Source organism: Oerskovia sp. USHLN155, from assembly GCF_037145535.1.
Classification (GTDB): Bacteria; Actinomycetota; Actinomycetes; order Actinomycetales; family Cellulomonadaceae; genus Oerskovia; species Oerskovia rustica.
Map to the genome: position 1 here is coordinate 285,641 of NZ_JBBCXG010000003.1, position 87,913 is coordinate 373,553.

Here is an 87,913-nt window from a genome sequence, read left to right on the forward strand (position 1 = left end):
GGGTCGGCAAGGCACGCCAGCTCCTGGCGATCAACCTGTACTGACACCCGCGAACCACGCACGACGGCGGCCGGCCACCTCGCACGAGGTGACCGGCCGCCGTCGTCGATGCCGCCGCAGGGCGCTCGGCGTCAGACCGGCTCCAGGTACAGCGCACCGAGCGGCGGGACACGCAGCGACACGGAGTGCGCCCGCCCCTTCCACGGGCGCGACTCGGCGTGGACCTCGCCCAGGTTCCCGACCCCGGAGCCGCCGTAGACCTCGGCGTCGGTGTTGAGGACCTCGCGCCACGCGCCGCCCTGGGGCAGCGCGAGCCGGTAGTCCTCGTGCGGGGTGCCCGCGAAGTTCACGACGACCGCGACCTGGTTCCCTGCGGCGTCGCGCCGTAGGTACGCGACGACGTTGTGGTCCGCGTCCTCGGCGTCGAGCCACTCGAAGCCCGCGGGGTCGTGGTCGAGCGCCCACAGCGCGGGCGTGCGCCGGTAGAGCTCGTTGAGGTCCCGCACCTGGCGCTGCACGCCCGCCCTGCCCGGGTCGCCGAGGCCGGCCCAGTCGAGGCTCGCGGCTTCGTTCCACTCGGTGTGCTGGGCGATCTCGCACCCCATGAACAGCAGCTGCTTGCCGGGGTGCGACCACTGGTAGGCCAGGAAGGACCTGACCCCCGCGCGCTTCTGCCAGTCGTCGCCCGGCATCTTGCCGTACAGGGACCCCTTGCCGTGCACGACCTCGTCGTGGCTGATGGGCAGGACGAACTGCTCGGAGTACGCGTAGACCATCGAGAACGTGATCTCGTGGTGGTGGTAGCGCCGGTTGATGGGCTCCTCGGCGACGTAGCGCAGCGAGTCGTTCATCCAGCCCATGTTCCACTTGAGCCCGAACCCGAGGCCGCCCGCGTCCGTGGGGCGCGTGACGCCGGGCCAGGCCGTGGACTCCTCGGCGATCATCATGACGCCCGGCGTGCGCCGGTAGGCGGTCGCGTTGGTCTCCTGGAGGAAGGCGATGGCCTCGAGGTTCTCGCGCCCGCCGTGGACGTTGGGGTGCCACTGGCCGGGGCCTCGTGAGTAGTCGAGATAGAGCATCGAGGCCACGGCGTCGACGCGCAGGGCGTCGACGTGGAACTCCTCGAACCAGTACGTTGCGTTGGCGACGAGGAAGTTGCGCACCTCGTTGCGGCCGAAGTCGAACACGTAGGTGCCCCAGTCGGGCTGCTCGCCGCGCAGGGGGTCAGGGTGCTCGTAGAGCGGCGTCCCGTCGAAGCGGGCGAGCGCCCACTCGTCCTTGGGGAAGTGGGCCGGTACCCAGTCGAGGATCACGCCGATCCCGGCGCGGTGCAGGGTGTCGACGAGGTACCGGAAGTCGTCGGGGTGCCCGAAGCGCGCGGTGGGGGCGTAGTAGCTCGTGACCTGGTAGCCCCACGAGCCGCCGTAGGGGTGCTCGGCCACGGGCATGAGCTCGACGTGCGTGAAGCCGGTCTCCAGGACGTAGGCCGTGAGCTGGTCGGCGAGCTCGCGGTAGCTCAGGCCCTGCCGCCACGAGCCCAGGTGCACCTCGTAGACGCTCACGGGGCCCGCGTGCGGGTCGCGGGCGGCGCGCTCGGCGAGCCAGGCGTCGTCGGTCCACTCGTGACCGGACGCGACGACGACGCTGGCGTTGGCGGGCGGCACCTGCGTGCCCTTGGCGAGGGGGTCGGCCTTCTGGAGCCAGGCGCCCGCGGCCGTGAGGATCTCGTACTTGTAGAGCGTCCCGGGCCCGATGCCGGGCACGAACAGCTCCCACACCCCCGTGTCGCCGAGCGACCGCATGGCGTGGGTGCTGCCCTGCCAGTGGTTGAAGTCGCCGATGACCCGTACCGCGCGGGCGTTGGGTGCCCAGACCGCGAACGCCGTGCCGCTCGTGGTCCCGGCCGCACCGGGCTCGCCGAGGACGCTCGGGTAGACCTTCGGGTTGGCACCCAGCACGGCCCACAGCTCTTCGTGGCGCCCCTCGCGGATCAGGTGCTGGTCCATCTCCCCGAGGCTCGGCAGGAACCGGTAGGGGTCGTCCTGGAGGGTCGTGGTCTCGCCGTAGCGCGAGCGGACGCGGTAGTCGGGCGCGTGCAGCACGGGTGGGGTCGAGGTGCCGGGCTCGGGCTCGTCGACGGCCGCGGGCACGACCGCGACCCAGATCCCGTCCTGCTCGTGCGTCGCGGCGAACTCGCCGTCGAGGGTCACGATCGCGACCTCGTCCGCGAGAGGACGCAGGACGCGCACCGTGGCGGCGCCCCCGGTCCGGCCGCCGGGCAGGGGCACCGCGGTCAGGTGCGGGCCGAGCACCGCGTGCGGACTGGCGGCCCTGCCCTGGGCGACGGCCGCGAGCCCGACCGGATCGGCCGGCACCACGGGGAGCGGTGGGAGGGAGCTGCTCGGAGTTGTCGATGACCCGGTCATGGCCCAACCTTTCCACGTCGCCGGGGTGCGTGCGTACTCCCCGCGCCGCGCGGGCGTGCGCTCACCCGGCGCTCATCGGCTCACGCCCGGCGTCGACGGTCGCGCGACGAGCTGGTTCGCGGTGCGCAGCACCCGGCGCGCGCCCAGTGCGAGCGGGTCGAGCGGCGCGGGTGAGGTCACGGTGAACGTCGCGGACTCGCCGGGCAGGAGCGTGACGAGCTGGTCGTCGACGGTTGCGTCGGGGTGCACCTTGTCGGCCAGCAGGGCGACGTCGCGCACGAGCGTCCGGGCCGTCACGGCGACCTCGTACCGGCGACCTCCTGCGGGCCCACGGTCCGCGGCGGTCTCGCGGATCGAGCCCGGCACGGGCGACGGTGCCGGGGCGTCCGAGGCGACCTCCCGTACCTCCACGTCCAGCCCGCCCTCGGCCAGCGCGCTGTCGCGCGGCTCCGCGAGGAACCACAGCCCGCGCTCGTCGCCGAGGGTCGCGACGACCACCTCGTCGCGGGCGCTCGCGGCCGTCGCGACGGCGCCCGGCAGCAGGAGCGTGCGCGTCTCGCGCGGCGCCAGCCCGACGGCGGTGCTCGCCTCCGCGAGGACCGTCCCGTCGTAGCGCACGCGCCGCTGGACGAGCGTCCCGCTCCACGGGTCGGGCGAGTCGTTGACGACGACCACCGCGAGCGCCGAGGGGCCGCCGGGGACGGGCGCGCCGCCGTCGGGCCGGCGGGGCTGGACCGTGACCAGGCGGTCGCGGTACGCGTGGGCGAGCGCGAACAGGGTCGGCTTGGCGCGGCCCGCGCCGTCGACCGCGGCCCACGACGTGACGGGCCAGCAGTCGTTGAGCTGCCACACGATCGCGCCCGCGCAGCGCGGGCTCCACGAGCGCATGTGCTCGATCCCGACCGTCATGGCGTTCGCCTGGTTGAGGGACATGGCCCAGTGCCAGTCGTCCATGTCGTCGGGCAGCGGGAAGTGGGGGAGGAGGCCGTCGGTCAGCTTGTCGTTGCCCTGCGCAGCCTTCTGGTGCACGAGCATCCCGGGGGACTCGGGCGTCAGCGGGTCGTCGGACAGGGCGTCGCGCAGGGTCGACCACGTGGGCGGGCCCTGCCAGCCGAACTCGGCGACGAAGCGCGCGACGTGGTCGCGATACACCTCGTAGCCCTTGCGGTTCCAGGCGTCCCAGACGTGCACCGAGCCGTGCGCGTCCAGGTTGGGGTGCAGGTCGACCGTGCCCGACCACGGGCTGCCCGGCGTGTACGGGCGCCCCGGGTCGAGCTCGGCGAGCAGCGCGGGCAGCAGCTCGGTGTAGTAGCCCAGGCCCCAGGTGCGGCCCTGGAGGCGTGGCTGCCAGTCCCAGTCGTGGAAGCCCCACAGGTTCTCGTTGTTGCCGTTCCACAGCACGAGGCTCGGGTGCGGGGACAGGCGCACGACGTTGTCGCGCACCTCGGCCTCGACCTCGCTGCGCAGCGGTTCCTCCTCGGCGTACGTCGAGCACGCGAAGAGGAAGTCCTGCCACGTGAGGATGCCGCGCTCGTCGCACAGGTCGTAGAAGTCGTCGGCCTCGAAGATCCCGCCGCCCCAGACCCGCAGCAGGTTGACGTTCGCCTGCTCGGCCTGGGCGATGCGCGCGGCGTACCGCTCGCGCGTCACGCGGTGGGGGAACGCGTCGTCGGGTATCCAGTTGGCGCCGCGCACGAACACGGGCTGGTCGTTGACGACGATCACGAACGACGTGCCGGGCTCGCCGTCGTGCTCGTCGGGGAGCATGTCGAGGCGCACGGTGCGGAATCCCACGCGCTGGCGCCGTACGTCGAGCGGCCCGACGGCGGCGCGCGCCTGGTGCTTCTCGGTCGCCTCGGCCGACGGCACGGTGGCCCCGGGGTCGGCGAGGAGCTCGACCGCGACCTCGTAGAGCGGCTGCTCGCCGAACCCGCGGGGCCACCACCGCCGTACGGCCGGGAGGTCGACGTCGACGAGCGTGGAGTCCTGCCCGGCCGGGACCCGGGCGGTCGTGACGAGCCCGTCGACGTGGACCGCGACGTCCAGCGGGCCGTCGACGCCGGGGGAGCGCTCGACGTCGACGTGGACCGCGAGGCGGCCGGGGACGGGGGCGTCGGGCGAGGCCGGGGCCCCGGCCGGGTGCGGCGCGTCGGCGGCCGGCCCGGCGACCGACGCCACGGGGCGCACGGCCGCGAGCCTCGCGCCCGACCACGCCTCGAGCGCGAGGGGGCGCCAGATGCCCGACGTCGCGGTCTCCAGGCCCCAGTCCCAGCCGAAGCTGCACGCCATCTTGCGGATCGCGTTGAACGGGTGGGGGTTGGTGTGGGGGCGGTAGCCCATGGCCACGTTCTGGGCGGCGGCGTACGCGAGCGGCGAGGAGAAGCGCACGACGAGCTCGTTGGCGCCGGGGCGCAGGTGCTCGTCGACGGGCAGGCGGTAGGTGCGGTGCTGGTTCGCGGTCTCGGCGAGCAGGTGGCCGTTGAGGGTCACGGCCGCGACGGTGTCGAGGCCGTCGGCGACGAGGTCGTGGCGCTCGTGCCCGTCGGGGGCCCACTCGAACGTGGTGCGGTACTCCCAGTCGCAGCGGCCGATCCACGCGAGGACGTGCTCGTTGTCGTCGAGGTAGGGGTCGGGGACGATCCCGGCCGCGAGGAGGTCGGTGTGGACCGTGCCCGGCACGGTCGCGGGTACGGGCGCGTGCACCTGGTCGGCGAGGTGCGCCGGGACGGGGCCGGCGACGGCGCGCGCGGTCCAGCCCGCGTGCAGCTCGCGGCGGGTCAGGGCCCGCGCGGCGTCGGCGGTGCCCGGGGCCTGGGCGGGCGGGGATGTCAGCGCTGTCATCGTCGAGTGCGCGAGGTCTGCAGAGGCCGGGGCCGAGGTCACGGGGAAGCTCCAGAGAGGTGAGGGGTCGTCGTCGAACCGCGGCACCATCATGCCTGGTGACGGCGGGTTTCCTGCGCAGCCGGCGGCCCGGCACGTCGGGCGACGGCCGGCCGCGCGGCTACCGCCCGCCCAGCAGCCGGTCCACCGCGGTGAGCGGGATCGGCTCCCACGCCGGGCGGTTGCGCGACTCGTACACGACCTCGTACAGCGCCTTGTCCAGGACCAGGGCGCGCAGCAGCGCCTCGGTCGTGGAGACCGAGAGACCCGCGGTCCCGTCGTCCTCGCCGATCTCGCGCCGGTACGCCTCGACGAACGCGGTGCGCGCCGTCGTCGTCCACCGGGGCGAGCGCGCGCCGCCGACGGCCGCCGCGTAGTCGAGCGAGCGCACGATCCCCGCGACGTCGCGCAGCGGCAGGTCCGGGCGGGTGCGCTCGGCCACGGGCCGCAGCGGCTCGCCCTCGAAGTCGAGGATCTTCCAGCCGTCACCGAGCGCGTGCAGGGCCTGCCCCAGGTGCATGTCGCCGTGGATCGCCTGGAGCACGGGAGGCGGTGCCTCCTCGCGGGCGAGGCGCTCGGCCACGCCGTCGAGGAACACCTCGACCTGCGCGGCGCGTCGCCCGAGAGGGGCGGACGAGGCGCAGGCCTCGCGGGCCCGACGGCGCAGGTCGCCCAGCAGCCAGCCCGCCTCGAGCGGTGGACCCGTGGGCAGCGCCTCGCGCAGGGCCCGGTGCATGCTCGCGAGCGTCCGGCCGAGGTCGGCCGCGAGGTCCGCGAACGACGAGTCCTGGGACGCGTAGGCGCACGCGAGCTCGAACCCGTCGCGCGCGTCCGTGACGAGCTCGCTCAGGACCGCGAGGTGCGCGGTCCTCGCCGGCCCCAGGTCAGGGGCTTCCGCCGGCACGTCGAGCGGCTCCCACGTCGCCTCGACCCAGCCGAGCGGGCGAGGCACGCCCGTCCAGCCGACGCGGGCCAACGCGTCGGGGACCACGACGTCCGGGTTCGGGCCGATCGCGATCGTCCGCAGGATCTTGAGGATCGACCCGCCCGCGACCCCGGGGAGGATCACCGAGGAGTTCGACTGCTCGCCGCCGACCATGCGGGCTCCCGTCAGGTCGACCGGTCGGTGCCCGGGGGCGTCGTGCCGGTCGGGGTCGCTCGGGCTTGCGTCGTCCGCCCGCTCGAGCGCGCCCAGGAGGGCCACCCACAGGTCGGGGTGCGTGGCGCCGTCGTGCACCGCGAGCGGGGCTGCGGAACCCTCGGAGCCGCTCGCCCTGCTCGCACCCCGCGGCCCGTCCGGCCGCCGCGCCGGCTCCGGCACGAAGCCGACCAGGCCCGGCAGAGGCGCGCCGGCCGTGCCCGCAGCACCTGACCCGCGGGCGTCGGCAGGCCGCGGGTCCGGGGCGAGCCCGCCCGCGGGCGTTAGGACCAACGGGACCTGGATCACCAGGTCCACCCCGTCGCCCACGATGCGCAGCAGGTGCAGCGTGCAGCGCTCGGTGAGCGCGAAGCTCATCCACGGCACGTGCCGCACCGCGAGGCCCTTGACGGGGTACCAGCGCTGCGCGGGCAGCCACGCGTCGAGGAGCCCGAGCAGCGGGTCGTCGGGGACCGGCACGCGCTGCGCCGACCCGAGCGGTCCGGGGCGCGACACGACGGGAGAGGACGAGACGGTCTTCGGCACCACGTCAGCTCCTTCTGCCGGGCAGGTCAGGGCGTCCTACGACACCGTGAGCCAGTAGAAGTCCCTCGAACCCCATGTCATCACGACGTCGCCGTCCTCGCCCACCGAGGGGAACGCGGCCCCGCCGAACACGTCGGTCAGGGTCGCGCCCGCGTGCTCCGGCAGGTGGATCGTGGCCGTGCGCGCGGTCGCCGAGAGGTTCGCGACGCACAGGATCGTCTCGGCCGCGTTGCGGCGCAGGAATGCGAGGACCGACTCGTTGTCCGTGCTCAGCGTGACCTGCTCGCCGTCGCCGAACGCCGGGTGCAGCCTGCGCACCGCGAGCATGCCGTGGACCCAGTGCAGCAGCGACGTCGGCTGCGCGAGCTGGTTCTCCACGTTGACGTACCCGTAGTTGTGCACGAGCGACTGGATGGGCGGCAGGTACAGCTTGCCCGGGTCCGCGGTCGAGAAGCCCGCGTTGCGGTCCGGGGTCCACTGCATGGGCGTGCGGACCGCGTCCCGGTCCGGCAGCCAGATGTTGTCGCCCATACCGATCTCGTCGCCGTAGTACAGGCACGGGCTGCCCGGCAGCGACAGCAGCAGGGCGTGCGCGAGCTCGACCTCCTTGCGCGAGTTGTCGAGCAGCGGCGCCAGGCGGCGCCTGATCCCGACGTTCGCGCGCATGCGGGGGTCCTGCGCGTACCACCCGTACATCGACGCGCGTTCCTCGGTCGAGACCATCTCGAGCGTCAGCTCGTCGTGGTTGCGCAGGAACGTGCTCCACTGCGCGCCCGCCGGGATGGGCGGGGTGTCGCGCAGGATGTCGACGATCTGGTTGGCCCGCTGGTCGCGGATCGCGTAGAAGATGCGCGGCATGACGGGGAAGTGGAAGCACATGTGGCACTCCGGCTCCTCCTCGGTGCCGAAGTAGTCCACGACCTCCGCGGGCCACTGGTTCGCCTCCGCGAGGATGATGCGTCCCGGGAACTCGGCGTCGACCATCTGGCGCACGCGCCGCAGGAACCGGTGCGTCTGGGGCAGGTTCTCGCAGTTCGTGCCCTCGGCCTCGAACAGGTACGGGACCGCGTCCAGACGGAACCCGTCCACGCCCACCTGGAGCCAGAACCGCGTCACGTCGAGCATCGCGTCCGCGACGCGCGGGTTCTCGAAGTTGAGGTCCGGCTGGTGCGAGAAGAACCGGTGCCAGAAGAACTGGCGCCGGACCGGGTCGAACGTCCAGTTGCTCGTCTCGGTGTCCACGAAGATGATGCGCGCGTCCTCGTACCGGGTGTTGTCGTCGCTCCACACGTAGAAGTCGCCGTACGGCCCCTCAGGGTCGGCGCGCGACGCCTGGAACCACGGGTGCTGGTCGCTCGTGTGGTTCATGACCAGGTCGATCACGATCCGGATGCCGCGCGCGTGCGCCTCGGCGATGAGCTCCGTGAAGTCCGCCATCGAGCCGTACTGGCCCGCGATGGCCGTATAGTCCGCGACGTCGTACCCGCCGTCCCGCAACGGCGACGGGTAGAACGGGGGAAGCCAGAGGGCGTCGATCCCGAGCCACTGGAGGTAGTCCAGGCGCTCGATCAGCCCGCGCAGGTCTCCCGAACCGTCGCCCGAGGAGTCCGAGAACGCGCGGACCAGGACCTCGTAGAACACGGCCGTCTTGTACCAGGCGGGGTCCGCCGAGAGGCCCGAGCGCTGCGCCGAGGGAGCCGCGGGCTGGCGCCGCGGGGGCAGCGCGCCGACGGGCAGGGGCGCGGTCGTCGGCGCGACCGGGGCGGGCCCCGCCGCGGGGCCCGCGACGCGCGCGGCCGGGCCCGCGGCGCGTGCCGAGAACGGCGAGCTGCTCATGGTGTCCTCACGTGGATGACGTGCGCCACCTGCTCCTGCGGGACCAGCCTCACGTAGACGTCCTCGCCCCAGCCGTACGACGCCCCCGACAGCAGGTCGTGCGCGACGAACTGCTGCTCGGGCGCCAGGCCCAGGGCGGCGAGGTCGAGGTGGACCATGGACTCCTGCGTGCCCCACGGGTCGAGGTTCACGACCACGACCACGGTGTCGGCCGGCACGACCGTCCCGTCGGGCGACACCCTCTCGGGCAGGTGCCGCGAGAACGCGAGGACCTGGTCGTTGCTCGTGGGGTGGACCGTGAGGTTGCGCAGCTGGCGCAGCGCCGGGTGCTCGCGTCGCACCTCGTTGAGGCGGGTCAGGAGGGCCGAGATGCCGATCTCCTCGGCGAGCGCCCAGTCGCGCGGCCGGTACTCGTACTTCTCGTTGTCGATCTGCTCCTCGACGCCGGGGCGCGGCACGTTCTCGACGAGCTCGTAGCCCGAGTAGACGCCCCACGTGGGGGAGCCGAGCGCCGCGAGCACCGCGCGCACCGCGAACCCCGCGACGCCGCCGTGCTGCAGGTAGGGCGGCAGGATGTCGTGCGTCGTGGGCCAGAAGCTCGGGCGCATGTAGGACCCCGCAGGCCCCGAGACCTCGGTCAGGTACTCGGCGAGCTCGGTCTTCTCGTTGCGCCACGTGAAGTACGTGTAGGACTGGTGGAACCCGATCCGCGCGAGCGTGTGCATCATCGCGGGCTTGGTGAACGCCTCCGACAGGAAGATCACCTCGGGGTTCGTCGCGCGGACCTCGGCCAGCAGCCACTCCCAGAACGGGAGCGGCTTGGTGTGCGGGTTGTCGACGCGGAACGCCGTGACGCCCCGCGCGATCCACACCCGCACGACGCGCAGCACCTCGGCGTAGATGCCCGCCGGGTCGTTGTCGAAGTTGAGGGGGTAGATGTCCTGGTACTTCTTGGGCGGGTTCTCGGCGTACGCGATCGAGCCGTCGACGCGCGTCGTGAACCACTCGGGGTGCTCGGTGACCCACGGGTGGTCGGGCGAGCACTGGAGCGCGAGGTCGAGCGCGACCTCCATGCCCAGGCGCCGGGCCTCCTTCACGAACGCCTTGAACGTGCGCTCGCTGCCGAGCTCGGGGTGGATCGCGTCGTGCCCGCCGTCCTTCGAGCCGATCGCGTAGGGCGACCCCGGGTCGCCCGGCAGCGCGGTCAGCGAGTTGTTGCGGCCCTTGCGGTGCGTGGTCCCGATGGGGTGCACGGGCGTCAGGTAGACCATGTCGAAGCCCATCGCGGCGATCGCGGGCAGGCGCCTGGCCGCGGTCGTGAACGTCCCGGACCGCCACGTCCCGTCCTTGAGGCGTCGCGCGCCCTCGGAGCGGGGGAACATCTCGTACCAGGCACCGGCGAGCGCGAGCGGCCGGTCCACCCGCAGGGGATACGTGCCCGACGGCGTCACGTGGTCCCGCAGGGGCGTGCGACCCAGGGCGTCGCGCACCTCGGGAGACAGGGCTGCCGCGAGCCGGGCCGGGGAGGGGCGCGACGGGTCCGCGAGGGCCGCGGCGCCGTCGTGCAGGGTCTTCGCGTCCTGCGGGCTCAGGCCCTCCAGGGCCGTGATGCGCTCGAAGAGCGCGACGCCCTCGGCGAGCATGAGCTCGACGTCGATGCCCGCCGCGACCTTGATCGCCGCGTCGTGCGCCCACGTGCCGTACGGGTCGGACCACGCCTCGACGCGGAACGACCACGCGCCCGTGGCGTCGGGCGAGAGCGTCGCGCGGAACCGGTCGAGGCCGGGGGCCACGTCGACCATGCGCGCCCACGAGTGGTCCGAGCCGTCCGGGGCGACGAGCACCGCGGTCGCCGCGACCGCGTCGTGGCCCTCGCGGAAGACCGTGGCCTCGACCGGGACGACCTCACCCACCACGGCCTTCGCGGGCCACCGGCCCCCCTCGACCACGGGGGACATCTCGACGACCGGGATGCGCCCGATCGGGGCCGGCGGGGCGATCGGAGGAGCGAGCGGAGGGACCGTCGCAGCGACGGAGGACACGATCGAGGGAGCGGCCGGCAGGGGCGCCGGCGCCGAGGTCACGGGGGTCGCGGAGTTCTCAGGCACGAGCACAAGGTATCGAGCGCGGGCGAGGTGCGGCACCCGCTGGGCGGGTGTGGCGCGCAACCCGCGCCGCACGCCCGCCCGGCCGACGGGTGAAACGGGCCGACGCCGACGAGAGCACGCGGTAGGCAAAGGGTGTACAGCGGCCCACAGTTGCGTACTGTCGGACCCGTGAGAGCGATCAGACGTTTCACCGTCCGCACCGTCCTGCCCGCCGAGCTGCACGACCTCGACGAGCTGTCCCTCAACCTGCGCTGGTCCTGGCACACGCCCTCGCGTGAGCTCTTCAGCACGATCGACCCGCAGCTCTGGGAGTCCGTGAAGCGCGACCCGGTGGCGCTCCTCGGCGCCCTCGGGCCGGACCGCCTCGCGGCGCTCGCAGCCGACCAGGAGTTCGTCGGCCGCGTCCGCGCGGCGGCAGCGGACCTCCACCGCTACCTCCAGGACCCGATGTGGTACCAGGAGCAGGCCGCGGGCGGCGAGGAGCTCCCGCAGGCGATCGCCTACTTCTCCCCGGAGTACGGCATCACCTCGGTCCTGCCCCAGTACTCGGGGGGCCTCGGCATCCTCGCGGGCGACCACCTCAAGAGCGCCTCCGACCTGGGCGTGCCGATCGTCGGCGTCGGCCTGCTCTACGGCGCCGGCTACTTCCGCCAGTCCCTCACGCGCGACGGCTGGCAGGTCGAGACCTACCCGCTGCTCGACCCCGACGGCCTGCCGCTGACGATCCTGCGCGAGGACGACGGCACGCCCGCGCGCGTCTCGATCGACCTGCCCGGCGGGCGCGTGCTGCACGCGCACGTGTGGGTCGCGGCCGTCGGGCGCGTGCCCCTGCTGCTGCTCGACTCCAACGTCCCGGGCAACGACGAGGCCGCACGCAAGGTCACCGACCGCCTCTACGGCGGCGGCGGCGAGCACCGCCTCCAGCAGGAGCTCCTGCTGGGCGTCGGCGGCGTGCGTGCGCTGCGCCTGTGGTCACGACTGACCGACGCGCCCGAGCCCGAGGTCTACCACACCAACGAGGGCCACGCCGGGTTCCTCGGCGTCGAACGCATCCGCGAGCTCGTGACCGGTGCGGGGCTCACGTTCGACGCGGCGCTCGAGGCCGTGCGGGCCGCGACCGTGTTCACGACGCACACGCCGGTCCCCGCAGGCATCGACCGGTTCGGCCGGGACCTGATCGCGCAGTACTTCGGTGGCGACAACCAGATCCCCGGCATCGAGGTCGACCAGGTGCTCGCGCTCGGCGCCGAGGACTACGAGGGCGGTGACCCCACGGTCTTCAACATGGCCGTCATGGGACTGCGCCTGGGCGGACGCGCCAACGGCGTGTCCCTCCTGCACGGCGAGGTCTCGCGCGGAATGTTCAACGGCCTCTGGCCGGGCTTCGACGCGCGCGAGGTCCCCATCACGTCCGTGACGAACGGCGTCCACACGCCCACCTGGGTCGACCCGCGGCTCGCCGCGCTCGAGGCCGAGCGGCTCGGGCTCGACGAGCTCACGGCCGACACGGCGTCGTCGGGGTGGCTCGACCCCGCCGGGGTGAGCGACGAGGGGCTGTGGGGCATGCGCCGCGAGCTGCGCGGCCAGCTCGTCGACGAGGCCCGCAACCGGCTGCGCCGGTCCTGGCGCGAGCGCGGGGCCAGCCCGGCCGAGCTCGGGTGGGTCGACGAGGCGCTCTCGCCCGACGTCCTGACCATCGGGTTCGCGCGCCGCGTGCCGACGTACAAGCGCCTGACGCTCATGCTGCGCGACCCCGAGCGGCTGCGGTCGCTGCTGCTCGACCCCGAGCGGCCCGTCCAGCTCATCGTCGCCGGCAAGTCCCACCCCGCCGACGACCAGGGCAAGCGGCTCATCCAGCAGCTCGTCCGGTTCACCGACGAGCACGACGTGCGCGGGCGCATCGTGTTCCTGCCGAACTACGACATCGGCATGGCGCAGTCGCTCTACCCGGGCTGCGACGTGTGGCTCAACAACCCGCTGCGCCCGCTCGAGGCCAGCGGCACGTCGGGCATGAAGTCCGCGCTCAACGGCGGCCTCAACCTGTCGATCCTCGACGGGTGGTGGGACGAGTGGTACGACGGCGAGAACGGTTGGGCCATCCCCACGGCCGACGGCGTCGAGGACAACGACCGCCGCGACGACCTCGAGGCCGCCGCGCTGTACGACCTCATCGAGACCCAGGTGGCGGCACGGTTCTACGACCGTGACGAGCGGGGCGTGCCGGTCCGCTGGCTCCAGATGGTGCGGCACACGCTTGCGACCCTCGGCCCCAAGGTCCAGGCCACGCGCATGGTCGCGGACTACGTGCACCGCCTGTACGGGCCTGCTGCCGTCGCAGGGCGCACGCTCAACGGGCCGGGGTTCGAGCCGGCGCGCGAGCTCGCGGCGTGGAAGCAGCACGTGCGCGGCGACTGGTCGCACGTGCGCGTGGACCACGTCGAGTCGAGCGGGATCCGCGAGGTGCCGCAGGTCGGCGACCTGCTGTCCGTCAAGGCCTACGTGTCCCTGGGGGACCTGCAGCCCGGCGACGTCGAGGTGCAGGTCGTCCACGGCCGCGTGACAGAGGCCGACGTCATCGAGTCGTTCACGGCGGAGCCTCTCGAGCTCGCCGACACGTACGAGGCCGGACGGGCGGCGTTCGCCGGTTCCGTGCGTCTCGAGGCGTCGGGGCCGTTCGGGTACACCGTGCGCATCGTGCCCAAGCACGAGGGCCTGGCGAGCGTCGCGGAGCTCGGGCTGGTCGCGAACGCCTGACCCGCTGTGGTGCCGAGGTAGACCCGTGTCCGGGGGGGGGGGCCCCCCCCCCGGTGGCCCCCCCCCCCCCCCACGGGTCTACCTCGTGGCGCACGAGTCTGAGCATTCAGGCCGCATTGGCCGCGCCCACAGGCTGCTCAGCGATCCACAGCCGCCATCGCGGGCCCCTGAAGACCCGCGATGGCGGCCACGATGCGCGGATGAGATCCAGCCCCCCACCGCCCATTCCCGCTCGCCCGTCACAGGGGCCCGCTCCGCTACGACCCGTCGATCTCAGCCAGCTCACTCCTCGTCGACTCCCCGACGCCGAGACGTTCCGGGGCGACGAGCGGACGCGACTGGAGCGGAGGCTGCGATCAGGAGAGGTGCGGCGGGTCCGCCGTGGCGTCTACGTCGCACCCTTGCCGACGGATGCCCCGGCCCTGGCTCGGCAGGCCGAGGTTCTCGCGGAGATGAGAGGTGTCGTGAACCGGCTCACGACTCCGTTCTGGTTCAGCCATGTGAACGCGGCACTGCTGTGGGGGTGCTGGACGTGGCGCCTCGCGGCCGAGGTGCACGTCACGCAGCTCGGACACCCGAAGGTCCGGAGCGGCGACAGGGTCCTTCGGCGGCACTGGACCGACCTGCCGGTCCGTGACAGGTGCGCGCTCGACGGGCTGCCTGTGACGGGACTGGAGCGAACCGTCGTCGACTGCCTCCGGGGGCTGCGCGAACCGCAGGGGATCGTGATCGCCGACTCGGCGCTGCGGATCGGAGCCCGGACCGAGGTCCTGGAGACGGTTCTCGAGGAGTCCGCCGGGAAGAGGGGAGTCGTCCGCGCGCGCCGGGTGCTCGCCGCGGCGGACGTTCGGTCAGAGTCTCCGGGAGAGTCCCTCGTCCGATGGTTCGCGGTCGACGCCGGATTGCCAGCGCTCGACCTGGCGATCCCTGTCGCTACCTGGCTCGGAGCATTCTGGCTCGATCTCGGCTGGCCCGACCTTCGCATCGGGATCGAGTTCGACGGCGCGGTCAAGTACTCCGGCGGGCGCTACGGAGAGCCCGGGGAGCGGTTGCTCGCGGAGAAGCGCAGGCAGGACGCGCTGGTGGAGGCCGGGTGGACGATCATCCGGGTCACCTGGGCAGACCTGTCGGATCCGGAGCGGCTCGTGGCCCGGCTGCGCGCCGCCCGTGAGCGAGCGCGGGCCCGCCACACGCCGAGGTAGACCCGTGTGGGGGAGGGAGGGCGGGCCGGGGGGGGGGCGGGCGGCCCCCCGGGGGGGCCGGGGCGCGGGGGGGGGGGGGGGGCGGGGCGCCCCCCCCCCCCCCCCGGCCCCCCCCCCGGCGCTCAGGCTGCGGTCGAGGCCTCGGCCCCCAGCAGACCCACGTAGCGCACCCTCGTCGCGAGCACCTCCCGCAGCTGCTCCCCGATCCCCTCGACGAACTCCTCGCGGTACACCGCGTCGACCTGGACCGAGATCGCGTAGTACAGGCCGGTGAACGTCGCGATCGCCACCGACACCCGCACGAGCGTCTGCGTGACCACGAGCGTCGTCCCGGACAGGTCGAACGTCAGGAGCACGCGTTGCCCGTCGATGCCCCACAGGTCCATGACCTCGGGCGTCACGGTCAGCGTCCCGAGCGCGACGAAGAAGATCCCCATCCCGGCGCTGACGACGAGCACCTGCAGGAGCTGGGAGACGCCGATCATCGCGGCCACGTTGAACCGTTGGCTGCGGGTCAGGGGCGGCAGGTCCGCGGCCCCCGGCACCCCCTCGGCCGCCGTGCACAGCGCTCCTCGCGCCTCGGTCGGCAGCCGCAGTCCCACGAACAGCACGACGAGCAGCGCGAAGAACGTCCCGAGGATCACGCCCGCGGCCCCGCCGGTCCGGCTGAAGACCTGCCACACCTCGGCGTTGTAGAACAGCACGAGCGAGAAGACCATGAGCAGCGGCAGGAGTCGGACGAGCCGCATCAGGGACGCCCCGAGCTCGTCCGCGATGCGCGCCAGCCCCCACCACAGCGACGAGCCCAGCCCGTACGCGACCACGACCCACACGAGCCCCAGCAGCAGCAGGTTCCCGCCGGCCGTGACGAGCGCGGCCCGCCACTCGCCCCCGAACACCGCGGGCAGGACCGCAGGCACGAGCACGAAGAACGCGAGCTCGGGCCCGCCGACGTCCTGCGGCAGCGTCGACCAGTGCCGTCCGCGCAGCGCGTTGAGCCCCGCGTACGCCGCGGCGAGCAGGACCGCCCCGCCCGCGACCGCGAGCAGGTTGCCCCACCAGGGCCACCCCTCGTTCAGCGCCCCGGTGAGCTCGAGCAGCAGCACGACCACGAGGAACGGCGCCGACCGCCCGAACACGTCTCGCCGCGCCGAGTGGTCCTCGATCAGCAGCGGCAGGCCGTTGCGCCGCAGCACGCGTTCGCACCCGGCGACGTCGAGGTGGGCCACGTCCGGCCCGTGGGCCGCAGGGCCGGGGGGAGCGGCGTCGTCGGGCGGGGTCATGCGGGGAGCGTACCGGCGCGCGCGACCGGTGGCCGGGCGGCCTCGCCACGGCTACGTTCGCCTCATGCCCGACGACGCCACTCACCTCCCCGGCCTTCCCCCGCCCCTCGGCGGGGTCGCGTGGGACGACGACGCGTCGGCCGGTGACTGGATCGGGCCCCGAACGGGTGATCCGGGGACGGTCGGCGGGTGTGTCCCGTCGGGCTTCGCGGCATACGCACGCATCCCGGACGCGCCCGCGTGGTCCGACGAGGACGAGGGCATGGGGTCGCTCTACCTGGGGCACGGCGGCAGGTCCGGCCCCGAGCAGATGGACCTGCTCCTCGAGGCCCTCGCGCCGTTCACGGGCGACCAGGAGTGCCACTTCGCGCTGTGGACCGGGTACGGATGGCTGTACGACCACGGGACGCGGCCCGAGGACTCGACGTCGTTCGCCGCGCTGACGTACGCGATCGACGACGTGGGCGAGGGGGACGCACCCGGGTCGTCGTTCGCGCTCGCCCAGGCGCGGGCGCAGGCCGCGGCGCACGCCTTCCGGGCCGCACGCCAGGTCGAGCGGCCCGCCGCACCGATGCTCGCGCTACCGCACCGCGACTACCACCTGTGGCACGGTCCGCTCGCGCAGGCGGCGGCGTTCGCGTCGCTCGACCAGTCGCCGACGCTGTGGTGGCCGGACGACCGGTCGTGGTTCGTGTGCACCGAGCTCGACACCGTGGCCACCGACCTCGGGGGCAGCGAGGAGCTGGTCGCGGCGCTGCTCGCCGTCCCCGGTCTGCGCGTGTCGCGCGTGAGCCCGGACGACTCCGTGCAGATGCCTGCGGACTGGTGACGGGCCCGGACCCGCAGTCGAGGTAGACCCGTGTGTGCGAGGTAGACCCCCGGGCGGTCTACCTCGCGCACACGGGTCTACCTCGGCAGGCCGCGACCCGCCGTCGCGGCCGTGGCCTCACAGGCTCCGTGCGAGCGCTCGGCCCACGGTCCGCCCCGAGAACAGGCAGCCGCCGAGGAAGGTCCCCTCGAGCGCCCGGTGACCGTGCACGCCCCCTCCTCCGAACCCGGCCGCCTCGCCCGCGGCGTACAGACCCTCGAACACCGAGCCGTCGGGGCGCAGCACGCGACCGTCGGTGTCGGTGTGCAGGCCGCCGAGCGTCTTGCGGGTCAGGACCGAGAGCCGCACCGCGAGCATCGGACCGTCCTTGGGCGTCGTGAGCGGGCGCGGCGGGGACACGCGGATGACCCGGTCCACGAAGAACTTGCGGGCCATGGCCGTCGCGACGACCTGGTGGTCCTTGCCGAGGCCCGAGCGCACCTGGTCGTCGCGCAGCCGCACGAGCCGTTCGAGCTCTTCGGCGTCGATGTGCCCCTGCGACCCGGGGGTCGCGTCGGTCAGGGCGTTCATCCCGGCGGCGAGCTCGGTCGGGTTCGCGCCCCACACGAACTCGGGGGACTCGGCCGCGAACCGCGCCACGGGACCGACGGCCCCGGGCAGGACCCGCTGCGCCAGGAGCCGCACGCTCCGGCCGGTCAGGTCGGGGTTCTGCTCCGAGCCCGACAGCGCGAACTCGCTCTCCATGATGGCCTTGTTGAGCACGAACCAGGAGTGGTCGTCGCCGCGGGCCGTGACGTGCTGGAGCGAGCCCAGGGCGTCGAAGCCGGGGAACAGGGGCGAGGGCAGCCGGTGGCCGTGCGCGTCGACCCACAGCGACGAGGGGCCGGGCAGGATGCGGATGCCGTGGTCGGTCCACACGGGCGAGTGGTTCGCGATGCCCTCGGGGTAGTGCCACATGCGGTCCTCGTGGACCAGGGCCGCACCCGCGTCGCGAGTGATGCCGAGCAGCAGCCCGTCGGTCGAGTCAGGGACGCCCGAGAGCATGCGCGCGGGCAGCACGCCGGCGGACGCAGGCCAGTTCGCGCGGACCAGGTCGTGGTTCGCGCCGATCCCCCCGGAGGAGACGACGACGGCGCTCGCCGACAGCTCGACCTCGCCCACGACGTCGCGCACCGAGGGGGCGCCGCGCTCGGCAGGGTCGTCGGCCAGGATCTCGGCGCGCACGCCGGTCACGGCGCCGTCGGTCACGACGAGCCCGGTGACGCGGTGGCGGAAGCGGATGTCGAGGAGGCCCGCCTCCCGGGCGTCGAGCGCGGCGCGGACGAAGGGTTCGAGGATGCCGGGCCCGGTGCCCCAGGTGACGTGGAAGCGGGGCACGCTGTTGCCGTGGCCGCCTGCGGGGTAGCCGCCGCGCTCTGCCCACTGGACGAGCGGGAACCAGCGCACCCCCTTGGCGTGGAGCCACGAGCGCATGTCGCCCGCGGCGAAGTCGACGAATCCGCGCGCCCAGGCGTAGCCCCAGCGGTCGGGTCCGTCGCCGTCGGCGGCGCCGGGGGCGAAGTTCGCCGACCCGAGCCAGTCGTCGAGCGCGAGCTCGGGGGTGTCCTTGACGCCCATGCGGCGCTGCTCGGGGGAGTCGACGAGGAAGAGGCCGCCGAAGGACCAGAAGGCCTGGCCGCCCAGGCTCGCGGCAGGTTCCTGGTCGAGCAGGATCACGTGGCGCCCCGCAGCCGTGAGCTCGGTGGCCGCGACGAGGCCCGAGAGCCCGGCGCCGACCACGATGACCTCGGCGTGGTCAGGGCCGGACCGGCTGGGAGCGCTCCCGTGGGCGGGTGTGCCCGACGGGACGGCGTTGCTCGCGGAAGGGATGCTGACGTCGTTGTCACTCATGCGCAGAGACTAGACCCCGCGCCCCGCCGCGAGGTAGAGGCCAGCCGTCGAGGGAGAGGTCCCCAGCCCTCTCCCTCGACGAGCCCCCTCTACCTCGGCGAGAGATAGACCTGCAGGCTGAGCGGCTCCAGCAGGGGCCGCGGCCCTCCTGCGGGCTCGTGCGTCTCGGGGCCCACAGGCCTGCCGCCCTCGCCCGGGTGCTCCCAGTCGGAGTCCCACGCGAGCTCCCACGCGGTGCTCCCGGCCCCCTCGGCAGCCCCGGGCGCCGGGCGTCCCGGCACGCCCGCGAGCGTGACCTCGACCGTGTCGAGCGCACCGTTGAGGACCAGGAGCACGTCGCGGTCGCCCGCACGCGGGCCGGTGCGCAGCATCTGCAGCACGCGGAACCCGGGGTCGTGCCAGGCCGCGTGGTCGAGGGGGTGACCTGCGGCGTCGAACCACGCGAGGTCCGGCACCGCGTCCTGCGCCGAGTGCCGGGGGCGGCCGTGGAAGAACGTCTCGCTGCGCAGCGCGGCGTGCTCGCGACGCAGCCCCAGGAGGTGGGTCGTGGTCGCGAGCAGGTCCTTGCGCCAGGGGGACAGGTCCCAGCTCACCCACGACAGCGGCCCGTCCTGGCAGTACGCGTTGTTGTTGCCGCGCTGGGTGCGTCCCATCTCGTCGCCCGCGGTGAGCATCGGGGTCCCGGCCGCCAGGACCTGGGTCGCCATGAGGTTGCGGATCGAGCGGCGGCGAAGAGGCGCGATCTCGACCCCCGGCTCGAAGCCCTCGACCGTCATCTCCTCGTTCTCGAGGCGCCCCTCGAAACCGTGGTTCCAGGACCGGTTGTCGTCGCTGCCGTCACGGTTGCCCTCGCCGTTGGCCTCGTTGTGCTTGTGCTCGTAGGCGACGAGGTCCGCGAGCGTGAACCCGTCGTGGGCGGTGACGAAGTTGACCGACGCGACGGGCCCGCGCATGAGCGGCGGGTCGCTGTGCCCGAAGAGGTCCGCGGACCCGGCCAGGCGGGTCGCGAGCTCGCGCACGCCCTGGCCGGGGCGTCCGTGCGAGGCCTCGCGCGGGTCGGCGAGCCAGAACTGGCGGACGGCTCCCCGGAAGCGGTCGTTCCACTCGGCCAGCGGGGCGGGGAACTGCCCGGTGCGCCACCCGCCGGGGCCGACGTCCCACGGCTCCGCGACGAGCTTGAGGCCGTTCAGCACCGGGTCGGTCTGGAGCGCCACGAGGAACGGGTGGTCGGGGTCGAACCCGGCCGGGCCGCGACCCAGGGTCACGGCGAGGTCGAAGCGGAAGCCGTCGACGCCGATCTCCTGCGCCCAGTAGCGCAGCGAGTCGAGCGTCAGCTGGACCACCCGAGCACGCCGGAAGTCGAGGCTGTTCCCCGTCCCGGTGACGTCCGCGAGCTCGGCCGGGGACGCGCCGTCGTGCAGGTAGTAGACGGGGTTGTCGAGGCCGCGCCACGACAGGTGCGGGCCGTCCGCCCCGCCCTCGCACGTGTGGTTGTGCACGACGTCGAGAAGGACCTCGAGCCCGGCCTCGTGCAGCAGGTGCACCATGCCGCGCACCTCGTCGACGACGGCGCCGGGCCCGGCCTCCTGCGCGTCGCGCGTCGCGTACGGGGCGTGGGGGGCGAAGAAGCCCGCGGTCGAGTAGCCCCAGTAGTTGGTGAGCCCCTCGGCCACGAGGTGCGGCTCGGTCAGGAACGCGTGGATCGGCAGCAGCTCGACCGTCGTGACGCCCAGGGCCTTCAGGTGCGCGATCGTCGCCGGGTGCGCGAGCCCCGCATAGGTGCCCCGCAGGTGCTCGGGCACGGCGTCGAGCTGCATGGTCAGGCCGCGGACGTGGGCCTCGTAGACCACCGTGTCGGCCCACGGCACGTGCGGCCGGCGCACGGGCTCGTGCCCGGTGCGAGGAGCCACGACGACCGAGTGCGGCACGTGCGCCGCCGAGTCGCGCGGGTCGGCCGGACCACGGACGTCGCCCACGAGGGTGCCCGAGGCGTCCCGCTCGGTCACGTGGCCGCGAGTGGACGGGTCGTCGTCGAGCTCGCCCACGATCCCGCGTGCGTACGGGTCGAGCAGGAGCTTCGCGGGGTTGTACCGGAAGCCGGCCGCGGGGTCCCACGGGCCCTCGGCCCGGAAGCCGTAGCACTGTCCCTCACCCACGCCGGGGACGTGCCCGTGCCAGACGCCGTGGGTCGGCCCGTCGAGCGCCACACGCCGTTCGTGGATCTCGCCGTCGGGCGAGACGTCGAGCAGGCACAGGTGGACGGCGCTCGCGTGCGAGGCGAGCACGGCGACGTCGACGCCGTCACCGGCGAGACGGACGCCGAGCCGGGGGACCGGGCCGTGCGAGGGGCGAGGGCGGGGGGAGGGGGCAAGCGCTTGCACCCCTCCATTGTGAGGCCCGCATGTGGACGGCTCGTGCTCACCAGGTGGTCGTGCGCGAGATCTCACCCGGTTCCGCGGCGGTGCCCGGTAGGGTTTCGCCTGTGCCACACCTTCCACGAAGGGCTGTGGCGTGCGGGTACCACCCGGGTCCACCGTCGTCCCAACCACGGAGCACATCACGATGAGGATCGTCGTCGCCGTCAAGTACGTTCCCGATATCCACGCCGACCGGCGGTTCGACGCCGGACGAGTGGTGCGATCGTCCGAGGAGGGGACCCTCAACGAGCTCGACGAGAACGCCATCGAGGCCGCGCTGCGCATCGTCGAGTCGCTGCCGGAGGCCGAGCAGGAGACCTCCGAGGTCGTCGTCCTGACCATGGCAGGCCCCGAGGCCGACACCGCGATCCGCAAGGCCTACCAGATGGGCGTCGGCCGCGGCGTGCGCGTCAGCGACGAGGCGCTCGCGGGCTCCGACTACTTCGGGACCGTCGCCACGCTCGCTGCGGCGATCCGCAAGATCGAGGAGGAGGGGCCGGTCGACCTCGTCCTCACCGGCATGGCGGCTCTCGACGGGCTGGGGTCCGTGGTCCCCGTGCTGCTCGCTGCCGAGCTCGACCTGCCGCAGCTCACGCTCGCGGGCAAGCTCGAGGTGGACGTCCAGGCCCGCACGGCCCAGGTCACGCGCGAGCTCGACGACGCGCTCGAGGTGCTCTCGGCCCCGCTGCCCGCCGTGGTCAGCGTGACCGACCACGCCAACTGGCCGCGCTTCCCCAACTTCAAGCTCATCATGGCCGCGCGGACGCAGCCGATCGAGGTCTGGGACCTCGCGGCGCTGGGGCTCGACCCCGCGACCGTGGGCGACGCCGGAGCCCGCACCCGCGTCCTCGCCGCCACGCCGCGCCCGCCGCGCCCCGAGGTCGAGGTCGTCGTCGACAAGGGCGAGGGTGGCCGCGCGCTGGCCGAGTTCCTCATCCGCAACGACCTGGTCTGAGAGGGAACATCGTGACCACCAACGTCCTCGTCCTGCTCGACTCCCCGGAGACGCAGCTGCGCTCCGCGGCCCTCGAGCTCCTGACCATCGCCCGCAGCCTCGGTCGGCCCAAGGCCGTGACGCTCGGCAGCCCGAGCGTCACGACGCTCGCCCAGCTCGGTGCCTACGGCGTCGACACGGTCCTGCAGGCCGAGCTGCCCACGTCCGTGAGCACGGACGCTGCGCACCTCACGGCGGTCGTCTCGGTGACCCTCGAGACTGCGGTGCGCCGCGCGAACGCGGACATCGTGCTGCTCTCGGCGACCTTCCCCAACAAGGAGGCCGCGGCCCGCCTCGCCTTCGCGCTGGGTGCCGGCCTCGTGATCGACGCGGCCGCGGTCCGTGCCGAGGACGGCAAGGCCGTGGGTTACAAGCGGGTCTTCGCGGGCTCGTGGGACACCTCGTGCGAGGTCGTCACCGAGCAGGCCGTGTTCACGGTCCGCGCCAACTCCGTCGTCCCGGAGCCCGCCGAGTCCTCGGTCCAGACGGAGGTCATCGGGTTCCCCGTCGAGGTCCCCGCGTCGGCGACCACCGTCACCGTCGTGTCCCGTGAGGAGAAGCCGGTCGTCGAGGGTGGGCGTCCTGCGCTCGCCGAGGCCGCGACGGTCGTCGCGGGCGGACGCGGCACCGACGGCGACTTCGGGCCCATCGAGGAGCTGGCGGACGTGCTCGGCGCGGCCGTGGGCGCGACGCGTGACGCGGTCTACGAGGGCTGGTTCGACACCTTCATCGGTCAGACGGGCGTGACGATCGCGCCGCGCCTGTACATCGGCGCGGGGATCTCGGGAGCCCCGCACCACCGCGGTGGCATGCAGGCCTCGCAGGTGATCGTGGCCGTCAACAACGACTCCGACAGCCCGCTGTTCGAGATCGCGGACTTCGCGGTCGTGGGCGACCTCGCCGAGGTCCTGCCGCAGGCCGCGCAGGTCCTGCGGGAGCACAAGGGCTGACGCCTCGAACACCCTCTGACGAACGCCCCGGCGGGCTCGGCCCGCCGGGGCGTTCGCACGCCCGGCGGCTTCCCCACGCCCGGCTTCCGTGCACCCGGCGGCTTCCGTGCGACGGGGCTCCGGCCCGACGGCGGACCAGCAGGTCAGAGGCCCAGGTGCTCGAGCCAGGCGAGGGCCGAGACGGCCTGGCCCAGGGCCACCGTGGGACGGCACGGGTCGGACACCGGGGCAGGCTTGCGCGTGAGGTCCATGCTGAAGCCCGCGAACCCGCCGACGATGGACCGGAGGTCTCCGGGGTGCACCTCGGCACCGAGCGGGTGGTCGTCGAACACGGCCGTGAGCCAGGCTCCCGCCCGCTCGGCGTCGTCCCACGTCACGACGGGCGTGCCGCCGTCGTCCGGCACGGACACCTCCGGCGGGTCGAAGACCCCCTCGACGCCCTGCGCGCCGACCGTGACGAGCAGGTGCGCGAGGTCCAGCCACCCGGCCCCGCGCATCGCGAAGGGCCAGTCGAGGACGTAGACCGCGTCGTCCGTGACCGTGAGGTTCCGGGCGCGCATGTCGCCGTGGACGATCGACTCGCCCTCGCACGCGACGAGGACGCCCAGCTCGAGCTCGGCGAGCGACGAGAGGCGGCGAGCCGCCCACGGTGCGAGAGAGGACAGGTGCTCAGGAGGATCGCGCAGGATGCGGCCCCACCCGATAGAGGCGGACGCGAGCTGGGGCCCGGCGGGCGGCAAGGAGATCTGCCGGGCTCCGGGGATGCGGGCCAGGTCGTCGAGGGTGTCGAGGACCCGTGCGAGCACCGCGGGCTCCCAGGGCTCCCGCGGGGGGTAGCCGTCGATGGCCTCGTAGGCGAGCACGATCCAGTCGCCGTCGCCATGGCCCCACAGGAAGCGTGGGGTCGGGACTGCTGCGGGCAGGCGTGTTGCGATGCGTGCCTCGGTGCGGTGCAGGTCGGCGCACTCCCGGGCGTCTCGCGTGCGGGCCGCCTTGAGGAAGACCTGCTCACCCGTCGACAGGCGCAGCAGCGACCCCATCCCGGGCGTGAAGCCGCTCACGACGCTGATCTCCTCGACGACGTGCGCCTCCATCGTGGCCTCGATCTCGTCGCGGAGCTCGCGAGGGAGCGACGCCCACCGCAGGCGGTCGCTCGCGTGGGCACGCGGGTCCTGCGGTGAGCGGACCACGCAGGTGGTCGCGACGTCGTCGGGCATGGGGCAGAACGCTCGCACGGGGTGAGGAGGGACGGGAGGGAGAACTGTCGGGGTGTCGCCGTTCACGAGCGGACCCCGGCCGCGCGACGCGTCGCGGCGGGCAGGTGAGGGTCCGAGGGGCGAACGAGCATCTGTCAAGATATCGGTTTTTCCTGTGCTGTCCAGCAATGTTCCACAGAACTCACGTCCCTCGTCCGCACCGTGGCGGCGGCGGCCCGCGAATACCTTCGTAGACTGGACGACTGTGATCGCCTCATGACCGCCACGCCCGCCGATCCCTCGCACGGCGCCTACCTCGACCACGCCGCCACGACCCCCATGTCGCCGGCCGCGCTCGAGGCCTTCGTCGCGGAGCTCACCCAGACCGGCAACCCCTCGTCGCTGCACGCGGCGGGCCGGGCTGCGCGCCGCGTCGTCGAGGAGTCGCGCGAGGCCGTCGCGGCGGCGCTCGGCGCGCGCCCGAGCGAGGTGATCTTCACGGCAGGTGGCACCGAGTCGGACAACCTCGCCATCAAGGGGCTGTTCTGGGGGCGTCGCACCACCGAGCCGCACCGCCGACGCATCCTGGTCTCGGCGGTCGAGCACCACGCGGTGCTCGACCCTGCCTTCTGGATGGCCGAGCACACGGGCGCGGAGATCGTCCTGCTGCCCGTCGACGACGCCGGCAGGCTCGACCTCGACGCGCTGCGCGCCGAGCTCGCGGCCAAGGGCGACGAGGTCGCGCTCATCTCGGTCATGTGGGCGAACAACGAGGTCGGGACGATCCAGCCGGTCCAGGAGGTCGTCCAGATCGCGCGACCGTACGGCATCCCCGTGCACTCGGACGCGGTGCAGGCCGTCGGGCAGGTGCCCGTGGACTTCGCCGCGAGCGGCCTCGACGCCCTGACCCTCACGGGCCACAAGCTCGGGGGACCCATGGGCGTCGGCGCCCTGGTCGCGAAGCGCGGCCTGCCCCTGACCCCGGTGCTGCACGGCGGCGGGCAGGAGCGCGGCGTGCGCTCGGGCACCCTCGACACGCCTGCCATCCGGGCGTTCGCGGTCGCCGTGACCGAGGCCGTCGCGGGCCGTGCGGAGCGGGCCGAGCACCTCGCGTCGTTGCGCGACGACCTGGTCCGGGGCGTGCGGGCGGCCGTGCCCGACGCCGTGCTGCGCGGCCCCGACCCGCTGGCGGACCCGTCCCTGCGCCTCCCCGGCAACGCGCACTTCACGTTCCCCGGCTCCGAGGGCGACTCGTTGCTGTACCTGCTCGACTCGGCGGGCGTGCAGACGTCCACGGGTTCCGCGTGCCAGGCCGGGGTGCCGCAGCCCTCGCACGTCCTGCTCGCGATGGGGGTCTCGGAGGAGGACGCGCGCGGTGCGCTGCGGTTCTCGCTCGGTGCGACCTCGACGCCCGACGACGTCGCGCGCCTTCTCGACGCGCTGCCGCAGGTCGTGGCGCGGGCGCAGGCCGCGGGGCTCGCGTCGTCGGCCCGGCCCGGGGCGAGCCCGAGGACGCGACCGACCGCCACGACAGGGAGGCCCGCATGAGAGTCCTGGCAGCGATGTCCGGCGGGGTGGACTCCGCCGTCGCGGCGGCCCTGGCGGTCGAGGCCGGCCACGAGGTGGTCGGCGTGCACATGGCTCTGTCGCGCAACCGCGAGCAGTTCCGCGCGGGCTCGCGCGGGTGCTGCTCGATCGAGGACGCGGGCGACGCGCGCCGCGCGGCCGACGTGCTGGGCATCCCGTACTACGTGTGGGACCTCTCGGAGCGCTTCGAGGACACGGTCGTCGCGGACTTCCTGTCCGAGTACGAGGCCGGGCGCACGCCCAACCCGTGCGTGCGCTGCAACGAGCACATCAAGTTCGAGGCGCTGCTCGACAAGGCCACGGCGCTGGGCTTCGACGCGGTCGCGACGGGCCACTACGCGCAGGTCGTCACGCGCGAGGTCGCCGTCGCCGGGCCGGACGGCGAGGCCGTGACGCGCACGGTCCGCGAGCTGCACCGGTCGCCCAACGACGCCAAGGACCAGTCGTACGTGCTCGCGGTCATGGGCCAGGAGCGGCTGGCCCGGTCGATCTTCCCGCTGGGCGGCTTCGCGTCCAAGGACGAGGTCCGTGCCGAGGCCGAGCGGCGTGGCCTGTCGGTCTCGAACAAGCCCGACTCCTACGACATCTGCTTCGTGTCCGACGGCGACACCCAGGGCTTCCTCAAGGCGCGCCTGGGCGCGCGCACGGGCGAGATCGTCGACACCGAGGGCGAGGTCCTGGGCGAGCACGAGGGCGCGTACGCGTTCACGGTCGGCCAGCGCAAGGGCCTGTCCCTGGGGCGCCCGGCCGCGGACGGCAAGCCGCGCTACGTGCTCGAGGTCGAGCCGGTCTCCAACCGGGTCGTCGTGGGGCCGGCCGAGCTGCTCACGGTCGACCGCATCGAGGGGGACCGCTCGGTGTGGCTCGCGGACGACGTCCTCGCAGCCGCCGGGTGGGAGCCCGCCCAGGCGGGGTCCGTGCCCGACGGCGCGGCGTCCGCCCAGGTGTCCGGCTGGTTCGACGCGTCGGTCCAGGTGCGTGCCCACGGGGCGCCGGTCCCTGCGCGGGTGCGCGCCGTCGTCGGGCAGGCGGACGACGGGGCCGCCGACGGCGCGCGGACGGAGGTCGAGCTCACGGGCGAGACGCTGCGCGGCGTGGCTGCCGGCCAGTCGCTCGTCGTGTACCAGGGCACGCGCGTGATCGGGCAGTCGACCGTGCAGCGCGCCTACCGGGCGCAGCGCGCGGCGAGCGCAGCGCGCTGACCGACCGGCCGTGCGCGCCTCGTCACACCGCGACCGGGACGCTGCCCACCGCGGAGCCGGGCTGAGTCGCGGCGAGCACCGCGCTCGTCGGGACCACGGGGTGCTCGCTGAGCTCCCGCACGAGCCACGCGTCGTCGCGCACCGCCCAGTGCTCGGCCTCGCGCCCGTCCACGAAGCGCAGCATGTGCATCTCGCGGACCGTGAAGTGACGGCCGGTGGGCGCCAGCCCCCGGAAGTAGCCCGTGTGCCGGGCGCTGAACGCCACGTGCAGCGCCACCAGGTCGCCCTCCGCGACCGCGTGCAGCACCTCGACGTGCTGGTCGGAGAATGCGTCCGAGAACCAGTGCATGGTCGCGACCAGCCCCTCGATGCCGCCCGAGCAGCCGGGGGCCGGGTCGTGGTTGTGGAAGTCGGCGGCGACGAGCGCCGCGAGCGCCTCGGCGTGGTTCCCGGGGATGGCCTGGGTGTGCACCGCGATCGCGGCCGCCTTGTTGGTCGCGCCAGCGGTCGTCGTGGCCGCCTCGTGGTGCTGGTCGCCGGGAAGGGTGGTCCCGGTCGCCTCGTGCCTGCTGCTGCTCATGTCCGCCTCGCTCGTCCGGCGGGGTCGGTCCAGCGGCCACCGCGTCGTCACGGTCTGTGGTGCATACTCATCAGCCTTCACTCGGAGAGAGGGACACCGCAAGAGTTCGTGCGGGTGATGCTCGGGTGAGTTCTCCGGGGAGAGTCAGGGGAGTTGGTGGACCGGCCCGGCCGTCGGACCGGTCCTTGAGCACGTCGAACAGCAAGGAGACCTGGACATGACGTCAGTCAGCGGCCACGGGCCGTGGCCCGGCGGCGAGGGCACCGACGTCCTCGAGGCGCAGCAGATGATCTTCGGAGACCTCGCCGAGGTCCCCTCGGGCGTGACGCCCGTCCCGTTCCTCGTGCGCCTGCCCCAACGGGGACCGGGCGCCGACGGCGTGGGCCGCACCGCGACCCTGCTCGCGGACCTGCCCGTCGAGATCGGGCCGCACGGCTGGAAGCTCGCGGACCGGCCCGGCATGGACGAGCGCAGGGCTCGGGCCTTCCTCCGGGACGACCTGGGGGCGCTCGCGATCGCCGGGCACGGGTACGTCGGGCCGCTCGCGGTGTCGGTCGTGGGGCCGTGGACGCTCGCGGCCGAGCTGTACCTCGCGCGCGGCGACCGGGTCCTCGCCGACCAGGGCGCGCGGGCCGACCTGGCCGCGTCGCTCGCCGTCGGGGTGCGGGCGCACCTCGACGAGGTGCGTCGGCAGGTCCCGGGGGCCGAGCTCGTGGTGCAGGTCTCCGAGCCGCTGCTGGGCCAGATCAACGCGGGCGTGCTGCCCACGTTCTCCGGGTACTCGCGGCTTCGACCGGTCGAGGGCCCGGCGATCGTGGAGGGCCTCGAGACGGTCCTGGGGGCGGTGCGGGACGGGGGTGCGCGCAGCGTCGTGCACGTGGGGCCCGCGTGGGTCGGGATCGCCCCCGTCGTCCTCGCTGGTGCCGACGCCGTCGGCCTGGACCTCGCGGCCCGGGCCGACGGCTGGGACGAGAAGGGCTGGGAGCTGGTCGCGCGCGCGGTCGAGCGCGGCGTCGGGGTCTGGGCCGGGCTGCCGCCCGCGAAGGTCTCGCAGTGCTCGGGGCCCAACCTGGGCGAGCTCGCGTCGCTCGTGACCGTCCCGTGGCGCCGGATCGGGCTCCCGTCCTCGGGGCTCGACGACGTCACGCTCCTCGCGGCGCCGCGTGCGGGGGGAGTGGGGCTGGGGTCGGGGCAGCGGCTCGGGAGCATCGACGAGAACCGCGCGATGCTCGGGAACCTGGGGCGGGTCGCGGAGATGCTCGCGGAGCGGGCGCAGGACTGAGCGTCGGGCGCGGGCTAGCGGCCCTGCCCGGCGAGCCCGCTCTCGTAGGCGACGATCACGGCCTGCACTCGGTCGCGGACGCCGAGCTTGGCGAGCATGTTGCCGACGTGCGTCTTGACCGTGGTCGCCGAGAGGACCAGTCGCTCGGCGATCTCGGCGTTGGACAGCCCCTCCGCGACGCACCGCAGGACGTCGAGCTCGCGGGGGGTGAGCGTGCGCAGCGCCGGGTTCAGGTCGTCGGCGGGCGCTGGGGCGGCCTCGCCCGTGGGAAGGTACGGGGCGAAGAGGTCGAGCAGGCGGCGCACGATCCTCGGGGCGACGATCGAGCTGCCCGCCGCCACGGTGCGGATCGCTGCGACGAGCTCCTCGGGCAGGGCGTTCTTGAGCAGGAAGCCGCTCGCCCCCGAGCGCAGCGCCGCGAACGCGTACTCGTCGACGTCGAAAGTGGTCAGGACGAGGACCCGTGTCGCGGGGTGCTCCGAGACGATGCGCCGGGTGGCCTCGATGCCGTCCATGCCCGGCATGCGGATGTCCATGACCACCACGTCGGGGGCCAGGGCCGCGGTCTGGGCGATCGCGACCTGGCCGTCGGAGGCCTCGCCGACGACCTCGAGGTCGGGCTCGGACTCGATCACGAGGCGGAATCCGAGGCGCAGGAGCGCCTGGTCGTCCACGAGCAGCACCGTCGTCATCCCTGTCCTCCGTCCGGTCCTTCGGTCCTGCCGCGCCTCGCGCCCTGGTCCGGTGCTGGGCGTCGGTCGTCGTCGACCGGCAGGACGACGTGCACGCGCCATCCTCCACCAGGTCGAGGGCCGGCCTCGACGCGACCGTCGAGGAGCGCGGCGCGCTCGCGCATGCCGAGGATGCCCCGCCCGGAGCCGCCGCCCGTCCCCGGACGGGTACCGCCGTCGTCGAGCACCTCGACCTCGAGTCCCGACGGGCCGCGTCGCACGGCGACCTCGGCACGTGGCGTGCCCGGAGCATGCCGGAGCACGTTGGTCAGCGCCTCCGTCACGACGCGGGCGACGGCTAGCCGCAGCGCGGTGTCCTGGGGGAGGTCGACGTCGAGGCCCCGCGCACGCACCGGGATGCCGGCGGCCCGGAAGCGTTCGACGATCATCGCGAGGTCGGCTGCGACAGGCTCCGCGGATCCGCCCGTCCCCGCGTCGGTGCCCTCGCCGGGGTCGAGTGCGCCGAGGACGCCCTGCATGTCGGACAGCGCTCCCCGCCCCGTCCGGGAGAGCTCGCGCAGCGCCTCGCGCGAGCGGTCGGGGGCTCGGTCGAGGGCGGCCCCGGCTCCGTCCGACAGGGCGACCATGACCGACACGCTGTGCGCGACCACGTCGTGCATCTCGCGCGCGATCCGCGCCCGCTCGGAGACCCGCGCGAGAGCGGCGCTCTGGTCGCGCTCGCGGGCCATCGCGGCATAGCGCTCCACGAGGTCGTGCGCGTGCTGGCGCCTGGCGCGCGCCACCGCGCCGGTCGCGACGCCCAGCAGCAGGAGCCCGAGGAGGAGGAGTACCGAGAAGGACCGGCGCCCGGCGGAGAACGGGGGCGCGGGGAGCTGTCGGGCGGGTCCGTCGAGCGAGGGCAGACGATCGCTCCACAGGAGGATCTCGGCGAGGCCGACGTCCTGCCAGTGCCAGAGCGCGACCGTGACGACGAGGAAGACTGTCGTGCACGTGATCCAGGTCGTGCGGGGCGTGCGTGTGGCCGCAACGGTGAAGAGCGTGAACGCGAGGCACGCCCCGAGGACGCCCAGCACTCCCGCGGTGGCGAGCGAGCCGAGGGCAAGGACCGTGAGCGCGCCTGTGACGACCAGCGGCGACACTCGCCGTACCGCCAGGAGCACGGCCCCCACGACGGATCCCGCCCACCAGGCGGCCGAGACCAGGCGGGTCGCGCCTGTTCCTGGCAGGAACAGGCCCAGGTCGATCGACCCCTGGACCGTCATCTGGGCCACCTCGGTCGTCACCAGACCGAGCAGCAGCACGCCGAGAGCGAGGGCGAGGTCCGCGATCCACGGTCGGGCCGCGAGGACGCGCCCGACAGGGCCGGCGTGCAGGGCCTGCGTCTCGGTCAGGACGGGCGAGACCGTCGGCGCGGGGGGCTGCGGGGCGGCCGCGCGCGGGGTGGGCATGGTCTCCACTGTCCCATCGATCGCCCGGCCCGAGGGACCAGCCGCTCGGTGCGGGTCAGAGGTCATGGCGGCGCAGACGGTAGACGGCGGCGCCGAGCAGCGCGACGACCCACCCGAGGAGGACCAGGCCCCCGCCCCACGCCCCGAGGTCCGGGCCGAGGCTCGTGGCGTCCAGTGCCGCGACCTGAGTATCGCCCTGGACCAGGCGGGTACCGGCTGCCGGCAGGAGGGCCCGCAGGGTGTCTGTGAACCGGCCCGGGTTGGCGGCGAGGAACTGGTCGAGCACGAGCAGCAGCATGGCCGCCGTGACGAACGCTCCGGTGGCTCGACGCAGCAGCGCGCCGATCGCGAGCCCGAGCAGCGCGACGCCCGTCTGGTGGAGCACGTAGCCCACCAGCAGACGCACCGTCTCGGCATCGGCGGCGTCGACGACGAGCCCGGCACCGGTGCGCTGCCCCGACGTGACGAGGAGCGAGGCGCCGACCGCTGCAGCTGCGGTCGCGGCCCCCCACCCGGCCGTGACCACGGCCTGGCCACCGAGGACCGGCAGGCGTCGTGGGACGGCCGTGAACGTAGCCCGGAAGGTACCGGTCGCGTACTCGCCCGTACCGACCAGCACGCCCAGGGCGAGCGGACCGAGCTGTGCGAGCACGTGGCCCGTGACCGCGAGCGATGCCCCGCTCCCCGCACCCCCCGGTCGGACGAACAGGCCCAGACCGAAGGCGAGGCCAGCCGCCGCGACGACGGTGGCCGCCGCGAGCCAGGCGGTCGAGCGCAGGCCTGTGATCTTGGTCCACTCGGCCGCGAGCGCGCGGGTGACCGTGGCGCCCCGGGTGCTCCTGGGTACGAGGGCCGTGGTGTGGTCGAGAAGGTGGCTCATCAGTCGTCCACCTCAGACCACGTCGCGGCCGCGCAGGCGGGCCGCGGCGACCGCGAGGGGGACCAGGACCCAGCCGGCGAGCACGAGCGCCCCGCCCCAGGAGCCGAGGTCCGGGGCGCCCTCGATGCCGCTGCTTCCCGGTCCCCGCACGAGGAGCTCGGCCGCACCGCTGGGCAGGAACGTCACCACGGTGTTCACGGCGGACTGCTGCGACGACACGGTGCCGCCCGTGGGTGCGGCCATCGGGTCGGTGGCCAGCTCGGAGCCCAGCGAGAGGATGACGGGCAGGACGAGCACCAGGACGACCGTGACCGCGACGGCGGGGACCGGGCTGCGCAGCAGCGCGCCGACCGCTAGGCCGAGCAGCGCCATGGCGACGAGGAAGGTCGCCATGCCGACCAGGACCTGTGGGGTCCCGGCACCGGTCAGGTCCAGCGAGATCCCGCGCGAGGACGCTGCCGGTACCAGGGCCACGACGGCGGCACCCACGGCAGCGGCCGCGACCAGGAGGCCGAACGCTCCTACCACGACCACCTGCGCGGCGAGCACGGGCAGCCGCCGGGGGACGGCCGTGAAGGTCGAGCGGAACGTGCCCGTGGTGAACTCACCCGTCCCGGCGAGTATGCCCAGGACCAGGGGACCGACCTGGGCGAGCAGGAGCCCCGCCGTGAGCGAGTCGAGCGGGACGAACCCCGGGTCGACCGACGAGGCGTTCGCGGCCAGGTACGTCAGTGCCCACGACACCACGACCGTCGCGGCCGCGATCACCGTCGTGGACCGCAGGCTCGTGAGCTTGGTCCACTCCGAGGCGACGACGCGGGGGAAGGTCGGGCCGCGACGGACCGCAGGCCCGCCCGCCCGCGCGCGGGCGCCTCCCGCGGTGGAGGCGGTGAGGGCGCTCATCGGACCGCTCCGGTGGACGTGCCGGTCGTCGTGCCGTCGGCGCTGCCGCCCCGGTACTGGACGGCGTCGGCGGTGAGGTGCAGGTAGGCGTCCTCGAGCGAGCCGCCGTCGGTCGCGAGCTCCAGGACCGTCGCGCCGCAGCGAGCAGCGGCTGCGCCGACCTCGTCGACGGACGCACCCTGGACGTTCAGCACCCCATGCTCGTGCCGCACCACGTCGGCGCCGAGGCCTGCGAGGGCTGTTGTGAGCAGGTCGGGATCGGTCGTGCGGACGCGGACCGTGCTCGCGTGCTCGGAGCGCTGGACGAGCTCGGACACCGAGGCGTCGGCGAGCAGCCGGCCCTTGCCGATGATCACGACCCGGTCGGCGCACAGCGAGAGCTCGTGCATGAGGTGCGACGAGAGGAAGACCGTGCGGCCCTCGGCCGCGAGGCTCCGGACGAGCCCGCGCACCCACAGGACCCCGTCCGGGTCGAGGCCGTTGACCGGTTCGTCGAGGATCAGGGTCTCGGGGTCGCCGAGCAGGGCACCGGCGATCCCGAGGCGCTGCCCCATGCCCAGCGAGTAGGTCCCGGCCCGGCGCCCGGCGACGGACTCGAGCCCGGTCGTCGCGATCACCTCGTCCACGCGTGAACGGGAGATGCCGTGGGTACGGGCCTGCGCGAGGAGGTGGCGGAACGCCGTGCGCCCCGGGTGGACTGAGCGCGCGTCGAGCATGACGCCGACCGCGTGCAGCGGCGCCGGCAGGTCGACGTACCGACGGCCTCCGACCGTCGCGTTGCCCGAGGTGGGGCGTTCGAGCCCGACGATCATCCGCATGGTCGTGGACTTCCCGGCGCCGTTCGGACCGAGAAACCCCGTGACCGTCCCGGGACGAGCCGTGAACGTCAGCCCGTCCACGGCCGTCGTGGGCCCGTAGCGCTTCGTCAGTGCCTCTACCTGGATCATGCGTCTCCTGTCGTCATCGGGCCGCCTGGTCGGCGTGTGCCCCGTCCGTCGTCGACGCTACGGACGCGGCTCAGGGGGCAGCACCTCCCGATGGCCGAGATCTGCGACGGGTGCTCCTCCTCCTGGAGGAGGAGGCAGGTCGTCCCGGGAACGGAGCACCGCTCGGTGCAGAGCGCGGTCACGGTGCGCACGCGCCCGCGCCCCTCCTCGTTTTCGCCGTGACGCCCCCTGGTGCGTAGGCTCGGAGGGAGGTGCCGAACTCGCGGCGCTCCCTCGTCCGTCCACTCTCCCGAAGGAGCGCGATGCCCGCTCTGCACGCCGTCCTCTTCGACCTCGACGGTGTCCTGACACCGACCGCCGAGGTCCACATGCGCGCCTGGGAACGCCTGTTCGCGCCGCTGTGCGCCGAGCGCGGGGTCGCGCCGTACACGTCGGCGGACTACTTCGCGCACATCGACGGCAAGCCCCGCTTCGACGGGGTCGCCACGATGCTCGCCTCGCGCGGGATCGAGCTCCCGTGGGGCACGATCGACGACGCCCCCGGGGAGGGCACGGTCTGCGCGCTGGGCAACGAGAAGAACGAGATCGTCAACGCGATGTTCGTCGAGGAGGGCATCGAGCCCTACCCGGGCTCGATCGCGTTCCTCGACGCCGTGACCGCGGCAGGGGCGCTCGTCGCGGTCGTCTCGTCGTCGCGCAACGCCCCGTCGGTCCTGGCGGCCGCGGGGATCGCGGACCGTTTCGGGGTCGTCGTGGACGGCGCCGTCGCGGCCGCGGAGGGGCTCGACGGCAAGCCCTCGCCCGCCACCTACGAGTACGCGGCCCAGCTCCTGGGCGTCCCGACGACCGCCGCGATCGTGATCGAGGACGCGATCTCGGGTGTCCAGGCGGGAGCGGCCGGCGACTTCGGGCTCGTCGTCGGGGTGGACCGCGGGGTCGGGGCGGACGTCCTGACGGAGCACGGCGCCGACGTGGTCGTGGCCGACCTGGGCGAGCTCGACGCGACGGTCCTGGACCGCCCGGCCCACGAGGAGGCCCGCTGATGGCCGGGTTCGAGCACGGCTTCGACGGGACCGTCGACCGCAGCCGCTTCCCGGCGGACCCGTGGCGGCTCACCGAGAACCGCTACTCCGCGCACGACCTCGGGGTCACCGAGACCCTCTTCTCGGTCGGCAACGGGTATCTCGGCATGCGGGGCAACGTCGAGGAGGGGCGCGAGTCCCACACGCAGGGGACGTTCATCAACGGCTTCCACGAGACGTGGCGCATCCACCACGCCGAGGAGGCGTACGGGTTCGCCGAGGTCGGGCAGACCATCGTCAACGTCCCGGACGTCAAGATCATCCGGCTCTACGTCGACGACGAGCCGCTCCTGCTGCCCGTCGCGGACCTCGTCTCCTACGAGCGGTCGCTCGACATGGCCGACGGCGTGCTGCGGCGCGAGCTGTTGTGGCGCACTCCGTCGGGCAAGCGCGTCCTGGTGAAGTCCGAGCGCATGGTCTCGTTCGTGGAGCGGCACCTGGCCGTCATCACGTTCGAGGTCACGATGCTCGACGACCCGGCCCCCATCGCGATCTCGTCCCAGATCCTCAACCGGCAGGACGGGCAGGACGAGTACCACGTCCCGTCGGCCGCGATGGGGCAGGGCTTCGACCCGCGCAAGGCCAACCAGTTCACTGACCGCGTCCTGCAGCCGCAGGCCCAGTGGGGCGACGACCAGCGCCTCGTGCTGTCCTACCGGTGCACCAACTCGGGCATGACGATCGCGGTCGCCGCGGACGACGAGCTGGTCACGGAGAACACCCACGAGGTGCGCACCCAGGTGGACGAGGACCTGGCCAAGCACGTCTACCGGATCCAGGCCGAGCCGGGCAAGCCGGTCCGGCTCACGAAGACCGTGGCCTACCACACGTCCCGCGGGGTGCCCGCGCGCGAGCTCATCGACCGTTGCCGTCGCACGCTCGACCGCGTGCGGGAGGAGGGCGTCGCGTTCCAGCACGCCGAGCAGCGCGAGTTCCTCGACGACTTCTGGGCGCGCTCCGACGTCGAGATCCCGGGTCAGCCCGAGATCCAGCAGGCCGTGCGGTGGAACATCTACCAGCTCGCGCAGGCCACGGCCCGCGCCGAGGGCAACGGCGTCCCCGCCAAGGGCCTCACGGGCTCGGGCTACGGCGGCCACTACTTCTGGGACACCGAGATCTACGTGCTGCCGTTCCTGACGTACACGAGCCCGCGGTACGCGCGCAACGCGCTGCGCTTCCGCTACCAGATGCTCGACGCCGCCCGCCGCCGCGCCGGGCAGCTCTCGCAGGAGGGCGCGCTGTTCCCGTGGCGCACGATCAACGGCGAGGAGGCCTCGGCGTACTACGCCGCGGGCACCGCGCAGTACCACATCGACGCCGACGTGTCCTATGCCCTCATGCAGTACGTGCGGGCGACGGGGGACCAGGACTTCCTGGAGCGCGAGGGTGTCGACATCCTCGTGGAGACCGCGCGCATGTGGGCCGACCTCGGCTTCTGGCGGGCCAACGGCGACGACCACTTCCACATCCACGGCGTCACAGGGCCCGACGAGTACACGACGGTCGTCAACGACAACCTCTTCACCAACGTCATGGCCCGCTTCAACCTGCGCGTCGCGGCCGAGACGCTCGACGCCATGCGCCTGGACGCGCCGCACGACTACGAGCGGCTCCGGATCCGGCTCGGGGTCTCGGCGGAGGAGACGGCCGAGTGGTCGCGAGCGGCCGAGCGCATGTCGATCCCTTACGCCGAGCACCTGGGTATCCACCCGCAGGACTCGCACTTCCTGGAGCGCGAGATCTGGAACCTCGCGGCGACCCCTGCGAACAAGCGGCCTCTGCTGCTGCACTACCACCCGCTCGTCATCTACCGCTACCAGGTGCTCAAGCAGGCGGACGTCGTCCTCGCGCTGTTCCTCCAGGGGGCCGAGTTCACGCCCGAGGAGAAGCTGGCCGACTTCGAGTACTACGACCCGTTGACCACGGGCGACTCCACGCTCTCGGGCGTGGTCCAGTCGATCATCGCGGCCGAGGTCGGGTACCACGAGCTCGCGCTCGAGTACTTCACGTCGTCGCTGCTGGTCGACCTGGAGAACCGCCACGCCAACGCGTCCGACGGCGTGCACGTCGCCTCGGCCGGCGGGACGTGGTCGGCGCTGGCGTTCGGGTTCGGTGGCATGCGCGACGACTGCGGTCGCATCAGCTTCGACCCGCGCCTGCCGCAGGCGTGGGAGTCCCTGACGTTCCGCGTGTCCCTGCGCGGGGCACGGCTGAAGGTCACGGTGACGGCCGACGCGATCACGTTCGTGTGCGAGACGGGCGAGAGCGCCGAGGTGCTGGTGCGCGGCGAGGCCGTGCGCGTCGCCGCCGGCGAGCCCGTGACGGTGGCCCTCGACGGCCAGGGGCCCGTGCGGGAGGGGACACCGAGCCTGCGTGACCTGACGGGCAACCGTCGCGAGGACGGGACGCTCATCACCGCGACGGTTCCGCACTCGTAGTCCGCCGTTCGTTCGTTCCAGACGCCGAGAGGGCGGGTCCCCCCGGGGAACCCGCCCTCCGTGCGTCCGGGGAGCCCGGCGTCAGCCGAGCTGTTCCCGCAGGAAGCGGTAGTGGATCGCGGCCATGTGCGCGGCCTGGGCGTTGTTCGCGGCGCCGCCGTGCCCGCCCTCGACGTTCTCGTAGTACGTCACGTCCTTGCCGGCCGCGAGCATCTTCGCGGCGAGCTTGCGGGCGTGCCCGGGGTGGACCCGGTCGTCCTTGGTCGACGTCGTGAAGAGCACGGGCGGGTACTCGCGCTCGGCGTCGAACAGGTGGTAGGGCGAGAACGTCCTGATGAACTCCCACTGCTCGGGGTCGTCCGGGTCGCCGTACTCGGCGGCCCACGACGCCCCCGCGAGCAGGTGCGTGTAGCGCAGCATGTCGAGCAGCGGGACGCCCACGATCACGGCGCCGAAGAGCTCGGGGTACTGCGTGAGCATGTTGCCCGCGAGGAGGCCGCCGTTGCTGCGGCCCTCCATGCCGAGGTGCTCGGGAGTCGTGATGCCGCGGGCGACGAGATCGCGCGCGACGGCCGCGAAGTCCTCGTAGGCCTTGTGACGCTTGGCCTTGAGGGCGGCCTGGTGCCAGGACGGGCCGTACTCGCCGCCGCCGCGGATGTTCGCGACGACGTACACGCCGCCGTCGGCGAGCCAGGCTCGTCCGAGCCCGCCCGAGTAGCCCGGGGTCAGCGAGACTTCGAAGCCGCCGTAGCCGTAGAGCAGCGTGGGAGCGGCGCCCACGGGGGCGGCGCCGGAGCCCGCCTCGGCGGCGGCACCGGAGTCCGGGCGGACGAGCTCCTCACGCCCGACGACGAAGTACGGGACGCGCGTGCCGTCGTCGGACACCGCGAAGTGCTGGTCGATGACCAGGCCTGAGGCGTCGAAGAAGGCGGGGCTCGACTTGAGCACCTCGGGCTCGGTGCCCGCGCCCACCGACAGGAGCGAGAGCGTCGAGGGCGTGAGGTAGTCGGTCGTGACGAGCCAGACGTCGTCGCTCTCCTCGGAGTCCACGGCGCCCACGACGACCGTGCCGATGGTCGGCAGGCCGGGCAGCTCGCTGCGGGGCCATCCACGGCCCGGTGCGTCGGCGTCCGCTCCGGTGTCCGAGGAGGGCGGCGTCAGCACGTGGAGGCGGTTCTTGACGTCCTCCAGGACGTTGACCACGAGGTGGTGCGCGGTCCACGTGGCCCCGGCGAGCGACGACGTGGGCGTGGGCTCGAACAGGACGGTGAAGCCGCGCGCCCCGGCGAGGAAGTCCTCGAAGCGGGTCGCGAGCAACGACCCCGCGAGGTAGGTGGTGCCGTCGACGGTCCAGTCGTCGCGCAGCTCGACGAGCATCCACTCGCGCTTGACGCCGACCTCGGCCGAGCGCGGGACGTCGATCTTGACGAGGCGCTGCTCGGGCGTGCCTGCGTCCTGGACGAGGTACGTCTCGCTGTCGTAGAACGCGATCGAGCGGCCGACGAAGTCACGCTCGAAGCCGGGCGAGTGCGTGCGCCAGCCGAAGATGTACATGTCCTCGGGCTCGCCCTCGTACACGACCGAAGCCTCGGTGACCGGGGTGCCGCGGCGCCAGCGCTTGACGATCCGGGGGTATCCCGAGGGGGTCATCGAGCCCGGTCCGAAGTCCGTGAAGACGTACACCGTGTCGGTGTCGATCCACCCGAGCCCACCCTTGGACTCCTCGCGGTAGAACCCGCCGTCCTCGGGAGCGACGAACTGCTTCGTGACGAGGTCGAACTCGCGGGTCACGTCGGCGTCGGACCCGCCGGGGGACAGGTCGACCAGGGCGTGGCGCCACTCGCCGCCCGGGGTGGGGCGCAGGACGCTCGCGCCGTGCCAGACCCAGCTCTGCCCCTCGGCCTCGCCCAGCGCGTCGAGGTCGAGCACGAGCTCCCACTCGGGGTGGTCGGTGCGGTAGGAGTCGAGCGTCGTGCGGCGCCAGACGCCGCGCTCGTGCTGCGCGTCGCGCCAGAAGTTGTAGTAGTGCTCGCCGATCTTCGAGACGTCGGGGATCTTGTCGTCGGAGTCGAGGACCTCACGGACCGCCTGCTCGGTCCGGGCGAACTCGCTCGTGGCCTCGATCGTCGCGGCGGTCTCGGCGTTGCGGCCCTGGACCCAGGTGAGCGCCTCGCGGCCCTCGACCTCTTCGAGCCACAGGTACGGGTCGTGCGGCGTGGTCGGCTGTCCGGTGGGCGCGTCGGTCACGACGTTCTCAGCACTCATGCGAACACACTAGGCGACCGATCCGCGGTACCGGGCATGCATAGATCTTTGGGGGGAGCGGCTCGCGCGAGGTGCGTTCCAGGTCACACACCGACGACACTTGCATCTATCCGTACCTTGTGAAAGTATTCACAAGCAAGGGAAAGACACCACGCAGACCCGGCCGCTCGGGTCACTGGAGGAGCAACGTGAGCAGCACGAGCAAGGCCCCTGTCAAGGCCCCCGCCGGAGTCACCGAGATCGACGCCCTCGTCGACCGTGGCCTCAAGGCGCTCAAGCAGTACGACGCCTTCACCCAGGAGGACATCGACCGCATCGTGAAGAAGGCGTCCGTCGCGGCGCTCCACGAGCACGGCCGCCTCGCGCAGCTCGCGGTCGAGGAGACCGGGCGCGGCGTCTTCGAGGACAAGGCCACCAAGAACATCTTCGCGTGCGAGCACGTGCCCAACTCGATGGCCAACCTCAAGACGGTCGGCGTCATCGGGCGCGACGAGCTCACGGGCATCGTCGAGATCGCCGAGCCGGTCGGCGTGGTCGCGGGCATCACCCCGGTCACCAACCCGACCTCGACCGCGATCTTCAAGTCGCTCATCGCGCTCAAGACGCGCAACCCCATCATCTTCGCGTTCCACCCCAGCGCCCAGAAGTGCTCGGTCGCCGCAGCCCGCATCGTGCGTGACGCCGCCGTGGCGGAGGGCGCCCCCGAGGACTGCATCCAGTGGGTCGAGCAGCCCTCGCTCGAGGCCACGTCGGCGCTCATGAACAACGACGGCGTCTCGCTGATCCTCGCCACGGGCGGCAACGCCATGGTCCGCGCCGCCTACTCGGCCGGCAAGCCCGCCCTCGGCGTCGGTGCGGGCAACGTCCCCGCCTACATCGAGAAGACCGCCAAGCTCGGACGCGCCGTCAACGACGTGGTCCTGTCCAAGGGCTTCGACAACGGCATGGTGTGCGCCTCGGAGCAGGCCGTCATCCTCGACACCGAGATCTACGACGCTGCCCTCGCCGAGTTCGCCCACATGCACGCCTACCTCGCGAACCCCGAGGAGAAGGCGATGCTCGAGCGCTTCATCTTCGGTGTCGAGGCCGGCGGCGCGAACTGCGCCGGTGCCAAGCTCAACGCCACGATCGTCGGCAAGAGCCCCCAGTGGATCGCGGAGCAGGCAGGCTTCTCGGTCCCCGACGGCACCTCGATCATCCTCGCGGAGTGCAGCCAGGTCGGCCCCGCCGAGCCCCTGACGCGCGAGAAGCTCAGCCCCGTCCTCGCCGTGCTGCGCGCCGAGTCGACCGACCACGGCATCTCGCTCGCCGAGCAGATGGTGGAGTTCGACGGCCTGGGCCACTCGGGCGCGATCCACACCGAGGACAAGGACATCGCGGAGGAGTTCGGCCAGCGCGTCAAGGCCGTCCGCATCCTGTGGAACCAGCCGTCGGCTCTCGGCGGCATCGGTGACATCTACAACGCGCTGATCCCGTCGCTGACGCTCGGTTGCGGCTCGTACGGCCACAACTCGGTGTCGAACAACGTGTCGGCCGTCAACCTCGTCAACGTCAAGCGGATCGGACGTCGTAACAACAACATGCAGTGGTTCAAGATCCCGCCGAAGACGTACTTCGAGCCGAACTCGATCCAGTACCTGGCCCAGATGCCCGACGTCGAGCGCGTCACCATCGTCACGGACAAGGTCATGAGCCAGATCGGGATCGTCGACAAGGTCCTCGACGTCCTGGGTCGTCGCCCGAACAAGGTCTCGATCCAGATCATGGACCAGGTCGAGCCCGAGCCGAGCGTCGAGACGGTCGAGAAGGGCGCGGAGATGATGCGCGACTTCAAGCCCGACACGATCGTCGCGATCGGCGGCGGGTCGCCCATGGACGCCGCGAAGGTCATGTGGCTCAAGTACGAGCACCCGGAGATGGCGTTCTCGGACCTGCGCGAGAAGTTCTTCGACGTCCGCAAGCGCGCGTTCAAGTTCCCGACCCTGGGCGACCTGGCCAAGCTCGTCTGCATCCCGACGTCGTCGGGCACGGGCTCGGAGGTCACGCCGTTCGCGGTCATCACGGACCACGCGACCGGGTACAAGTACCCCCTCGCCGACTACGCGCTGACCCCGTCGGTCGCGATCATCGACCCGGTCCTGACCGCGACGATGCCCGCGAAGCTCGCGGCGGACTCGGGCTTCGACGCCCTGACCCACGCGACCGAGGCCTACGTGTCGGTCTACGCGAACGACTTCACGGACGGCCTGGCGCTGCACGCGATCAAGCTGGTCTTCGAGCACATCGAGGCCTCCGTCACGCAGGGCGCGGCCGCCCCCGAGGCCCGCGAGAAGATGCACAACGCGGCCACGATCGCCGGCATGGCGTTCGGCAGCGCGTTCCTCGGGATCGTGCACGCGATGGCCCACACGGTCGGCTCGACGTTCGGTCTGGTCCACGGCCGCACGAACGCGATCTTCCTGCCGCACGCGATCCGCTACAACGGGCAGATCCCGACCAAGGTCACGGGCTGGCCCAAGGCGGAGAAGTACATCGCGCACGAGCGTTACCAGCAGATCGCCAAGCACCTGGGCCTCCCGGCCTCGACGCCCGAGCAGGCTGTCGAGTCCTACGCCCGGGCCGTCGAGGAGCTGCGCGCCAAGGTCGGGATCGAGCGCTCGTTCAAGGAGCAGGGTGTCTCGGAGCGCGAGTTCATCGGAGGCCTCGACGCCCTGTCGATGCGGGCCTACGAGGACCAGTGCGCCCCCGCGAACCCGCGACTGCCGATGCTCGAGGACATGAAGGACATCATGGTCGCGGCGTACTACGGCACGAGCCGCGAGGAGGTCCGCGCGGAGCGCAAGGCCACCGAGGAGGCAGCCGCGCTCGCCGCGACCGCCAAGTCCTCGAAGTGATCTGGGCGCCGGCGTCCGGGGAGCAGCCCGGACGCCGGTAGCCCGCACGACGACCCGAGCGGTACGGGTCACGGTCGGGTGGCGCGTCCTGCCGGGTGGCGCCACTCACCACGGGCCCGAGGCATCCCCCTTGGCCTCGGTCCCGCTCGCAGCGCCCCCGCGTCCTCCAGCGCGGGGGCGCTGCTCGGCGTCCGGGCGGGCGCGGGACGTCTCCCGTGCCCGACGGCGGAGCTCGCCTCGTGCGCCCGGCGAGGGTCCCCGAGCCGGGCCGGTGGGCGCGGGCGAGCGGCGCCGTCGGGCAGGACGCGCCGCCGGCGGGACGCGCGGCTGTCGGTGGGGCGAGCGATGATGGGCACGTGAACGACGCCACCCCGCCGCACCCCGCAGCCAGCCCCGACAGCACGAGCACGGCCCGCGCGGCCGCCGACACCGCCGTCGCCCCCGATGCCGCCCCGGCACTGGACGAGGCCGGCGCACAGCGGCGCTGGGCCGAGCTCGTCGCCCAGGTCGAGGCCGACCAGCGGGCCTACTACGAGGCCGACGCCCCCGTGTCGTCCGACGCCGAGTACGACGCCCGCATGCGCGAGCTCGAGGCGCTCGAGGCGGCGCACCCGGCCCTCCAGACCCCCGAGTCGCCCACGCAGCGCGTCGGCGGGCGTGCCGCGACGGGCTTCGCGACCGTCGAGCACCTCGAGCGCATGCTCTCGCTCGACAACGCGTTCTCCGAGGAGGACCTCGCCGCGTGGGCTGCGCGCGTGCACCGGGATCTGGGCGTCTCGTCCGAGGCCCCCGTGGAGTACCTGTGCGAGGTCAAGATCGACGGCCTCGCGATCGCGCTGCTGTACGAGCGGGGGCGCCTCGTCCGGGCGGCGACCCGTGGCGACGGGCGCACGGGCGAGGACGTCACGGCCAACGTCCGCACCATCACGAGCATCCCGCAGCAGCTCGCGGGCGACCCGGCCACGCACCCCGCGGTGATCGAGGTCCGGGGCGAGGTCTTCCTGGGGGTCGAGGACTTCGCGGCCCTCAACGAGGCGCTCGTCGCGGCCGGGCAGGCGCCCTACGCCAACCCGCGCAACACCGCGGCCGGCTCGCTGCGCCAGAAGGACCCGGCCGTGACCGCGAGCCGCAACCTGCGCATGTACGCGCACGGCGTCGGGGCGCTCCAGTGGGAGGAAGGCGAGCACGCCGAGCTCGGTCGCCAGTCCGACGCGTACGCGCTGTTCGAGCAGTGGGGCATCCCCGTCTCACCGCACAACCGGGTCGTCGACGGCCTCGCGGGCGTGCAGGAGATGATCGCGTACTTCGGCGAGCACCGGCACGACATCGAGCACGAGCTCGACGGGATCGTCGTCAAGGTCGACGAGCTCGCGCTCCAGCGCCGCCTCGGGGCGACGAGCCGCGCACCGCGCTGGGCCATCGCCTACAAGTACCCGCCCGAGGAGGTCAACACCCGCCTGCTCGCGATCCAGGTCGGGGTCGGGCGGACCGGCCGGGCAACCCCGTACGCCGTCATGGAGCCCGTGCTCGTCGCGGGCAGCACCGTGCGGCAGGCGACGCTGCACAACCAGGACGTCGTGCGCGCCAAGGGCGTGCTGATCGGCGACGTCGTGGTGCTGCGCAAGGCCGGGGACGTCATCCCGGAGATCCTCGGGCCGGTCGTCGCGCTGCGCGAGGACGGCGTGCAGCGTACGGAGTTCGTCATGCCGGCCGAGTGCCCCGAGTGCGGGACGCCGCTGCGCCCCATGAAGGAGGGCGACGTCGACCTGCGCTGCCCCAACGCCGAGAGCTGCCCGGCGCAGGTCCGCGGGCGCGTCGAGCACATCGGCTCGCGCGGCGGCCTCGACATCGAGGCGCTGGGCGAGGTCACCGCGGCCGCGCTCACGCAGCCCTACGAGCCCGCCGAGCCGCCGTTGCGCACCGAGAAGAACCTGTTCGGCCTCACGGTCGACCAGCTCGCCCCGATCCGCGTCGTCGTCCGCGACCCGGAGACCGGGCTGCCCCGGCCGTACGAAGGGGTGGGGGAGTCGGGCGAGGTGGAGATGTCCGACGGCTCGGTGCTGCTGGCCAAGGTCGTCCGGCCGTTCCAGAAGGTCGCCGCCCGCACCTACCCACCGGGGTTCGAGGACGCGACCCCCGCCGAGCGCAGGGCTGCGGGCGTCCGCAAGGACTTCCCGGTGTACGGCCCGTCGACCACGGCGCAGACACTCGTGGACGAGCTGCGGATCGCGCGGACCAAGGACCTGTGGCGCATCCTCGTGAGCCTCAACATCCGGCACGTCGGGCCGGTCGCCGCCCGGGCCCTCGCCGAGTGGTTCGGGTCGCTCGACGCGATCCGGGCCGCGAGCCGGGAGGAGCTCGCGGCGGTCGAGGGCGTCGGGCCGGTCATCGCCGACGAGGTGCTCGCCTGGTTCGAGGTGGACTGGCACCGGGAGATCGTCGAGACCTGGAAGCAGGACGGCGTCCGCTTCGACACCCCGGGTCACCCCGGCCCCGGTGCCCGCCAGCAGCCGACGGGCCCGCTCGCGGGTCTGACCGTCGTGGTCACGGGAGGCCTCGAAGGCTTCTCGCGCGACGGCGCCAAGGAGGCGATCCTCACCGCGGGTGGCAAGGCCTCGGGGTCGGTGTCCAAGAAGACGGACTACGTGGTCGTGGGTGAGAACGCGGGCTCCAAGGAGACCAAGGCCAGGGACCTGGGCCTGCGCATCCTCGACGAGGCGGGGTTCGTGGCGCTCCTCGCGGGCGGACCGGCGGCGGTCGGCGACGCGCCGGAGCCCGAGGACTTGGACGCCGACGTCGCCGAGGTCACCGAGGGGCCGCCGGCCGACTGACCGTCCCTACGGTCCGGCTGGCGCCCGCCGTCGAGTTGGTGGTTTCCCGTCGAGGTAGAGGGCCACAGCTCTCTACCTCGACGCCAAGCCTCTACTTCGCGACGCCGGTGCCGGTGTCGGTGTCGGTGTCCGCGGGACCCGGGGCCGCGGGACCCGGCATCGCGGGGGCCGCGGCCGGCCGGCGCGCCAGCACGGCCCGCAGCCCCTCGGTCTGCGCGGGCGGCGTCGCCAGGACCGGCCCCCGCGGCGGACCGGTCGGCACGTCGAGCAGCCCGGCGAGCGCGTGGAGCCCCGCCACGGGCCGCAGCCGCCCGAGCTCGCGGACCAGGGCCAGGAGCCAGGACCGCTCCACGACCGCGTCGAGGGGCCGCCGGTCGAGGTGCGCGCGGCGCATCACGACGTACTCGTCGGGGACGAGGGCCGCGACCCCGGTGTGCCAGGCGTCGCTCGGTGGCAGGGTCGTGAAGGCCCCCTCGGTCATCGCGAGGTCGCCGCTGAGCCCCACGGCGAACGGCTCGCCCGCGACCGCGGCACGGACGGCGTCCAGGCGTACGCCCACGTCCGTCCTCCCCGCCGGGTCCTTGAGGCCCCGGAGCCTGGCGGTGCGGGCGAGGTGGGTCAGCACCTCGGGCGTCACGTCGAACCCGCTCTGGGCGGGCCGGTTGTAGAAGCAGACGGGCAGGTCCGTCTCGGCGGCCACGGCCTCGAACAGGGCCACGACCTCGGCGTCGACGAGCGGGACGTACGCGAAGGGGGTCAGGACCAGCCCGTCGGCGCCGCCCGCCTGCGCCGCGGTCGCGTTCCGCAGGACCTCGGTGGTCGAGGGGGCCGCGACCGCGACGTGCACCGGGACCTGCCGCCCCGAGGGGCCGGGACCGGCCTCGCGTGCCGCACGGACCGCGGCGCCCACCACGGCGGCGCGCTCCTCGGAGGAGAACGACGTGCCCGCGCCCGACGACGCGAGGACCGTGACGCCGTCGACCCCGGCGCGGACCGCGTCCTGGACGAGGCGCGTCAGCGTCCCCAGGTCGGGGAGCCCGTCGGGACCCAGCGGCGTGATCGGGTAGGCGAGCAGCCCGGTGAAGGGTGTCGGTGAGGTCATCCCCGAGATGGTGCCACAGGCCGTCCGCCGAGGGGTGGGCAGCCCGGCCAATGAAGTGGTACCCGCGTCTACGATGCGGGCATGACTCAGGCGACCTCCGCGACCCAGCCCTCCCCGCACGGCACCGGCACGCCAGCAGCCGCCCAGGTGCGCGGCGCGCACCTCGTCGGCTCCGTGAACCTCCCGACGGCCGAGGACACGTTCCGCACGGTCGCGGCCCACGCAGGCGCGCACCTCAAGCGCATCCCCGACGGCGAGGTGGGCGAACGCTTCCACTGGATCCTCTTCCAGGGCGAGCGCTTCGACGCCGTGCCGGGCCTGACACGGTTGCCGATCGAGCCCGTGGTCGTCGCCGGGTTCGACGTGCGTCCTCTCGTGCTCGACGGGGCGGTCCCGGCGGACGAGCTGGTCTTCGGAGAGCTGGGTTACGCGGCCGCCGCGACGGCGTCGTACACGGACTTCGTGCGGCTGCGCGCGGAGGGGGCGATCCCCGCGGCCACCCGCTTCCAGGTGTGCCTGCCCACGCCGCTCGCCCCCGTCGTGGCGTTCGTCGTCCCCGACGCACGGGAGGCCGTCTACCCCGCCTACGAGGCCGCGATGCTGCGCGAGATCGAGGCGATCGTCGCCGCGGTCCCCGCGGGCGACCTCGCGATCCAGCTCGACCTCGCGAGCGAGTTCGCGCTGATCGAGGGCGCGAACCTCGGTGCCGGCCCGGCCCAGGCATGGTTCGCGATCGACTCCGACGAGGTGCTCGCGGGCTGCGTCGCGCGCGCCGCTCGCGTGGCCTCCGCGGTGCCCGCGGGCGTCGAGCTCGGCTTCCACCTCTGCTACGGCGACGTCGCCGAGAAGCACTTCGTCGAGCCGTCCGACACGCGTCGACTGGTCGAGGTCGCGAACGGCCTGGCCGCGACCGTCTCGCGCGAGATCGCGTGGTTCCACCTGCCCGTGCCGATCGAGCGCGACGACGTCGAGTACGTCGCCCCGCTCGCGGACCTCACGATCGATCCGGCGACCGAGCTCTACCTCGGCGTGGTGCACCACGAGGACGGCGTCGAGGGCGCGCAGCGTCGTCTCGCAGCGGCGACCCAGGTCCTGGGCCGGGAGGTCGGAGTGGGCACCGAGTGCGGGTTCGGTCGTGGCCCGAGCGAGCGCACGGGTCCGCTCCTCGACGTCCACACCGCGGTCGCGCGCGCCTGGTAGGAGCCAGCGCCCTGCGCGTGCCCGACGGCGCAGCGCACCTCGGTGACCGGGCGCGCCCCGGTGCGTGGCGCCGTCGGGAGCACGAACGGTCGCCGCCCCCGCCGGGGCGGCGACCGTTCGTCGTCCCGCGCCTGCTAGGCGCGGGGGAGCGTCACCTGGCGGCCCACAGGAGGCCGCGCTCGATCACGGTGCGCAGCCCGGGGATCTCGAGGTCGGCGAGCTGGTGCCCCGGCGCGCACACGAAGATGCGTCCTTCGCCCCACTGGCGGGTCCAGATCGAGGGCGAGACGACGGGGGAGCGCCACGGGGAGTCGGCGGTGGGCTCGATGGTCGTGGTCGCGAGGACCTCGTTGAGCGAGTCCGCGAGCACCCAGTACTGCTCGGAGCGCAGCGTGATCGGTCCGACGCCGGCGACGATGGGGTGCTCGGCGTGCTCGGGCACGATCTCGACGGTGTGCTCGACCAGGTCGCCCGGGTGCGCGGCGAACTGGCCGCCGAGCATCTGCAGGTAGTCGGTCGCCATGCGGTACGAGTCGATGATCCCGCCGTGCCAGCCCGCGAGACCCGTCCCGTTGGTCACGGCCTGGCGCAGGCCGCGCATCTCGTCGGGCAGGATCTCGCCCATGGTCCAGGACTGGACGATCAGGTCGACGCCGGCCATGTACTCGGCGTCTGCGTACACCTCGAGCGAGGACTCGACGACGACGTCGAAGCCCGATTCCTTGAGGAAGGGTACGAAGAGGTCGGTGCTCTCCTCGGGGGAGTGGCCTGGCCATCCTCCCCGGACGATCAGGGCCCGACGGTCCGGCACGCTCATGAGTCCTCCGTTGGCGCTCACGCGATCAGGGCATCGATCGCTGCGGGAGAGAGTACGTGATCGATCGCCATGGCGCTCGCACCGAGCACGCCCGCCTGGCCCCGGGCCTGGGACGTGACGATGCGCAGGTGCTGCGTGGCCAGCGGCAGCGAGCGCTGGTAGACGATCTCGCGGATGCCCGCGATCAGGTGCTCTCCCGCGTCGGCGATGACGCCGCCGACCACGATCATGGAGGGGTTGAGCAGGCTCACGCACGCGGCGAGGACGGCTCCGATGTCGCGCCCTGCCTGGCGTACCGCGTGGCTGGCCATGAGGTCGCCGCCGCGCACGAGGGACACGACGTCGCCGCTGTTGGCGGCCTCGAGCCCTTCCTTCTTGAGGGCGCCGGCGATGGCCTGGCCGCTCGCGACGGCCTCGAGGCAGCCGATGTTGCCGCAACGGCACGGGGTGTCCGTCGCGTTGGGCACGGCGATGTGGCCGATGTCGCCGGCCGCTCCCTGGGCGCCGCGGCGCAGCTCGCCGTCCGAGATGACTCCCGCGCCGATGCCCGTGGCGACCTTGACGAAGAGCAGGTCGCTGACGCCGGGCCACGCGGTGCGGTGCTCGCCGAGGGCCATGATGTTGACGTCGTTGTCCACGAGGACCGAGGCGTCGAACGTGCGCTTGAGGATCGCGGGCACGTCGACGTCGTCCCACGCGGGCATGATGGGCGGGTTGATGGGGCGTCCAGTCGAGTGCTCGACGGGGCCGGGGAGCCCGACGCCGACGCTCACCAGGTCCTTGAGGTCGCGACCGGTCGTCGCGATGAGCTTCTCGCCGGTCTCGGCGACCCAGGCGAGGACGTTCTCCGGGCCGTCGGAGATGGAGAGGGGGGCGTCGACCTCCGCGAGGACGTTCGACGCGAGGTCCGTGACCGCGAGGCGCGCGTGCGTCGCGCCAAGGTCCACGGCGAGCACGATGCGTGCCCCGGGGCTGAAGGCGAACGTCACGGGCGGTCTGCCGCCGGTCGAGCTCGCCTCGCCCGCGGGCGCGATGAGCCCGGAGGCCATGAGCAGGTCGATGCGGGCGGCGATCGTGGACCGCGCCTGCCCGGTGATCGCGGCGAGGTCAGCCCGCGTACGGGGTTGGCCGTCGCGGAGCAGCTGGAACATGTCCCCGGCGCCGGTCGGGCGGGGGGCGAACTTCAGCAGTTCCTCGGTGGGCACGATGTATCACGGAGCCTCTCGTTGCTACGCAGTGGTGACAATCCGTCTAGCGTACTGCGATCTTCGGCTTTTGCTTGACGATCGACAAAAGCCGACCTAGCGTGTGGTTTGCTGCGGCAACGTCGCCGGAGCCCTGCGGGAGCTCGCGCCCCGCCGGTCGAGACCCTGGAACCCCTGTCGTTCGACCGTTTCCTCCTCTATGCACCGCTCGTCGCGCAGTGCCGCAGCGGTACGTGAGTGACGTGGGTCACCCGCCGGCTCCCCTCGGCGGTTCGGACGGTCATGCCCACTTTTGTCGGTCACGGTGGGGTAACGAAGCGAAAGATCAGGACCTTCTGCTTGACCGCCGTCAAAAGGTCGGTTAGTTTCTCCCACATGGTCAACGCAGACCCTCAGCCCACCCGGCCGCTCCTGCAGATGCGGAGCATCGTCAAGCAGTTTCCCGGCGCCCGAGCACTCGACGGCGTCGATCTCGACATCCTCCCCGGAGAGGTCCACTGCCTCCTCGGACAGAACGGTGCCGGCAAGTCCACCCTCATCAAGGTGCTCGCCGGTGCACACCAGCCCAACGAGGGGCAGATCCTCATCGACGGCGAGGTCGTCACGATCCCGCACCCCGTGGCCGCGCTCAAGCTCGGGGTCGCCACGATGTACCAGGAGCTCGACGTCGTCGACGGTCTGACCGTCGCCGAGAACATCTACCTCGGGCACGAGCTGTCGACCGCGGGCTTCTCCAGCCGGCGGACGGCGGCCAGGAACACGCGTGAGCTCATGAAGCGCCTCGGGCATCCCGAGATCTCGCCCCACCGCGAGGTGGGTGAGCTGTCCGCCGCGGGCAAGCAGATCGTGTCCATGGCCCGTGCCCTCTCGCACGACGCACGGGTCATCGTCATGGACGAACCCTCCGCCGTGCTCGACAGCGAAGAGGTCGAGAACCTGTTCCGCGTCGTCCGCCAGCTCACCGGGAGCGGGGTCGCGATCGTCTACATCTCGCACCGCCTCGAGGAGATCCGGGCGATCGGCGACCGGATCACGGTCCTCAAGGACGGGCGCACGGTCGCGCAGAACCTCGCGGTCTCGCAGACGCCGACCGCCGAGCTCATCAAGCTCATGACCGGTCGCGCGGTCGACAACGTCTTCCCCGGGCGCGAGCCCGTCGCCGAGGAGGCGGACGTGCTGCTCGCGGTCGAGTCGCTCGGGCTCGAGGGGAAGTTCGCGGACGTCTCCTTCGAGGTGCGCGCCGGTGAGGTCCTCGGCTTCGCCGGGCTCGTCGGCTCCGGCCGGTCCGAGATCCTCGAGACCGTCTACGGGGCGCGTCGCGCGACCCAGGGGACCGTCGCGGTCGGCGGCAAGAAGCTCCGCGGCGGCTCGGTCGCCGCTGCGGTCGACGCGGGCATCGGCCTGTGCCCCGAGGAGCGCAAGAGCCAGGGCCTGCTGCTCGACGAACCGGTCTACCGCAACATCACGCTCTCGACGTTCGCTCGCTTCGCGAAGGCGGGCTTCCTCGACGAGAGGGCGGAGCGGGCGGCGGCGAAGGAGCAGGCCGTCTCGCTCGACCTGCGCCCCGCCGGGGTCGAGCGGAACGCCCGGACCCTGTCCGGCGGCAACCAGCAGAAGGCGCTCCTGGCGCGCTGGCTCGTGCACGGGTGCCGGGTCCTCCTGCTCGACGAGCCCACCCGGGGCGTCGACGTCGGGGCGCGCGCCGAGATCTACGCACTGATCCGCGACCTCGCGGCGTCCGGTGCGGCCGTGCTCGTGGTCTCGAGCGAGATCGACGAGGTGCTCGGTCTCTCCGACCGTGTCCTCGTGATCTCGGAGGGACGCGTCGTGCACGAAGGCCCAGCAGATTCGATCGACGAGCACGGCGTGCTCGACCTCGTCATGGAAGGAAGTGCCGCATGAGCGAGCAGGAGGTGGCTCGCGCCGCCGTCGTGGACGGACCGGGGCACGCCCCGAGCTCCGAGGTGCACGACGGCAGACGGTCGCGCCGCAATTTGTTCAGTGGATCGGTGGGGCGGAACATCGGCCTCGTCGTGGCGCTCGTCGCGCTGTGCATCGTCGGGTACGCGACCGCGGGGGAGAACTTCGCGAACGTCAACAACCTGCTGACGATCCTGCGACTGGCCGCCGTCCTGGGCGTCCTGAGCATCGGGATGACCTTCGTCATCACAGGCGGCGGGATCGACCTGTCCGTCGGGTCCGTCATGGGGCTCGCCACGGTCTGGGCGAGCACGCTCGCGACCCAGACCATGGCCGCCGACACCCACTGGATCGTCATGGTCGGTGTGGCGCTCGCGGTCGGCACGGCGTGCGGCCTGATCAACGGTGTCCTCGTCGCGTACGGCAAGGTCGTCGCGTTCATGGCGACCCTCGCCATGATGGTGGGCGCCCGCGGCCTCGCCGAGATGATCTCCAACCGGCAGACCCAGCGCGTCACCGAGGTCGACGCGTTCCTCGAGTTCTTCCGCGCGGACCTGCTCGGCGTCCCCGTGCTCGTGTGGATGTTCGCGGTCGTGGCCGTCGCGGGCTGGTTCCTCCTCAACCGCACGACGTTCGGCCGCCGCACGGTCGCCGTCGGCGGAAACCCCGAGGCGGCCCGGCTCGCGGGCATCAAGGTCAAGCGCCACACGATGTACCTCTACGGACTGGTCGGTCTGACGACCGGCATCGCGGCCGTCATGATGCTCGCCCGCACCACGGCCGGTTCCTCGACGAACGGCCTGTTCTACGAGCTCGACGTCATCGCGGCGGTCGTCGTCGGCGGGACGCTCCTCGTGGGCGGTCGCGGCACGATCGTCGGCACCGTGCTCGGCGTCCTCATCTTCACCACGCTGACCAACGTCTTCACGCAGAACAACATGTCGACCTCGGCCCAGGCCGTCGCCAAGGGCGTGATCATCGTGGTCGCCGTGCTCCTCCAGCAGCGATTCGCCTCGCGCGCCAGATCCGCCTGACGCCCCGCCGTCGGGGCCTCTCGCACCACCGCACCGCACGACCGCACCACGGCCCCGCCCCCCGGGGCCGGACCCCAGCACGTCCCAACCAGCACCAGCAGGACCAGAATCAAGGGAGATCCTCATGTCCGCTCGTACCCGCACCTCGGTGCGTCGCCGTCTGACCCTCGCCACCGTGGCTCTCACCTCGGTCGCGCTGTTCGCCTCGGCCTGCACCTCGAACACCCCCGAGGCCGAGGAGACCGGCGCCGCCGCCGCCCCGGTCGCGTCGTCCGACAACGACGCGTCGGGCGACAAGGTCGTCATCGGGTTCTCGGCCCCGGCCGCCGACCACGGCTGGATGGGGGCCATCACCAAGGCCGCCCAGGCCGAGGCCGCCAAGTACGACGACGTCGACCTCAAGGTCGCCGAGGGCACCAACGACGTCAACCTCCAGATCAGCCAGATCGAGACCTTCATCAACGACGGCGTCGACGCGATCGTCATCCTGCCGTTCGACGGCGCGGCACTGACCGAGGTCGCGACCGACGCCATGGAGGCCGGGATCACGGTCATCAACGTCGACCGCGAGTTCTCCAGCCCGTTCGCCGCCCGCGCCACCGTCCTCGGTGACAACTACGGCATGGGCGTGAGCGCCGGCACGTACATCTGCGAGCAGCTCGGCGACAACCCGGACGCCGTCGTCGCCGAGATCGCCGGCATCGACTCGCTGCCCCTGACGCAGGACCGCAGCAAGGGCTTCGCCGACGCGCTCGAGGGCTGCGGGCTCGACGTGAGCAACCGCGTCGCGGCCGACTTCACCGTCCAGGGCGGCGAGCAGGCCGCGTCGAACCTCCTCCAGGCCGCACCCAAGATCGACGCGATCTGGAACCACGACGACGACCAGGGCATCGGCGTGCTCTCCGCGATCGACGCGGCCGGCCGTGACGAGTTCTTCATGGTCGGCGGCGCCGGCTCGAAGGACGTCATGGAGGACATCAAGGCGGGCGACACGGTCCTGCAGGCCACGGTCGTCTACCCGTCCACGCAGGCCGCCGACGGCGTCAAGCTCGCCCGCCTCGCGGTCCAGGGTAAGTCGATGAGCGACCTCGCCTCGATGGGTGTCCCGCGCCAGATCCAGCTCTACGCGCCGGTCGTGACCAAGGACAACGTCGACGAGTACCTGCCGTCGGCCTTCCAGTCCTGAGCACGTCCCACCCCGTCGTCACGGGCGGGCCGGTCGCCCCGGCACCCGGCCCGCCCGTGACGTCCACCACGAAAGGAAGTGCCTGAGATGGCGCAAGACGGTCACCCGACCCTCGGGATCGGCATGGTCGGGTACTCGTTCATGGGGGCTGCCCACTCGCAGGGATGGCGCACCGCACCGCGGTTCTTCGACCTGCCGCTCGCGCCCGAGATGCGCGTCCTGGCCGGCCGGAACGCGGACGCGGTCACCGCCGCCGCGGACAGGCTCGGCTGGCGAGACGTCGAGACCGACTGGCGCAGGCTCGTGGCGCGCGACGACGTCGACCTGGTCGACATCTGCACCCCGGGCGACACGCACGCCGAGATCGCGATCGCGGCGCTCGAGGCCGGCAAGCACGTGCTGTGCGAGAAGCCGCTGGCCAACACGGTCGCCGAGGCCGAGCTCATGGTCGCTGCCGCCGAGGCGGCGGCCGAGCGCGGGGTGCTCTCCACGGTCGGCTTCACGTACCGCCGGGTCCCCGCGGTCCAGCTCGCGCGCCAGCTCGTCGTCGACGGCCGGATCGGCACGATCCGCCACGTACGCGCCCAGTACCTCCAGGACTGGATCGCCGACGAGAACGTGCCGCTCTCGTGGCGGCTCGACAAGACCAAGGCGGGGTCCGGGGCGCTCGGCGACATCGGGGCGCACATCATCGACCTCGCGCAGTTCATCACGGGCGAGTCGATCACCGGAGTCTCGGGGATCCTCGAGACGTTCGTCGACGAGCGCCCGATCGCGACCGGCTTCTCGGGACTGTCCGGTACCGCCGGCACCGAGAAGGGCCCGGTCACGGTCGACGACGCCGCGGTCTTCCTCGCGCGGCTCACGGGCGGCGGGCTGGGGGTCTTCGAGGCCACCCGCTTCGCCTACGGCCGCAAGAACGCGATCCGCCTCGAGATCAACGGGTCGCGCGGCTCCGTGGCGTTCGACTTCGAGGACATGAACGTCCTGCACTTCTTCGACGCGTCCGACGACCCGCAGGTCGCGGGCTTCCGGCGGATCGTCGTGACCGAGCCGCAGCACGCGTACATCGCGAGCTGGTGGCCCGCGGGCCACGGCCTCGGCTACGAGCACGCGTTCACGCACCAGGCCGTCGACCTCGTGCGCGACGTCGCGGCCGGCACCCAGCCCACCCCGTCCTTCGCCGACGGCCTGGCCGTCCAGCGAATCCTCGAAGCCGTCGAGCGCAGCGCTGCGTCCGACAGCGACTGGCAGCAGATCTGAGAGGAGGTCGACCGTCCCGCCGGACCGGCGGGAGAGCCACGTGGAACGTGGTGCGAGATGCCCGGCGGAGCAGGTCCGTCACCGGCGACGACGGGTCATGGCCGATGCCGTCGTCGCCCCGGAGCGCAGCACCCTTGTCCCATCATCACAAGGAGTCCTTGGTGAGAAACGTGCTCTGGAGAGCACCGCGCGCAACGATGCGCACGGTCGCGGCCGTCGCCGCTACCGCGGTGGCCCTCCCACTGTCCATGGCGACCGGGGCGGCGGCATTCGCCGCTGAACCGGGCGCCTCCCTCAGCTCCGTCCAGCCCGCCGCGTCCGTCGCGGCAGCCCCGGAGGCCGCCGCGGCGCCCTTCGACGCCCTGATCTTCTCCAAGACCGCCGGGTTCCGGCACGACGCGATCCCGGCCGGGATCGCGGCGATCGAGAAGCTCGGCACCGAGAACGGCTTCACGGTCGACGTCACGGAGGACGCCGCCGACTTCAACGACGCGAACCTCGCACAGTACGAGGTCGTGATCTGGCTCTCGACGACCGGCGACGTGCTCAACACCGAGCAGCAGGCCTCGTTCGAGCGGTACGTCGCGAACGGTGGCGGCTACGCCGGCGTGCACGCGGCGTCCGACACCGAGTACGACTGGCCCTGGTACGGCGGCCTCGTGGGCGCCTACTTCTCCGGCCACCCGCAGAACCAGGACGCCACGATCAAGGTCGAGGACGGCGTCCACCCCTCGACCGCGCACCTGCCGTCCCGGTGGGACCGGCACGACGAGTGGTACAACTTCCGCACGAGCCCGCGCGACAAGGTGCACGTGCTCGCGAGCCTCGACGAGACGTCCTACGACGCGGGCAGCGCCAAGATGGGCTCCGACCACCCGATCGCCTGGTGCCAGACCTACGAGGGCGGGCGCTCCTGGTACACCGGTGGCGGCCACACGCAGGCCAGCTACACCGAGCCGAACTTCGTCGAGCACCTGCTGGGCGGCATCCAGACCGCCGCGGGCGTCGTCGACTCGGACTGCAACGCGACGCAGAGCGCGAGCTTCGAGCGCGTCGCGCTCGACGAGGACACGAGCAACCCGATGATGCTCGACGTCGCCCCCGACGGCACGGTGTTCTACGCCGAGCGTGACGGCCGCGTCCGCCGCATCGACCACGACGCCAACGTCACCTCGACGGCGCTCACGCTGAACGTGACGCAGGCGAACGAGGACGGGCTGCTGGGCCTGGTGCTCGACCCGGACTTCGCCGCGAACGGTTGGCTCTACGCCTACTGGTCGCCCGCGAACGTCGGGTCGGACGGCCCGCACAACCGGATCTCGCGCTTCACGTACGACACGGCGTCCAAGACGTTCGACCTCGCGAGCGAGAAGAAGCTCCTGACCGTGGCGACGCAGCGCGACACGTGCTGCCACGCGGGCGGGGACATGATCTTCGACGAGGACGGCAACCTGATCCTCGCCACGGGGGACAACACCAACCCGTTCGAGTCGGGCGGTTTCACCCCGACCGACGAGCGCCCCGGTCGCAAGAACTTCGACGCGCAGGGCTCGTCGGCGAACTCGAACGACCTGCGCGGCAAGGTGCTGCGCATCACGCCGCAGGACGACGGGACGTACACGGTCCCCGAGGGCAACATGTTCGCCCCGGGCACGGACAAGACGCGCCCCGAGATCTACGCCATGGGCTTCCGCAACCCGTTCCGGATCGGTCTCGACCCGGCGTCGGGCAACGTCCTGGTCGGTGACTACGGTCCCGACTCGGGGGCGGCCGACCCGGCCCGCGGTCCTCGTGGCGCGGTCGAGTGGAACGTCGTGAGCGAGCCGGGCTTCTACGGCTGGCCGTACTGCACCGGCGCCAACACGTCCTACATCGACTACAACTTCGCGACCGGCCAGTCCGGTGCGTCGTTCGACTGCGCGGCGGGCGCGACCAACGACTCGCCCAACAACACGGGCATCCAGAAGCTCCCGGCCGCCACGGCCGCCGAGATCTGGTACACCGGCGCGGCCAACCCGCAGTTCCCCGAGATCGGTGGCGGCGGCGCGCCCATGGGCGGCCCCGTGTACGAGTTCGACCCCGAGCTCGACTCCGACGTGAAGTGGCCCGCGTACTGGGACGGCAAGGCGCTGTTCGGCGAGTGGAACCACGGCACGATGTTCTCGATCCAGCTCGACGGCGACAAGCGTGACCAGATCGTCGACATCAACCGGGTGCTGCCGGGCGTGCTCGACCCGTCCAACGGGTTCGACCGTCCGATGGACTTCGACTTCGGTCCCGACGGTGCGCTGTACGTGATCGACTGGGGCTCGGGCTTCGGTGGCAACAACGACTCGAGCGCGGTCTACAAGGTCAACTACGTCCAGGGCGACCCGTCGCCCATCGCGCACGCGCAGGCGGACGTGACGAGCGGCTCCGCGCCCCTGACGGTCCAGTTCTCCTCCGAGGGCACCCGCCACCCGGCGGGCGAGCCCATCTCGCTCCAGTGGACGTTCGGCGACGGTTCCGCACCCTCGACCGAGGCGAACCCGACCCACACCTACACCGAGAACGGCTCCTACACGGCGCAGCTCACGGTGAGCGACTCCGACGGCAAGCTCGCCGTCGCGAACGTCACGGTCGTCGTCGGCAACCAGGCGCCCGTGGTGAAGATCGAGTTCCCGGACAACGGCGGGTTCTTCGAGTGGGGCGACCAGGTCCGCTACCGGATCACGGTCGACGACCCCGACGGTGAGGTGGACTGCTCCACGGTGGCGCTGCGCACCTCGCTCGGCCACGACTCGCACGCGCACCCCATGGAGGAGCTGTACGGCTGCGAGGGCGTGCTCCAGACCGCTCGCGACGAGGGGCACGGCATCGAGTCGAACATCTTCTGGGTCATCGAGGGCTCGTACACGGACGACGGCGGCGACGCCGGCGTGCCCCTCACGGGCAACGCGCTGCAGGTGCTCCAGCCCAAGCGCGTCCAGTCGGAGTTCTACACCTCGACGGGTCGTGAGACCTCGATCGGCACCGGCGGCACCCCCGGCGTCCAGAAGGAGACCACCTCGGACTCCGCGGGCGGCGGTCAGAACCTGGGCTACGTCGAGCCCGGTGACTGGTGGGCGCACGAGCCCGTGAGCCTGGCCAACGTCGAGGCGATCAGCCTGCGCGTGGCCTCGCCCAACGCGAACGGCGTGGTCTCGCTGCGCTGGGACGCGGCGGACGGCCCCGAGATCGGCCGGATCACCGTGCCGAACACGGGCGACTGGCAGGTCTACCGCGACGTGTCGACGCAGCTGACGAACGTGCCGGAAGGCAGCGGGACGCTGTACTTCGTCCTGCTCTCGGGCGGCATCAACGTCAACTGGATGGACATCGAGGGGCGCGGCGTGACGGACAACATCCGTCCCGACGTCGAGCTCGACGTGCCCACGCTCGTCGGTCCGGCCCCGCTGACGGTCACCGCGACCGCGACGGGCACCGACCCCGACGGCGAGGCGTCCGACCTGGTGTACGCGTGGGACGACGGGCTGGGCGGCGGGTTCGTCGACGGCGGTCCCGAGTTCTCGCACACGTACACGGCCGCCGGCACCTACCGGCTCCAGGTCCGCGTGACCGACGCCGGTGGCGCCTACACGGTCAAGTACGTGAACATCAAGGTCAACGAGGCCGGTCCGGTCATGTGCTTCTCGGGCCGCTCGGACGACTTCACGGGCACCGCGGTGGACGAGGACCGCTGGTCCACGATCATCCGTCGTGACCAGAAGCTCGCGGTCTCCGGTGGTCACCTGGTGATCCCCGCGAGCAAGGCGGACTTCTACGGCCAGGGCGAGGGACCGGTGTCCAACATCGTCCTGCAGGACCTGCCCTCGGGCCCGTGGACGGCGACCACCAAGGTCACCTTCCCGGCACGCGCGCAGTACCAGCAGGCCGGTCTGCTCCTGTGGGGCGACGGTGACAACTACGCCAAGATGGTCATCCAGGGCCGCGGGACCGGGGCCAACCCGAACTCGCGCGTCTTCCAGTTCATCCGCGAGGAGAACGGCACGCCGAACGAGGTCGCCGCGTCCAACGTGAACATCACGACGGACTTCCCGGACACGTTCTACGTGCGCTACACGAGCGACGGGTCGAACCTGCGGGCGTACTACTCGGCCGACGGCCTGGACTTCACGGCCATGTCCGAGACCAAGTCGCTGCACGGGCTCGTGAACCCGAAGATCGGGCTCGTCGCGTTCGCGAACGACGGATCCGTCCCGGACGTGGTCGATGCGAAGTTCGACTGGTTCCACATCACGCCGGACGACACGGCCACCGCGGCCGGGCCGGACGACGAGTTCGAGGGGACGTCGCTCGACGGCTGCCGCTGGAGCTCCGTGGTCCGTCCCGACGCATCGGGCCTCCGGGTAGCCGGTGGCAAGCTCGAGATCGACACGACGCCCACGGACATCTACGGCACGGGCAACACCGACGTGCCGAACATCGTCCTGCAGGACCAGCCCGCCGGTGACTGGACCGTCGAGACCAAGGTCGACGGCTCGACGTTCGACCAGCAGTACCAGCAGGGTGGTCTGATCCTCTACGGCGACGACGACAACTACGTCAAGCTGGACTTCATCACGAAGAACCAGCCGGGCGCGGCGGTCGACCGTGGTCTCGAGATGCGCAGCGAGGCCGGCGCGACCGTCCTCAACCCGCAGCCCAACGTCAACAACCTGTCGCAGGGCGTGTGGTGGCTGCGTCTGGCCAAGGTGGGCACGACCTACACGGGCTCGTACAGCGCCGACGGCGTGACGTGGACCGAGATCGCCGAGAAGGTGACCAACCCGGGTCTGGCAGACGCGAAGATCGGTCTGTACGCCCTGGGAGCGGGCCAGCAGGCCTCCGCGACCGCGACCTTCGAGCACTTCAAGGTCGTGGGCCCGGCAGCGGAGCCGCTCACGGTGAGCGGGTCGCTCGACCCGGCCTCGCCGTCGGGCGCGAACGGCTGGTGGACCGGTCCGGTGACCGTCACGGTCGCCACCACGGGCGGTGCGGCCGGCCAGCAGGTCTACCGCGAGTACCAGCTCGACGGCGGCGCGTGGGCCGAGTACACGGCCCCCGTGGTCGTGGCGGCCCCGGGCGAGCACACGCTCAAGGTGCGGGCCTCGGCCGGCACCGAGAACGTGACGGGCGCCGACGTGGCGGTCAAGATCGACGCCGACGGCCCGAGCGTGGCGGCGACGCTGCGCGAGGACCGCACGGTCGAGGTCGTCGCCACGGACGCCGTCTCGGGCGTCGCGTCGGTCGAGTACTCGCTCGACGGGACGACCTGGGCCGCGTACGACGCCCCGGTCGCCGTCGGTGACGAGGCCGTGACGTTCGCGTACCGGGCGACCGACCTGGCCGGGAACGTCACGGCGCAGTCGGTCGACGTGCCCGCCGGCGAGACCGTCCCCGTGACGGTCTCGGCAGCCCCCAAGTGCGTCGCGAACCGCGTGACGCTCTCGGTCACGGCCGTGAACTCGGGCGACGCCCCGGTCACGATCGTGGTCCGCTCGGCCTACGGCACCAAGACCTTCACGGGCGTCGCGGCGGGCAAGTCCGCCCACCAGTCGTTCGCGACCCGTGCGGCGTCGATCGACGCCGGACAGGTCACGGTCACCGCGACGGACGCCGAGGGGAGGACCACCACCTACACGGTCGACCACGCCGCGGCGAGCTGCGGCTGACCGGCCCCGGTGAGGGGGGGGGGGGGGCCCCCCGGCCCCCCCCCCCCCCCCCCCGGGGGGGGGGGGGGGGGGCCCCCCCCACCTCACCGGCAACGACCGGTGTGCCGTGGAGCGTCGACCGACGTGTGCTGACGAGGGCCCTTCGGCCGGGACCTCGCCAGCACGGTCGAAGGCCGCGCACACCCGGGTGCTCCCCGGACGACGACGCGAGTCGGCGTCCTGGGAGCACCGGCCCCCGGCACCGGAACCCCGGTGCTCCGGCCGGTGCCGGGAGCCACCCCCTCCGAGACCGGAGGGGGCACCCGCGGGACATGCGTCCCGCGGGCGAGCACCACCGGCTGCACCGCCGCGCTAGGCGCGGTCGTGCACCGCACGTCCAGCAGTACCGTTCGGTCCACCGGGCCGCACAGCCCGACGCACGACCCCTTCCTTCACGACGAGGTGATGAGCGACATGACTCAGCAGGCGAACCGGCACACCGGTCCCGACCGGGCGCGCACCCCGCGCCCTCGCGCCCGCTCCGGCCCCCTGACCGGCGCCCTCGGGCGCGTGCGCGCGGCCGCGGCCGCAGGCATGGCCCTGCTGCTCGGGACGCTGCTCGCGACCGTGCTCGGCGCGGTGCCCGCGAGCGCGCACGGTGGCGACATCATCCTGTCGATCGGCGGCGACGGCGCCGGCGGCATCTCGGTCAACGTGACCTACAAGACGGACGGGCACCCGGTCGAGGAGATCGTCGACGTCATGGTCACGGCGGTGTCCGACGCCGGGACGGAGATCGGCCCCCTCCAGCTCTCGTCGGCCTCGGAGGGCGTCGGCTGGTACACGTCCGCGCCGGACGTGCTGACCGACGGCCACTGGACCGTGACCGCGACGACGACCACGCCGGTCGCCACGACCGCGACCTCGCAGATCGACGTGGTCCCGCCGCCCGCCGCGCCCGCACCTGCGGAGGGCGACACGGAGGTCGGTGCCGAGGGCGAAGGTGCCTCGGCAGCGGCAGCGGCAGCGGCGGCGAGCGACGAGGGCTCGGGCGTCCCGACGACGGCGCTCGTCGTGGGGGGCGCGGTCCTGCTCCTCGCAGCGGGCGCCGTGCTCGTGCTCCGTCGCCGCGCGACGGCCGCTGAGCGCCCGTAGCGCCCGTAGGGCGCCCCTCATCGAGACCACCAGACCACAGGACGACCACCGAGACTTCCCGGACCACGGGCGTCGGATCGAAGGAGACATCGACATGGCACGACCCATCACCCTGTTCACCGGCCAGTGGGCCGACCTGCCCTTCGAGGAGGTCGTGCGCCTCGCGTCGGGCTGGGGCTACGACGGTCTGGAGATCGCCTGCTGGGGCGACCACCTGGACCCGTGGCGCTGGGACGACGAGGAGTACGTCGCGGGCAAGCTCGCTCTGCTCGAGGCGCACGGCCTGAAGGTCTACGCGATCTCGAACCACCTCAAGGGGCAGGCGGTGTGCGACGACCCGATCGACCAGCGGCACCGTGACATCCTGTCGGACCGCGTGTGGGGCGACGGCGACCCCGAGGGCGTGCGTCAGCGCGCGGCCGAGGAGATGAAGAACACCGCTCGTCTCGCGGCGAAGCTGGGCGTCAAGACGGTCGTCGGCTTCACGGGCTCGTCGATCTGGAAGTACGTCGCGATGTTCCCGCCGGCGTCGCAGGACATGATCGACGCGGGCTACCAGGACTTCGCGGACCGCTGGAACCCGATCCTCGACGTGTTCGACGAGGTCGGGGTCCGCTTCGCCCACGAGGTGCACCCGAGCGAGATCGCGTACGACTACTGGACCACGGTCCGCACGCTCGAGGCGATCGGTCACCGCAAGGCGTTCGGCCTCAACTGGGACCCGAGCCACATGGTGTGGCAGGACCTGGACCCGGTCGGTTTCCTGTGGGACTTCCAGGACCGGATCTACCACGTGGACTGCAAGGACACGAAGAAGCGCATGCACAACGGCCGTAACGGGCGGCTGGGGTCGCACCTGGCGTGGGCCGACCCCCGTCGTGGCTGGGACTTCATCTCGACCGGCCACGGCGACGTGCCCTGGGAGGACGCCTTCCGGATGCTCAACAGCATCGGCTACGAAGGCCCGATCTCGGTCGAGTGGGAGGACGCGGGCATGGACCGCCTCGTGGGTGCGCCCGAGGCGCTCGCCTTCGTGAAGCAGTACGCGTTCGAGGCGCCGGAGGCGGCGTTCGACGCGGCGTTCTCGACCAAGGAGTAGGCCTCGAGCTCACCGCGAGGGCGTCCTCCCGTCCCGGGAGGGCGCCCTTCGGCGTGTGCGGCGCGGCGCCGGCGCCGGGGTGCCGGGGTCGTCCCGGAGCGCGTTCGCGGCGCCCGCTTCCGGCCTGCGGAGCGGGGTTCTGCGCCGGTCGGGGGACGGTTTCCCGCGGAATGGCGGGCTTCCGTAATTGTTTAACCGATGGAGTTACCGAACGGTGACATCAAACATCCGGCTTTTGCTTGACGCTCGTCATAAGTCGCCCTACGGTAAGGGACATGCGAGCCGAAGAAGTCGCGCGAGACCTCGGGGCCATCGATGCCCCCGCCACCAGGACGGAGCCGTCCGTCCTGGGCGGCCGCCCAGTCGTGGGGGCCGCGACCACCCCCGTCCCCGAACGTCCAGCGACCGACCTGCTGCCGAGCCGGCTACCCGCCGCGGGCTACCGCGCCGGCATCATCGGCACCGGCTTCATCGGCGAGGTCCACGCCCGTGCGATCCGCACGGCCGGGGGAGACCTTGTCTCCGTCGCCGGCATCGACGCGCCGGGGGCGCGCGAGGCCGCCGCCGACCTCGGGGCACTGGGGTACGCGGCCACGTCGCAGGAGCTCATCGACGACCCGGACATCGACGTGGTGCACATCTGCACCCCCAACTTCCTGCACGTCCCGCTCGCCACGGCGGCGCTGGCCGCGGGCAAGCACGTGGTGTGCGAGAAGCCCCTCGCGATGGACCTCGGGGGCGCGATCGCGCTCGCCGGTCTCGCCGAGGAGGCCGCCGCCGCGGACGGCCGCGTCGCCGTCGTGCCCTTCGCCTACCGCTTCCACCCCATGGTGCGCGAGGCGCGCGCCCGGGTCCGCAGCGGGGCGGTCGGCACCATCAGCCTCGTGCACGGCTCCTACCTCCAGGACTGGCTCCTGCGGGCCAGCGACGACAACTGGCGCGTCGATCCCGCCCTCGGCGGCGCGAGCCGCGCGTTCGGCGACATCGGCTCCCACTTCTGCGACCTCCTCGAGTTCACGACGGGCCAGCGCATCGCGCGGCTCGTCGCGCAGACGGCGACGATCAACGCCGAGCGCACGGGCGCCGACGGGCGCCCCGCGCCGGTCCGCACCGAGGACGCCGTGACCCTGCAGTACGAGACCGACGGCGGAGCGCTCGGCTCGGCGGTCATCAGCCAGGTCTCGGCAGGCCGCAAGAACCGGCTCTTCCTCGAGATCTCGGGCTCCGAGTCGACGCTCGCGTTCGACCAGGAGGGGCCAGAGACCCTCTGGGAGGGCCGCCGCGACACGAGCCGCCTGCTCATCCGCAACCCCGAGGCCCTCACGCCCGAGGCTGCCCGCTACTCCCGGCTCCCCGCAGGACACCCGCAGGGATACCAGGACTGCTTCGACGCGCTCGTCGGCGACACCGCGGCGGCCATCACCGGGCGCACGCCCGACGGCCTGCCCACGTTCGCCGACGGCCTCCGGGCCGCACACCTCGCCGAGGCCGTGGCCCGTTCCGCACGCACCGGCACCTGGGTGGAGGTAGAGGCATGACAGCACCGACGGCAGGCGAGGGCGTGACCGCGCCCCTCCTGCAGCTGCGGGGCATCGGCAAGGTCTTCTTCGGCAACTCTGTCCTGCGCGGCATCGACCTCGACGTGCGACCCGGTGAGGTCCACGCGCTCGTCGGGGAGAACGGCGCCGGCAAGTCCACGCTCATGAAGATCATCGCCGGGGTCCACCAGCCCGACGCGGGCACCATGGAGCTCGACGGGAAGCCCGTCGCGTTCGCGTCGCCGCTCGCGGCCCAGGCCGCCGGGGTCTCGACCGTCTTCCAGGAGTTCAACCTCCTGCCCGAGCGCACGGTCGCGGAGAACGTGTACCTCGGCCGCGAGCCGCGCCGGTTCGGGCTCGTGGACGCCGGTCGCATGGCCCGCGACACGGACGAGCTGCTCGCCGACCTCGGTCTGCACGGCCTCGCGTCGTGGATGCGGGTCGGTTCGCTCTCCGTGGCCGAACAGCAGATCGTCGAGATCGTCAAGGCCGTCTCCTACGACGCCCGCATCATCTCGATGGACGAGCCCACCGCCGCGCTCGCCGACCAGGAGGTCGAGCTGCTCTACGCGCTCGTCCAGCAGCTGCGCTCCCGAGGCGTCGCGATCCTCTACGTCTCGCACCGCCTCAAGGAGATCTTCGACCTCTGCGACACCATCACGGTCCTCAAGGACGGCGACTTCGTCCTGACGACCGCGACGGCCGACATCACCCCGGACCAGCTCGTACGGACCATGGTGGGTCGCGAGTTCGCGGGCTACTACCCGGACAAGGACCCGGGCACGGTGCCCGGCGCCGTCAAGCTCGCGCTCGACGGTGCGGGCAACACCCAGGTCGACGGGATCGACCTCGAGGTCCGCGCGGGGGAGATCGTGGCCCTCGCGGGACTCCAGGGCAGCGGTCGTACCGAGATCGCGCACGGCGTGTTCGGCGTCGCGCCGTTCACCCGGGGCACGGTCCTGCTCGACGGCAAGCCCGTCACGGTGGGCTCGGCACGCGAGGCCGTCCGGCTCGGGCTCGCGCTCGTGACCGAGGACCGCAAGGCCGAGGGACTCGCGCTCGAGCAGTCGATCTCCGCGAACGCACGGCTCGTGCTCGACGCCGTGACCCCCGGTTCCTCCGACCGCCGCGCCAAGGCGATCCCCGGCATCCTGTCGTCGCTCGACCTCGTCTCGCGCTCCAAGGACGCCGAGGTCCAGTACCTCTCGGGCGGGAACCAGCAGAAGGTCGTCCTGGCCAAGTGGCTCGTGACGGACCCGTCGGTCATCGTCCTCGACGAACCCACGCGTGGCATCGACGTCGGCGCCAAGCGCGCGGTCTACGACCTCATGCGCACCCTGACGGCGCGCGGCGTCGCGATCCTGCTCATCTCGTCCGAGCTCCCCGAGGTCGTCGCGATGGCCGACCGCATCCTCGTGATGCGCGACGGCCGGGTCGCCGGCGAGCTCCCCGCGGGCAGCGACGAGGAGACCATCATGGCGCTCGCGACCGGGGCCGGAGACACGTCGGAGCACGTCGAGGTCGACCTCTCCGCGCTCGACGTCCCCGTCGGGTCCAGCGTCCGGACAGCCCGTCCCGCGCACAGCGACACCCTCCAGGAGGAGAAATGAGCACCGCGGTGAGCACCGCTTCGCCCCGGGCGGGGAGCACGACCTCCGGTCCCCGACGGCGCCGGCTCGGCTCGACGGGGATCGTCTACCTCGCGCTCGTCGGCATCCTGGTCGTCTCGGCCGGGCTCGTCGCCGCGCAGGGCGGCAGCTTCTTCAGCCAGGGGAACCTGTTCTACCTGCTGTCCCAGACGAGCCTGCTGGGCTTCGTCGCGATCGGCCAGACGTTCGTCATCCTGTGCAAGTCGCTCGACCTGTCGGTCGGGTACGTCGTGGCCTGGTCCTCGCTGGTGGCCGCCACGACCATGGCCGGTGACCCGTCGCGCATCTGGCTCGGCGTGGTCGCGGCGCTCGCGGTCGCCGCGGGCGTCGGGCTGGTCAACGGGCTCGTCATCTCGAAGCTCCGCGTGAACTCGTTCATCGCGACGCTCGGTGTCGGCCTCATCATCAAGGGCTACCTCGACACGCAGTTCAAGGGCCCGTCGGGCGAGGTCCCCAAGGCCTTCCAGGGCTTCGGGTACACGCGCATCGGTCCGGTGCCGGTCTCGGTCATCGTGCTCGCGGTGGTCATGGTGCTCGGCGTCGTGCTCCTGACCCGCACCCGTCCGGGCTATCACATGTTCGCGGTCGGCGGGAACATCGACGTCGCCCGTCTCTCGGGGATCCGCACGGACCGGTCGATCGTCCTGGCCCACGTCCTGTGCTCGCTGTGCGCGGGCATCGCCGGCCTCCTCATCGCGGCACGTTTCGGCACGGGCAACGCCCTGGTCTACACGTACGGCTACGACCTCAACTCGATCGCGGCCGTGGTGCTCGGCGGGACCCTGCTCATGGGAGGGCGCGGCTCGATCCTCGGCACCATCGCCGGCGTCCTGATCCTCGCCTCGCTCGACACCGTGTTCAACGTGCTCGACGTCAGCCCGTTCTTCAAGGACGTCCTGCGCGGTGCGATCATCATCGCCGCGGTCGCCATGTACGCCCGCCGCCAGATCGACCCCGCGAGCAGCCGAGCGAGGTTCAAGGCCCTGGCGCAGTCCGTCCGACCCGGCTCCCGAGGCGGACCGGGCGGGGCGAGCTCGCCGGACCGCACCGGCCCGGCAGGGCCAGGTTCCGCCGCGGGCCCCGAGAACCCGTCCGCCACGACCGGCAAGGAGGCCACCCGATGAGCGCGAGCACTCCCACGACCAGCCCGACCACCCCGGGGGGCCCGCAGGCCACCACCGGGAACGGATTCTCCCGCTGGGTCCAGCGCGTCACGTCGGGCAGCACCTGGACGGTCTACGCCCTGCTGATCGTGGTGTTCGTCGCGATCCTCGTGATGAACCCCTCGTTCGGCGAGCCCATGTCGATCATGGCCTTCCTCAAGAAGGCGTCGCCGCTGATCGTCCTGGCGATCGGGCAGTACTTCGTCATCGTGTCGGGGGAGTTCGACCTCTCGGTCGGCTCGCTCGTGGGCGCTCAGGTCGTCATCGCGGCCAAGCTCATCGACGGCGAGGACTCCATGACCTGGCCCGTGATCGGCCTCATGGTCCTGTTCGGCCTGGCGGTCGGGCTCGTCAACGGCTTGATCGTCACGCTCCTGAAGGTCCCGTCGTTCATCACGACGCTCGGCATGATGCTCGTGCTCTACGGCGCGATCCGCCTGTGGACCGGCGGGGCGCCCACGGGTTCGCTCACGGACGGCTTCCGTCAGTGGGGTCGCGGCGGCCTGCCGGACACCCCGGGGCAGTTCCAGGTCCCGTTCGCCGTGCTCATCACGGTCGTGCTCGGGGTGATCGCGGTGATCCTGATGCGGCGCCCGTTCGGCCGCACGCTCGTCGCGACCGGCGACAACGACGTGGCCGCGGCGTTCTCGGGCGCCTCGGTCTGGTGGGTGCGCACGCGGGCCTTCCTGTTCTCCGGCTTCATGGCCACGGTCGCGGGCATCCTCATCGGCGGCTACGCCGGCGTGACGGCCCAGGTGGGCGAGGGCCTGGAGTTCATGGCGATCACGGCGGTCGTCCTGGGCGGCGTCGTCCTGGGTGGCGGCCGGGGCTCGGTGGTCGCGGCCATGGCCGGCGCGCTGACGCTCGAAGCCCTGTTCACCCTGTTCAACCAGCTCAGCCTGCCGTCCACGATCCGTCCCGCGGTCCAGGGCGTGATCATCATCGCCGCGGTGGCCTACGCCGCGATGCCGCGCCGGTCCAAGGCCGTACCGAGCCCCCCGGCAGGGGTCCCCGAACCCACCGTCCCCAAGGAGCCCCAGCCAGCAGCGCCCTAGTCCTCCGGTCACCACCCGGAACGCCACACAGATCCGTCCCCGACAGGCCGTCGCACCCGTTGCGTCGGCAGGACAACGAAGTCTTCCGAAAATCAGGAGAAGGAACATGCGACGCTCTCGAGTTCTCTTGGCAGGGGCCGCGACCGCGGCACTGCTGTTCACCGCTGCGTGCAGCACCGACGTGCCCGAGGCCCCCGCCGGGGGTGAGACCGCGACCGAGGCGGGGGAGGAGTCGAACGAGTCGGGCGCGAACAGCCAGTGGTTCGTGCAGGCCGACTACGACCGCCAGCTCGCGCAGCGGACCGCGGTGCCCGAGGGGCCGGGCGAGCAGCCGTGGCTGCAGGCGATCGACCCCGAGTACGTGGACACCGCGCAGTACGCCAAGGAGGGCGGCAAGAAGCTGTGCTTCTCCAACGCGTCGGTCTCCAACCCGTGGCGCGTGACGGGCTTCATCACGATGCAGCAGCAGGTCGAGGTCCTCAAGGCCTCGGGCGAGATCTCGGAGTTCCGCGTCTCGGACGCCGCGGACGACGACAACAAGCAGATCTCGGACATCCAGGCGTTCGTCGAGGCCGGTGACTGCGACGCGATCATCATCTCGCCGTCGACCACCGCGACCCTGACCCCGGCGGTCGAGGCGGCGTGCGCGTCGGGCAAGCCCGTCATCGTGTTCGACCGTGGCGTCAACTCCGACTGCATGGTGACCTACATCCACCCGATCGGCGGCTACGCCTACGGAGCCGACGGTGCCGAGTTCCTGGTCGAGAACCTCGAGCCGGGCTCGAAGGTCCTGGCCCTGCGTATCCTGCCCGGCGTCGACGTGCTGGAGAACCGCTGGGCCGCGGCCGACAAGATCTTCTCCGAGAGCGAGCTCGAGGTCGTGGGCCAGGAGTTCACCGGTGGTGACGGCGCGAAGATCAAGGACATCGTGACGCAGTACCTGCAGCGCGGTGACGTGGACGGCATCTGGATGGACGCCGGTGACGGCGCGGTCGCGGCGGTCGAGGCGTTCGAGGACGCCGGCAAGCCCTACCCGGTCTTCATGGGCGAGGACGAGCTGAGCTTCATGCGCAAGTGGAAGGAGACGGACATGACCGCCCTGGGCGCCGTGTACTCCAACTTCCAGTGGCGCACCCCGATCCTCGCGGCCCAGAAGATCTGGAACGGCGAGCAGGTCCCGGCCGAGTGGGTCCTCCCGCAGTCGCCCATCACGGGCGAGGACCTGGACGCCTACCTCGACGCCAACAAGGACATGCCCTCGCTGCACTACGCCAAGTTCGGCGGCGAGGACCTGCCCGGCTACCCCGAGGCCTGGACGAACCGCTGACCCCCGCCCGGCCGGCCCCTCGCTCTCCTCGAGGGACCGGCCGGGAGCCGGTACGCACGGCACCTCCCGGGCGCCCGACGACGGAGCGCACCTTCCCCGCGAAGGTGGGCTCCGGCGTCGGGCGGACCGGCAGCGCACCCACCGACGAAAGAGAGCACCGTGGCTCGCACGCGCCCCCTGGGGGTCAACACCTGGGTGTGGACCTCGCCCCTGTCCGACGCCTCCCTGCGCGAGATCGCCCCGCGCGTCGCCGGGTGGGGCTTCGACGTCCTCGAGCTGCCCGTCGAGGACGTGACCGACTGGAACCCTCAGCTCGCCGCGGGCGTCCTCGCGGACCACGGCCTCGCGGCCTCGGTCTCGCTCGTCATGGGCCCTGGGCGCGAGCTCGTCTCGGCCGACGCCGGCACGATCCGCCGGACCCAGGACTACCTGCGCCAGGTCGTCGACATGGCGCACGCCGTCGGTTCGCGCGTGATCGGCGGACCGGCGTACGCGTCCGTGGGGCGCACCTGGCGGATGACCGCCGGCCAGCGCGAGGCTGCGTACGCCGAGCTCGTCGACCACCTGGCCCCCGTCGTGGAGCACGCGATGGCCGCAGGCGTGCGGATCGGCCTCGAACCGCTCAACCGCTACGAGACGAGCTTGGTCAACACGGTCGACCAGGGCCTCGCCGTCGTCGCGCCCCTCCCCTCGGAGGGGATCGGGCTCATGCTCGACATCTACCACATGAACATCGAGGAGACGGACCTGGCGGCCGCGGTGACGCGCGCCGGGGACCGCATCGCGCACGTGCAGGTCTGCGGCAACGACCGCGGGGCCCCCGGCAGCGACCACCTCGACTGGCACGCGTTCCTCGGCGCGCTCGACCAGGTGGGCTACGACGGCTCGCTCTGCATCGAGTCGTTCACCGCCGACAACGCGACCATCGCGACGGCCGCCTCGATCTGGCGACCGCTCGCCCCCACCCAGGACGCCATCGCCGTCGATGGCCTGGACTTCCTGAAAGGACTGATGCGCGGCTGACCGATCGGTAGGTGCAGTACCGACGGCGCCGGCACGCCGTGGGACGACGTAACTCTTCACAGCACGTGCGGCCCCGTTCACCGACGAGCGGGGCACGGACTCTCTCGCCACGTGCCGACTGCCCTGGAGGCAAGACACATGAAGGCTGCGCGACTTCCCCTGCGGGGAAGAGCCGTCGCGGCGCTGACCATCGGAGCTCTGGCGTTCACTCTCGCGCCCGCGACGATGGCTGCTGCCCACGACGGACCACATGCTCCCGGTGACGACCGCAAGGTCCTCATCTTCACCAAGACGACCCAGTTCCGGCACTCCGAGGCGATCACGCAGGGCACCCCGGTGCTCGAGGCCGCGTTCGCCGACGTCGGGATCTCCTCCGACCACACCGAGGACTCCTCGGTCTTCACCGACGAAGGCCTCGCGAACTACGACGCACTGGTCATGTTCCAGACGTCGGGCGATCCGTGGAACGCCGACCAGAAGGCTGCGCTCGAGCGCTACCAGCAGGCCGGCGGCGGCATCGTCGCGATCCACAACGCGACCGACATGCGCGGCAACTACGGCTGGTGGGACGACATGATCGGGGCGCTCATGCCCGGTCACGCCGCGACCGGCAACAGCCCCGGCCTGCCCGGCACGGTGCGCGTCGAGGACAGCGTGCACCCCTCGACCAAGCACCTCGACCAGCGCTGGAACCGCGCCGACGAGTGGTACAACTACTCGGCCAACGTCCGCGGCAGCGCGCACGTGCTGGCCACGATGGACGAGTCGACGTACGACGCGGGCGGCAACAAGATGGGCGCCGACCACCCGATCTCGTGGTGCAAGCCCTACGACGGCGGCCGTGCCTGGATGACCGGCATGGGCCACTTCGGTGCGCACTTCACGGGGGAGCCGGACCTGGTCCAGCACATCGTGGGCGGCGTCCAGTGGGCGTCCGGCCAGGTGGCCGGGGACTGCGGTGGCACCGACTGGGGCCAGTTCGAGAAGGTCGCGCTCGACACCAACACGAGCGCACCGTTCGGCATGGACGTCGCGCCCGACGGTCGCGTGTTCTTCACCGAGCTCGTGCGCGGCCAGATCCGCGTCTACGACCCGCGCACCCAGAACACCTCGACCGCCATCACCATCCCCGTGTACTCGGGCGGCGAGGACGGCCTGCTGGGCATCGCGCTGGACAAGGACTTCGCGACCAACGGGTACCTCTACCAGTACTACTCGCCGGCCTCGGCCGACGACACGAACCCGGAGAACTTCTTCAACCGGATCTCGCGCTTCACCGTGACCGACGGCGGTCCCGGCGGCACCGTGATCGACCCGGCCTCGGAGAAGGTCCTCATCGAGGTCCCGGCCGGGCGCCTGCCCGACGAGCCGGGCCACACGGGCGGCAGCCTGATCTTCGACGACCGCACCGGTGACCTGTACATCGGCGTGGGCGACGACGTGAACCCGCACTCGGAGCCCTCGGGCGGGTACGCCCCGCTCTCGGAGCGTGACGGCCGCCTGCACGACGCACGCGCGACGTCGGCCAACACCAACGACCTGCGCGGCAAGGTGCTCCGCATCCACCCCGAGGCCGACGGCACGTACACGATCCCCGAGGGCAACCTGTTCGCCCCGGGCACCGACAAGACGCTGCCCGAGATCTACGCGATGGGCTTCCGCAACCCGTTCCGGTTCACGATCGACCCCGCCACGGGCAACCTCGGCGTGGCCGACTACTCCCCGGACAACGGCTCCGACAACCTCGCGAACCGCGGTCCCGCGGGCATCGCCGAGTGGAACTACATCCAGGAGCCGGGCTTCTTCGGCTGGCCCCTGTGCATGGGCAAGAACGAGCCCTTCCGTGACGTCGACTACCGCACCAACCCGGTTACGGTCGGCGCCAACTTCGACTGCGCGAACCCGGTCAACGACTCGATCCTGAACACGGGTCTGACGCAGCTCCCCGCCGCCCAGCCGGCGGACATGTACTACGGCTACCAGCGCACGTCGGCCCCCGGTGTCATCAACGCCGGCGGCGGGCTCGCACCCATGGGCGGCCCGTTCTACAGCTACGACGCCGACCTCGTGTCGGACACCAAGTTCCCCGAGTACTACGACGGCAAGCCCTTCTTCTACGAGTGGGCGCGCAACAAGATGTACTCGATCGACCTGAAGGACTCCACGCCGAAGGGCGCGGCTGTCGAGAAGGTCAACCCGTTCCTGTCGAACGAGCAGTTCCTCGCCCCGATCGACTCGACGTTCGGCCCCGAGGGCGCGCTCTACGTGCTCGACTGGGGCGGCGGCTTCGGGCGTGACAACCCGAACTCGGGCCTCCACCGCATCGACTACATCTCCGGTTCGCGCTCCCCGGTCGCCAAGCCGGCCGCCACGCCGGACTCGGGCACGGCCCCGCTCACCGTCACGTTCGACGGCGCCGCGAGCACCGACCCCGAGAACGAGGCGCTCACGTACGCGTGGGACTTCGACGGTGACGGCACGACGGACTCGACCGAGGCGGCCCCGAGCCACACCTACACCGCGAACGGCGTCTACGACGCCCGCCTCACGGTGAGCGACCCGTCGGGCAAGGTCGGTACCGCCACGGTCCCGATCACGGTCGGCAACACGCGCCCCGAGGTCGACTTCAACCTGCCGCCGACCGGGTCGTTCTTCGACTTCGGCGACCGGATCGACTGGGACGTCGAGGTCAGCGACGCCGAGGACTCCTCGATCGTCGACGAGAACGTCATCATCCAGCCGGCGCTCGGGCACGACGCCCACGCACACCCCTCCGAGCCGCTCCACGGCACGACGGGCTCGGTCGAGACCGGCCTGGGCGGTGGCCACGGCGAGGACATGAACGTCTTCTACGTGCTCGACGCGCGGTACACGGACGGCGGCGGCGAGGGCGACGTGCCCGCGCTGACCGGCTCCGACACGACGCTGGTGTTCGGCAAGAAGCGTGAGGCCGAGTTCCAGACCGCTACCCAGGGCACGACCCAGCTCCCCAGCCGGGACGTCGAGGGCGGCGGGTCCGTCATCACGGGCAAGGACGGGGCCTGGTCCTCGTACGACCCGTTCAACCTCCACCAGATCAGCGCCCTGTCGCTGCGCGTCTCGGCAGCGCAGGCGGGCACCGTCGAGCTGCGTCGTGACGCTCCCGACGGCGAGCTGCTCGCCACGGCCTCCGTCCCGGAGACCGGGCTGGGTACCTTCACCGACGTGCGCGTCGACGTGGCGGACCCGGGCGAGAGCTTCACGCTGTACGTCGTGTTCCCCGGTGCGGGCGAGCGTCGCCTGAACTTCATCGAGGCGCACGGCAAGGGCATCTCGGCCACGACCCGTCCCGAGGTCGTCGTGACCGCTCCCGAGGCGGGCGTCCAGCTCGAGCAGGGCGCGATCACGGTCACCGCGGACGCGACCGACGCCGAGAACACGGTCACCCAGGTCGAGTTCTTCGTGAACGGCCAGTCGATCGGCACCGACACGTCCGCGCCGTTCGCGACGACGTGGAACGCCACGGCGGACAACTACTACAAGCTGACCGCGGTCGCCACGAACGACAAGGGGCTCACCACGAAGTCCCGCATCGTCATGGCTCAGGTCGGTGACCTGTTCGCCGGCATGAAGACCTTCACCAACGCGAACGGCACGTTCGAGCAGCTGTCCGAGGGCAAGTACCTCGTGAGCTCGGCGGGTGCCAACATGTGGCAGGGCACCGACGAGTACTCGGCCATCTACAAGGAGGCCGGCGCGGACGAGAAGTGGTCCGCGACGGTCAAGGTCAACAGCCAGGGCAACACCAACGGGTCCGCCAAGGCGGGTCTCATCGTCCGCAACGACGTGACGCAGCCGGGCAAGTCGCCGGGCTACGCGGCCCTGGGCATCCGCCCGAGCGGCGGCTTCGAGTGGCTGCGCGGCAACGCCGCGGGGCAGCTCGTGACATCCTCGGCGGCCAGTTCGACGAGCTACCCCGCGTGGGTGCGGATCGAGCGCGACGGTGACCTGTACACCGCGTCGTGGAGCAAGGACGGCGAGAACTTCACCCAGATCGGCGACCCGGTGTCCCTGCCGGGAGCGGCGTCGGTCCAGGACGTCGGTCTCTTCGTGACGGCGCACAGCTCGAACCAGAGCGCGGTCGAGTTCCAGGACTTCTCGTTCGACGACGACCCGGTCGACCCGACCGAGCCCGGGACGGACACCCCGCCGCAGTGCGCGGCGCAGAAGTCGGACGACTTCGACGCCGCGGACGTCAACACCGGTCGCTGGACCGTGGTGCGTACCGCACCCGGGACGTCGATCACGGTCGCGGACGGCAAGGCGGTCCTGCCCGTCGTCCAGGGCGACATCAACGAGGCGGTCCCGGGCCCGATCAGCTACCTGGGCCAGCCGGCACCCGCCGGGGCGTGGGAGATCCAGACCAAGGTCGAGGTCCCGCTCGCACGGCACTGGCAGCACGCGGGTCTCCTCGTGCACGTGAACGACGACGAGTACACCAAGTTCGCGTTCACGAAGAACCAGAACGGCAACCGCTTCCTGGAGTTCCAGACGGAGACCGGCGGTGCGCGCACGTGGCACGGCCAGACGAACGTCGCGGCGGACTTCCCGTCGTCGGTCTACCTCAAGCTGACCTCCTCGGGTACGGCCATCACGGCCGCGTACTCCGCGGACGGCCAGACGTGGACTGCGATCTCGGGCTCCGCCCCGGCCAAGGCGAACGCCACCTTCGGCGTCATCGCCGCGGGCGACACGGGGACGGCCGACTCGGTCGCCCTGGTCGACTGGTTCAAGGTCACGCCGGACTCGACGGACGACGGCACCCGTGAGCCGTCCGACGAGTTCGACGGCACCGCGCTCGACGGCTGCCGCTGGAACAACGTGGTCCGCTACGACGCCTCGAAGGTCGAGGTCGCCGGTGGCGAGCTGCGCATCACCACGCAGCCGGGCGACATCAACAACCAGAACCCGATCAGCCCGCGCAACTTCGTGCTCCAGGCAGCCCCCGAGGGTGACTGGGTCGCGGAGACGCGCTTCAAGGCACCGCTGCTGCACCGCTGGCAGTACGCCGGTCTGATGGCCTACGGCGACGACGACAACTACGTCAAGCTCGACGTGGTCGCCAAGAACCAGCCGGGCGCCCCGCTCAACCTGGGTGCAGAGCTCGCGTCGGAGAAGAACGCGGCCTCGAGCGGCGGCAACCGCCAGCTCGAGATCGCCGACACGACCGAGTCGGGCTACTGGTACCTGCGCATGGAGAAGGTGGGCAACACCTACCAGGGCTGGGTCAGCGACGGCGGGGTGAACTGGACGTCCCTCGGGGCCCCGGTCACCAACGACGCGGCGCTGACGTCCTTCGGTCTCGTGGCCATCGGCCCCGAGCAGGAGGTCCCCGTCAAGGTCGCCTTCGACTGGTTCCACGTCACCACGGGTGACGAGGACACGCAGGCACCGGTCGTGGCCGTCGCGCAGGACCCCGCAGCCGGCGCGTCCGGCTGGAACACCGGGGCCGTGACGGTCACCGCGACCGCGACCGACGACGTCTCGCAGGCGCCGTCGATCGAGGTCAAGGTCGCGGGCGCCGACTGGGCACCGTACACGGGCGGTATCGCGCTCACGGCGGGCGGCGAGCACTCGCTCACCTTCCGCGCGAGCGACGAGGCCGGCAACGTGTCGCAGGAGGTCGTGCACGTGGTGAAGATCGATGCCACGGCACCGACCGCGACGGCCGAGCTGTCCGAGCGCACGGTCACCCTGGCCGGCGCGGACACCGGTTCGGGCCTCGCCCGGGTCGAGTACCGCCTCGCCGACACCCCCGCGGACGAGTGGCTCGAGTACACCGAGCCCGTCGTCGTCGGGGACGTGGCCGTCGAGGTCTCGTACCGCGCGGTCGACGTCGCCGGGAACGTGAGCGAGCCGCTCACCCTCTCGGTACCGCCGGTCGAGGGCGGGGTCACGGTCGAGGTCACGCCGCGCGCGCAGTGCACGGCGGGCAAGGTGCTCGTCAACGTGCGGGTCGTCAACACCGACGACGCGCCGGCGACGATCAAGGTGAGCACGCCGTTCGGGACGAAGACCTTCACGGGTGTCGCTCCGGGCAAGTCCGCGTCGCAGTCGTTCGCCTCGCGCGCCACGTCGGTCGAGGCGGGTTCCGCCACGGTCGTCGCGACGATCGGGGACCGGACGTCGACGTACACGGTGGACTACGCGGCCGCGTCCTGCGGCTGATGCACGAACGGTAGGCGTCGCCCCCCAGGGGGCGGCGCCTGCCGCGCGCGTCGTCCGGCCGGTGACGGTCGGACGACGCGCGGCACCTGACAGCGCGTCCCTGCCGTGTCTCCCGGCAGGCCTCTTCGTCGGCTCGTCCTCGTCGAGCCCCCTCCTCGTGCCAGGCTCTCGCGTCGGCACGACCTCCCGCCCTCGACAGACAGGAACCGACCCGTGGCGCAGAAGACCGCAGCACGACGCAGCAAGGCGGACCTCGCGGCCCGGTCGGCGACCGCTCGGGGAGCGGGCCCCCGGTCCGGGGACGGTGCCGGCCGTCCCCAGCAGCGGCCACCGGAGCGCACGAGCGCCCGGTGGCCGTGGAATCTCTCGCGCGCTCGCCGCGCGTGGCTCGCGGTCGCCGCGGTGGTCGTCGTCGGCGTCGTCGTCGCGGTGGTCGTGTGGGCCGTCACGCGAGCGCCCGACGACGGAGCGTCCGGCGCGTACGCCGTCGACCCCGCGCGCGTGGCCGAGCTCGAGGCCGCCGAGGCCGCGCGCGACGCCGAGAACCTGGGCGTCGTGACCGACTTCGCGCTCTCCGCCCAGGAGCGCCTGGTCCCGACCATGAACGACCTGTCCGTGGCGCTGCCGCTCGACGGCTCGCCCGGCACCCCCGCGACGCCCGAGCAGGTCGCGACCTGGCGCGAGGCGCTCGCGACCCTGACGACCGAGGCCGAGTCCCTGCCCGCCGGTGCGTCGGGGTACAACGTGACGCGCAACGGGCTGGGCGTCTCGATCGCGCTGCTGGGCGACACGGTCGACACGCTCGTCCTGGCCGAGGGCGCGGCCGAGCCGGCCCGCGCAGAGCTCCTGGCGCTCGCGGCCGACCTGCGGCTGCGGGCAGCCGACACGTGGGCCATGGCCGCGACCCAGCTCGACGAGCTGAGCGTCGGCGCCGACCAGGGGCACGTCCACGTGTTCCTCCCGCTCCACCCGGACGACGCGGGCGACGGCGCCGCGAGCCTGGGCGAGAGCGACCACTAGACCGGTGCCCGCCGGGACCACCTGCGGGTGGGCCGAGTCCCGGCGGGCGCCCAGGGGCACCGTGCGCACGAGGAGGTGAGGACGGACGCAGGACCGGCGGCCCCGCCGCCGCGGAGGACGACGATCGACTTTCAAAGGAGAAAGCTGTGACCGTACGACACCGAAGAAGACGGGCAGGGGTGAGCGCGTTCGTCGCGCTGACGCTCGCCGCCCCGACCCTGGCCCTGACGGCGACCCCCGCCGCTGCCCACGACGAGTTCTCCGTGCTCGTCTTCTCGAAGACCGCCGGGTTCCGGCACGACGCGATCCCGGCCGGGATCGCGACGATCAAGCAGCTCGGCGAGGACAACCACTTCGCCGTGACCGCGACCGAGGACGCGGGGGCCTTCACCGAGGAGAACCTCGCGGGCTACGACGCGGTCGTGTGGCTCTCGACGACCGGCGACGTGCTGAACGCCGACCAGCAGGCCGCGTTCGAGGCGTACATCGCCGACGGCGGCGGGTACGCGGGCGTGCACGCGGCGTCCGACACGGAGTACGACTGGCCCTGGTACGGCGACCTCGTGGGCGCGTACTTCTCGGCGCACCCGCAGAACCAGACCGCGACCGTCGTGGTCGCGGACAAGGACCACCCCTCCACCGCGCACCTGCCCGCCTCGTGGGAGCGGTACGACGAGTGGTACAACTTCCGCGAGAACCCGCGCGGCGACGTGCACGTGCTCGCGACGCTCGACGAGTCGACGTACTCGCCGGGAGGAGGCGCCATGGGCGCCGACCATCCGACCGCCTGGTGCCAGGACGTGGCCGGGGGCCGCTCCTGGTACACGGGCGGCGGCCACACGCAGGAGTCGTACACCGACCCGGCGTTCGTCCAGCACCTGCTGGGTGGCATCCAGACCGCCGCGGGTGCGGTCGACGCCGAGTGCGGCGCGACGGTCGAGAGCTCGTACGAGCAGATCACGCTCGCGAAGGGCGCCGAGAAGACCGGTGAGCCCATCGCGCTCGCGGTCCTGCCGGAGGGCGACGTCCTGCACACCTCGCGCGACGGGCGGGTCTGGTACACGACCGCGGACGCGTCGACGTCCCTCGCGGGCACCATCCCGGTGTACTCGCACGACGAGGACGGGCTCCAGGGGGTCGCGATCGACCCTGGCTTCGCCGAGAACCGCTGGGTCTACCTCTACTACGCGCCGAGGCTGAGCACTCCGGCGGGCGACGCCCCGGAGAACGGGGCGGGCCCCGAGTCGTTCGAGGCGTTCGACGGCTACAACCAGCTCTCGCGCTTCACGCTCACGGACCAGAACACGATCGACCTGGCGAGCGAGAAGAAGATCCTCGAGGTCGAGGCCTCGCGCGGCACCTGCTGCCACGCGGGTGGCGAGATCGACTTCGACGCCGAGGGCAACCTCTACCTGTCGACGGGTGACGACACGAACCCGTTCGCCTCGGACGGCTACACGCCGATCGACGAGCGGGCGACGCGCAACCCGGCCTACGACGCCCAGCGTTCCTCGGGCAACACCAACGACCTGCGCGGCAAGCTCCTGCGCATCACCATGAAGGACGACGGGACCTACACGATCCCGGACGGCAACCTCTTCGCACCGGGCACGGACAAGACTCGTCCCGAGATCTACGCGATGGGCTTCCGCAACCCCTTCCGGTTCTCGGTCGACAATGCCACGGGCTACGTGCACCTCGGCGACTACGGGCCCGACGCGGGCGGGGCCAACCCGAACCGCGGCCCCGGTGGCTCGGTCGAGTTCAACGTCATCACCGAGCCCGGCAACTACGGCTGGCCGTACTGCGTGGGGGACAACGTCCCCTACGTCGACCACGACTTCGCCACGGGCACCTCGGGCGCGGCGTTCGACTGCAGCGCCCCCAAGAACACGAGCCCGAACAACACGGGCCTCGTGGACCTGCCGCCGGCCATCGCTGCCTGGCAGCCCTACGACGGCGGCAACGTCCCGGCGTTCGGCTCGGGCGGCGAGTCGCCCATGGGCGCCGTCGTCTACGACTACGACCCCGAGCTCGACTCGGAGACCAAGTTCCCGGCGTACTACGACGGCAAGCCGTTGCTGTACGAGTGGGAGCGGCGCTGGATCAAGGAGGCCGTGCTGAACGAGGACGGCAGCCCTGCGGGCTTCGCCCCGGCGCTGACGGGGCTGAACATCCGTCGTCCCATGAACCTGGAGTTCGGTCCGGACGGCTCGCTGTACGTGCTCGACTACGGCAGCGGCTACTTCGGCGGCGCCGCGGACTCCGCGGTCTACCGCATCGACTATGTCAAGGGCTCGCGCTCTCCCGTCGCCGAGATCGAGGCGTCGGTGACCAACGGTGGCGTGCCGCTCGAGGTCGTCCTCGACGGCTCGGGGTCCAAGCACCCCGAGAACCTGCCGCTCACGTACGCGTGGGACGTGGACTCGGACGGCACGGTCGACTCGACCGAGCCCGTGGTGACCCACACCTACACGGCCAAGGGCCAGTACACGGCCCGCCTGACGGTGACCGCTCCCGACGGCAAGACCGGGGTGTCCACCACGACCGTCACGGTCGGCAACACCGCTCCCGTGGTGACGCTGGAGCTGCCGCAGGACGGGCAGTTCTTCGACTTCGGCGACCAGGTGCCGTTCAAGGTCACGGTGACCGACGCCGAGGACGGCAACCAGGTCGACTGCGAGAACGTCGTCGTCGAGTACATCCTCGGCCACGACAACCACGGCCACCCGCTCTCGAGCGCGACCGGTTGCGAGGGCGTCCTCACGACGGTCAAGGACGAGGGCCACGGACTCGACGCCAACATCTTCGGCGTGGTCAACGCGACCTACACCGACGGTGGAGCCGAGGGCGTGCCCGCGCTCAGCGGCGACGACGAGGCCGTCCTGCACACGCGCACCAAGCAGGCCGAGTACTTCACGGCCCAGCAGGGTGTCCAGGTCGTCGACAAGGCCGCGGCCGAGGGCGCCAAGCAGCTCGGCTACATCGCCCCGGGCGACTGGTTCGCGTTCGACCGGATGAACCTCCAGGACATCACGGGCATCTCGGCGCGCTACACGTCGGGCAACGCGGGCGGTCTGATCGACGTCCGCGTGGGAGCGGCGAACGGTCCGCTCCTCGGGACCATCACGATGGGCTCGACGGGCAGCTGGGAGACGCACGCGTCGTCCGACGTCGTGCCGATCACGGACCCGGGTGGCACGAACACGTTGTTCTTCGTCGCGCGCTCGGCGTCGGGGGGCACGGGCGACATGTTCGACGTCGACTCGCTCCACTTCGCGGGCAAGGGTGCGGCGAACAACGTGGCACCGAGGGTCACGTCGGTCACGGGCACGCCCACCACGGGTGACGCCCCGCTCGACGTGACGTTCACGGCCGCGGCGACCGACGCCGACGGCGACGCGCTCACGTACGCGTGGGACTTCGGCGACGGCGGGACCGGCACGGGCGCGCAGGTCACGCACACCTACACGACGGGAGGCGCGTTCACGGCCAAGGTGACCGTGACCGACCCGGCCGGCGCCTCGGCGTCGGGCACCGTGAAGGTGACGACGTTCGGCACCCTCGAGTGCACCGAGACCGACCCGCAGCGCGGACCGGTCGACGAGTTCCTCGGCGCGTCGATCGACGCGTGCCGGTGGGACGTCCACAGCTACCGGCCGGACCTCGCCGAGGTCCGCGACGGCAAGTGGGTCGTCACCACGACCGACGACGACTTCTACGGGACGGCGAACTCGCCCGTGCCGAACATCGTCACGACCGACCAGCCGGGAGACACCTGGACCGTGGAGACGTCGTTCACGGCGCCGCTCACGAGGTCTGCCCAGCAGGGCGGCCTCATCGTCTACCTCGACGAGAAGAACTACGTGAAGCTCGACGTGGTCGGCAACGACGACGGCTCGGTGCGGGCGGAGCTGCGCAGCGAGGTCGGCGACGTCACGCAGAACCCGCAGCCGGGGATCGACAACCTCGCCAAGCCGGTCTACGGCGAGTACCAGCTGCGGCTGTCCCGCGCCGGTGACACGTTCACGGGCCAGGTCTCGGTCGATAACGGCCAGACCTGGGCAGCGCTGCCGGGTGGCGTGAAGAACCCGGCGGCCCAGGACGCCGGGGTCGGTGTCTTCGCGCTCGGCAAGCTCGCGGGCGCGGCGCAGATCGACGTCGCGTTCGACTACGTGCGCCTCGTGGACGGCACCACGCCGCCCACGTGCGAGGGCACGACGGCGAGCGACACGTTCGAGGGCACCGAGCTCGACCCGTGCCGCTGGTACGTCGTCAACCCGGACGCGTCCAGGCTCGCGGTGAGCGACGGTGCGCTGCGCCTGACCACCACGGACGACGACGTGTTCGGCGCGACCAACTCGACCGTGCCGAACATCCTGCGCAACAAGGTCGTCACGGGTGACACGTGGACGGTCGAGACGACCGTCACGGCCGACCTCACGCAGAACTACCACCAGGGCGGCCTCATGGTCTTCAAGGACCCGGCCAACTACGTCAAGGTGGGCGTGATCCACAACGGGGCGGCTGCCGGGACCGTCGGCTTCGAGGCGCGCAGCGAGAAGGGCGACGTGGTCCAGGACCCGCAGCCCGGCGTGTCCGACCTGCCGCGCGAGGCCGACAAGACCTACCACGTGCGCCTGTCGCGCGACGGAAGCACCTTCACGGGGTCCTGGTCGCTCGACGGCGTCACCTGGACGGACCTCGCACCGGTCACGAACGACACGCTCGCGGGGATCGCCCCGGGGCCGTTCGCGCTCGGCAAGAACCAGACGGCTCCCACGACGGTCGCGTTCGGCGACGTCACGTTCGTGGACGACGAGCCCGAGGTCTGCGAGCCGGCCACCCCGGCCGAGGGCTATCGGATGCTGTTCGACGGCACGGCCGAGTCCCTCGCGGGCTGGAAGATGGCCGGGCCGGGCGGGTTCGAGCTCCAGGAGGACTGCTCGATGCTGTCCACCGGGGGCATGGGCCTGCTCTGGTACCCCGAGGAGCTCGAGGCGTACAGCCTCACGCTCGACTGGAAGATGGCGGGGGACGACAACTCGGGCGTCTTCGTCGGGTTCCCGGACCCGGGGAACGACCCCTGGGTCGCGGTCAACCAGGGGTACGAGATCCAGATCGACGCGACGGACGCCGACGACCGCACCACCGGTGCGATCTACACGTTCCAGAGCGCCGACCTCGCCGCCCGCGACGCCGTCCTCAAGGCGCCGGGGGAGTGGAACGCGTACGAGATCAGGGTCGAGGGCCAGCGGATCCGGGTGTTCCTCAACGGGACGCTGATCAACGACTTCACCTCGACCGAGCCGTCCCGCGACCTGTCGTCCGGCTTCGTCGGGCTGCAGAACCACGGCAACGGCGACGACGTCTCGTTCCGGGACGTGCAGGTCAAGGACCTGACCGTCGAGCCGGAGCCCGAGGTCGAGGTCACCTCCACGGTGAAGTCCCAGTGCGTGGGGCGCACGGCCAACGTCTCGGTGCGCGTCGTGAACGACGAGGACGTCCCCGCGGACATCGTCGTCACCACGCCGTTCGGCACCAAGACCTTCCTCGGCGTCCAGCCGGGGAAGTCCGCGCACCAGTCGTTCAGCGCGCGTGCCGGCGCGGTGGAGGCAGGCGTCGCTCAGGTCACGGCGACGGCCGGGGGTCGGACCACGACCTTCGACGTCGCCTACGGGGCGACGAGCTGCGGGTGACCGGTTGACCGGTTGACCGGTTGACCGGTTGACGGTGTGACCGCAGCGGGCGGGGGGGGGGCCGGGGGGGTGCCCCCCCCCCCCCGTCGTCCGGCGCCCTCGGGCACGTGGGACGAGCCCTGGCCCGACGGCGCCGCTCACCGCGGCGCACGGTGTGGCCCAGGCCTGGGGCTCAGCACGGGGTCAGTCGAGCGGGCGCACCATCACGACGTCGTCGTGCGCCTCGCCGCCCACGACGTAGGTGCGCGTGCCCGCGAACGCGAACCCGTGCTTGCGGTAGAACGCCTGGGCCCGCGCGTTCTCCCCGTTGGTACCGAGCCACACGGCCCGGTCCGGGACGAGGGCCGGTGCCGCGTCGAGCGCGGCCCGCATGAGGTCGCTCGCGACCCCCGTGCCCTGGGACGAGGGGTGCACGTAGATCTTCGACAGCTCGACGGTCGGCTCGTCGCCCACGACGGCCACGATGTCGGCGTCGTCGGGCACGCCGCGCACGAGCAGCGCGTAGCCGACCAGGTCTCCGGCGCCGTCGGACGCGTCGGCCCCTCCGGCCTCGGCGGCCCCGTCGGGCGACCCGGGCGACTCGGCCACGAGCAGCGCGTGGTCGGCGCTCGCGGTCCACGCGACGAACCTCTCCGGGGAGAGCTGCGTGCGGATGTGCTCGGCGACCGCCGCCGGGTCGGAACCCGGCGGGCACGCGAGCGGGAACGTGATCGCGGCCAGGGCCGCGAGGCGGTCGGCGTCGGCGGGGGTCGCGGTGCGCAGGGAGGTCGTCACCCGCGGAAATCTACCCGGCCGCACCGACGAGCGGGAGGGGCGTCCCGCCGTCGGGCCGTTGACACCCCGCCCTGCCCGGAGGACGGTGGAAGGACCGGAGACGTCGCCCGCCCAGCCCACGGACGCCGCCCCCGCCGGAGCCCCGACGACGGGGCCCGCGTGAGGGGAGGTGAGAACACATGAGGAAGATGGTCGACTGTCGGACCACGCCCAGCGTCATCAACTGCACGCTGACGATCGCCGGCGAGGAGGAGGAAGTCCTCGACGCCGCGTACGACCACATGATCAGCAAGCACGGTCACGAACCCACACCCCAGCTGCGGGAGGACATCCGTGCCGACCTGGTCGACGCCGAGCCGTCGATGGCCTGACGTGCCCGACGGCACGAGACGAGCACCTGACTAGCACCTGACTAGCACCTGACAGCACCTGGCAGCACCTGACAGCACAGCCGGTCGTGACCCGCGGGTCACGGCCGACGCGCGTGCTCTCGGCGATGATGGGGACATGACGCACCTCCCGGCGCCCGACGCGCGCCGCATCGACCTCAACGCGGACCTGGGCGAGGGGTTCGGGCCGTGGGCGCTCGCGGACGACGATGCCCTCCTCGACCTCGTGACCAGCGCGAACGTCGCGTGCGGCTTCCACGCGGGGGACCCGATGATCATGCGCGCCACCACGCGCGCGGCCGTCGAGCGGGGCGTGAGCATCGGTGCGCACGTCGCCTACCGCGACCTCGCGGGCTTCGGGCGGCGCTTCCTGGCGGTCACGCCCGCCGAGCTGACGGCCGACGTCGTCTACCAGCTCGGCGCCCTCGACGCGTTCGCGCGCCTCGCGGGGGACCGGGTCCGGTACGTCAAGCCGCACGGCGCGCTCTACAACGCGATCGTCCGGCACGAGGAGCAGGCGCGCGCCGTCGTGGAAGCGGTCGTGGGGTACGACCCGACGCTCCCCGTCGTCGGGATGTCCGGGTCGGCCGTGCTGCGGCTCGCCGCGGAGGCGGGGCTGCCCGTGGTGCACGAGGTCTTCGCCGATCGTGGCTACGCGCCCGACGGGTCGCTCGTGCCCCGGGGGACACGCGGCGCGGTCCTGCACGACCCGGCCGAGGTCGCCGACCGCGCGCTGCGCCTGGTGACCGAGGGCGTCGTGGTCGCTTCCGACGGCAGGGAGATCTCGGTCGAGGCCGACTCGGTCTGCGTCCACTCGGACACCCCCGGCGCGGTCGCGCTCCTGACCGAGGTGCGCCGGGTGCTCCAGGCGAGCGGCGTCGTCGTGCAGGCGATCGGGCGGTGACCGTGCCGGGGATGTCGGGCGGGCCCCGCATCGGTGCGTACGGCGACCACGCCCTCATGGTCGACCTCGCGGCGCTCGACGACGTGCACGCGCTGGCCGCCGCGCTGCGCGCCGCGGCCGTGCCGGACGTCGTGGACGTCGTGCCCGCGGCGCGCACGGTGCTCGTGCTGCTGGACGACGCGGCGACCACCGCGGACCTGGCCCGGGTCGAGGACGCGGTCCGGGCGGCGTGGGAGTCGCGGAGCGCGGTCGCGCAGGAGGGGGAGGGGCGCCTCGTGGAGATCCCGGTCGTCTACGACGGGCAGGACCTGCCCGACGTCGCCGCGTGGGCCGGGCTGTCCGTCGCCGAGGTCGTGGCGCGCCACAGCGGACGGGAGTACGTGGTCGCGTTCGGCGGCTTCATGCCGGGCTTCGGGTACCTGACCGAGGTCGACCCGGCGATCGCCGCGCCCCGCCTCGCGACCCCGCGGACCCGGGTGCCGGCCGGGTCGGTCGCGCTCGCGGGCGACCTCACGGCGGTCTACCCCCGTGCGACTCCCGGCGGGTGGCGACTGCTGGGCCGGACCGACGTCGAGCTGTTCGACGTCGACCGCGACCCGCCCGCGCTCCTGACCGCGGGGACGAGGGTGCGCTTCCGAGAGGTCGACCGGCTGCCGGGCGACGCCGACGGTGACGTGCTGTCCGCCGGGGGTGACGCGCACTCCGCCGAGGATGACCGACGGCCTGCCGAGGGTTACCGTGCCGGTGGCGTCGAGGTTCTCGCGCCGGGGCCGCTGACGCTCGTCGAGGACGAGGGGCGGCCGGGCTGGGCGTCGTCGGGGGTGGGGAGGTCGGGCGCCGCGGACAAGGTGGCGTTGCGCCTGCTCAACCGCCTGCTCGCCAACGACGACTCCGCCGCAGCGCTCGAGGTGACCCTCGGCGGGCTGGTCCTGAGGTTCCACGAGCGGGCGACGGTCGTGCTCGCGGGCGCGACGGCGCCGGCGGTGCTCGACGGCACGTCGGTCGGTATGCAAGCGGTGCTCGAGGTGCGCCGGGGAGCCGAGCTGTACCTCGGGTTCGCCGCGTGCGGGACGCGGACCTATGTGGGCGTGCGCGGCGGGTTCGACGTGGCGCCCGTGCTGGGGTCGCGTTCGTTCGACGTCCTCGCCGGCCTCGGGCCCGCGCCGTTGCGCGCGGGGGACCGGTTGGCGATCGGGCCGCGACCGTCCCGTCTGCCCGTGGTCGACCTGGCGGCGCCCCGCGCCGCGACGACGGGGATCGTCGAGCTGACGGTGCGCCGCGGGGTGCGGGACGAGTGGTTCGACGACGCCGCCTGGCGCGACCTCCTGGGCGTCACGTTCGAGGTGACGGACGCGAGCAACCGGGTCGGCCTCAGGCTGTCGGGTGGGCGGGTCGGACGACGGAGCGGAGAGCTGCCGAGCGAAGGGCTCGTGCCCGGCGCGATCCAGGTCCCGCCCGACGGGCAACCCGTCCTCTTCCTCCGTGACCATCCCGTCACGGGTGGCTATCCGGTGATCGGTGTCGTCCGGACCGGCGCGCTCGACGTCGCCGCGCAGCTCCGGCCGGGGGACCGGCTGCGGTTCCGGGAGGCGAGTTGACGGGGGCGACGGGCACCCCGTAATGTTCTCGAAGTCAGCCCGGCAGGGAGGAACAGACACCACTGCGAAGCTCTTCGGAGCCGCCGCGAAGTGGCTGGATCCCCCGGGTGGCCACCCCTCAGATCTTCTCAGGGCACCTCTGCGTGTCATGAGAAGCCGCCGGGGCGGTCGGCTCAGGCGGCTCTCCTTCACCGGACACGGCGAAGTTGAGACGCGGGAATGAGTCTGGTAGGTTAGAGAAGTTGCCCCGAGTGAAGGCCCCTGGTGGGTTGGAGTCGGTGCGTGTCGGTTGCTTGAGAACTCAACAGTGTGCTTGATAGTTAATGCCAATTGTCCTGCGTGGGCGTGTGGCGCGCATCGTTTGGTGTGTGTTGTGTGTTCGTGTGGAGACTGCTTATTTGGTATGAATTGAAAACGTCATGTTTTCGGTTTGT

General features: G+C 72.3%; 53 protein-coding genes (1 of these 53 only partly in view). 33 read left to right on the forward strand and 20 right to left on the reverse strand.

Going from position 1 to position 87,913, the window contains the following annotated elements; all coding sequences use genetic code 11:
- Window positions 1-44, forward strand: the 3' portion of a protein-coding gene (locus WFH32_RS06095; protein WP_191794095.1) for a tetratricopeptide repeat protein. 904 nt of this gene lie to the left of the window's left edge; only the last 44 of its 948 coding nucleotides appear in the window; the start codon falls outside the window, past its left edge; the stop codon is at window positions 42-44.
- Window positions 45-131: 87 nt separating this feature from the next.
- On the opposite strand, the gene glgB is transcribed toward WFH32_RS06095, so the two are convergent.
- The 5 genes from glgB to WFH32_RS06120 all read right to left on the reverse strand — a co-directional run bounded on the left by glgB (window position 132) and on the right by WFH32_RS06120 (window position 10,784).
- The gene (glgB, locus tag WFH32_RS06100; protein WP_336706516.1) at window positions 132-2,426 is read right to left on the reverse strand and encodes a 1,4-alpha-glucan branching protein GlgB; all 2,295 of its coding nucleotides are present in this window, start codon (window positions 2,424-2,426) and stop codon (window positions 132-134) included.
- A gap of 72 nt (window positions 2,427-2,498) precedes the next feature.
- Window positions 2,499-5,309, reverse strand: coding sequence for a glycoside hydrolase family 2 protein (locus WFH32_RS06105; protein ID WP_336706518.1), 2,811 nt, complete (start codon window positions 5,307-5,309; stop codon window positions 2,499-2,501).
- A 118-nt stretch (window positions 5,310-5,427) separates the two neighbouring features.
- Window positions 5,428-6,993, reverse strand: a complete 1,566-nt coding sequence (locus tag WFH32_RS06110) for a phosphotransferase (RefSeq protein WP_336706519.1) — start codon at window positions 6,991-6,993, stop codon at window positions 5,428-5,430.
- A 33-nt stretch (window positions 6,994-7,026) separates the two neighbouring features.
- Complete coding sequence (gene treS, locus WFH32_RS06115) at window positions 7,027-8,826, reverse strand: maltose alpha-D-glucosyltransferase (RefSeq protein ID WP_191794092.1); 1,800 nt, start codon at window positions 8,824-8,826, stop codon at window positions 7,027-7,029.
- The gene (locus tag WFH32_RS06120; RefSeq protein WP_442946312.1) at window positions 8,823-10,784 is read right to left on the reverse strand and encodes an alpha-1,4-glucan--maltose-1-phosphate maltosyltransferase; all 1,962 of its coding nucleotides are present in this window, start codon (window positions 10,782-10,784) and stop codon (window positions 8,823-8,825) included. The genes treS and WFH32_RS06120 overlap by 4 nt, the downstream gene beginning before the upstream one ends.
- A 318-nt stretch (window positions 10,785-11,102) precedes the next feature.
- On the opposite strand from WFH32_RS06120, the gene glgP reads away from it, so the two are divergent.
- Both glgP and WFH32_RS06130 read left to right on the forward strand, forming a co-directional pair.
- The gene (gene glgP, locus WFH32_RS06125; RefSeq protein ID WP_336706520.1) at window positions 11,103-13,688 is read left to right on the forward strand and encodes an alpha-glucan family phosphorylase; all 2,586 of its coding nucleotides are present in this window, start codon (window positions 11,103-11,105) and stop codon (window positions 13,686-13,688) included.
- A 452-nt stretch (window positions 13,689-14,140) separates the two neighbouring features.
- Window positions 14,141-14,890: a hypothetical protein gene (locus WFH32_RS06130; protein ID WP_336706522.1), complete on the forward strand. Its 750-nt coding sequence runs from the start codon at window positions 14,141-14,143 to the stop codon at window positions 14,888-14,890.
- 122 nt (window positions 14,891-15,012) lie between these two features.
- On the opposite strand, the gene WFH32_RS06135 is transcribed toward WFH32_RS06130, so the two are convergent.
- Window positions 15,013-16,173, reverse strand: a complete 1,161-nt coding sequence (locus WFH32_RS06135; RefSeq protein ID WP_191797911.1) for a hypothetical protein — start codon at window positions 16,171-16,173, stop codon at window positions 15,013-15,015.
- Between the two features lie 64 nt (window positions 16,174-16,237).
- Between WFH32_RS06135 and WFH32_RS06140 the strand changes: the two genes are divergently transcribed.
- Window positions 16,238-17,002, forward strand: coding sequence for a hypothetical protein (locus WFH32_RS06140; RefSeq protein ID WP_336706524.1), 765 nt, complete (start codon window positions 16,238-16,240; stop codon window positions 17,000-17,002).
- A 117-nt stretch (window positions 17,003-17,119) separates the two neighbouring features.
- Here the strand turns inward: WFH32_RS06140 and WFH32_RS06145 are convergent, their stop codons facing one another.
- Together WFH32_RS06145 and glgX are read right to left on the reverse strand one after the other, a co-directional pair.
- On the reverse strand, window positions 17,120-18,892 hold the full coding sequence (locus WFH32_RS06145) for an FAD-binding dehydrogenase (protein ID WP_191797915.1): 1,773 nt from the start codon (window positions 18,890-18,892) through the stop codon (window positions 17,120-17,122).
- 89 nt (window positions 18,893-18,981) lie between these two features.
- Window positions 18,982-21,273, reverse strand: a complete 2,292-nt coding sequence (gene glgX, locus WFH32_RS06150; RefSeq protein ID WP_336706526.1) for a glycogen debranching protein GlgX — start codon at window positions 21,271-21,273, stop codon at window positions 18,982-18,984.
- Between the two features lie 181 nt (window positions 21,274-21,454).
- Here glgX and WFH32_RS06155 point away from each other — a divergent pair, with 181 nt between their 5' ends.
- Both WFH32_RS06155 and WFH32_RS06160 read left to right on the forward strand, forming a co-directional pair.
- The gene (locus WFH32_RS06155; protein WP_138823600.1) at window positions 21,455-22,264 is read left to right on the forward strand and encodes an electron transfer flavoprotein subunit beta/FixA family protein; all 810 of its coding nucleotides are present in this window, start codon (window positions 21,455-21,457) and stop codon (window positions 22,262-22,264) included.
- An 8-nt stretch (window positions 22,265-22,272) separates the two neighbouring features.
- A complete protein-coding gene (locus WFH32_RS06160; protein WP_336706581.1) occupies window positions 22,273-23,253 on the forward strand; it encodes an electron transfer flavoprotein subunit alpha/FixB family protein in 981 nt (326 codons plus the stop codon).
- Between the two features lie 143 nt (window positions 23,254-23,396).
- Here the strand turns inward: WFH32_RS06160 and WFH32_RS06165 are convergent, their stop codons facing one another.
- On the reverse strand, window positions 23,397-24,470 hold the full coding sequence (locus WFH32_RS06165; protein ID WP_336706528.1) for a phosphotransferase family protein: 1,074 nt from the start codon (window positions 24,468-24,470) through the stop codon (window positions 23,397-23,399).
- A gap of 255 nt (window positions 24,471-24,725) precedes the next feature.
- Between WFH32_RS06165 and WFH32_RS06170 the strand changes: the two genes are divergently transcribed.
- Together WFH32_RS06170 and mnmA are read left to right on the forward strand one after the other, a co-directional pair.
- On the forward strand, window positions 24,726-25,997 hold the full coding sequence (locus tag WFH32_RS06170) for a cysteine desulfurase family protein (RefSeq protein ID WP_336706530.1): 1,272 nt from the start codon (window positions 24,726-24,728) through the stop codon (window positions 25,995-25,997).
- Window positions 25,994-27,238, forward strand: coding sequence for a tRNA 2-thiouridine(34) synthase MnmA (mnmA, locus tag WFH32_RS06175; protein WP_336706532.1), 1,245 nt, complete (start codon window positions 25,994-25,996; stop codon window positions 27,236-27,238). The genes WFH32_RS06170 and mnmA overlap by 4 nt, the downstream gene beginning before the upstream one ends.
- Before the next feature lie 22 nt (window positions 27,239-27,260).
- Here mnmA and WFH32_RS06180 read toward each other — a convergent pair whose 3' ends face one another.
- Window positions 27,261-27,818 (reverse strand): ester cyclase, encoded by a 558-nt coding sequence (locus WFH32_RS06180; RefSeq protein WP_191797927.1) that lies wholly within the window; start codon window positions 27,816-27,818, stop codon window positions 27,261-27,263.
- Window positions 27,819-28,035: 217 nt separating this feature from the next.
- Here WFH32_RS06180 and WFH32_RS06185 point away from each other — a divergent pair, with 217 nt between their 5' ends.
- Complete coding sequence (locus tag WFH32_RS06185) at window positions 28,036-29,100, forward strand: hypothetical protein (RefSeq protein WP_336706534.1); 1,065 nt, start codon at window positions 28,036-28,038, stop codon at window positions 29,098-29,100.
- A 14-nt stretch (window positions 29,101-29,114) separates the two neighbouring features.
- Here WFH32_RS06185 and WFH32_RS06190 read toward each other — a convergent pair whose 3' ends face one another.
- The 5 genes from WFH32_RS06190 to WFH32_RS06210 are packed head-to-tail and all read right to left on the reverse strand — an operon-like array spanning window position 29,115 to window position 33,970.
- On the reverse strand, window positions 29,115-29,792 hold the full coding sequence (locus tag WFH32_RS06190) for a response regulator transcription factor (RefSeq protein ID WP_336706535.1): 678 nt from the start codon (window positions 29,790-29,792) through the stop codon (window positions 29,115-29,117).
- Window positions 29,789-31,240: a sensor histidine kinase gene (locus WFH32_RS06195; RefSeq protein ID WP_336706536.1), complete on the reverse strand. Its 1,452-nt coding sequence runs from the start codon at window positions 31,238-31,240 to the stop codon at window positions 29,789-29,791. The genes WFH32_RS06190 and WFH32_RS06195 overlap by 4 nt, the downstream gene beginning before the upstream one ends.
- A 55-nt stretch (window positions 31,241-31,295) precedes the next feature.
- The gene (locus WFH32_RS06200; protein WP_336706538.1) at window positions 31,296-32,120 is read right to left on the reverse strand and encodes a hypothetical protein; all 825 of its coding nucleotides are present in this window, start codon (window positions 32,118-32,120) and stop codon (window positions 31,296-31,298) included.
- A 12-nt stretch (window positions 32,121-32,132) separates the two neighbouring features.
- Window positions 32,133-33,023, reverse strand: a complete 891-nt coding sequence (locus tag WFH32_RS06205) for an ABC transporter permease subunit (protein WP_336706540.1) — start codon at window positions 33,021-33,023, stop codon at window positions 32,133-32,135.
- Complete coding sequence (locus WFH32_RS06210) at window positions 33,020-33,970, reverse strand: ABC transporter ATP-binding protein (RefSeq protein WP_336706541.1); 951 nt, start codon at window positions 33,968-33,970, stop codon at window positions 33,020-33,022. The genes WFH32_RS06205 and WFH32_RS06210 overlap by 4 nt, the downstream gene beginning before the upstream one ends.
- Window positions 33,971-34,272: 302 nt before the next feature.
- Here WFH32_RS06210 and WFH32_RS06215 point away from each other — a divergent pair, with 302 nt between their 5' ends.
- Complete coding sequence (locus tag WFH32_RS06215; protein ID WP_191797939.1) at window positions 34,273-35,013, forward strand: HAD family hydrolase; 741 nt, start codon at window positions 34,273-34,275, stop codon at window positions 35,011-35,013.
- Complete coding sequence (locus WFH32_RS06220) at window positions 35,013-37,490, forward strand: glycoside hydrolase family 65 protein (RefSeq protein WP_191797948.1); 2,478 nt, start codon at window positions 35,013-35,015, stop codon at window positions 37,488-37,490. Before WFH32_RS06215 ends, WFH32_RS06220 begins: the two co-directional genes overlap by 1 nt.
- A gap of 81 nt (window positions 37,491-37,571) precedes the next feature.
- Here WFH32_RS06220 and WFH32_RS06225 read toward each other — a convergent pair whose 3' ends face one another.
- The gene (locus WFH32_RS06225; RefSeq protein ID WP_336706542.1) at window positions 37,572-39,755 is read right to left on the reverse strand and encodes a prolyl oligopeptidase family serine peptidase; all 2,184 of its coding nucleotides are present in this window, start codon (window positions 39,753-39,755) and stop codon (window positions 37,572-37,574) included.
- A gap of 188 nt (window positions 39,756-39,943) precedes the next feature.
- On the opposite strand from WFH32_RS06225, the gene adhE reads away from it, so the two are divergent.
- Both adhE and ligA read left to right on the forward strand, forming a co-directional pair.
- Window positions 39,944-42,649, forward strand: a complete 2,706-nt coding sequence (adhE, locus tag WFH32_RS06230; RefSeq protein WP_191798443.1) for a bifunctional acetaldehyde-CoA/alcohol dehydrogenase — start codon at window positions 39,944-39,946, stop codon at window positions 42,647-42,649.
- Window positions 42,650-43,005: 356 nt separating this feature from the next.
- Complete coding sequence (ligA, locus tag WFH32_RS06235; RefSeq protein WP_442946310.1) at window positions 43,006-45,480, forward strand: NAD-dependent DNA ligase LigA; 2,475 nt, start codon at window positions 43,006-43,008, stop codon at window positions 45,478-45,480.
- A gap of 91 nt (window positions 45,481-45,571) precedes the next feature.
- On the opposite strand, the gene WFH32_RS06240 is transcribed toward ligA, so the two are convergent.
- Window positions 45,572-46,582 (reverse strand): dihydrodipicolinate synthase family protein, encoded by a 1,011-nt coding sequence (locus WFH32_RS06240; RefSeq protein ID WP_336706544.1) that lies wholly within the window; start codon window positions 46,580-46,582, stop codon window positions 45,572-45,574.
- Between the two features lie 81 nt (window positions 46,583-46,663).
- Between WFH32_RS06240 and WFH32_RS06245 the strand changes: the two genes are divergently transcribed.
- Window positions 46,664-47,782, forward strand: coding sequence for a hypothetical protein (locus WFH32_RS06245; RefSeq protein ID WP_336706546.1), 1,119 nt, complete (start codon window positions 46,664-46,666; stop codon window positions 47,780-47,782).
- A 151-nt stretch (window positions 47,783-47,933) separates the two neighbouring features.
- Here the strand turns inward: WFH32_RS06245 and WFH32_RS06250 are convergent, their stop codons facing one another.
- Entirely contained in the window at window positions 47,934-48,599 is a 666-nt protein-coding gene (locus WFH32_RS06250) for a ThuA domain-containing protein (protein WP_191797537.1), read from the reverse strand.
- A 17-nt stretch (window positions 48,600-48,616) separates the two neighbouring features.
- On the reverse strand, window positions 48,617-49,750 hold the full coding sequence (locus WFH32_RS06255; protein ID WP_191797539.1) for an ROK family protein: 1,134 nt from the start codon (window positions 49,748-49,750) through the stop codon (window positions 48,617-48,619).
- A gap of 429 nt (window positions 49,751-50,179) precedes the next feature.
- Here WFH32_RS06255 and WFH32_RS06260 point away from each other — a divergent pair, with 429 nt between their 5' ends.
- The 16 genes from WFH32_RS06260 (at window position 50,180) to WFH32_RS06335 (ending at window position 83,814) form a co-directional block, all read left to right on the forward strand.
- Window positions 50,180-51,706 carry a sugar ABC transporter ATP-binding protein gene (locus WFH32_RS06260; RefSeq protein WP_191797521.1) on the forward strand — a complete coding sequence of 509 codons (1,527 nt, stop codon included), beginning with the start codon at window positions 50,180-50,182 and terminating at the stop codon, window positions 51,704-51,706.
- Window positions 51,703-52,758: an ABC transporter permease gene (locus tag WFH32_RS06265; protein WP_191797523.1), complete on the forward strand. Its 1,056-nt coding sequence runs from the start codon at window positions 51,703-51,705 to the stop codon at window positions 52,756-52,758. Before WFH32_RS06260 ends, WFH32_RS06265 begins: the two co-directional genes overlap by 4 nt.
- 124 nt (window positions 52,759-52,882) lie before the next feature.
- The gene (locus WFH32_RS06270; RefSeq protein ID WP_191797525.1) at window positions 52,883-53,944 is read left to right on the forward strand and encodes a substrate-binding domain-containing protein; all 1,062 of its coding nucleotides are present in this window, start codon (window positions 52,883-52,885) and stop codon (window positions 53,942-53,944) included.
- Window positions 53,945-54,031: 87 nt separating this feature from the next.
- Window positions 54,032-55,207 (forward strand): Gfo/Idh/MocA family protein, encoded by a 1,176-nt coding sequence (locus tag WFH32_RS06275; RefSeq protein WP_191797527.1) that lies wholly within the window; start codon window positions 54,032-54,034, stop codon window positions 55,205-55,207.
- 161 nt (window positions 55,208-55,368) lie between these two features.
- On the forward strand, window positions 55,369-60,900 hold the full coding sequence (locus WFH32_RS06280; protein WP_336706549.1) for a ThuA domain-containing protein: 5,532 nt from the start codon (window positions 55,369-55,371) through the stop codon (window positions 60,898-60,900).
- A gap of 444 nt (window positions 60,901-61,344) precedes the next feature.
- Window positions 61,345-62,034 (forward strand): hypothetical protein, encoded by a 690-nt coding sequence (locus WFH32_RS06285; RefSeq protein WP_336706550.1) that lies wholly within the window; start codon window positions 61,345-61,347, stop codon window positions 62,032-62,034.
- A 94-nt stretch (window positions 62,035-62,128) separates the two neighbouring features.
- Window positions 62,129-63,133 carry a sugar phosphate isomerase/epimerase family protein gene (locus tag WFH32_RS06290; RefSeq protein WP_191798402.1) on the forward strand — a complete coding sequence of 335 codons (1,005 nt, stop codon included), beginning with the start codon at window positions 62,129-62,131 and terminating at the stop codon, window positions 63,131-63,133.
- Between the two features lie 275 nt (window positions 63,134-63,408).
- Window positions 63,409-64,671 carry a Gfo/Idh/MocA family protein gene (locus tag WFH32_RS06295; protein ID WP_191798400.1) on the forward strand — a complete coding sequence of 421 codons (1,263 nt, stop codon included), beginning with the start codon at window positions 63,409-63,411 and terminating at the stop codon, window positions 64,669-64,671.
- Complete coding sequence (locus WFH32_RS06300) at window positions 64,668-66,281, forward strand: sugar ABC transporter ATP-binding protein (protein ID WP_191798398.1); 1,614 nt, start codon at window positions 64,668-64,670, stop codon at window positions 66,279-66,281. The genes WFH32_RS06295 and WFH32_RS06300 overlap by 4 nt, the downstream gene beginning before the upstream one ends.
- Window positions 66,278-67,444, forward strand: a complete 1,167-nt coding sequence (locus WFH32_RS06305) for an ABC transporter permease (protein WP_191798396.1) — start codon at window positions 66,278-66,280, stop codon at window positions 67,442-67,444. The genes WFH32_RS06300 and WFH32_RS06305 overlap by 4 nt, the downstream gene beginning before the upstream one ends.
- Complete coding sequence (locus tag WFH32_RS06310) at window positions 67,441-68,538, forward strand: ABC transporter permease (protein WP_191798394.1); 1,098 nt, start codon at window positions 67,441-67,443, stop codon at window positions 68,536-68,538. The genes WFH32_RS06305 and WFH32_RS06310 overlap by 4 nt, the downstream gene beginning before the upstream one ends.
- Before the next feature lie 106 nt (window positions 68,539-68,644).
- A complete protein-coding gene (locus tag WFH32_RS06315; protein WP_336706551.1) occupies window positions 68,645-69,865 on the forward strand; it encodes a substrate-binding domain-containing protein in 1,221 nt (406 codons plus the stop codon).
- Between the two features lie 159 nt (window positions 69,866-70,024).
- Window positions 70,025-70,888: a sugar phosphate isomerase/epimerase family protein gene (locus tag WFH32_RS06320; RefSeq protein WP_336706552.1), complete on the forward strand. Its 864-nt coding sequence runs from the start codon at window positions 70,025-70,027 to the stop codon at window positions 70,886-70,888.
- Between the two features lie 225 nt (window positions 70,889-71,113).
- Window positions 71,114-77,095: a ThuA domain-containing protein gene (locus WFH32_RS06325; protein WP_336706554.1), complete on the forward strand. Its 5,982-nt coding sequence runs from the start codon at window positions 71,114-71,116 to the stop codon at window positions 77,093-77,095.
- 213 nt (window positions 77,096-77,308) lie between these two features.
- A complete protein-coding gene (locus tag WFH32_RS06330) occupies window positions 77,309-78,115 on the forward strand; it encodes a hypothetical protein (RefSeq protein ID WP_336706555.1) in 807 nt (268 codons plus the stop codon).
- A gap of 179 nt (window positions 78,116-78,294) precedes the next feature.
- Complete coding sequence (locus tag WFH32_RS06335) at window positions 78,295-83,814, forward strand: ThuA domain-containing protein (RefSeq protein WP_336706557.1); 5,520 nt, start codon at window positions 78,295-78,297, stop codon at window positions 83,812-83,814.
- 183 nt (window positions 83,815-83,997) lie between these two features.
- On the opposite strand, the gene WFH32_RS06340 is transcribed toward WFH32_RS06335, so the two are convergent.
- On the reverse strand, window positions 83,998-84,588 hold the full coding sequence (locus WFH32_RS06340; protein WP_336706559.1) for a GNAT family N-acetyltransferase: 591 nt from the start codon (window positions 84,586-84,588) through the stop codon (window positions 83,998-84,000).
- 179 nt (window positions 84,589-84,767) lie between these two features.
- Here WFH32_RS06340 and WFH32_RS06345 point away from each other — a divergent pair, with 179 nt between their 5' ends.
- From WFH32_RS06345 to pxpB, 3 genes are all read left to right on the forward strand, one after another.
- On the forward strand, window positions 84,768-84,959 hold the full coding sequence (locus WFH32_RS06345) for a DUF1059 domain-containing protein (protein ID WP_138823657.1): 192 nt from the start codon (window positions 84,768-84,770) through the stop codon (window positions 84,957-84,959).
- 136 nt (window positions 84,960-85,095) lie between these two features.
- Complete coding sequence (locus WFH32_RS06350) at window positions 85,096-85,881, forward strand: LamB/YcsF family protein (protein ID WP_336706561.1); 786 nt, start codon at window positions 85,096-85,098, stop codon at window positions 85,879-85,881.
- A gap of 11 nt (window positions 85,882-85,892) precedes the next feature.
- Window positions 85,893-87,479 (forward strand): 5-oxoprolinase subunit PxpB, encoded by a 1,587-nt coding sequence (gene pxpB, locus WFH32_RS06355; RefSeq protein WP_336706563.1) that lies wholly within the window; start codon window positions 85,893-85,895, stop codon window positions 87,477-87,479.
- Window positions 87,480-87,913: the final 434 nt, after the last annotated feature.

What these genes read in the sequence shown, in the direction of transcription:
- WFH32_RS06300 (WP_191798398.1), top strand. Translation starts at nt 64,668, where the DNA reads ATGACAGCACCGACGGCAGGCGAGGGCGTGACCGCGCCCCTCCTGCAG.
- WFH32_RS06140 (WP_336706524.1), top strand. Translation starts at nt 16,238, where the DNA reads ATGCCCGACGACGCCACTCACCTCCCCGGCCTTCCCCCGCCCCTCGGC.
- WFH32_RS06190 (WP_336706535.1), bottom strand. Translation starts at nt 29,792, where the DNA reads ATGACGACGGTGCTGCTCGTGGACGACCAGGCGCTCCTGCGCCTCGGA.
- WFH32_RS06165 (WP_336706528.1), bottom strand. Translation starts at nt 24,470, where the DNA reads ATGCCCGACGACGTCGCGACCACCTGCGTGGTCCGCTCACCGCAGGAC.
- WFH32_RS06215 (WP_191797939.1), top strand. Translation starts at nt 34,273, where the DNA reads ATGCCCGCTCTGCACGCCGTCCTCTTCGACCTCGACGGTGTCCTGACA.
- WFH32_RS06290 (WP_191798402.1), top strand. Translation starts at nt 62,129, where the DNA reads ATGGCACGACCCATCACCCTGTTCACCGGCCAGTGGGCCGACCTGCCC.
- WFH32_RS06350 (WP_336706561.1), top strand. Translation starts at nt 85,096, where the DNA reads ATGACGCACCTCCCGGCGCCCGACGCGCGCCGCATCGACCTCAACGCG.
- WFH32_RS06305 (WP_191798396.1), top strand. Translation starts at nt 66,278, where the DNA reads ATGAGCACCGCGGTGAGCACCGCTTCGCCCCGGGCGGGGAGCACGACC.
- WFH32_RS06270 (WP_191797525.1), top strand. Translation starts at nt 52,883, where the DNA reads ATGTCCGCTCGTACCCGCACCTCGGTGCGTCGCCGTCTGACCCTCGCC.
- WFH32_RS06130 (WP_336706522.1), top strand. Translation starts at nt 14,141, where the DNA reads ATGAGAGGTGTCGTGAACCGGCTCACGACTCCGTTCTGGTTCAGCCAT.
- WFH32_RS06240 (WP_336706544.1), bottom strand. Translation starts at nt 46,582, where the DNA reads ATGACCTCACCGACACCCTTCACCGGGCTGCTCGCCTACCCGATCACG.
- WFH32_RS06145 (WP_191797915.1), bottom strand. Translation starts at nt 18,892, where the DNA reads ATGAGTGACAACGACGTCAGCATCCCTTCCGCGAGCAACGCCGTCCCG.
- WFH32_RS06180 (WP_191797927.1), bottom strand. Translation starts at nt 27,818, where the DNA reads ATGAGCAGCAGCAGGCACGAGGCGACCGGGACCACCCTTCCCGGCGAC.
- WFH32_RS06310 (WP_191798394.1), top strand. Translation starts at nt 67,441, where the DNA reads ATGAGCGCGAGCACTCCCACGACCAGCCCGACCACCCCGGGGGGCCCG.
- WFH32_RS06315 (WP_336706551.1), top strand. Translation starts at nt 68,645, where the DNA reads ATGCGACGCTCTCGAGTTCTCTTGGCAGGGGCCGCGACCGCGGCACTG.
- mnmA (WP_336706532.1), top strand. Translation starts at nt 25,994, where the DNA reads ATGAGAGTCCTGGCAGCGATGTCCGGCGGGGTGGACTCCGCCGTCGCG.
- WFH32_RS06250 (WP_191797537.1), bottom strand. Translation starts at nt 48,599, where the DNA reads ATGAGCGTGCCGGACCGTCGGGCCCTGATCGTCCGGGGAGGATGGCCA.
- WFH32_RS06155 (WP_138823600.1), top strand. Translation starts at nt 21,455, where the DNA reads ATGAGGATCGTCGTCGCCGTCAAGTACGTTCCCGATATCCACGCCGAC.
- WFH32_RS06210 (WP_336706541.1), bottom strand. Translation starts at nt 33,970, where the DNA reads ATGATCCAGGTAGAGGCACTGACGAAGCGCTACGGGCCCACGACGGCC.
- WFH32_RS06170 (WP_336706530.1), top strand. Translation starts at nt 24,726, where the DNA reads ATGACCGCCACGCCCGCCGATCCCTCGCACGGCGCCTACCTCGACCAC.
- WFH32_RS06265 (WP_191797523.1), top strand. Translation starts at nt 51,703, where the DNA reads ATGAGCGAGCAGGAGGTGGCTCGCGCCGCCGTCGTGGACGGACCGGGG.
- WFH32_RS06345 (WP_138823657.1), top strand. Translation starts at nt 84,768, where the DNA reads ATGAGGAAGATGGTCGACTGTCGGACCACGCCCAGCGTCATCAACTGC.
- WFH32_RS06275 (WP_191797527.1), top strand. Translation starts at nt 54,032, where the DNA reads ATGGCGCAAGACGGTCACCCGACCCTCGGGATCGGCATGGTCGGGTAC.
- WFH32_RS06325 (WP_336706554.1), top strand. Translation starts at nt 71,114, where the DNA reads ATGGCTGCTGCCCACGACGGACCACATGCTCCCGGTGACGACCGCAAG.
- WFH32_RS06200 (WP_336706538.1), bottom strand. Translation starts at nt 32,120, where the DNA reads ATGAGCCACCTTCTCGACCACACCACGGCCCTCGTACCCAGGAGCACC.
- WFH32_RS06260 (WP_191797521.1), top strand. Translation starts at nt 50,180, where the DNA reads ATGGTCAACGCAGACCCTCAGCCCACCCGGCCGCTCCTGCAGATGCGG.
- WFH32_RS06225 (WP_336706542.1), bottom strand. Translation starts at nt 39,755, where the DNA reads ATGAGTGCTGAGAACGTCGTGACCGACGCGCCCACCGGACAGCCGACC.
- WFH32_RS06205 (WP_336706540.1), bottom strand. Translation starts at nt 33,023, where the DNA reads ATGAGCGCCCTCACCGCCTCCACCGCGGGAGGCGCCCGCGCGCGGGCG.
- WFH32_RS06135 (WP_191797911.1), bottom strand. Translation starts at nt 16,173, where the DNA reads ATGACCCCGCCCGACGACGCCGCTCCCCCCGGCCCTGCGGCCCACGGG.
- pxpB (WP_336706563.1), top strand. Translation starts at nt 85,893, where the DNA reads ATGTCGGGCGGGCCCCGCATCGGTGCGTACGGCGACCACGCCCTCATG.
- WFH32_RS06220 (WP_191797948.1), top strand. Translation starts at nt 35,013, where the DNA reads ATGGCCGGGTTCGAGCACGGCTTCGACGGGACCGTCGACCGCAGCCGC.
- WFH32_RS06195 (WP_336706536.1), bottom strand. Translation starts at nt 31,240, where the DNA reads ATGCCCACCCCGCGCGCGGCCGCCCCGCAGCCCCCCGCGCCGACGGTC.
- WFH32_RS06285 (WP_336706550.1), top strand. Translation starts at nt 61,345, where the DNA reads ATGAGCGACATGACTCAGCAGGCGAACCGGCACACCGGTCCCGACCGG.
- WFH32_RS06120 (WP_442946312.1), bottom strand. Translation starts at nt 10,784, where the DNA reads ATGTCCCCCGTGGTCGAGGGGGGCCGGTGGCCCGCGAAGGCCGTGGTG.
- treS (WP_191794092.1), bottom strand. Translation starts at nt 8,826, where the DNA reads ATGAGCAGCTCGCCGTTCTCGGCACGCGCCGCGGGCCCGGCCGCGCGC.
- WFH32_RS06245 (WP_336706546.1), top strand. Translation starts at nt 46,664, where the DNA reads ATGACTCAGGCGACCTCCGCGACCCAGCCCTCCCCGCACGGCACCGGC.
- glgB (WP_336706516.1), bottom strand. Translation starts at nt 2,426, where the DNA reads ATGACCGGGTCATCGACAACTCCGAGCAGCTCCCTCCCACCGCTCCCC.
- WFH32_RS06295 (WP_191798400.1), top strand. Translation starts at nt 63,409, where the DNA reads ATGCGAGCCGAAGAAGTCGCGCGAGACCTCGGGGCCATCGATGCCCCC.
- WFH32_RS06185 (WP_336706534.1), top strand. Translation starts at nt 28,036, where the DNA reads ATGACGTCAGTCAGCGGCCACGGGCCGTGGCCCGGCGGCGAGGGCACC.
- WFH32_RS06255 (WP_191797539.1), bottom strand. Translation starts at nt 49,750, where the DNA reads ATGTTCCAGCTGCTCCGCGACGGCCAACCCCGTACGCGGGCTGACCTC.